Genomic DNA, 113,751 nt, shown 5'->3' on the forward strand with positions numbered 1-113,751 from the left:
TAGTCCACAGCGGGCCTTGGTTTGTGGTTCCAAAAAATAGTGCAGTGGTGGATCTTAATTTGGAACCATAAGCGACCTACAGTCCGACCCTTCATTCACTTGCATTGCCATGACCACCACCACCACCAAGCCGACTGCCCACGCTGCGCCTTCCGATCGCACCCGCATCCGCCGCATTGCCGAGAACGCGCACTACGACCGCGCCACATTGCACGCCATCCTGGACGCGGCCTATGTGTGCCACGTGGCCTTTGTGGACGAGAAGGGCACGCACTGCATTCCCACCGCCTGCTGGCGCGAGGGCGAGCACCTCTACATCCACGGCTCCAACGGCGGGCGGCTCATCAAGCTGCTGGCCAAGGGCACGCAAGCCTGCGTGACGGTGACGCACATCGACGGCCTGGTGCTCGCGCGCTCGGCGTTCAACCACTCGATGAACTACCGCTCGGCCATGGTCTATGGCCAGTTTGAGAAGGTGGAAGAGAAAGCCGCGGCGCTGGACACCTTCATGCGCCACCTGGCGCCCGGCCGCGAGCTGGAGGCCCGCCCCGGCAACAGCAAGGAGCTGGCGGCCACCACCGTCATGCGTATCAGCCTGGATGAAGCGGCCTGCAAGGTGCGCAGCGGTGGCCCCAAGGACGATGCGGAGGACATGGGCGTGGCAGCCTGGGCCGGTGTGCTGCCCTTGGTGCAGCAGCGCGGTGTGCCTGTGGCGGACCCGCAGTGCACGGTGCCCGCACCGGCCTTTGTGCAGCGGTGGGCGGCCTGAGCGCCGGTCAGGCCCGGCGCTTGCGGTAGCGCGCGGGCGACTCGCCCACCAGCCGGCCAAACAAGCGGCTGAAGGAGGCCACATCGGTGTAACCCACGGCATCGGTGATCTGGGCCAGGCTCTGCGGCGTGCTGTGCAGCAGCTGCTTGGCCCGTTCTACCCGCGCGGCCTGCAGCATGGCCAGCGGCGTCTGGCCCGTTTCTGCCTTCACCCGTCGCAGCAGCGTGCTGGGGCTGACCAGAAAGGCCGCCGCCAGCGCCTCCAGTGCAAACGGCTGGGCCAGCCGGTTCTGCAGCCACTGGCTGACCTGCTGTGAAAACGTGGGCAGGCGCGTGGGCGGCATCAGCCGCGCGTCCACAAACGGGGCCTGGCTCACTCGCTCGGTTGGCAACAGGCTGATCCGTGCGGTGGCGGTGGCAATCTCGGCACCCAGCGTTTGCTTGATGAGGTGAACGGCCAGGTCAAACGCAGAGCTCACAGCGCCCGTGGTCACCACACCGGCATCGTCCAGCAGCATGGCAGTGGCATCCACCCGGCTACCGGGGTAGCGTTGCCCCAGTACCTGGGCCAACAGCCAGGCGGTGGTGACGCGGCGCCCCTGCAGCAAGCCGGCTTCGCCCAGCAAGAACGCGCCGATGCAGACCGAGGCTACCGGTGTGCCTGCCGCATAGGTGCGGCGTATGTAGGCACATTCCTGTGCCAGCGGTGCCAGGGCGCGGTCCCAGTCCACGCGGTGGTTGATTTCCATGCCCGGCACGATAAGCACGTCATAACGCCCGCGCGGTGCGCGTGTGCTGATGACGGTGCCGCCCGCAATGGCCACGCTGCGCCCGCGCAGGCCCAGCACCTGCACGTCCAGCAAGGCGTGTGCCCCCGGGCGGCGGGCTTCGGCCAGGTCCAGTGCCAGGCGCAGCAGCTCGGCCATGCCAAATACCTGTGTGCCCATGCACCCTGGGTACGACAGCACGCCAATGCGCCAGGTCTTGGGTTTGGCGGGTTGGGTGTTCATGCGGATATTGACCCTAAAAATGCGAATAACCGCATGCTAGCGCAAGCCGACGGCGGCGAACAATGGCACATCTTCACTCTGGATTGCTGCTATGACTTCTGTTCGCGTTGTGCGTGTTCCCATTCTTCCCCTGGGCATGGTCAATTGCCATGTGCTGATCGGCCCGCAGGGCTGTGTGCTGGTGGATGCAGGCCTGCCGGGCTCGGAGACCAAGGTCTTGCGTGTGTTGCGCCAGCATGGGCTGGGCTACAGGGACATCAAGCTCATTGTCATCACCCACGCCCATATCGACCACGCTGGCGCCGCCCGCAAGCTGCGCAAGCTGTCGGGTGCGCCTATCGTGGCCCATGCGGGGGACCTGGACTACTACGAGCAAAGGAAGCAGATGACTTTTTGCACGACCGATTGGTTCAGCCGCCTCTTCTTGCGCACAGGGTTGATCTTGCGGCCTTATGCGCCGTTTACGCCCGATGTGCTGCTGCGCGACGGGGAAAGTCTGGACCTGCAGACGTATGGCGTGCTGGGGCGTGTGCAGCACACACCGGGCCACACGGCGGGTTCCATCTCTGTCCAGCTGGAAGGTGGTGACGCCATGGTGGGGGATTTGTTGGCCTCGGGGGTGATGCTGGGTGGCCTGCTGCGCACCGGCCATGCCAAGCGTCCGCCGTTTGAGGATGACCCGCACCAGGTGGCCGACGAACTGCAGCGCCTGGTAGACGCGGGCATGCAGCGTTTCTATATGGGCCATGGCGGACCCTTGCCCGCCCGCGAAGTGCTGCGGCATACGCAGGTCTTGCGCACTTTGCCCAGGACGCATGCAACAGCCTGTTGCGATGCCCACAGACCGCAGGCAGACGCATAACTGGTACTAAACTGGTACTATTGGTGGGTGAGCACTGCACCGACCCCTGACAACTCCCCGCTCTACCTGCAGCTGGCCCATCAGTTGGAGAGGGATATTCGCGCCGGGTCTTACCGCGTGGACCAAGCGCTGCCCTCTGAGCGGGTGCTGTCGGAGTCCCTGGGCGTCTCGCGCATCACGGCGCGCAAGGCGATTGATGTGTTGGTGGCGCAGGGGCTGGTGCAGCGCCGCCATGGCTCGGGCAACTTCATTGCACCGCGGCTGGAGCAGCCGCTGTCCAGGCTGGCCAGCTTTTCCGAAGAGCTGCGCCAGCGCGGGCATGTGCCCAGCAGCCGCTGGATCACGCGCGAGCTGGCAGCGGCCACCGCGGCAGAGCGCGAGGCCCTGGGCCTGGCACGCGGCGCCCGCGTGGCGCGGCTGGAGCGTTTGCGCTTGGCCGATGGCGTGCCCATGGCTTATGAGCGCAGCACCGTATTGCAAAGCGCCTGCCCGCGCCCGCAAGACCTGGATGGCTCGCTCTACCTGCACCTGGCGCGCAGCGGCCTGGCGCCGGTGCGTGCGGTGCAGCACATCCGCGCGGTGAACGCCGAAGCCACCATGGCCGCGCAGCTGGGCATTGCCGATGGCACGGCCCTGCTGTGGGTCAGCCGCACCGCCTACTTGCCCGACGGCGTGGCCGTGGAGCACACGCAGTCGTACTGCCGCAGCGACTACTACGACTTTGTGGCCGAGTTGAAAACGTGAGAACACTGACATGACGACTTCCTTCCGCACCCTGCAGGGCAACATCCTCACGCCCACCGGTTTTGTGCACGGCACGCTGACGCTGGATGTGCAGGGGCGCATTGCTGGCATCACGGGCACCCCGGTGGCCACCGCTGCGGTGCGCGACAGCGCGGAGCCCATCGTGCTGCCCGGCTTCATCGACCTGCATGTGCACGGCGGCGCGGGCCACGACATCATGGAAGGCGGCGACGCAGCGCTGCACGTGGCCACGCTGCATGCGCGCCATGGCACCACCAGCCTTCTGGCCACCACCATGACGGCACCGCAAGCCGACCTGGATGCGGCCTTTGCGGCCATGGGGCCACTGTGCGCGCAGCGCACGCCCAATGCGGCACGCGTGCTGGGCGTGCACCTGGAAGGCCCCTACATCAGCGAGGCCCGCTTGGGCGCGCAGCCACCGTTTGCACGGCCGGCCAACTTTGACGAAATCCACCGCCTGCACGCCATGGCGCCCATCCGCCTGATCACGCTGGCACCTGAGGTCGGTGGCAACCACGACCTGATTGCCCAGCTGGTGGCCGAAGGCTTCAAGGTGCAACTGGGCCACACCACCGGCAGCTACGAGCAAGGCGTGGCAGCGCTGCGCTGCGGCGCCACGGGCTTCACGCATTTGTTCAACGCCATGTCGGCCCTGCACCACCGCGAGCCGGGCATGGTGGGCGCCGCGCTGGCGCACGCCGAGTTTGCGGAGGTGATACCCGACTTGCTGCATGTGCACCCGGGCGCCATCCACACGGCGCTGCGCGCCATCCCGAAGCTGTATTGCGTGACTGACTCCACGTCTGCCGCGGGCATGCCCGATGGCGACTACAAGCTGGGCCGCCACACCGTGACCAAGTGCATGGGCGGCGTGCGCCTGGCCGACGGCACGCTGGCCGGCTCGGTGCTGAGCATGGACCAAGCACTGCGCAACCTGGTGAACACCCTGGGCCTGAACCTGGAGGACGCCTCCAAACGCGTCTCCACCTACGCCGCCGATCATCTGGGACTGCAAGACCGCGGGCGTTTGCAGGCTGGCGCCTGGGGCGATGTGGTGGTGCTGGACCGCGACCTGGCCTTGCAAGCGGTGTGGGTGGAAGGCCAAGAAGTGCTATTGAATTAGGAGCTGTTTGCGCAGTATTTATAAAGGCTAGAGGCCAAAATGGCCAAAAAACGCCTAGGACTCCTGCGGGAGCGCTGCCAGCAGCACGGTGACCACCAGCCCGCCCTCGGCGTGGTTGTGGAGGCGTATCTCGCCCCCGTGGGCCTGGAAGATATTGCGCGCGATGCCCAGGCCAAGCCCGGTGCCGGTGCGGTTCTGCTGCTGCCCGTGGCTGAGGCGCACATGCGGCTCAAATGCTGCGGACATGCTGGCCTGCGCAATGCCGGGGCCAAAGTCGCGCACCTCCACGAGCGCCCGGCTGCCTTGCAGGGTGAGGCGAACTTGCACCCGTTCGCCATACAGCACCGCGTTGTCCAGCAGGTTGCTGAAGGCGCGCTCCAGCGCCAGCGGCTTGCCCAGCACGCTCACGGGCTCCGCGGCGCATTCGATGCTGGCGTCGGGGTGGATGGGGCGCTGGGCCAGCCGGGCCAGCAGCGTGTCCAGCCGCACCGGGGTGAGGTTCTCGTGGATGTCGGTGTCTTTCACGCTTTGCAGCGCGGCTTTCACCATCACGTCCAGGTCATCTAGGTCTTCGTGGAACTCGGCGCGCAAGGTGTCGTCGTCCAGCAGTTCGGTACGCAGCTTGAGCCGCATGATGGGAGTTTTGAGCCCATGCGAGATGCCCAGAAACAGGCGTTCGCGGTCCACTAGGTAGCCCTGGATGCGGGCCTGCATTTCGTTGAAGGCGCGCGCGGTGCGGCGCAACTCCGCGGTGCCGGTTTCGGGCACGCTTTCGGGCGCGGTGTCGCTGCCAAAGGCATTGGCGGCCGAGGCAATCTTGTTGAGCGGGCGAATGAGTCCGCGCACCAGCAGCACGCTGAGCACCAGTACGGTGAGCAAGGTCACCAACTGCATGGCCACACGGTCTAGCGTGAGTGGGTTGGCGTTTTCCAGAAAGTAGGGGTCGGGCATGGGGGCGGCCAGGTACAGCCAGCGCCCGGGTTCAAATTCGGCCTGAATCACCAGGACCGGTGCCGGCCTCGGGCGCAGCAGCAGTGTGGCCTCCACCCATGACTCGGGCAGGTCGCGCACCATGCGCCCGTCGTCGGACACCTGCAGACTGTCGGGCCAGGCAAAGGCCACTTCCGGGGCCTGCGTGGCACTGAGGTTGCGCACCAGGTCTTCGCGCACCACATTCACCACGGCGTCCACCAGCGCATTGCCGGCCACCGGGCTGATGGGCACCTGCGCTTTGTTCACGTTCACAAAAAATCGCGTGCCGCCCATGGTGCGCAGCTGCTCGATCAGGATGGGGCGGAACTGCGGCGGCAGGTCGCGGAAGAAACGGATGGAGCCCGCCGCATTGAGCGCAATGTGTTTGCCTGCGCTGAGTGCTTCGGTGCGGGCGCTTTCGCGCAACTGGCGCGCCCACAGCAGCGTGCCCACCAGCTGCGCGCTGACCACGCCGAGCGCCATGACCACCACGATGCGGCCCAGCAGGCTGTCGGGCAGGTAGCGGCGCGACCAGCGGCGGCGCTCAGTCATGACACTCACGCATCGCCATGCTGCGTCACGTCGGCGGAAAACACATAGCCGCTGCCGCGCACGGTTTTGATCAGCACGGGCTGCTTGCCATCGTCATTGAGGCGCTGGCGCAGGCGGCTGATCTGCACGTCCAGCGAACGGTCCAGGGGCCCGAGGTCGCGGCCGCGGGTTTGCTCCATCAGGCGGGCGCGGTCCAAGGTCTCGCCCGCGTGTTCGGCAAAGAAGCGCAGCAGGTTGAAGTCCATGCTGGTGAGGACGACGGGCTGGCCTTGCGGGTCGGTCAGCACGCGCTCCACCACGTCCATGCTGAAGCCGGCGAACCTCAAAAAACGCACTGGTGCGCCGGGCGCGCCCAGTTGCATGCGGCGGTGGATGGCCTTGATGCGCGCCAGCAGCTCGCGCGGGTTGTAGGGTTTGGCGATGTAGTCGTCAGCTCCCAGCTCCAGGCCGACGATGCGGTCGGTGTCGTCTGCGCTGGCCGTGAGCATGATGATGGGCACCGGCGACTGGCTGCGCACGCTGCGGCACAGCGTGAAGCCATCGGTGTCGGGCAGCATCACGTCCAGGATGACCAGGCTGAGTTCGTCCTTGAAGCGCTCGAATTCGGCGTTGAAGCTGGCCCCGTCGTGTGCCACGCGCACTTCGTACTGGTGTTTCTCCAGATAGGTCTTGAGCAGGTTGCGGGTTTTTTGGTCGTCGTCCACGACGAGCAGGGTGCGGTTCATGGTGAGGGTGGTGGGGGGTTAGCGCTCGGCGCCTGAGGCGCGGATCACGGCGGCCAGACGGCGCTGGGCCTCTTGCGGTTCCATGCGTGCGTCGGTCAAAAAGCGCCACAGGGTTTGCGCCACGGCATCCTTGATGGCTTCATCAGCCGCCATGCGGTGGGCCAGGCTGGGCACGCGCGCGCTGCGCGCGGCGGCAAAGGTCTCCCACGAGTCGCGCGCGCAGCCGTCGAGCGACGACACGTCCACATCGCGGCGTACGGGCACGGCGCCCTTGATGCGGTTGTAGGCCAGCTGGGCGGTGGGGCTTACCACCACCTCGGCCATTTTTTCTTGGGTGGCTTCACGCTGGCGCGCGCTCACCAGCATGGCCAGGGTGTCCACGCTGTAGAGGTGCATGCCTTCGGTGCCGGGCACCACCACACAGCCAAAGTCGCGCGTGGGGCTGGCGCCCCAGGCCATCAACTCGCCCTTGGCCCAGTCGCCCATGATCATCATGCCGGCGGTGTCGTTCATGAGCTCGCGGGCGCCGTCAGTCCAAGTTTTTTCCTGCGGGGTGTCGCCCGACAGGGTACGCAGCCAGCGCAGGCGCTGCAGGGCGCGCTCCACGCGCGGGTCCATCCAGGCGCTGCTCTTGCGCTGCACAATGAGCTCGCGGTACAGGGTGGGGCCGGCCTCGCCGAGCAGCACGGTCTCGAACACGGTGGCCATTTGCCAGGGCTCGTCACTCCACACCAGGGGTCGCAGGCCCAGTGCCGTGAGCTTGCGGGCGGCAATTTCAAACTGGCCCCAGCTGCGTGGCGGCGAGAGGTCCAGCCGCGCAAACAGCTTGCGGTTGTAGAGCAGGGTGTTGATACGCTGGATGCCCAGCGGCGCGGCGATCACGTCGCCCTTGTAGGTGACCAGGTCCAGTACGGTGGGGAACAGCACCTGCGACCAGCGCTGGCGCTGCGCCACCCCGTTGAGGGGCAGCACCAGGCCGATGTCGGCCCAGTCGGTGAGGGTGGTGCCAATGAGCTGGGCCACATCAGGGGGGTCGCCCAACAGCACCCGGCTTTTGAGCACTTTGACGGCCGCCATGCCGCCCCCGCCGGGGATGGCTGCGTCTTTCCACACCACGCCGGCGTTGGCGAGCTGGGCGCTGAGCTGGTCGGCGGCGCGGCGCTCGCTGGTCGATGTCCACCAGTGCAACACGTCCAGTGGCACGCCGGAGCCTTGTGCTTGGCTGGGCCTTGCGACCCCCAAGCACAGCGACAGACCCACTACGAACCAGGCGAAAGCTTTCATTTGCTGTCGTTTTGTAATGTTATGTATGTGCGCTGCCTGAGCCGCCCCGAAGGACCCTTGGTGCGACCGTTTGGCACGTAATAAAGCGTAAGGCGAGTGCGCGATGCATGGGGAAAATATTCAATGGAATCAAAGACTTAATTCCGTAATGTCAGTGCGCTAAGGCGGTTTGATATTACAGGGGTCACAGCATAACCTCCGCCCCACTGCACGGCTACCGCGATGCACGGAGCTGGCAGTTTCATTCAACCGATGATCAGGAGATTCCATGTCCCAACCCCTTCGCATGGCCGCCGCAGCGGCAGCGCTGGTTTGCAGTAGCTTTGCAAGTGCCGGTACGCTCACCATTGAGAGCTGGCGTGTCGACGACAAAGGTTTGTGGGAGGAGGTGTTGCTGCCTGCCTTCAACAAAGCCCACCCCGGTATTACCGTCAAGTTCGCACCCACCGCGCCACCCGAGTACAACTCGGCGCTCAACGCCCGCCTGACTGCGGGCACTGCGGGGGACCTGGTGACTTGCCGTCCGTTTGACGTGTCGCTGGACCTGTACAAGAAGGGCCATCTGGACAAGCTCAACGGCAATGCTGCGCTGAAGAACTTCCCCGATTCCGCCCAGGTGGCGTGGCAGACCGATGACGGCAAGGACACCTACTGCGTGCCCATGGCGTCGGTGATCCACGGTTTCTTCTACAACAAGAAGGTGTTTGCCGAGCTGGGCTTGGCCGTGCCGGTGACCGAAGCCGACTTCTTTGCCGCCATGGACAAGATCAAGGCGGCCGGCAAAGTCGCACCGATTGCGATGGGCACCGCCGACCAGTGGGAAACCCACCAGATCGTCTACACCGGCATTGGCCCGAACTACTGGAAGGGTGAAGAAGGCCGCAAGGCCCTGATCGCCGGCAAGAAGAAGTTCACCGACCCCGAGTTTGTGAAAACCTGGGATGTGATGGCCAAGTGGGCTGCCTACCTGCCCAAGGGTTACCAGGCGCAAACCTACGGCGACTCGCAGAACCTGTTCGGTTCCGGCCGTGCTGCCATCTACCCCACGGGTTCCTGGGACATCTCCTACTTCGAGGGCAATAGCAAGGTGGAATTCGGTGCTTTCAAGCCGCCCGTGGCCAAGGCGGGCGACCCCTGCTACATCTCGGACCACACCGATATCGCCATGGGCATCAACAGCAAGAGCAAGAACAAGGCTGACGCCCAAGTGTTCCTGAACTGGCTGGCCAGCAAGGAGTTTGCCGACCTGTACACCAACAAGGTCACTGGCTTCTTCTCCTTGTCCAAACATGCGATTGACGTGAAGAACCCCGTGGCCAAGGAAATGATCGGCTGGCGCAACCAGTGCAAGAGCACGATCCGCCTCAATGCCCAAATCATGAGCCGTGGCACACCGAGCATGGAAAACGAGTTCTGGAACGTGAACTCCCAAGTCATGAACGGCAAGATGGCACCCAAGGACGCTGCTGCGCAAATCCAGACTGGCTTTGCCAAGTGGTACACGCCAGCCAAATAAGCACTGGCAAATGAAAGACGGGTGCGGGCCTGTGCCCGCACCCTGGTGGCGCAAGGTGCTTGTGCCACCTGTCCCGTTCTCCCTCGTCTCCCTGACCAACAAGGTCTCTCATGAAACTCGGCTTTTCCTGGCGGGTGCTGGTGTTTATCGCTCCGGCACTGCTGATCTACGCCACCTTCAGTGCGTTGCCGCTGCTCGACACTCTGCGCCTGGGCCTGTACAGCGCCGACGAAACGGGTGCACGCACCTTCGCGGGTGTGTCCAACTACATCACCATCCTCTCCGACCCCCAGTGGTCGGCGAGCTTCTGGAATGCGATGGTGAACAACCTCAAGTTTTTTGGCATCCACATGCTGGTGCAAAACCCCGTGGGTTTGTTGCTGGCGGCCTTGCTTTCGCTGCGCAACGTGCGTTTTGCGGCAACCTATCGCACCATATTTTTCCTGCCCACGCTGTTGTCGGTGGTGATCATCGGCTTTGTCTGGCAGCTCATCTTGTCCCCGCTGTGGGGTGTGTCCGAGCGCATGCTGTCGTTTGTCGGCCTGGGTGATTGGTTTGCACCTTGGTTGGGGCTGGAGGATACGGCGTTGGTGACTGTGTCGCTGATGTCAGTGTGGCAGTTCATTGGCGTGCCCATGATGCTGATTTACGCCGCGCTGATTGCCATTCCTGAAGACATCATCGAAGCTGCCGTGGTGGAGGGCGCTTCGCCTTGGCGCATCTTCTGGCAGATCCGCCTGCCGCTTATCCTGCCCACGCTAGGCTTGGTGACCATCCTGACCTTTGTGGCCAACTTCAATGCCTTTGATCTGATCTACACCGTCAAGGGCGCGGTGGCGGGCCCCAACTACAGCACCGACATCCTCGGCACGCTGTTCTACCGCACCTTCTTTGGCTACCAGTCGCAGGTGGCGAGTCCCACTATGGGCGCGGCCGTGGCCACCCTCATGTTCCTGGTGATCTTGGTGGGAGTGGCCCTGTACTTTATGGTGGTGCAGCGTCGGCTGCAGCGCTTTGCTTTGTGAGGCCGCGCATGGCACAACTTACTTCTGCTTCCAAACTCGTACCCGTGGCGCCCAGCCGCGTGTTTGTGCACATCACACTGGTCGCTTACCTGCTGCTGGCGCTTTTACCCATCCTGCTGGTGTTCATGAACTCGTTCAAGAGCCGTGACGCTATCTTCGATGACCCCTTGGCTTGGCCCACACCGGAGACGTTTTCGCTGATCGGTTACACCAAGGTATTGGGCCGTTCCGACGTGCTCATGTACTTCGGCAACAGCTTCATCGTCACGATCGCCTCCCTGTTCTTCATCCTGTTGTTCGGGGCCATGGCAGCCTGGGGGCTGTCGGAGTACAAATTCAAGGGCAATCGCTGGCTCAAGTTCTTCTTTGCCTTCGGCATCATGGTGCCGATTCGCCTGGGTACGGTGTCCATCCTGCAGCTGATGGTGGAGCTGAACTTGGTGAACACACTGACGGCCCTGGTGCTGGTCTATGTGGCGCAGGGGCTGCCACTGGCGATCATGATCCTGTCGGAGTTCATGGGCCAGGTGCCCAGCGAGCTGAAGGATGCGGCACGCTGCGATGGCATCGACGAGTTCCGCATCTTCTTTCAGGTGGTGGTGCCGCTGATCCGCCCGGCCATTGCCACGGTGGCGGTGTTCACCATGGTTCCGATCTGGAATGACCTGTGGTTCCCACTGATCCTGGCACCTTCCGACAAGACCCAAACCATCACCCTGGGCATCCAGCAGTTTGTGGGGCAGTACGCCACCGACTGGAATGCCGTGCTGGCTTCGCTGTCCCTGGCCATCGTGCCGGTGGTCACCCTTTACGCCCTGTTCTCTCGTCAATTGATTCGCGGCATCACCGCGGGCGCCGTCAAATAAAGCATACATACCATGGCACGCGTTTCCCTCACAAACATTTCAAAAAGCTACGGCAGCAACGCCCCGGTGCTGCACAACATCAATCTTGACATTGAGCACGGCGAACTGGTGGTGCTGGTGGGCCCCAGTGGCTGCGGCAAATCCACGCTCCTGCGTGTGCTCTGCGGGCTCGAAGACATCAGCAGCGGCGAGCTACGTATTGGCGACGACGTGGTCAACGACCTGCCACCGGCCGAGCGCGGCATTGCCATGGTGTTTCAGAGTTATGCGCTGTACCCGCACATGGACGTGTACCGCAACATGTCGTTTGGCCTGAAGATCCATGGTGCGACCAAAGCCGACATCGACAAGAAGGTGCGTGACGCCGCCAAGGTGCTGCACATCGATCATCTGCTGGATCGTCTGCCGCGCGAACTCTCGGGCGGGCAGCGCCAGCGCGTCGCGATTGGCCGCGCTATCGTGCGCGAGCCGCGTCTGTTTCTGTTTGACGAGCCGCTCTCCAACCTCGACGCCGCCTTGCGCGCAAAAACGCGCATCGAGTTGGCCCGCCTGCACCGCGACCTGGATGCCACCATGGTCTATGTGACCCACGACCAAGTGGAAGCTATGACCTTGGGGGACAAGATTGTGGTGCTGAACGAAGGCCATGTGCAGCAGGCTGGTACGCCGCTTACCCTGTACCAGCAACCGGCCAACCGCTTTGTTGCGACCTTCATTGGTTCGCCCACTATCAATCTGCTTCCCGCGCGTGTGATCGAGGTGTCGGACACAGGTGCGCGCCTGCAACTGGGCAACGGCAGCAAGGTGCTGGCCACGGTGGAGGCTGCGCAACTGCAGGTGGGTGAGACGGTGGAGGTGGGCCTGCGCCCCGAGCACTGCGAAGTGCTGCCTGCGGGTGTGGCTCCGGGTGCAGACGACACGGCGCTGGATGCCGAAATCACCTTGGTGGAGCACCTGGGTGAGTCCAACCTGCTGTACCTGAAGATGGACGATGGGCAGGAGCTGATCGTGCGTGGCGACGGCAATGCCGAGGTGCGGCTGGGTGACTCGGTCATCGTGCGTGCGGCACCTGCTGCGCTTTATGTCTTCCGTGCGGACGGAACGGCTTGCAAGCGCTTGAATCCGGGCAATATGCGTTCGGCCCACGCGTTATGAGTGCTGCCTGGGATTTCGATGCGCTGCCCGCGCATATCCACTACGCCATTGGCGTAGACGGCGGCGGCACCAGCACGCGAGCGCGGGTGCTGCACCGCAGCGGGGTGGTGGTGGGCGAGGGGAAGGCAGGCGCCTCCGGCCTCATGCAAGGCACGCCACAGGCTTGGCACCATATTGCAGAGGCCATTGCCAATGCGGTACAAGGGCGTTTGCGCGCCGGCTGGCCGCAAGCTGAACCCGCCAACTGCGCTTTGGGGCTGGGCCTGGCCGGTGCCAACAATGCAGACTGGAACGCGAGCTGTCTGGCCGCCAATCCCGGCTATACACATCTGGCGCTGGAATCTGATGCGGTAACTGCCTTGTTGGGCGCCCACCAAGGCGCCCCCGGGGCACTGGTCATCATGGGCACAGGGGCGATTGGCTTGGCGCTGCAAGGCAATGGTGAACGCACCACTACCGGCGGCTGGGGCTTCCCCTGCGGAGATGAAGGAAGCGGTGCAGACCTCGGCTTGCAGGCGGTGAACCTCACGCAACGTGCGGTGGACGGACGCCATGCCCATACCCCGCTCACGCGCGATGTGTATGCGGCCTTGGGCGGCACACCGCAAGCGATGCTGGCCTGGTGCGGCGCCGCGCGGCAGTTTGCGTATGCCACGCTGGCCCCCAAGGTCTTCGCCCATGCGGAGCATGATCCCGAGGCAGCCCGGATGCTCGCACGTGCCGCGCAAAGTCTGGAGTCCCTCGCCACCGCGTTGGACCCCACCCATACCTTGCCGCTGGCCGTGGCCGGCAGCATTGCGCAGCGCTTGCTGCCTCGCTTGTCTCCCGCATTGGTGCGCCGGGTGGTGCCCGCCCGGGGTGACGCCATGGATGGCGCGCTGGCTTTGTGTTTTCAGTAAAGGAAGATTGTGCGTACTTTGATGTTGGAAGAGGCCTTAGCCTCGGCGCGCCAGGTGGCGCAGCAACTGGCGGCGGATGAAGACCGCTATGCCACACTGGGCGCCGCCCTGCGTGCGCTGCCCCCGCAAGGCGCGGTGACGATTGCACGCGGCAGCTCGGACCACGCCGCGGCTTACTTTGCATATTTGGTGATGTCGCGGACCGGGCAACTTGTTACCTCGTTGCCGATGTCCTTGTTGACACTCTACAAGGCGCCGCTGGCGAAGCAGCGCTTGCTGGCCGTATCCATTTCCCAGTCGGGCCGCAGCCCGGACCTCATCGAGCCCATGCAGGTCTTTGAGTCTGCCGGCGCCACCACGGTGGCGTTGGTGAACGACACCACCTCTCCCTTGGCCGAGGCCGTGGACTGGGCCTTGCCTTTGCACGCGGGCCCTGAAAAAAGCGTTGCAGCGACCAAGAGCTTTATCTGTGGCCTGGTGGCTGGTGCGCGCCTGGCGGCGCACTGGGGCCAGCATGCTGATCTGCTGCAGGGCCTGCAGAACTTGCCCGCTGCGCTGGATGATGCCTGCCGACAAGACTGGACTGCTGCGGTGGAGCCTTTGCGTAGCGCCAGCAAGCTCATGGTCATTGGCCGCGGCCCGGGCCTGGCGATTGCGCAGGAGGCTGCGCTCAAATTCAAGGAAACCTGCGCTATCCAAGCGGAGGCCTTCAGCGGTGCCGAGGTCAAACATGGGCCCATGGCGCTGGTGGACGAGAACTACCCGATGTTGGTGTTTGCGCTGCGGGGCCCTGCGCAGCAAAGCTTGATTGACCTGGCCACCGAAATGCGGGGCCGTGGTGCGCAGGTATTGCTGGCCGCACCCGCCGATGTGCCGGGCCGCGACCTGACGCTCGCCACCGCGCCACAGGAAGATCTGGACCCCATCACCGCCATTCAGAGTTTCTATCTGCTGGTGGAGGCCGTGGCACGTGCGCGCGGTGCCAACCCCGACCAGCCACGCCACCTCTCCAAGGTCACTACCACCCGATAAACTGCGCGGCATGGATTGCCAGACGCTGTTGATCGATGAAGCCCCCGCTGTGCGCCTGCAAGGCCCGGCGGGCGATACCGTGACCGTGCTGTTGCGCGGTGCGCAAGTAATCTCGTGGGTCGATGCCAGTGGCACAGAACGTCTGTACTGCAGCCCGAAGTCGCCACTTAAGGGCCCGCAGGCCGTGCGTGGTGGGGTGCCGGTGATCTTTCCACAGTTTTCAGAGCGCGGCCCCTTGATGCGCCACGGTTGGGCTCGCATGCGTAACTGGACCTTGCAAGCGCAGCATGCTGCGATCCCTGAGCCCAGCGTCTCGTTGCAGCTGGTGAACGCCGTTGGTGATGACCCGCAGTGGCCCCATGCCTGTGTCTGCACGCTCACGGTCAGCCTGCTTCCCCAAGGGCTGCGCATGGTGCTGTGCGTGCAGAACACCGGTAGCACTGCGTTGACCTTCCATGCGGCCTTGCACACCTACTTTGCGGTGGGTGACGTCACGCAGACCGTGTTGGGCGGTGTGCAGCCGCATGGGGCTCCGTTGAATTTGCGGGAACCGATCGACCAGGTGTTTGAAACCGTGGCTGGCCCCTTGCTGCTGCGCAGCCCGCGCGGCGCCCTGCATTTGACCCACCAGGGTTTCCGCGACGTGGTGGTGTGGAATCCCGGCCCTGATGCGGTTCTGGGGGACTTGCCAAGCGGCGGCTGGCGCGACTTCGTGTGTGTGGAACCGGCCGTGGTGGCGCAGCCGGTTGCCTTGGCCCCCGGTGCGGACTGGGAAGGCGTCACTGTGATTTCCTACAATCGCCCCCTGTCCACCCGGGACCGATAACCTAACTGAGCTCTCCATGGCCACCAACAAGTCCACTTCGCGCAACTCGCTGCGCCCTATTCCCAATTTCATTTTTGCCAGCCGCTGGCTGCAGTTGCCGCTCTACATCGGCCTGATCGCGGCCCAGGGCGTGTATGTCTTCCACTTTTGGGTGGAACTGGTCCACCTGCTGGAAGCCGCGTTTGGCAGTCAGACCGCCTTGCAGGCACTGATCTCCAGCATTGGCTACAAGTCCGATGTACAGATCACGGCGCTGAACGAGACCATCATCATGCTGGTGGTGCTGGCGCTGATTGACGTGGTGATGATCTCCAACCTGCTGATCATGGTGATCGTGGGTGGCTACGAGACCTTTGTGAGCCGCATGGACCTGGACGGGCACCCCGACCAGCCCGAGTGGCTGAGCCATGTGAATGCCTCGGTGCTGAAAGTGAAGCTGGCCACCGCCATCATCGGCATCAGTTCTATTCACCTGCTCAAGACCTTCATCAACGCCGCCAACTACGATGTCAAGGTGTTGATGTGGCAGACCATCATCCACGTGGTGTTCTTGCTCAGCGCACTGGCCATTGCCTACACCGACAAACTGCTGACCAGCACCCACCCCGACAAGCACTGAGTTCGGCCTTCAGCCCGGCGGCAGGTGGTCGGCGTCCGGCCTGCGCGCCGGGTCCACATGGGTCATGAGGTTGAGTACGCGGTGCCGCTGCAGCACTGCAGCGCGGGCAGCCACCGCGATGTTGTGGCCCTCCTCCACCGTAAGGGTGGCATCCACCTCAATGTGGGCATCGGCCACCACCATGTCGCCCATCTTGCGCGTGCGCACATCGTGTACGCCCGCTACGCCGGGCGTGGCCAGCAGGGTGGTGCGGATGGCCTGCACCTCGGCCTCGTCCAGGCCCCGGTCCATCAGGTCGTGCAGCGCGTCCCAGCCAAATTCCCAGCCCATCTTGCCCACCATCAGGCCCACAATGAGCGCGGCAATCGGGTCCAGCAACGGGTAACCCAGCAGATTGCCCGCCAGGCCCACGCCCACCACCAACGAAGAGGCTGCGTCCGAGCGAGCATGCCAGGCGTTGGCGACCAGCATGCTGGACTTGACCGCTTTGGCCACACGCAGCATGTAGCGAAACAGCAGCTCTTTGGACACCAGTGCGGCACCGGCGACCCACAGGGCAACGGGATGCACCATGGCGATGGTGCTGGTGTCTTCGAGCTTGCTGACCGCTGACCAGACCATGCCCACGCCGACGGCCAGCAGCAGCAGGCCCAGCACCAGCGAAGCTGCAGTCTCAAACCGTTGATGACCGTAGGGGTGGTCGTCGTCGGCGTCTTTCTGGCTGTGGTGGTTGGCCAGCAGCACCACGCCGTCGGCCACCAAGTCGGACAACGAGTGGATGCCATCTGCGATCAGGGCCTGCGACTTGGCCAGCACACCCACCACGATTTGCAAGGTGCTGAGCACCAGGTTGACCGCCACGCTGACCCAGGTGCTGCGGGTGGCAGCGGCCGCGCGCTCGGCCGCGCTGTGGGGGCTGTGCTCGACATCGTCAGCCTCGGTGAAGTTCATGGAGCGTCGCCTTTGAAAGTCACCGAGTCTGCTGACGCCGCCTTAAGGCAGGCTTAGCTCAGGTGCTTGCCGGCGATGCCGGCCAGCTCGAACATCGTGACCTGGGGCTTGCCAAACACTTCCAGCAACTTGGCATCGGCGTTGATGCTGCGCTTGTCTTTGGCGTCTTGCAGGCCGTTGGCCTTGATGTAGTCCCACAGCTTTTTCATTACTTGCGGGCGGGCAATCAGCTCCGCGCCAATCACTGCGGCCAGTGCGGCGCTGGGCTGTTTGCCGCTGGCTGCCGTGGTTTTGCGCGGGGCTTTGGGTTTGGCCTCCTTGGCGGCTGCAGCCTTCTTTGCAGGTGCTTTCTTGGCCGCGGCCCCCGTGGATGCTGCGCGAACAGCTCCTGTTTTGGTAGCGCCTGTGGTTTTGGCGGCCGCCTTGTAAGCGGTTTTTCGTGGCGGGAACTTGCTCGGGGCGAACTCGAAGTTCACCTTGCCGGCCTCGGCGTCCCAGGCCAACATGGCCTTGAAGGCACGGCGCGTGCGCATGGAGACAAATTTCTCCAGCATGTCGGTCTTGCCGGTGGCCAGCAGCTTTTGCATCTGCTCGCGCTCGATAGGCTGCTGCAGGATGATCTGACCACTCTTGAAGTCGCAGCTGGGCGTGGGCTGAGCATCAGTCGGTACCGATTTTTCGCACACATAGTTCTTGCCGTGCTCGAAGACGTTGCCGCCGCACTTGGGGCAGGCACCCAGTGCAGTTTGAGCGCTGAAGTCGATGATCTCGCCGTCGTCCTCGCCCGCCTTGTCGTCGCCAAAGTCAAACTCCAGCTTGTAGTTCTTGGTTTCCTCGTCGAACTTGATCACCATCTCGGCCGTGAACGGCCAACCGGCTTTGGAGCGGAAGCCGTCCAGCGGGCCAATCTTTTTGTCACGCAGGAATTGCTCCACTTCCGCGGTTTCAAAAGTGCGCCCAGCAGGTGATTTGCCAAACGAGAAGCCGCAGCCGTCCTCGGTGCCGCTTTGGCCCGTGCAGGTGAAGCGGCGGTAGTTTTCCTTCACGATGCCGCCGCAGTTGGGGCAGCGCGCCTCCAGCGTGGCGTAGTCACCTGGGATGGTGTCGCGGTCGTATTCCTTGGCTTTTTTGACCATGCGCTCGGTCATGGCGGCAATCTCGGCCATGAAGGCGTCGCGGCCCAGCTTGCCCTGTTCCATCTGGGCCAGTTTGTATTCCCATTCGCCGGTCAGCTCGGCCTTGGAGAGCTCTTCCACACCCAGGCCACGCAAGAGAGTCATCAGTTGGAAGGCCTTGGCTGTGGGAATCAGTTCACGGCCTTCTCGCAGCATGTACTTCTCGGCGATCAGGCCTTCGATGATGCTGGAACGGGTGGCCGGTGTGCCCAGGCCCTTTTCCTGCATGGCTTCGCGAAGCTCGTCGTCTTCCACGGTTTTGCCAGCGCCTTCCATGGCGCCGAGCAAGGTCGCTTCAGAGTAGCGGGCGGGTGGCTTGGTCTTGAGGCCCTTGGGGTCTACCGGGTCACCCTTGACCTTCTCACCGGGCGCCACGGGCACCAGGTTCTGGCCCTTGTCACCTTCCTTGGCGTCTTCCACTTCCGCAGCGGCTTCCTTGCCATAAATGGCCAGCCAGCCCGGCTTGACCAGCACCTTGCCTTCGGTCTTGAAGGAATGCTGGGCGGCCGTTGTGATGCGGGTGGTGACTTGGTATTCCGCACTGGGGAAGAACACCGCCATGAAGCGGCGCACGACCAGGTCGTACAGCTTTTGCTCAGCCTCGCTCAAGCCGCTGGGGGCTTGCAAGGTGGGGATGATGGCAAAGTGATCCGACACCTTGGCGTTGTCAAACACGCGTTTGGTGGGCTTGATGTAGTTGTTGTTCAGGGCGGTGAGTGCGTGCGGCGCCAAGTGGCGCATGCCACTGTCTGCCAGCATCTCGAAGGTCTGCTTGACCACGGGCACATAGTCTTCGGGCAGGGCACGCGAATCGGTACGCGGGTAGGTCAGGGCTTTGTGGCGTTCGTACAGGCTCTGGGCAATTTGCAAAGTGGTCTTTGCAGAAAAACCGAACTTGCCGTTGGCCTCGCGCTGTAGGCTGGTCAGGTCAAACAGCAGGGGAGAGGCCTGCGTGGTGGGCTTGCTTTCTTCGGTGACCGTGGCGGGCTGACCGCGCACCGCGTTGGCAATGGCCTGTGCTTCGGTCAGGCTCCAGACGCGGTCGGCCTTCTTCTCTGCGTCGTCCGCATCCTTTTTGTGCGCCGGGTTGAACCACTTGGCGGGGTACTCGCCCGCCTCGGCATGGAAGCTGGCATGAATTTCCCAATAGTCGCGGCTCACGAACTTGCGGATCAGTTCTTCACGCTCCACCACCACCGACAGCGTGGGCGTTTGCACCCGGCCCACCGTGGTCAGGAAGAAGCCGCCATCGCGGCTGTTAAACGCCGTCATGGCGCGCGTGCCGTTGATGCCGACCAGCCAGTCCGCTTCGGAGCGGCAGCGGGCTGCGTCGGCCAGCGGCTGCATCTGTGCATTGGTGCGCAAGGCGTTAAATCCGTCGCGGATGGCCTGGGGCGTCATGGACTGCAGCCACAGGCGGCTCACCGGCTTGCCAAGGGGCTTGGCGCCACCGGCGTACTGCTCAATGAGGCGGAAGATGAGTTCACCCTCGCGGCCCGCGTCGCAGGCGTTCACCAGCTTGTCCACGTCCTTGCGTTTGGCGAGTTTGACCACCGCGTTCAGGCGCGTCTTGGTCTTGTCCACGGGCTTCAAGTCAAAGTGTGGCGGGATGACAGGCAGGTGGGCGAAGCTCCACTTGCCGCGCTTGACGTCATATTGTTCAGGGGCCTGGATCTCCACCAAGTGGCCCACGGCGCTGGAGACAACATAGCTGTCGCTCTCGAAGTACTCGTCGTGTTTTTCGAACTTGCCAGCCACCGGTGTGAGTGCACGCACGATGTCTTGGGCGACGGACGGCTTTTCCGCAATAACTAATGTTTTCATCTGACTACAATCCAGTTCTCGCGTGCGCGCAGGCGCGCACTTGCACACGCAGGCACGCACACATGCGCGCCCATACGATTCACCATACCAAATTTTCGAACCGTGGCAAAAAACCCAGTGATTTCCTCCACCCCTACCAACAGCCGGCGTATCCAGGCCCGCCGCTCCGGGGTGCATGGCAAGGGGGTGTTTGCGGTGCAGGACATTGCCGAGGGTGAGACCATCATCGAGTACGTGGGCGAGGTCATCAGCTGGCAGGAGGCGCAAGACCGCCATCCCCACGACCCCAAAGACCCGAACCACACCTTCTACTTCTCGCTGGAAAACGGAGACGTGATCGACGCTCTGTACGGCGGCAACTCCTCGCGCTGGATCAACCATTCCTGCGACGGCAACTGTGAGGCCGACGAGGTGGAGGGCCGTGTCTTCATCAAGGCGCTGCGCAACATCAAGGCCGGTGAAGAGCTGAACTACGACTACGGCCTCATCATCGACGAGCGCTACACCAAGAAACTCAAGGCTGAATACCCCTGCTGGTGCGGTAGCAAGAACTGCCGCGGGACCTTGCTCTCCCCCAAAAAATGACGACGCGCTGGCAGGCCGAGGCGATCTGGGAGGCGGTGAGCCCGCTGTGGCCCAGTTTCTCCGTAGAGATCCTGCCAGAGATCGATTCCACCAACAGCGAACTCATGCGTCGAGCCCGCGCCGGTCAGCACGACCCGGTGCTGCTGGTGGCCGAGCGCCAGACGGCCGGCCGCGGGCGTTTGGGGCGCGACTGGAAAAGCGACGTACAGGGCGGTGGCGGTACCTTGACCTTCTCGTTGGGCGTGCCCTTGGCGCCGGCCGATTGGTCGGGCTTGTCCCTGGCGGTGGGGCTGGCGGTGGTGGAGAGCCTGCACCCGGACCTGCGCCTGAAGTGGCCCAATGACGTGTGGCTGGCGCAGCGCAAGTTGGCCGGCATCCTGATCGAAACTGCCAGTGTGGGCGACACGCGTTACGCCGTGATCGGAATTGGTATCAACATCTTCCCGCGCGACGCCACCGACCTGCGCACCCCGCCTGCCGCACTGCAGGAGCTGTGGCCCCAAGTCACCGCCCCGGAGGTGCTGGCACGCATGGCCTTGCCGTTGGCACGGGCCGTCCAACAGTTTGTGGTGGATGGTTTTGGGCCTTTGCGCCAGGCCTTCCATGCACGCGACCTGCTCTACGGGCAAACGGTGGTGTGCAGCGATGGTGTGACCGGCACCGCCCGCGGGGTCGATGCCAGCGGTGCGCTGCTGGTGCATACTGACCAGGGATTGCTCAAAATTAACAGCGCGGAGGTCAGTGTGCGGCCTGCGCCTCCTGCCACGGTACCCTGACCCTATGTTGCGTTTGCTTGTTCTGTTTTTGCTGCTTGCCAACGGTCTGTTTTTCGCTTGGAGCCACGGCTTGTTGCGGGCCTATGGATTCGCTCCTGCGCCTGTGAACGAGCCCCAGCGCGTGGCGCAGCAAATCAAACCCGAGAGCATCAAGTTGCTCAGTGCGAGCGAGATCAAGCGCGTGGAGGCCCAGGTGCAAGCTGACCTGGCGCCCAAAGAGTGTTTGCAGGCCGGACCGTTTGACGACGCCCAGGCGGCCACCTTGCGCAAGGCGCTGGAGTCGGCCTTGCCCTCCGGATCCTGGCAGTTAGAAGAAGGCAAGGTGGCGGCCCACTGGATCATCTACATGGGCAAGTACGCTACGGCGGAGCTGCAGGCCAAGAAGCGCGCGGAACTCAATGGCATGGGCATCAAATCGGAAAGTGTGAGCTCCCCTGCGCTGGAAATAGGTTTGTCCTTGGGTGGCTTTGAGACCGAGGCCGCTGCCAAGGCGGAGCTGGCACGTTTGGTACCCAAGGGTATACGCACGGCCAAGGTGGTCCAAGAGCGTGAAGCTGGCACCGCCAGCACGCTCAAGCTGCCCGCTTTGACCGAGATGTTGCGCGCCAAAATGGCCGACCTGAAGCCCGCTCTGGCTGGCAAGCCCTTGAAGAATTGTTCCTGACCCCGATGCTGTGGGCCTGCTCAGAGGCTGTCGGGTGGTGGATGAAAGCGCAGTGTGAAACTCGCACCCGGCATGGCTGCGCCCGGTTTGGCGTCTTCGACGGAGATCGTGGCATGGTGCTGGCGTGCAATTTCCAGCACGATGGGCAGACCCAAGCCTGAGCCATCGGCCTCGTTGCCCAGCGCGCGGTAAAAGGGCTGGAACACCAGTTCCCGCTCGGCCACCGGAATACCGGGGCCGGAGTCCTCGACCTGCAATACCAGCGCCTTGCTGAACGGGTCCACCAGCACGCGGGCGGTGATGACGCCGGGTTTGTCGGCACTGCTGGGCGTGTAGTTGATGGCGTTGTCCACCAGATTGCGCACCATTTCCTTGAGCAGGGTCGGGTTGCCGGCGATGCTGGCGCCCTCAGTGCCCGGCTGGACGCCTTCAAAGCCCAGATCGATGTGCTTGTCCATGGCCCGCGGTACGCAGTCGCGGACCACGTCCATGGTGAGGCGTGCCAGGTCACAGGGTTGGTGGCTCAGCACGGCGCCGCTGCTCTCGGCGCGGGCTAGCGCCAACAGCTGGTTCACGGTGTGGGTAGCCCGAATGCTGGAGCGGCCGATCTGGCGCAGGGACTGTTTCAGGTCTTCCGCGCTGGCGCCCTGGCGCTGGGCCAGGTCGGCCTGCATGCGCAAGCCGGCCAGCGGGGTCTTGAGCTGGTGGGCGGCGTCGGCCAGGAAGCGTTTTTGCGTGGCGATCGAGTCCTTCAGGCGCATCAGCAGGTCGTTCACCGAAGATACGAGGGGCACCACCTCCAGCGGCACGGCCTCCACGTCCAGCGGGCTCAGGTCGTCCGGGCTGCGCGCGCGGATTCGCTCTTCCAGGCTGTTGAGTGGCTTGATGGCCTGCACCAGCGCCAGCCAGACCAGCAGCACGGCCAGTGGCAGGATGACGAACTGCGGCAGCATCACGCCCTTGACGATTTCGGTCGCCAGCACGGAGCGCTTGTCCATGGTCTCGGCCACCTGCACCAGGGCGGGTTTGGCGTGCGGCAGGTCTAGTTTGACCCACATGTAGGCCACCTTCAGGTCTACGCCCTTGAATTCCACATCCCGCATGCGCACCTCGCCGGGGGGGAGACGTTCGTCTTCAGGGGGGAGGGGCAGCTCCTTTTCGCCGCTCAGGTACTCGCCTTGGCTGCCCAGAACCTGGTAGTACACGGTGTCGGCGTCGTCGGCACGCAGCAGCTCGCGGGCGGGCAGCGGCAGCACAAACTGGGCTTGGTTCTTCTGGGTGGTGATGAGCTGGGCCAGCGCGCCCACGTTGTATTCGAGCGAGCGGTCAAAGGGTTTGCCCGCAATGCCTTGGGCCACCAGCCAAGTCAGCACCAGGCTCACCGGCCACAGCAGCAGCAGCGGCGTGAGCATCCAGTCCAGGATTTCCCCGAACAGGCTGCGTTGCTCGCGCTGGAAGAGCTTCATCGGCACGGCGTCTTTTTTAAGCCAAATAAGGCACTAGGCCTCGTATTTTCTGCGCAAACAGCTATCAAATAAATAGCAATCTATCAGGGGGCAATCTTCTCGAGGCAATACCCCAGGCCGCGCACAGTGGCAATGCGGATGGGCCCCTTCTCGATCTTCTTGCGCAGGCGGTGGATATAGACCTCGATGGCGTTGTTGCTCACTTCTTCGCCCCACTCGCATAGGCGTTCGACCAGCTGGTCTTTGCTGACCAAGCGGCCGGCGCGCTGCAGCAGCACTTCCAGCAGGCCCAGTTCGCGCGCAGACAGTTCTACCATCTTGCCGTCAATCGTTGCTACGCGGCCTGCTTGGTCGTAGGTCAGTGGGCCGTGTTTGATGCTGGCGCTGGTGGCGCCCATGCCGCGACGTACCAAGGCCCGCACGCGGGCTTCCAGCTCTTGCAGGCTGAAAGGTTTGGCCATGTAGTCATCGGCACCGTAGTCCAGGCCTTTGACGCGCTCGTCCACGCTGTCTGCCGCGGTGAGGATGAGCACGGGAAGCGAAGAGCCGCGCGCGCGCAATTTCTTGAGCACCTCCAAGCCATGCATCTTGGGCAAGCCCAGGTCAAGGATCAATAGGTCGAACTCGGTATTGGTCATCAGGGCCGCGTCGGCTTCGGTGCCGCTGGCCACGTGGTCGACCGCTGCACCGGCGCTGCGCAGGGCGCGCAGCAGGCCATCGGCCAGCACCTGATCGTCTTCGGCTATGAGTATTCGCATGGGTGTCTCCTCGCTCGGGCGGCGCGTTGCTGCAATGTTTTTGCCATTCTAGGCGCGTGCCCTTGCGCCCGAGTTGCCCGCCAAAGGATGAGCGTGGGGCATGCCAGTTTGCCGCAGTGCCGCCCCAAGGCAATCGAGCCCCCTTGGGAGGGGCATGATCAGGCGCTGTACGCTTCCAGACCCAAGGCTACTACCGTGGCGACTTCGGGGCTGATGGCGTGGCGCAACTCGCTTTCGGCTTGCGCCACCGCTTCTTGGTAGGCACCTAACCAGGCCAGACCCGTGGCGGTGAACTGCACGCGACGTGCGCGCGCATCGGCCGGGTCGTCTTCCCGTGTCACCATGCCCCAAGCTTCGCACTGGCTGACCAGCGTGCCCATGGCCTGCTTGCTCATGCCCGCGCGTTGGGCCAGGTCGGTGAGACGCAGACCTTCCAGGGCGAGGTGGCGCGTGATATGGATATGGGCGGCACCCACCTGCCCACGTTCAGCCAGGTTGGACAGGCCCAGCGGTACACCGGGGTGGCGCGCCATGAGCTCCAGCACCCGTGCGTCGAAACGTTCCAGCGCGAGGCGCAGCCAATGGCCCAGGTGGTTGTGGCGCCACGTGTCGGTATGGGTGGGCGGGAAATCAGGCACATTTGGATGGTAATGCAAACTGACTAATAAATGTATTTGCGTTACACAACGTGCGCGCTTAAACTACTGTTCAAGCATCCAGCCTGTTGTTAAATCCAGATGGCTGCGCCGTACAAAACCGTTGATTTTCAAGGAGATTTCTCATGGACGCACCCGTCAAAGGCCTGAACAGCATGAATCCCGCCAACAGCGAAAAAGCCAAGGCCCTGCAAGTGGCCCTGGCCCAGATCGAAAAGCAATTCGGCAAGGGCACCATCATGCGCCTGGGCGAAGGCGAGGTGATCGAAGACATCCAGGTCGTCTCCACCGGCTCGCTGGGGCTGGACATTGCGCTGGGCGTAGGCGGTCTGCCACGCGGCCGCGTCGTTGAAATCTACGGCCCGGAATCCTCCGGCAAGACCACGTTGACGCTGCAAGTGATTGCCGAAATGCAGAAGCAAGGTGGCCAGTGCGCCTTCGTCGACGCCGAACACGCGCTGGACGTGCAGTACGCCCAGAAGCTGGGTGTCAACCTGCAAGACCTGCTGATCAGCCAGCCCGACACTGGCGAGCAGGCGCTGGAAATCGTGGACAGCCTGGTGCGCTCCGGCGCGGTCGACCTGATCATCGTCGACTCGGTCGCCGCACTGACACCCAAGGCCGAGCTGGAGGGCGAAATGGGCGACAGCCTGCCCGGCCTGCAAGCCCGCTTGATGAGCCAGGCGCTGCGCAAGCTCACCGCCCACATCAAGAAGACCAACTGCATGGTCATTTTCATCAACCAGATCCGCATGAAGATTGGCGTGATGTTCGGCTCGCCTGAAACCACCACGGGTGGCAACGCGCTGAAGTTCTACGCTTCGGTCCGCTTGGACATCCGCCGCACCGGCACCATCAAGAAGGGTGAAGACGCGATCGGCAACGAAACCAAGGTCAAAGTGGTCAAGAACAAGGTCTCGCCCCCGTTCAAGACGGCGGAGTTCGACATCCTGTTCGGCGAAGGCATCAGCCGCCATGGCGAAATCATCGACATGGGCGTGACTGCCGGCATTCTGGAAAAGTCGGGCGCTTGGTACGCCTACCAGGGCGAGAAGATCGGCCAAGGCCGTGACAACGCCCGTGAATTCCTGCGCGAGAACCCCGCGCTGTCGGTGGAGATCGAGAACAAGGTGCGCGAAGGCCTGGGCATCCCCTTGCTGCCGGTGGCCGAGCCCGAGGTCAAGGCCAAGGGCAAAAAGGCCGACAAGGCCGATAAATCTGAGTAAATTGGTCTCTGGACCTCGCCAATACAGCGCAACTAGCTATGAATTTCGGAGCAAAGCCTGCGCTGTCTCTGACCGGACGGGCTTTGCGCCTGCTCAGCACCCGGGAGCATTCCCGGGCTGAGCTGGAGCGCAAGCTGGCGCCGCACGCAGAGGAAGAGGGTGCCGTGGCCAAGGTGCTGGACGCTTTGCAAGCCAAGGGCTTCATCAACGAAACCCGGGTGTTGGAGTCGGTCGTCCATCGGCGGGCAGGCAAGCTTGGCGCGTCGCGCATCAAACAGGAGCTGCAGGCCAAGGGGTTGGAGCCCGAGGCGGTGGCCGAGGCGGTACATGCTTTGCGTGCTACGGAGTTGGAGCGGGCCCGCGAGGTCTGGCGCAAGAGGTTCGGCAAGCCGCCCGCCGATGCGGCTGAGCGTGGCAAGCACATGCGGTTTTTGGCCAGCCGCGGCTTTGGCGGCGACACCATCCACAAGGTGGTGTCGGGCGCGGAAGAAGATTAACGCCGTGCAATCTAGGGCCCGGTTTCAGCGCTGGGCCGCCCCAAGCTGAAACGCGCCCCTTTAGGGGGCAGCGACCCGCGTAGCGGCGGAGCGTGGGGCTAGGTTTACAAGCCGAGCATCAGCTGCAGGTTTTGCACTGCGGCGCCACTTGCTCCCTTGCCCAGGTTGTCCAGGCGAGCCACGAGCACCGCATGGGCAAAGCCGTCTTTGGCGGCGTCATTCGCAAATACGCGCAGTTCCAGCTTGTTGGTGTCGGCCAGGGCGGCGGCATCCAACTTCAGGTCCGGCGTAACAGGCTCCACGGTGACCCAAGTGCTGCCTGCGTAGTGTTGGGCCAGCGCGGTGTGCAAATCTTGCGCCGTGGGTTGGCCAGGCAGCGTGTCCAGATGCAGCGGCAGTTGCACCAGCATGCCCTGCTTGAAATTGCCTACCGAGGGCACGAACAGCGGGCGCCGTGTCAGGCCCGTGAATTTCATGATTTCGGGGATGTGCTTGTGCTTGAGCCCCAGCGCATACAGCTCGTAGGGAGCGGCGGTGCCTTGCTCGTACGCTTCGATCATGGTGCGTCCACCGCCGGAATAGCCGCTGACCGAAGGCAGGCATACGGGGAAGTCGGCAGGTAGCAGGCCCGCATCCACCAGCGGGCGAATCAACGCAATGGCGCCAGTGGCGTAGCAGCCGGGGTTGCTGACGCGGCGGGCGTTTGCCACAGCGTCGCGCTGGCTTGCAGCCAATTCAGGGAAGCCATAGACCCAGCTAGCAGCAGTACGGTGCGCGGTGGAGGCGTCGATGATGCGCGGGCCGGGGCGTCCGGTCTCCTTCTCCAGTCCGTCCACCATGGCCACGGTTTCCAGGGCGGCGTCATCGTGCAGGCACAAAACCACGAGGTCGGCCTGTGCCACCAAGGCACGCTTGGCTTGCGGGTCTTTGCGCAGAGCGGGGTCAATGCTGAGCAGTTTGATCTGCGGCATGGCCTGCAGGCGCTCCCGAATCTGCAGCCCGGTGGTGCCAGCTTCGCCATCAATAAAGATCTTTTTCATCCGATTTGTCATTCGTCAATTAGGGGAAGATGATGGGCAGTCAAGATAGGCAGTGCCTCGCAAACCCACAGGCTGTAAGCCTCGCACAAGTATTGTGCATCGCACCATGATACAGTCGCAGGCTGATGTGTCCAGTGCCATGCGCTCGCAATTTCATGTTGCGGCATGGTGAAAATTGTCCAGTCCAGAGAGAGACGTCATGAAGATTCACGAATACCAAGGCAAGGAAATCTTGCGCCAGTTCGGTGTGCCGGTGCCCCGCGGCATCCCTGCTTTCACAGTGCAAGAAGCGGTGGAAGCCGCTCAAAAGCTTGGTGGCCCAGTTTGGGTTGTCAAGGCACAAATCCACGCCGGTGGCCGTGGCAAGGGTGGTGGCGTGAAGGTGGCCAAGTCCATCGACGACGTCAAGCGCCTCGCTGGCGACATCTTGGGCATGCAACTCAAGACGCACCAGACTGGACCCGAAGGCCAGAAGGTACGCCGCCTCTACATTGAAGACGGCGCTGACATCAAGAACGAACTGTATGTGTCGCTGGTGACTGACCGCGCGACCCAGAAGGTAGCCCTGATCGCATCGAGCGAAGGCGGCATGGACATTGAGGAAGTGGCCCACTCCACGCCCGAGAAGATCGTGACCGAAATGATCGATCCTCTGACCGGCATCACTACCGAGCAGAGCAAAAAAGTGGCCGCAGCCATTGGCCTGACCGGCGCTTCCATCGACCAAGCCGTGGACATCTTCGCCAAGATCTACAAGTGCTACATGGACACCGATGCGTCGCTGGTGGAAATCAATCCATTGAACTGTGACTCCAAGGGCAACTTGATCGCCTTGGACGCCAAGTTCAACTTTGACTCTAACGCTCTGTTCCGTCACCCCGAAATCGTGGCGTACCGCGATCTGGACGAAGAAGACGCGGCCGAAGTAGAGGCTTCCAAGTTCGACTTGGCGTACATCTCGCTGGACGGCAATATCGGTTGCTTGGTGAACGGTGCCGGTCTGGCCATGGCCACCATGGACACCATCAAGCTGTTCGGCGCTGAGCCTGCCAACTTCCTGGACGTGGGCGGCGGTGCCACCCCCGAGAAGGTGACCGAAGCGTTCAAGATCATGTTGAAGAACGACAAGGTCAAAGCCATTCTGGTCAACATATTCGGCGGCATCATGAAGTGCGACACCATCGCCACTGGCGTGATCACAGCTTGCAAGGCGGTGAACCTGTCTGTACCTCTGGTGGTGCGCATGAAGGGTACGAACGAAGAGCTGGGCAAGAAAATGCTGGCCGAATCCGGCCTGCCCATCATCAGCGCCGACAGCATGGCTGAAGCGGCTCAAAAAGTTGTCGCAGCAGTGAAAGGCTAAGGAAACATCATGTCGATCTTTATCAATAAAGACACCAAGGTCATCACCCAAGGCATTACCGGCAAGACGGGTCAGTTCCACACTGAAAAGTGCCAAGAATACGCAAACGGCAAGAATTGCTTTGTTGCTGGTGTGAACCCCAAGAAGGCTGGTGAGTCCATCTTCAACATCCCGATCTACGCCTCCGTCAAGGAAGCTGCCAGCGACACCGGCGCGACCGTGTCTGTGATCTATGTACCACCCGCTGGCGCTGCTGCTGCCATCTGGGAGGCTGTAGAAGCCGATCTGGACCTGGCGATCTGCATTACCGAGGGCATTCCAGTGCGCGACATGCTGGAAGTGCGCAACAAGATGAAGGCCAAGGAAGCTGCCGGCGGCAAGAAGACCCTGCTGTTGGGCCCCAACTGCCCCGGTCTGATCACCCCTGACGAAATCAAAATCGGCATCATGCCCGGTCACATCCACCGCAAGGGCCGTATTGGCGTGGTGTCTCGTTCCGGTACGCTGACCTATGAAGCTGTGGCGCAACTGACCGAAATCGGTCTGGGCCAGTCGTCTGCTGTCGGTATTGGTGGTGACCCCATCAACGGCTTGAAGCACATCGACGTGATGAAGGCGTTCAACGACGATCCCGATACCGACGCCGTCATCATGATCGGCGAAATCGGCGGACCGGACGAAGCCGAAGCGGCCCGTTGGTGCAAGCTGAACATGAAGAAACCCATCGTGGGCTTTATCGCTGGCGTGACTGCGCCCCCCGGCAAACGCATGGGCCATGCGGGCGCCTTGATCTCCGGTGGTGCAGACACCGCGGATGCGAAGCTGGCTGTGATGGAAGAGTGCGGCTTCAAGGTCACACGCAACCCATCCGAAATGGCGAAGCTGCTCAAGGCCATGCTGTAAGCGTGGTGCGATGGAACAGGTCGGCGTGCTGACCTTCACACAAGCCGGATGTCCTGAAGGACAATCCGGCTTTTGCATTTTGGAGTGATGCACTCCGCACAAGGACTACCGTGGAAGAATTTCTCACAGCACATTTCTGGATTGCCGTCGGTCAGATCATCATGATCGACATTTTGTTGGGTGGCGACAATGCCGTGGTGATCGCGCTTGCATGTCGCAAATTGCCAGCGCACCAGCGCATCAAAGGCATTCTTTGGGGTACCGCGGGTGCGATTGTGCTGCGCGTGGTGCTGATTGCTTTTGCATTGACCCTGTTGCAAATCCCTTTTCTGAAGCTGGTGGGTGCTGCCCTGTTGTTGTGGATAGGCGTCAAACTTTTGGCACCCCATGACGAGGACGAACATGCCAATATCGAAGGAAGTGACAAGCTGTGGGCGGCTGTCAAAACGGTGATCGTGGCGGACTTGGTAATGAGCGTGGACAATGTGATCGCCATTGCTGGAGCTGCGACGGGGGCTGGCGGCGATCATCAGCTGCCATTGGTCATTTTTGGTTTGTTGGTGAGCATTCCCATCATCATTTGGGGCAGCCAGCTGGTTCTTAAATTGATGGACAGGTTCCCGATGATCATCACTGTGGGAGGCATGCTCTTGGGTTGGATTGCTGGCACCATGGCCCATGGTGATCCGGCCATGAAAGAGGTTCTGCCGCAAACGGCCGTTTGGAGTTATGGTCTGGGTGTCGCGGGGGCTGTGCTCGTGTATGCCTTGGGTTACCTGAGTCGCAAGCGTGTCAGCACAAGCGCGTAACGGGGCCGGACTCCGTTTATCGCGCTGGTTTTCCACTTGTCAAAAAGCCTTGGTCGCGTGCTTTATCACCTTGTGGAAGGACTTGCTGTCTGATACTGTTACAACTTTAGGCCCCATCCGTCTGGTGTGGGCGGGTGAGACGTGGCTGACAGAGTCAGCCTGACACAGGGTGAGGGTGAGGGGTGGCGAAACGTTCTTCAAAATCGCAGGTAGTTTGGCGGACCGATTGGTTTGCAGGTGTTGCCGTGGTGTTGGCGGCCGTTGCATTGCATCTGGCAACAGATTTTGTGGGGACCTTGGAACGCCGTTTCTACGATTTTGCAAGCACCAGTGCTGCACGCCAGCCGTCCGACCGTATCGCTGTGATAGCGATTGATGACCAGAGTATTGCCAATATCGGGCGTTGGCCCTGGCCCCGGGATGTGCATGCGAAGTTGATCGATCAGTTGTCCGCAGCAAAGGCCAAGACAATTGCGCACACGGCATTCTTTATCGAGCCACAGGTCGATCCGGGTTTGCAATTCATTCGCAAAATAAAAGCGGCTGTGAATGTGCCTGTAGATGGCGCTGCTCCCAACGAACAAATTGCACAACTGATATCGGAGGCCGAGCAAACATTGGACACCGATGCCAAACTGGCCGCCAGTGTGCGGGCTGCTGGCAATGTGATTCTGCCTTCGGTGTATGTTTTAGGGGAGCCACAAGGGCGGCCTGATCAGCCTTTACCACCCTATGCTGATAAAAGTGCCATTGAAGAAAACACTGGCTATTCCATTCAGTCGCAGCGTGGACAACAGCCGATAGAAGCCCTAGGCAGCGTGGCGGCGGGTATTGGCCATTTGAACCAGTTTCCTGATGTGGATGGCGCGGTCCGTCTTGAGCCATTGCTGGTAAATTTTTATGGCAGGGCCATCCCTTCTATGGCGCTGCTAACGGCCGCAAATAGCTTGAATTTGACTACATCCGATATCCGGTTGAATGTGGGTGATTCTGTGCAGGTGGGGCGGTTGCGGGTCAAAACGGATGGAGCTGCCTTGATGCTCCCTCAGTTTTATAGACCGCACGATGGCAAGCCAGCTTTTGCGGTGGATTCTTTTTACGACGTTTTGAGCGGCAAAATCCCGACCAGCAAGTACGCAGACAAGATTGTGATTATCGGGGCAACCGCCGCAGGGGTCGGCGTGCAGTTCCCTGTGCCGGGGTATGCGTCCTTATCGCCTGCTGAGACGATTGCCCACATAACATCCAGCATCCTGAGCGAGCATTACATTGTCCAGCCTGGATGGGCGCTGTGGGCCAGCCTCGGAGTTTTTCTGTTGGTGGCGGGGTATATCGTCTGGTTGCTTCCTAGGCTGGCAGCTGGAACCGCTGCTGCCGTTACGTTCGGAAGTTTTGTCGCTCTGCTTTTGCTAGAGTTTGGTTTGTTGTCGGCCGGGGCAACCTGGATCCAGCTGGTTTTTCCTGCCTTTGTGTTGGTGCTGGGACATCTAGCGCTAACGACCAAGCGATTTTTGATAACCGAGGCCGGCAAGGTCAAGGCGGACGAGGAGTCTGCGGAAACCAATCGCATGATGGGACTGGCCTTGCAAGGACAAGGTCAGTTGGACATGGCGTTCGATCGCTTTCGCCGAGTCCCCATGGGCGATGCAGTGATGGGTAATTTGTACAGTTTGGCGCTGGATTTTGAACGCAAGCGCCAATTCAACAAAGCGGAGGCGGTGTACGAGCACATGGCCGCTTTTGATGCTAGCTACAAGGACATAAAAGCCAAGTTAAGCCGAGCTAAGAATCTATCGGAGACCGTCATTCTTGGCAGTGGCGGACATCCGGGCGGCACCATGCTTCTCGATGGAGGGGCAGTAGAAAAACCTATGCTGGGACGCTACCAAGTGGAGAAAGAGCTCGGCAAGGGTGCCATGGGCGTGGTCTATCTCGGAAAAGACCCGAAGATTGGCCGGGTGGTTGCGATCAAAACCATGGCGCTGAGTCAAGAGTTCGCGGGCGAAGAGTTGACGGATGCGCGCGAACGTTTCTTCCGTGAAGCAGAGACCGCCGGACGTTTGCAGCACCAGAATATCGTCACCATTTTTGATGCAGGAGAAGAACACGATTTGGCCTACATCGCCATGGAGTTCCTGAAAGGGCGAGATCTGGTTGACTATTGCAAAGGCGGTAATTTATTGCCGATACCTACCGTTATCAGCATTGTTGCAAGAGTGGCGGAGGCCTTGGACTATGCCCACAAGCAAATGGTGGTCCACCGCGATATCAAACCAGCCAACATCATGTATGAGCGTGAAAGCGACACGGTCAAGGTGACCGATTTCGGGATCGCCCGCATCACTGACTCCAGTAAAACCAAGACCGGTTTGGTGTTGGGGACGCCCAGCTTTATGTCCCCCGAGCAATTGGCAGGCAAGAAAGTGGATGGTCGTTCCGACTTGTATTCTCTGGGTGTCATGCTCTTCCAGTTGCTGACGGGTGTGCTACCTTTCCGTGGTGACTCCATGGCGGAGCTCATGTTCAAAATTGCGAATGAGGAAGCGCCCGACGTGCGTGTGATTCGGCCAGAGTTACCGGAGACATTGGCTGGTATTGTTGCCCTGATGTTGCACAAACGCCCCGAACTGCGTTACCAAGATGGTGCACAAGTTGCGGTTGATCTGCGTGGAATCAGACTGGACACTGCAACAGTACCCAGTGCGCCAGTAGTTCGAGCTGACATTGTGGGCAGTCCCGATTTTGTTGCAACCAATCCCAATGCTGCGGCCTACGACCGTACCGTGGCACACAAAACAGGCCGCTTGGATGTAAACCCAGCCATCGGTTCTACCGACATAGAAATTTGACCGCACCCATGATGTACCAGTTTTGCGCCCAGACAGATCCGGGTCGGACCAGAGATAACAACGAGGATTCTGTCGCCTTTGAGGAGGCCGCGAAGGTGGCGGTGCTGGCGGATGGCATGGGTGGATACAACGCGGGCGAGATCGCAAGTGGAATGGCGACGGCTTTTATCAAATCCGAACTCAGCCGTTGGTTGACGGAGGCCGGGCCAACTGCACAGGCAAAAGAAGTGCGGCGGGCGATGGAGATTTGCGTTGACAACGCCAATATGGCGATATTCAACTCCGCCAATGCCAATGCAGCGTATGCCGGTATGGGAACCACCTTGGTCGTCGGGGTGTTTCGCGACGATCGCCTTTTGCTGGGGCACATCGGAGATTCGCGGTGCTACCGGTTGCGCGCCGGTGTGCTGAGCCAGATCACCAAGGATCATTCATTGCTGCAGGAACAAATTGATGCGGGTTTGATTTCCCCTGAGCAAGCGGCGACGTCCTCGATCAAAAATCTGGTGACGCGTGCTTTGGGAGTCGAAGATGCAGTTGCGCTGGATGTCAATGAGCACGTGGTCGAGCCAGGCGACTTGTATCTTATGTGCTCAGACGGTTTGTCGGACATGGTTGCCGATGAACTAATCGCTAGAATCGTGTGCGAAGGCGCGACGCTAGACCAGAAAGCAGATTTGCTGATCTCTTCCGCAAATGAGCATGGCGGTAGGGACAATATTTCTGTATTGATGGTATCGGTTAGCGAGGCATCGGAGCGGCGTGGATTGTTTGCCAAGCTGCTAGGGAAGTAGAGTACTGAGATTTTCCACAAACCAATTACAGAAAAAGGAGTCGATCATGCCGAAGATGATCGTTTCGATCGATGAGGTCGTGATCAAGGAAGTTCAGCTTACGAAGGACCGCACGACTTTGGGGCGCCGTCCCTACAACGATATCGTTATCGATAACTTGGCTGTAAGTGGTGAACACGCCGTATTGCTTATGACGGGTGGCGAAGTGTTCCTAGAAGACCTGAACAGCACGAACGGTACTTACATCAATGGCAAAGCCGTGAAAAAGCAGCAATTGCAAAACGGCGACGGCATTGAAATTGGCAAGTACAAAATCAAGTTTGTTGGTGATGGCGCTGCGGAGAACTTCGACAAAACCATGGTTGTGCGCGCACGCCCGGCTGTGGTTCCGCCAAGTGCCCCGGCTTCGGGCTATCCCACTGTTGCGGGCGACTCAACAGGGCTCGGTGCATTTCATGCAGCGATCAAAGTGCTGTCCGGTGCTGCTTCTGGCCGTGAGGTTCCATTGACCAAAGTGGTGACTACGATTGGCAAGCCCGGTGTTGCAGTCGCCGCCATTACTCGTCGGCAACATGGTTATGTGGTGCACCACGTGGAGGGGGCCGGAAATCCCACCTTGAATGGGGCGCCTATTGGTACTGACCCCATTTCTCTTAAAAATGGTGACTTGGTAGAGTTGGCGGGAACCCAAATGCAGTTCGTGCAAACCTGATCTCTGGCCCGTCAGCCAGCCTGACCAATTCGTATCCTTGACGCTGGCTGGCATTCCATGAAAGCGGTAGCAAAACACTGGCAGCGTATTGCGGTGACGCTGATCCCAGTGCTTCTTGTTTTGTTGCACGCTATGGGGGTGGCCCGTATTGGCGTTATTCAGCGCTTGGACGACATCATTTACGATGCGCGCCTTCAAGCAACTATGCCCCGCACGCTAGATGACCGTATTGTCATCATCGATATTGACGAGAAAAGCTTGGCTGAGCTTGGCCGTTGGCCTTGGGGGCGCAATAAGCTAGCCGAATTGGTCGATACCTTGTTTTTAGAGCAACACGTTGGTGTTCTTGGGTTTGATGTTGTGTTTGCGGAGGCGGATGAGAGTTCGGGTTTGGCGCGACTGAACCAGTTGGCAAGCCAAGAGTTAAAGGACTATCCAGGTTTCGCTGAACGTCTCAAGCAGTTGCAGCCTGGCTTGGACTTCGACGCAACGTTTGCGAGGGCGATCGCCAATCGCCCTGTTGTCATGGGCTACTACCTCACGAGTGACAAAGAAGGGCGATCTAGTGGCTTATTGCCTGCACCAGTTTTGCCGGAATCTGTTTTGCAAGGCCGACAAATCAAGGCAACTTCTTGGACGGGATATGGCGCGAACATAGAGCAACTGGCGCGTTCGGCGCCCGTAGCTGGGTTTTTCAACTCAATCACGGATGGTGATGGCGTTGTGCGTTCTCTTCCGTTGTTGGCGGAGTACAAAGGGGAGTATTACGAGTCCATTGCCCTTGCCATGTTCCGCGTGATAGCAGGGATGCCAACGGTGGCTCCTGGCTTTTCCAATGAGCGTTTTCTGGCCAAGAACTACCAAGGAATGGACCGGATACTGCTGAAGCAGGGCGACAAAGCGCTTGCAATTCCGGTCGATGAGCGTGTCGCGACATTGGTGCCTTACCGTGGATATGGTGGTGTCAGTGGCGGCTCTTTTCGTTATATCTCCGCCGCAGATGTTGCGAACAAACGGCTGCCATCAGGCTCACTAAAGGGCAAGGTCGTGTTGCTTGGTACGACGGCCCCTGGGCTCTTGGATTTGCGAGTTACTCCTGTCGGGGAGGTCTATCCGGGTGTGGAAACGCATGCGAACATTATTTCGTCTTTGCTGGATGGCACCATGTTGGTAAAGCCAGACTATGCAGTGGGCTACGAGGTCGTGATCGTTTTGTTGTCAGGTCTGTTATTGGCGATCGGCCTGCCTTTGCTATCTGCGTCACGTGCGGTGTTGTTGAGCCTGACGGTGATCGGCCTGTTGACTGCCATGAACTTGTGGCTTTACCTCGGGTTTGGCTTAGTGTTACCGTTGGCCTCTGTGCTGGTGATGGCTGTCACTGCTTTCAGTTTGAATATGAGTTATGGCTACTTTGTGGAGAGCCGGTCCAAACGAGAGCTTGCCAATTTGTTTGGAACCTATGTGCCACCTGAATTGGTGGACGAGATGGTGAAAGATCCGGACAGCTACAGCATGCAGGCGACGAACCGTGAAATGACGGTGATGTTTTGCGATATGCGTGGCTTTACCCAAATGTCGGAACAAATGGAGCCGACGCAATTGCAGTCACTGTTGACGGGCGTTTTTAGTCGCCTAACGAGGCTGATTCGTGCCAATCGCGGCACGATTGACAAGTACATGGGGGACTGTGTCATGGCCTTTTGGGGCGCACCTGTTGAGACCGCAGAGCACGCCCATTTGGCTGTCAAATCTGCAATGGAGATGGCAAATGCAGTTCGCGAAATCAATGCAGAGCATAGAGCTTCCGGTTTGCCAGAGATTGGTATTGGTATTGGAGTCAATACCGGAACCATGTGTGTTGGTGACATGGGCTCCAACATTCGAAGGAGCTACACCGTCATCGGCGATGCAGTGAATTTGGGTTCCAGATTGGAAGGCCTTTCCAAGATCTATGGTGTCGATATTGTCGTGAACGAAAGCACGAAGAAAATGTCGCCGGATTTTGCATGGCAAGAACTGGATAGGGTGCGTGTGAAAGGAAAGGAGCAGGCAGTCTCTATTTACTGGCCCCTGGCACCAGTTGCACGTCTTAGTCCCGAGGGTGCGGAAGAGTTGAAGATGTGGGCAGTGTTTTTGCGTGCGTATCGAGCTCAGAACTGGGATCAAGCCGACGTGTTGTTGATCAACCTAATGCGCATGAATGTAAAAAAATACCTGTACCAGCTCTACTCCGAGAGAGTAGCCTCTATGCGATTGCTGCCATTTGATCCAGAATGGGATGGCGCAACCAATTTTGAAACCAAATAGGGCGTTACCTGTGAAAGTCCGCGTACTTGGATGTTCAGGAGCGATTGCCAAGGACTGCAGAACGACGTCTTTCTTGATTGACGCCCAGATTCTTGTGGATGCCGGAACTGGAGTGGGAGATCTGACGCTCGCTGAAATGGCCGCTATCGATGTCGTATTCCTTTCCCACTCTCATCTAGACCATGTCGCTGCTTTGCCATTAATGGTGGATGCAGTTGCATCCCAGCGTAGCCACCCGCTCAATATTTATGCTTTGAAAGGCACTATAACTGCCTTGAAGGCCCACATATTTAACGATGTGATATGGCCTGACTTCTCCCGTCTACCGCGTGGGGATGCGCCCTTCATCCGATTTGTCGAGATTTCGGTCGGCGAGCAATTGCACATGTTCGGGAAGAGGATTGAGGTGCTGCCGGCAACACATACGGTGCCTGCTGCGGGGTTTGCGGTGAATGAGGGGGGCGCCAACTGGGTCTATACAGGCGATACCGAGCGGAACCCCGCCTTATGGGCACGCATCAACGAAATGCCTATCGCTATGCTGGTAATTGAAACGGCTTTCAGTAACCGTGAAAAAGATCTGGCAAAAAAAAGCTTGCATCTTTCTCCACATTCCTTATCCCACGAGTTGGATTGCATTGCCGAAGGGGCGCGGTATCCTATTTTTATCACCCACACTAAGCCCGCTGAAACGGATCTGATCATGGCGGAAATTCAGCGCTTTGATCAAACACAGCCTTTTGGGCGAGATGTCGCACATGACATCCGTTGGCTGTGTGCGGGGCAGGAGTTTGACCTATGAGTTCAGTTATTCAGCCAGCAGGTGCGGAGCACGCATTTTTTGAATCCCAGAAGCTGCCTTCCAAAAAAAGAGGCATGACGTTTGAGGCCTTGTTTTATAGGCAGTTGCATCAAGTGACCGCCCGTATCCATGAAACTGAAAATATTGAACAAATCATGCTGGAGACCAGCCAGGAGATTTGCAAGCTTCTCAATGCGGATCGTTTGACTTTGTACGCGGTGAGTGAGGACCAAACCTCAATCGTTTCCAAGATCAAGACAGGCTTGAACAGCAGCCGAGACTTAAAGTTGCCTATTTCTCCACAAAGTCTTGCCGGGTATGCTGCTTACAGCAAGGCCGCATTGAACGTGGTGGACGTTTACGATGAGGATGCGTTACGACGCGTCCACCCTGCCTTGTCTTTTTTGAAGGAAGTCGACAAGCGCTCCGGGTACCGAACCAAGCAAATGCTGGTGGCTCCCATCATGGACGGAAGCCATCTGCATGGAGTTTTGCAAGTCATCAACAATAAGAATGATGAACCGTTTGGTGAACTCGAAGTAGACGGCGTTACTGAGTTGTGCAAGACATTGGCAACAGCCATTCGTCAGCGCCTCAAAAAGACAGCTGAGGTGGGTGGTGTCAAAAAAGCGAGCAAATTCGATAGCCTAGTAGCGGATGGGCTGCTGACTGAGCAAGAACTGCGGGCCACAGTGGAGGCGGCACGTGCCGAGGGGCTGTCCAGCGAGTCGGCACTGATGTCCAGCTTTGGACTGAGCCCCGCACTGCTGGGGGCGGCTTTAGCGAAATTTTTTGGCGTGGCTTACGAACCCTTCAATGCCGGTCGCATACGCTCAGAAATGCTACATGGCGCGCTAAAGCGCGAGTTCATTGTGGAGCAGGGATGGATTCCCTTGGAGGAGTCGCCCGAGGGTCTTGTGATCATGTGTTTGGATCCTGAGGCTGTAAAAGGCTCGCGGGTTGTCCCCCAGGTGTTCCCCCGGTCGAGCAAGTTTGCGTACCGAGTTACGACCCAAGCAGAGTTCAAGGACACACTGGCTCAATTGTTTGGAGCATCTGCAGATAGCAGCACGATTGACCAGTTGTTGGCGGACATGGATGGCGCGCCAATTGATGATGGTGCCAATGACGATTCCCTCGAATCCGCAGCTGCAGACAACGAGTTAGTGAAGTTCGTCAACAAAGTCATCATTGATGCGTATAACCAAAAAGTCTCTGATATTCACATTGAGCCTATGCCGGGGAAACTTAAAACAGGCATTCGGTTTCGCATTGATGGAAGCTTGGTTCCTTACGTGGAGGTTCCCGCACATTTCCGCCAAGCAATGGTTACCCGGCTCAAGATCATGTGCGATCTGGACATCTCCGAACGCCGAAAGCCGCAAGACGGGAAAATCAAGTTCAAGAAGTACGGTCCCCTAGATATAGAGCTCCGTGTGGCGACCATTCCATCCGCGGGTGGCGTGGAAGATGTGGTGATGCGAATTTTGGCTGCGGGTGAACCCATACCTTTAGAAAAGCTGGGGCTGACACCGCACAACAAGGCGCGTTTGGAGGCGACCGTCAGCAAGCCCTATGGATTGTTTTATGTGTGCGGACCGACCGGTTCCGGCAAAACCACCACGCTGCATTCCATTCTCAAGTTCTTGAATACGCCCGACACCAAAATCTGGACAGCTGAAGACCCAGTTGAAATAACCCAGAAAGGTTTGCGGCAAGTTCAGATCAATAAAAAAGCAGGGATCGACTTTGCCTTGGTGATGCGCGCTTTTCTGCGTGCTGACCCGGACATCATCATGGTGGGTGAGTCGCGCGACAAGGAAACCGTATCCATGGGCGTTGAGGCCTCCTTGACTGGGCACATGGTGTTCTCAACGCTGCACACGAACTCAGCCCCGGAATCTATCACCCGCTTATTGGACATGGGGATGGATCCATTCAACTTTGCGGACGCACTATTGGGTATCTTGGCTCAGCGGCTTGCAAAGAAGTTGTGTGATTGCAAACAAGCGTATGTTCCAGATGCTGAGGAACTGCGCCTGTTCGCGGCAGAGTACGCCGAAGAATTGCGGCACTCCCACGCTTGGAAAGCGGATTACGCTGGTGAATCCAAAAAAATGGTCGACAAATGGCAGCAAACCTACGGGGAAAGTGGCCAGCTCAAACTATACAAAGCCGTCGGCTGCGACAAATGCAATGGATCAGGCTACAAAGGCCGTGTGGGTTTGCATGAACTCATGGTGGCGGACGATGCGGTCAAAAAACTCATACAAGAACGCGCTCGCGTTGCGGAGCTGTTCTCGGCAGCTGTGGAGGGTGGAATGCGTACACTGAAGATGGACGGAATGGAGAAAGTGATGATGGGACTAACTGACCTCAAGATGGTCAGGCAGGTATGCATTAAGTGACAAAAATGTCAATGTAGGAAGGTGCGGCTGATGGATTTCTGATTTAATGAACATTTTTGTGTATTGGAGCAGCCGATATACCTTGGCACGAAGTCTGCTGCAACATGGGCCTCTGTCATTTTTTAGGAGTTCTGTATGAAGCGTTCTATCCAAAAAGGTTTTACCTTGATCGAATTGATGATCGTTGTTGCGATCATTGGCATCCTGGCCGCTGTTGCATTGCCTGCATATCAAGATTACACAAACCGTGCGCGTGCATCAGAAATCGTACTAGCGGCTAGCGGTGCTCGCACTTGTGTTACTGAAACTGTGTCGTCTAACGGCTTTGGCTCCTTAAGTGCATGCGCGGATGGTTTTACTTCTTCTCCTCGTTTGCTGGGGATGGCTGTTGATGCAGCAAGTGGTGTTGTACAAGTGACTGGTGCGGTGGCTGTCACAGGAACTGCAGACATGGTTATCACATTGTCGCCAACATCTGCTGGCCCCAACCAAATTTCCACGTGGACTTGCAAAGGCTCAAATACAAAATGGGCACCAGCCTCCTGCCGTTGATAACTGCAGAATAAAAAGAGGGGAGCTTCGGCTCCCTTTTTGCTTTCTTATGGGCAGTTTCCTCCCAACGTCAATTTGGCTGCTTGTTCCTGGTCTAGCGGCTGCATGGTTGCTGCCAAATCACTCGCCGCCATGGACCGCCTTTCACTCAGAATTCCTGGCTGCCGTTGTCTTCTGGATATTGGCAGTAGTAGTTTTTATAAAGAATAAATACCAATTAAGCAATTCGACTGGAGTGTGGCTACTTTGGCTGTTGGCAATTCAGGTGAGTTTGAACTGGTATTCCGGATTTGCTTCGAGTGCCGGTATCGCCTGGATAAATATCCTCTATCTGATGGGTTTAATCTCTGCGATAAGACTGGGAACTATTTGGCAAGTAAATGCAAATGGTGGGCCAGTGAATTTTATATATAGTGCAATTATTGTTGCTTCGGTAATAAGCACATTATTACAAATTAATCAAGGCATAGGATATCAATCTAATTTGATATGGATAAATTCGGCGCCGCCGGATTTGCGCATGGATGCGAATCTCGCGCAGCCCAATAATCTAGCGTCTCTGCAGCTTATGGCGCTTGTAGGTTGTTCATGGTTTTGGACGCAGAAACAAATAAGAGCATCCATAGCGATTGGGGTCGCTGGATTACTTTTGATCGGTTTGGCGCTTACCGCTTCGCGCAGTGGATTCTTAGGGGCAATACTCATATTATGCATATGGCCATGGGTAATATCATCGGACTATAAAGGGCGCGTTGCTCTTATAACGTTAGCGACTGTGCTTGTGGTATGGTTATTCCTGCTGGTAACGATAATTCCATTGATGTCTCAAGTAATGGAGACGCGCACGGTTGGTGCTTCCGTTTCCACTCGAAGTGGGGATGGAAGACTAGCGATCTGGTCTATGGCCTTAGATGCCATTGCCGAGCGTCCTCTGTGGGGGTATGGTTGGGGCCAAATTCATGCCGCGCAAATGGCTGTTGCGGCAAAACACTCGTCAATGAGCGCGTTAAGTTCTGCGCACAATCTAATACTCGATATCGCACTATGGGGCGGGGGGGGGGTGGCACTTGCTGTTGCATATTATGGTGTAAGGCGTATCCATACACAAATGCGTCTCTCTACAAATTCACGGCATGTTCATACATTACTGGGTATGGGTGTCCTCATATTCCATTCGATGCTTGAGTTGCCATTGCAATACGCTTATTTTCTCTTGCCTTTCGGTGCTCTGTGGGGCTCATTGGAGTCTGTCCATCCTGTTATAGGTTGCAAGGCATTACGGAAAACTATATCTATATTGGTTGTAATGTTGCTGGGGGCTTTGGCATTAACTATTGCTAAGGATTATTTGAAAATAGAGCGGGCTGAAAAAATATTACGACTTGAGTTTGTCACTGGTAAAATACAGGCCCCCGAGGAAGATCGGATGCCTAAATTGATGGTACTGGACTATTATGAAGATTTTTTTCTTCTAAGTCGCCTCAATCCTGTCGCAGGATTGGATTCGGAGCAATTGCATCAGATGGAATTAGTTGTTAAGACTGTCCCCAGTGATTTGCTGATCTATAACATGGCGGCTAACTTCGCGCTAAATAGGCAGCCAATAAAGGCAAAAGAATGGATGAAAATACTTTGTAAAACTCGAAGTGAGAATGCCTGCAAAAGTGCCTTGGCCAAATGGCGGAGTGATGGTTACCATGATCAAATTCCCTTAAATCTAGAATTGAGAGCGGTACCTGGCGGGTGATATTTGCTGCTATGGCTCTGCAGTAGCTCTGCATTGATGAAAGAAAATAAGATGATCAGTTGCTACTAAATTGCATAAATTTTTGACCGTGAGTGGCATTTTTTGCCAGCGATCAAAGTCTGGTCGGGTAAGTAGCAAATACTGTACATTCCACCGCGATATGAAAGCTTGGAATTTATAAGGCTCATCGAGTAAACTCTCATGCCAGAAATAGTATTGATCGCCATATGAGTCGATTCTGGAATCAATTGAAGGCTTTAGTCTTGGGTAGCCTCGATATATAAGTTCTCCCCCAAGGTCATACGAATTGAATACGTTGCCTTTTATTGTTTGATCCTGTAGCGCAGCGGAAATTCCATGTGAAAAAAGAACATTGGACCGTGCATTGAAGGGTGACGCGGCATTCATGTTGCCAAATTTGTAGCAAAACAATAATCCTATCGCTGTAGCTACAAAGAGAATCAACAAGCGTTTATATTCTGATTTCCAATTGCCTGTGTTCGTGCCTGCGCCGAACAAAAGAGAAGCGACCCAGCAAAAAATTATTCCCTGATAAACTAGAAAGCGATTTCCCCAAGCTGCTAGCGCCAAGAATAACATGCTTGTCCCTATGACCCTCAGAGATAGCTTGCGTCTGTATATTATAACTATAGCCAAGTTGATTGCAAAAAAAGCTAGGCCTGGATATATTCCGACTACCGAATAACTTCGAATGTCCAAAAGGCTCATCCATTCGACTATCTCCTTTTTAGCCAAAGAGTCGTGACTGAAGCCTAGGGAGAACTTCCATAGCTCAATCCCAAAAGGAGTGCACAAACTAGCCATGAAAACTAGTAGTGGGAGAGTTAGCCAGAAAGCTGCATAGAGATTTAGCCTATTTGGAATGTTTTGGCTGGAGGCCTCGCATTTTCCATAGTATTGCATTCGATCAATTGTATAAATCAATGCAAGCGGTAGCGTAAGTATGAAAGAGCCGTGTGTATTTGCCCAGAGTGCTGCCAATCCAATAGGCATTAAAATATTTATCGTTGATAATTTTTTGATCAGTTGTTCTAGTGAAACGAGATACGCTAGTAAAAAAAACAGTGTAAAAAGTTCAGGGCGAAGAAAATGACGGTAATTCTGGCCGAGCATTGCTAGCAAGCCTAAGCCTAGCGAGAGTGAGAGCGAATTGCCGCTACGCCTATAAGCGGTAAAAGACAAGGCTGCAAATAGAAATACACCCAGAATACCAAGTAGAAAACCAAGCGTCGCCTGTTCAAATAAGCGATTAAACGCAAAAAATAGTAATGCTGGCAGCCACTCGTGTGCGTTGTAGTGAAAGTCGCGTGCCTCTGTATATGGAAACAATAGAGTGCTTGGAATGGATTGATGAATCCATATCGATTGCCCAATTCGGCTTAAAAGCCAATAGTCATTTTCTGCCTGAGGTTGGGTAGTGGCCCACATCACAAGCAAAGTTGCCAGCAGCACAGTTGCAATTCGCAGAACGCGCGTAGACACTATAAGTAGAGTGTTCAATTTCTGTGGTTGTTTTACGATGTACAAATGTAAGAGAACACAATGAAAAAGCTAGCACAGCTCATACAACACAAGCTAACACCAACTAACATCTTTGTAGCTTGGGGCGTTTTGCTTCTGTTAACTTTAGCACTATGTGGTCATGTTTTGTTTTCTGGTGATCTGATATTCGGTGCACCCGGCACAGATATACCACAACAATTTATTGCTTGGCGAAACTTCGGTTTTAAAGAGATATCTGCTTGGAACGTACCACTCTGGAATCCTCACATCTATGGTGGTGCACCTTACTTGGGAGGATTCCAAGCGGCGCTGATGTATCCGCTCAATTGGCCATTGTTCATGTTAATGGACACGCGCGTAGCCATCAACACGAGTATCGTTCTACACTGCTTCCTAATGGGGGCATTCACAGATGCCTGGCTGCGACAAGCAGATATATCACCTCTTGCTGCGTTGATGGGAGGGGGGCTTGCAATTCTCGCTGGCACGTACATCTCTCATGTATATGCGGGTCATTTGCCGAATCTTTGTGCAATGGTGTGGTTGCCACTGATTCTAAAAGCTGTAGATGGAGTACTGATTAGTGACGAGCAAGAACAAAACAGATCTCTAAAACAAACACGAAGTGTGCTGTTAGGGGCATTTGCTCTAGCGATGCAAGTGTTTGCCGGGCATCCACAATACGTAATGATCTCGGTGATTGCCATCACAGCGTATTCAATTATCCAGATTTATAACAAGAAAATTCAATGGAAAATAGCAATAAATTTAATAGTGATGTTTTCTTTGGGAGTGGGGCTTTCTGCCGTGCAGCTCATTCCAAGTATTGTGGCTGGCGGGGAGACAATTAGAAGTAGAGCACTTCAAGAAAGCTTTGCTGCGATGTTTTCCCTTCCGGTTGAAAATCTAATTACGCTTGCAATGCCCAACGTATTTGGAGGATTCCAACTGCAGCCGTACTTCGGGCGTTGGTACTATTGGGAGGTTTGCTTATATCTAGGCTCCGGGAGTTTGCTAGTTTGTGTGCTGGGTATAAGAGGAGGAGGCAGTGGCGCCAACCAAGCTAAAACGAATGATGAAATAAAAAATCGGCACCGTGGGCTTTTAGGCATGGGGATGTTGACGCTAGCCATCGCCCTCGGCAATGCAACATCACTTCACCACTTTCTATATGTAAATGTTCCTGGATTTGATAGAGTACGCGGGATGTCTAAGTTTGCATATGCAACAACCTTTGTTGTGATTTATTTTTCTTCCAAAGGTTATGACGTCCTAAATAAGAACTCGGCACGCAAGCTGGCTATGTTAGCTGCATGCTGTGCGTGTATTTCTTATTCAATTTCGATTGTATTTGAATGGAGTCGTCAAAATCCGTTAATAGAATGGATAGGAGCTAGTAAAGAAAGCTATTTGTTCGAGTCAGCGAAGCAGCGACTGAGTGAGGATACACTGCTATCTTTTGAAAATCAGGCTGGCCTAGCAATAGCCGGAGCCTTTAATAGATGGGGGGTAGAGATGGCAGCTTGGACAGCGCTACTCCTTCTTATCAGTAAGAGGGTTAAATACAAACCCCTCGTTATTCTGGGGGCCATGTTGCCAGTGTTCATATGGGCGCAAGGGGCCATGGGATTTACATCATATTCGGAACAAATTAGTCTATGGAATGTTCCTTTAGATGCCCTTGATGGGAAATATCGCGTAGCAGACCAAATAAATAAAAATAGTTCGATGTACACCGGTGCGTTAGAAGTGTCAGGCAATGATCCGGGCGTTACTACGCGGTATGCAGAATTGTTGGCTGCAATAGAAGGGCGCAATCCGAGCGAAGCTTCGCAATACATTGACATCTTGCAACCGCACGCTTTGCATGTGCTGCTCCGGCTGAAGTATGTACGTCAAGCTAGCCCAAACGGATTCAGTGAATGGTTAAGTGTCCTAGATCCACCAATGCCGCAATTTACACTGATGAGCAAATATAGCGTAAAAAGGGGGCGCGACGAAGTGCTAGCTCATATGCTATCACCAGAATTCGACCCACGTAACGAGGTCGTACTCGAGCAAGAGCCATACCCCGTGCCAGAGCTAGGGGGCAGAGGTGTGGTTAAGATGGCCAAATGTAAAGCGGACTATTGTGTCGTAGAGGCTTCGATAGAAAAGCCAATGCTGTTACTTATGACGGATGCTTGGTCCCCATCTTGGCAGGTTCGCTCATATTCAGAGTCTGGAACTCAAAATAGTTATCAAATCCAACCTGGCGACCACGCTTTTCGCGTAATTGCCTTGGAAGCTGGGGAGCATAAGCTTAATATTTATTATTCAAGAACTGCTTTTTATATTGGTGGAATCATTTCTTCAGCGGTATTGGTTGTTTTTATTTACATTCTTGGCTTGAATTTTCGGCCAATTAATTCACGTTCTCGGAAGAAGGTTCATACTGCATGAATAAAAAACGCTTGTCTTGCGCCAAGATTTTCCATTGAGTTGCATCAAATGTCCCTCTTCTCACAGCATCAAGCACTCGAGGGGTTTCATATAGCATGTACTTAACCTGATACCTTTTAACGAACTCTTGAAGAAGCTCGCGTGAATTAATAAGCGACATGGTGTATCGATAGTAGTCCATGCCATATGAATCTACGCGGCAATCTATAGTTGGACGTAAGCGAGGGTGTGCGCGGTAAATGAGTTCAGCCCCGAGTTCCATGCTATTAAGGACGTTGCCATGATGGCTATCATCTTCTAACGCAGCCTCAAGTTCAGGACCTAAACGATATAGACCATACGAATAAGGTTTTACTCCGTATGCATTTCCATACAGTACAACTAAGATTATCAGTATGGAGCTCGTTATGGCCATGATTTTTGTTATTGCTAACTGAAAGTGAGGCAATTTCCATACTTCAGGTTGTAATCTTGTCAACAAATACGCTGCAACTATCCCAAGGTAGACTGGAAAACGAATTGCTTTGTAGGCTAGTGCGGTAAACAATAAAAATACAAGTACATCAACTGCGCTTAATTTCTGACGGTGTATGCAAATCCATACGACACAGGCAATCCAGACAATAAGAGCAATCCACCAGCCGCGCTCATTTACCCAGCGCTTTGAAAAAGTGGGCATCCATTCCCCAATTAAGACGCTTAAAGTTGGATCATTGCTAAAACCAATTACAAATCTTAGCATTTCATCGCCGAATGGATTTATAAGACACGCACCAAGGCTTGAAAATGCGATACCCGCAAGCACCAGACTTAAGCGATTTGGGCGAAATACTTCCGCCTGGCTATGTCTTATACTGTCGAGGTGATTTCCCGCGGCATAAACGCCCGCTAATAATGGGCCAAGAATAAATGAGCCATGTGTATTGACCCAAATTACTTGAATAAGTATTATGTAAAAGGTATATTGGGGGCGAATCCGTTGGCGCAGCTTCTCTAACGCGATCCAGTAACAGATCAGTAAGAGCGTGGCAATCAACTCCGGACGTAATACATGGCGATAGTTCTCGACCGTGACAGCCAATAGCCCCCCGAAAAGGCTTGTTGCCCAATTTCCGCGGCTACATACCCAGCCAAGTGAAGTAGCAAATACGAATAGTAGTAGTCCTAAAGCAGCGTGGATAAAGGGCAGATTCTCAGTGCCAACGGACAAGAGTAGTACGTGAAACAAAAGAGAGCTAAGCCACTCGTGGGCGTTGAAGTGTTGGCTGGCAACTTCGGTGAATGGAAAAAGCAACGTGTCGGGAATTTCATGCGAATCAAAGATGATTTCGCCAATTTTTGCCTGTAGCCAAAAATCAACACCTGCAACTTGCACGAAACTGGCGTAAATGCAGCATAGAGTCGTGACTAATAATGCGTAATTCCGCCAGATATACAGGGCGTTGTTGTTTGAGGCGGTCATGTAAAGTTAAATATGTGGCTGCTAAGGAGAGCTAGCTGTTTCGATACGCGTTCCTTTTGAAACTGGGTAAAGTATAGCCAGTCGTGCAATATTGCCTGCAATGAACATGTGTTACGAAAGTCTGAAATTGAAGCAAAATCAGGCAATTAATGCGCATTATCAAGTCGTCGAGAGTCGGTCTTGGTGTGGCGCCGCCTTCAGTCCTAGGGCTCTCGTCCTTATTGCTATGTGCCTACCGCTTCACTTTGGGGGCGCAGCGCAAGAGGCGTTTGCTGGCCCTGCACAACTGCCCAACCTCGGCGACCCTATCTCCATCTCCCCCGCCACAGAACGCCGTCTCGGCGATCGTATTGCCCGCGAGCTGTACCGCGATCCAGACTACTTGGACGACGCGGTGATCGGCGACTATGTGCAAAGTATTTGGCTGCCTTTGATGGCCGCTGCCCGCGCGCGTGGGGAGTTGCCGCCTGAATTGGATGTACAGTATGCATGGAAGGTGTTATTGGGGCGGGATCGGTCTGTCAACGCCTTTGCTTTGCCGGGCGCCTATTTCGGGGTGCATCTTGGGCTGGTGGGTGTGGTTTCTAGCAAAGACGAACTGGCTGCGGTGTTGGCCCATGAGCTGAGCCATGTGACGCAGCGCCATATTGCCCGCTTGATTACCCGCCAAAACGAGCAGACGCCCTGGTTGATTGGCGCGATGATATTGGGGGCGATGGCGGCGAGCAAGAACCCCAACGGTGCCAATGCGGTGATCGTGGGCGGACAAGCGGTTGCGGCCCAGACGCAGCTCAACTTTTCACGCGACATGGAGCGTGAGGCGGACCGTGTAGGGTTCGGTATCGCCGGCCAAGCGGGGTTTGCCCCCCAGGGTTTTGTGTCGATGTTCGAGAAGCTGCAGCAGTCGAATCGGCTCAATGATGCGGGCGGTTTTCCCTATCTGCGCAGCCACCCACTCAGCACAGAGCGCATGGCGGACATGCAAGCGCGTATTCCCAGCCAAACCGCAACTACACCGCCTGCACCTGCGGGCGAACACTTGTTGATCGCAGCCCGTGCCCGCGTCCTGTCCAATCCCGCGGTGGACGCTTTACGGCATTGGGTGCAAGAGGCTGAGCCTGTGCAGCTGGCGCGCCAACCTGTTGCGCAGCAGGCCGGGATCTTGTATGCCGCAACACTTGCAGCTTCGCGCTTGCGGTCATTCGACCAAGCGGATGCATTGGGATCACGCCTGCGCGCGGCAGCTGGATCGGATGCCCAGTTGGCGCGTCAGGTGAGTCTGTTGCTTGCGGAGGTTGCTTTGGCGCGTGGCAATGCCGAGCTTGCCATGGGGGAGCTAGGCGCCCAAGGGCCCATTCGCAGCCGTGCCGAGCTATTTCTGATGGCCCAAGCCCAGTTGGCACTTGAGCGCGCGGATGCTGCGTCACAAAGCCTGCAAACTTGGGTGGCGGACAACCCGAGTGACGCCCAAGCTTGGCAATGGCTGGCTCGTAGTACCGCTGCGCAGGGGCGCACCATTGCCTCCATACGGGCAGAGGCCGAAGTGAATATTGCGCAGCTGGATTACCCGGCTGCCCTGACCCGACTCAAGGCGGCGCAGGACATGGCGCGCACCAACCCCGCTGCAGGTGACCATTTCGAGGCATCCATCGTGGACACCCGGGCGCGCCAGATGGAACAGTTACTTCGAGAACAGGCGCTCGAGCGCTGAATCGATGACCATGCCCAGCGCGGTGTAAATCAGTGAGCCGATCAGGGCGGCGGTAAACCCTTGTACGTGGAAGCCTTCCAGCACACTGGCCGCCGACCAAAACATCAGTGCATTGATGACAAACAGAAACAGGCCCAGCGTCAACACGGTGAAGGGCAGAGTTAGTACGACCAGCAGGGGACGCACTACCGTGTTGAGCAAACCAATCACAAATGCAGCGATCAACGCGGCGGTAAAGCTTTTCACTTCCACACCGCTGTAGAGATGCGCCACCGCCAGCAAGGCGCTGGCGCTCAGAATCCATTTGAGGAGCAGTTTCATGGTGCGCCAGCATAGCACCGGCCTGCTGCGCAGCCCAGAGGTGCGCGCTTCCGTACTGTGCAAACTGTGTGTCAGGATTTGTGCGCCAGCGCGGCCTGGGTGCGCTTTTGGCTCCACCAGCCTGCGCTCAGCACACCCAGCACAGCGACCGCATACAGCGTCCAGCGGGCGGCCAGTTGCATGGCGTCAGAGGTGTTGGCATCGCCGAACACCGGGCGCAACAAGGCTTCGCCCACCACCATCTTGGCGGCCGTGAACGCCAGCACCGCCGCGCCCAGCTGGATGATGATGGGGAAACGCTCCACCAACCGCAGCACCACGCTGCTGCCAAACACCACAATCGGCACGCTGATCAGCAGGCCGATTACCACCAGGTCCATGGCGCCGTGCGCGGCACCGGCCACGCCCAGCACGTTGTCAATGCCCATCAGCGCGTCAGCCACCACAATGGTTTTCATGGCACCCCAGAAGGTGCTGGCGGACGGGCCGTCGTGTTCGCCATCGTCCTGGTCCGCCAGCAGCTGGTAGGCAATCCACAACAGCCCCAAGCCGCCCACCAGCATCAATCCGGGAACCTTGAGCAGCCAGACCACGCCGAGGGTCATGATGGAACGCACCACGATAGCACCCACCGTACCCCACAGAATGGCTTTGCGTTTGAGTGGGGGCGGGAGGTTGCGTGCGGCCAGCGCAATCACAATGGCGTTGTCGCCGGCCAGGACGAGGTCGATGAGCACAATAGCCAGCAGAGCGGACCACCAAGGGGCAGAGAGAAATTCCATGTCAAATCCGGTTTCAAGTCGATGGGGTTACATCGCGGACTGGACGGCGAGCAGGGATGGGAGGCCACCAACGCACTTCGATCCAACCCGCGGTGGGGCTGCAATCGAAGGTCTTGCTCAGCCAGGTGGGGCACCTGGCCCAACAAGCCGGAAGCGGAGCTTCGTACTGACGACTTGTTGTTCAGCGCTGCAGGACAGCACCAGGGAGCTACTCCCCTTCGGCCGCGCAGTGTAAGCGCAGGGACGTAAAGACCCGCAATAACCAGGGGTTATCCGCGATTTGCGCCAGTGACAAAAATCGGCTCCAGGGACGGTATATGATCCGCCCCCTTCTACGGGAATCTATGGCAGGCATTCACATCACTGACATCGAATCGGCTATCAACTATTGGCGTGCGCGCGAGCCTTCGCCTGATGGCGTATCGTTGCCCGCACCCACGCGTGCGCTGGCCGAGGTGTATGCCTTACTGGTGTATTACCACGAAACCGAAGCTGATGCGGCCAGCATGCCACCCAAGGCGCTGGCAGCATGGCTCGCGTGGTACGAGAGCACGCCCGACACCCCGTGCATTGCCATTTGCTCCACGAGCCAGGGCGATGATCTTTGTAAAGGCTGTGGCCGCACCTTCGACGAGGTGCAGCGCTGGCCGGAGATGGGCCCCGCTGACAAGCGGGCCACTTGGCGCCGTATCACACTGGATGCGAGCGCTTGGCGCTTCAACAAATACGCGGAGCGGGCTGCTGAGGGGCATGCCGCGCAGGATGATTTGCTATGAAAACGGTAGCTGCTCGCGCAGTATCTACGGGGGTTAAGGGTTAATTTGATACCAAAGGTGTTTGGTGTCCACCTGCCGCTACTTCCAGCGAACGGGCTCAATATCGACGGTATTCACGCCGTCGCCCAACATCAGTACCCCTTCTTGCACCGTCGCCTGCAGCTGCATGCTGCGCTGCGCCAGCTTGGCCAGTGCCTGCGAGGTGGCCGACGGAATGCGCCACACCTGCAGCTTGTCCAGCCGGCTCAGCTTGCCCTCAATGCCCTTCCACCAAATGTCGGCAGAGTGGGCAAAGGGGTAGAGCAGCACTGCATCGGCCTTGTTACAGGCCTTGCTGATGGGCTTGTCTTCAGGCTGGCCTACTTCGATCCACAGGCGCTTCTGGCCCGTGAAATCGGTCAGTGACACGTCCGGATCTTCCGGGTCGGACAGCCCGGCGCCAAAGGCCAAGGTGCCGTCACCGTTGCAGACGGTCTGCAACTGGTGCGCGTTGAAGGCCAAGGCCACCAGCCGCACCATCATGCGCTCATCGGTCTCGCTCGGGTGGCGCGCCAGCGTTAGCGCGTGGTCTGCGTAATAGGCGTGGTCAATGTCGGCAATCGACAGGTTGGCCTTGTAGATGGTGGATTTGAGTGCCATCAGACTCGCTTTGCCAATTCTGAAGCCTTGCCGGTGTAGCTACCGGGCGTCATGGCCAGCAATCGGTCTTTTTCTTCCTGTGGCAGATCCAAGCCAGCGATAAAGCCTTGCATCAGCTCGCGGGTCATGGCCGCGCCGCGGGTGAACTTCTTGAGCTGCTCATAGGGTTGGGGCAGGCCAAAGCGGCGCATCACGGTCTGGATGGGCTCGGCCAGCACTTCCCAGGAGGCGTCCAGATCGTCGGCAATCGCGGACTCGTTGATCTCCAGCTTGTTCAGGCCGGTCATCAGCGAGCTGTAGGCCAGCACAGCATAGCCCAAGGCCACACCCATGTTGCGCAGCACGGTGCTGTCGGTCAGGTCGCGCTGCCAGCGACTGATGGGCAGCTTCTCGCTCAGGTGGCGCAACATGGCGTTGGCCAGGCCCAGGTTGCCTTCGGCATTCTCAAAATCGATCGGGTTGACCTTGTGCGGCATGGTGGACGAGCCCACTTCACCGTCCTTGAGCTTTTGCTTGAAGTAGCCCAAGCTCACATAGCCCCAGATGTCGCGGCTCAGGTCGATCAGGATGGTGTTGGTGCGCGCCACAGCGTCAAAAAGCTCGGCCATGTAATCATGCGGCTCGATCTGGATGCTGTAAGGCTGGAAGGTCAGGCCCAGGCCCAGGGGCTCGGGGGTCTCGATGACCTTGCGGCTGAAGGCTTCCCAGTCGAAATCAGGCCAGGCAGACAGGTGGGCGTTGTAGTTGCCCACAGCGCCATTCATCTTGGCCAGGATCTTGACGCCGGCAATGCGGTCGCAGGCGGCTTGCAGGCGCACCACCACGTTGGCGATCTCCTTGCCCACGGTGGTTGGGCTGGCGGTTTGGCCGTGGGTGCGGCTGAGCATGGGCACGTCGGCATACGCGTGGGCCATGTCGCGCAGTTTGAGCACGATCTTGTCCAGCGCGGGCAGTACCACGACGTCACGCGAGGCCCGCAGCTGTAGTGCGTGGCTGGTGTTGTTGATATCTTCGCTGGTGCAGGCAAAGTGCACGAACTCACCTGCCTTTTCCAGCTCGGGGCGGGCTTCGAACTTGGACTTGATCCAGTATTCGACGGCTTTTACATCATGGTTGGTGGTCTTTTCAATAGTCTTAATGGCTTCCCCGTCGGCTTCCGAGAAGTTTTTGACCAAGCCCAGCAAGTAAGTGCGAGCGCCCGGTGTGAGCGGTTTGAACTCGGCAAACCCCGCATCACTGAGTGCGATAAACCAAGCCACCTCCACCTGAACGCGGCGGTGCATATAGCCCAGCTCACTGGTCAGCGGGCGCAGAGTGGCGAGCTTGCCGGCGTAGCGACCGTCAAGGGGAGAGAGGGCGGAGATGGCGGAGAAAGTCATTCCCGAATTGTAGGTTGTGCGCCACGCCCGACCCCATGGACCGTTCCGGCAAACCCCGCTGGATAGAATTCATCCTCAAGCAACTGTCAAGACTCCATGAAATTACTCGGATCCACTTCCAGCCCCTATGTTCGCAAAGTCCGCGTCGTGATGGCCGAGAAGAAGCTCGATTACGCCTTTGTCACTGAAGACGTTTGGGCCGCTGACACCACCATTGCCGAGTCCAATCCGCTGGGTAAAGTGCCCTGCCTGATCATGGAAGGTGCGGAAGCCCTGTTCGACTCCCGGGTGATTGTGGAATACCTCGACACCTTGTCGCCCGTCGGTAAGTTGATCCCGTCGGTCGGTCGTGAGCGCGCTGAAATTAAGACGTGGGAAGCGCTGGCGGATGGTTTGATGGACGCGGCCATTCTGGCGCGCTTGGAAGCCACCTGGACCGGCCGCACCAAGGCGCAGCGCAGCCAAGCCTGGATCGACCGCCAGATGCGTAAGGTCACCGACGCCGTCAAGGCCATGGACCGGGGTCTCGGAGAAAAACCGTTTTGCGGTGGCATCCACCTCAGTCTGGCCGACATTGCCGTGGGTTGCGCCCTGGGTTATCTGGATTTCCGTTTCCCGCAGATCGATTGGCGTGCCGACCACCCCAATCTGGCCAAGCTGATGGAAAAACTGGCGCAGCGCCCGAGCTTCGCAGACTCCATTCCAGCCTAGGATTGGCGCGGCTTGGCGGGTCAAAAGGTCCCGTAGGCCACGTTTTTACACGGAATTACACAAAAACACTGGCCAAAACCCGCGCCCGTGCTTACAGTCTGCCGACCATGGCGACTTACAAAACTGTTTACAAGTGCCGCGAATGCGGGGCCACCAGCTACCAGCCGGTGATTGACCGTGCCGCCAATGGTGCGCTCAAGCCCACCGGTGCGTACAAGTGCACCGGTTGCCGCAATGTGTTTGCCTCCCTGCGTGCTTGGTGGGAGCCACGGCGATCGGTGGAGTTTCAGGACTTTCAGGGCAGCAAATTTAGCGGTCAAGTCAACGCAACCGGACGCTGATCCGACCATCTCCTTGTGGCAGCCTAGCTGTTGGCGCGTTTCTTGAGCCAGCGCATCACCCCGCCCACTACGGGCAACTTCTCGTACAGCTCTTCTGCCGCGTCCCAGTAGTCGCGGTGCAGTGTGACCAAGCCGGTGTCGTCCAGCACCAGGTGCGAGCCCCCCAGAATGACTTGCTCCTCGCCCTGTTTGAAGCGGCGGAAGTAAAAACGAAACTCCCAAGTCAGAAAACATTGCGTTCCCTGCACGATGCGCTCACGCACCACAAAGCGCGGGCTCTCCAGGGTTTCGAACATGTGGGCGAAGATGCCGCTGATGGCGGGCACTCCCCGCACATCATTGAATGGGTCTTTGAAGCGCGCATCTGCTGCGTACAGGCTTGGCAGCGTTGCCAGCGATGCGGGTGTCAGCGTTTCAAAAAAAGCGACCACCCTGTTGACGGCGTCGTCGCTGGCATGTGTGGGTGTAGTCATAGGGTGGCGCGTTTGACGAGGTAGAAGTAGGCCCGGTTGGGCAAGAGGCGCAGGGTCTGTAGCCACAGCGTAAAACGTTTTGGGAAATGGATCTCGAACCGGCCATGCGCCCAGCCTTTGAGGATGGCTTGGGCTGCTTGGGCGGGGGTGAGCAGCGCGGGCATGGCGAAGTCGTTTTGCGCGGTGAGCGGGGTTTGCACAAAACCGGGGTTGATGAGTGACACGCCTATGCCTTTGTCGTGCAGGTCCAGATACAAAGTTTCCGCCAGGTTGATCAGTGCAGCCTTGGTCGGGCCATAGGCCAGGCTGTTGGGCAGGCCGCGGTAACCGGCCACGCTGCCCACCAGCGCGATGTGGCCGGCGCCGCGCGCCAGCAGCGCAGGCAGCACCGCACTCAACAGTTGCAGGGCGCCGGTGTAGTTCACCGCCAAATGGCGTTGCATATCGCTCAGGTCCAGCGCGTGGGCACGCATGGGGGTGTAGTGCCCGGCGCAATAGACCACGCAGTCCAGCGGACCACCGGCCAGCAGCTGGTCGGCTGCGGCATGCACGGCGGCGGAGTCGGTGGCGTCCAGCGGCAATGCGGTACTGCCGGGGTGGGCCGCCACAAAGGCCTCCAGGTCGTGCACCTTGCGGGCCGATACGACGACATGCGCACCCTGGGCATGCAGGGCCGCCGCTGTCGCCTCACCAATGCCACTGGAGGCGCCGACGATCCAGACAGTTTTGCCACGCCAGTCGCGCAGCGGAGGGTTCAAGGGCTGAAAGAGGGGCATGGGAACAACCTTGTATGCTCTATTTTTGATAGCTGCTCGCGCAATATCCACAGGGGCTAGGTGCCAATTTGGCTTGAAATCAGGGGCGTTTGGTGAACGACAGCGTGACCTCGCCCAGGCGCATGCCGAATTTGGACATGGTGGCCCTGTTGAGCATCACGGTGTCGGTCATGAGGTACATCCAGTCGTCAAACTGGACGTCGTAGACCGATCCATCCACCGGCAGGCTCAGGGTATAGGTCCAGTAGAAGGTATTGCCGCGCGCCTGACCCTGGGCAGTGCCCACCACGTCGTCGGCAGTGCCGGTGTAGCGGCCGTCCGGCAGCTTCTTCAGGCGCCAGATGCGTTTTTGTGTGGTGCCATCGGAGTACGTGAAGTCCTCATCCAGCACGCCCTCGTCGCCCTGCCAGCTGCAGCGCATCACCACGGTGAAGCGCTTGACGACGGCGCCCGAGCGGTCGGTGAACACGCCATAGGCATCGAGCACGCCATTGAAGTACTGCTGCAGGTCCAACACCGGTTTTTCACTGCGGTACTGGTCAATACTTTGGGTGCTGCAGCCACCCAGCGCAAGGGCGCTGGCTGCGGTGGCGGCGCTGAGGAGCAGGCGTCGTTTCATGGGGTCTTCCGGAGGGTGAGGGTGTAGAGCAAAACGGCAGCCAGCGCTTTGAGAGCACACGGCAGCAGGCAGTAAGCGATGGTGAGGACCTGCAGGGCGGCGGGGTCGCGGGTGCCTGGCGTGTAGCCCAGCAAGCCCAGCAGGGGCAGGGCCACGCCCGCGGCCAATGCCAGGTTGAGCTTGGTGGCAAAGTTCCACCAGCCAAAGTAGGCTCCTTCGGCACGTCCGCGGTCGCCAGCGGCGGCAATGGTGCCGGCCAGCAGGGCGCCGGGTAGGGCCAGGTCGGTGCCCAAGGCCACGCCCGATAGCACGCACACCAGTACAAAGCCCAGGCTGTCCCCCGCGCCCAACTGGGTGGCGAAGACAAACACCGCCATGGACAGCACCATGCCCACCAGCCAGGTGCGCCCCAGGCCCAGGCTTGGCACCACGCGCAGCCACAGTGGCAGGGCGAGGGCCGCGCAGACAAAGTAGCTGCCCAGGAACACCGCCTCCATGCCCTGCGGCGCCTGCAGGCGGTCTTGCACAAAAAACAGAATTAACGTGGCCGGCACGGCGCTGGCAATGCCGTTGACAACAAAGACCGCCAGCAGGGCCCGAAAGGCGGGCCGCGTGAACGGCAACCAGACGGAGGCTGGCTGGCCTGCGGAGAAGCCCGCTTCCGCCGTCGCCGCTGTGCCGCTCGGGGGCTGGCGAGCTACCCGCCAGGCACCCCAGCCAGCGGTAAGTGCTATTAAAAACAGAGCGGCTGTCGCAGGTAATCCAAGGGCTAGCGGTGCAATCGATGCCAAAACGACACCCAGCAGGCCCAGCCCTTCGCGCCAGGCCACCACGCGGCTGCGCTGCAGCTCGTCCCCTCCCAGCCGCGCGCCCCAGGCCTGGTGCAGGATGCTCAAGGCGCTGTAGGCGGTGTAAGTGACCACCAGGCATACGGCAGCCCACAACACAAGCGCGCCGGGGCTGCGCACCTGCGGGGAAAACAGCAACACAAAACCAGCGCCCAAAACCCCACAGGCCAACGCAGCCCAGGCCAGCACGGCACGCAACGATCGGGCGAACAGGTGGTCGCTCCAGCGGCCCAACAGGGGATCAATCACCGCGTCAAACAGTCGCGCGGCCAGCAGCACCAGGCCCAGCGTGGCCAGTGGCACACCAAAGGTGGTGGCGTAGTGGTTGGGTAAGGTGACGTACAGCGGCAGCGCAACAAAGGCCAGAGGCAGACCCATCAGGCCATAGCGCCAGCCAGCGTGCCAGTCGAAGGTGCTTGTGGGTGTCATGGCCGCAGACCCGCCAGCAGCTCCCCGCGCAGGCGCGGCTCGCTGGTCCAGGGCGCCAGCCAAATGCCAAAGAAGGGCGGGCCAAAGGCTGGGTCGGCTACCGTGGCATGGGGCTTGCCGTTGAAGAAGAAGCGTGTGCCTGCGCCCGGCGTGTAGAGGCCTGTGAGGCGGTCGCCCTCTTGCACATCAGGAAAGGCTTGTTGCATCGCTTGCAGCCAGCGCTGTTCGGTGGCGGCATCTAGCGGGCCACTACGGCGCATCTCTTGCACGGAACGCTCGGCGATGGAGGCGCCCTTGAGCGCGCGCAGGTAACGCAGCTCCAGCGCCAGGGGCTGGCTGGCGTACTGCGCAGCGTCAAATCCGGGTGTGACCCAGAGTTGCGCGTCGTAAATGGAGAGCCCGAAGACGCGCATGCGCGTGGCCCCCGCCGACTTGGCTTGCGGCAGCTGGGCTTGTACTTCCGGCGGCATCACGACCTGCGCGCGCGCCATACCGGCCAGGCAGAGCGCGCCCAGGCTGGCGCCCCAGTGCAACAGGGTTCGGCGGGTGGGCAGGGAGCGGCGCATGGGTAATACCGGCAGGGTCAGGCCGCGCGCTTTTGCAGTGTGTACTGCACTACGTCGATATTGCGTTCGTCAAAAGCCGCTTCGCAGTACGCCAGGTAGAACTCCCAAATCCGCATGAAGCGTTGGTCAAAGCCAGCGGCCATCACACGTTCGCGCTCGGTCAGGAAGGCATCGCGCCAGCGGCGCAGGGTCTCGGCATAGTCGGGACCAAAGGCGTATTCGTCCACCACCTCCAGCCCAGCCGCAGCGGCCTGCGCGCGGAACTCGCGCGGGCAGGGCAGGCAACCGCCGGGGAAGATGTACTGCTGGATGAAGTCAGTCGAGTTGATGTAGCGCTCAAACAGCGCGTCATCGATCACGATGCTTTGCACGCAGGCACGGCCACCGGGCTTGAGCAGCTTGGCCACGCTGGCAAAGTAGGTGGGCCAGTACTCGCGGCCTACGGCTTCTACCATCTCAATCGAGCAGATGGCATCGAAAGGTGCGTCGGCAATGTCACGGTAGTCCTGCAGGCGCAAGTCCGCGCGCTCCTGCACGCCAAAGCGTTGCATGCGTTCGCGCGCAAAGGCCAGCTGCTCGGTGCTCAGCGTGACGCCGGTGATGGAGGCATTGAATTCGGTGGTGGCCATCTCGGCCAGCGCACCCCAGCCGCAGCCAATCTCCAGCAGCCGGTCACCGGCCTGCACGCCAGCCATGGACAGGGCGCGCCGCACCTTGGCCTTTTGTGCATCGGCCATGGGCTGCTCGGTGTTGCCCGCGAAGATGGCGGACGAGTAGTTCATGGTCTCGTCCAACCACAACGTGTAGAAGGCATTGCCCAGGTCGTAGTGGGCGTGGATGTTCTTCTGGCTGTTGGCCTTGGTGTTGCGGTTCAGCAGGTGTTTGATGCGGTACAGCAAGCGCCCGGCCCAGGTGCCGTAGATCACGCCTTCCACCTCAGCGCGGTTTTTCACCAGCACGCGCAGCAGCTCGGTCAGGTTGGGGGTGCTCCAGTCGCCCGCAATAAAGCTCTCGGCAAAACCGATGTCGCCCGACTTGAGCGCGGCGCTGCACACATTCCAGTTGTGCAACTGCAAGCTGGCGTGGGGCAGGGCTTCGCCGCCAAAGCGCTGGGTGCTGCCGTCGGGCAGCTGCACGGTCAGGCTACCGTGGCGCAGGCGTTGCAGCAGCTTGAGCACGGTGCGTGCCGCAGCGGGCGTGCCATGGGGCAGGGTAAAAGTCGATACGCCAGAGGTAATGCTATTGGTGTTCATGGGCTTCTCACGGGTCGTACAAAGGGGTTTAGCGGCTGGTCAGGTGGGCTGGTGGCACGGGTTTGTGGAAAAAGCGGACTTTTTTGAGCCACAGCTTCAGTGCTTGCCAGTGGATGCGTGCCACCACACCCAGCGTCATGGCCGGGTAGGTCCACAGTGCGCGGCGCGAACTGTGCGGGTTCAGGACTTCCAGCGCACCGCTTACGCTGGTCTCGATCAGCGGGCCTTGCGCGTCGTCGTAGTCAATGCGCGCCACGGTGCGTCGCAGGTCGGGTGTGAGCATGAAGCGGAAGCGGTAGCCTCCCTCGACCGGGCAGAACGGTGACACATGGAAGACCTTGTTGGCGCGCAGCTCGGCGCCATAACGGGGCTGGTCCAGCAAGTAGCAGTGGCGCTCGCCAAAGGTGTTGTTCACCTCCACCACAATGGCGCGCAAGCTGCCATCCGTGCGGTGGCAGTACCAAAAGCTCACGGGCTTGAAGGTGAAGCCCAGCACACGCGGGTAGCAGTGCAGCCAGACTTCGCCGTCGGCGTCTGCAATGCCTTCAGCCAGCAAGAGTGCGTCGAGCCAAGCCAAGGCGCCGCCTTGTTCGGGCCCGCGCCCGTCGCCATGGTCGCGGTCGTAAAAGCTCAGGGGAGCCCAGCGGTTGCGCGCCAAATGGCCCGGGCCCTGCGCCTGAAGGCTGCGCATGGGCAGCATCAAAAAATAGGTGCCGTAGGAAAACGCATTGCGCACCGGGCGCAAGCGCGTGTGGCGTACCTGCCCGAAGCCCAGCAGCGCTGCTGTGGGGGGGAGATGTGCGCTGCCGTTCATGGCGTCAAGACTCCGCAGCCAACACGGCTTGCAGGCGTTTGGCCACGCTCAAGCCCGATTTCAGGCCATCTTCGTGGAACCCGTAACCGGTCCAGGCACCACAGAAATAGGTGCGGTGCTGGCCTTGCAAGGCGCCCACTTCGCCTTGGGCCCGGATGGCGGCCAAGTCGAACACCGGATGGGCGTAGTCATAGCTGCCATGGATGTGTTCGGGTGCAATGTCGCGCACCGGATTCAGCGACACGACCACGCTCTGTGCGAACGGCAGCGGCTGCAGCATATTGAGCAGGTAGTGCAGGCACACCCGCGTCGCGTCCTGTGCACCGTTGGCACTGCGTTCGTAGTTCCATGCCGCCCACGCGCGCCGCGATTGAGGTAGCACCGAGGTGTCGGTGTGCAGCACCGCGCGATTGGCCTGGTAGCGGATGGCGCCCAGCGTGGCCCGCTCTTGGGTCGTGGCGTCACTCAATAGCGCCAGCGATTGGTCGGAGTGGCTGGCGAGTACGACCTTGTCGAAGCGTTCGGTCTGCCCCCGGGAGGTGACGAGCACCCCGTCTGCGGTGCGCCGTACCGCCTCTACAGGGGTGTTCAGGCGCTTGTCCGCCACCTGCGCCACGATCTTTTCGACATAGTGCCTGGCGCCGCCAGCCACGGTCCACCACTGGGGCCGGTTGCTGACCTGGATCAGGCCGTGGTTGTGGCAAAAGCGGATCATGGTGGCCACGGGGAACTGCAGCATCTGGTCGGTCGGGCAGCTCCAGATGCAGCCCAGCATGGGCAGGAAGTACCAGTCGCGGAACTCGGCACTCAGGCGGTGCTGCTGCAAAAACTCTGACAGCGGCTGCATCAACTCCGTCTCGGCGTTGCGCACCGCAATGTCGGTGGCAAGTTGGTTGAAGCGCAGCACATCGCGCAACATGCGCAAAAAGCGCGGATTCACCAGATTGCTGCGCTGTGCAAACACCGTGCTCAGGGTGGAGCCGTTCCATTCCAGCGGACCTCCGCGTTTCACGCCAGGCACCTGCACCGAGAAGGACATGTCCGATTTGGCAGTGTTCACGCCCAACTCGGCCAGCAGCGCAATCAAGTGCGGATACGTGCGTTCGTTGAAAACCAGAAAGCCTGTGTCGACGCCGTGGGTGACGGTTTCTCCGCGCGGGCCCGGCAGTGTCACATCCACCGTATGGGTGTGGCCACCAAAGTAGCTGCCGGCCTCGAACAGGGTGATGTCGGCCTGGCCACGCAGCGTGTGGGCGACGGCGAGGCCGGAAATGCCGGAACCAACAATGGCGATTTTCATGACAGCGGGGCCGGTGAGGGCTTCGGAACAAACAGTGATTGAACTATAAAGTATTTTTGTGACTGGCTGGTAATTTTTTAATAGAATGGGTTTTACGTTGTGTGGCTGCATGAAAAACCTTGCTGCTTGCGGGGAAGCGTCATGGCTCTGTCAACGCCCTGACACACAGCCCGTCTAGAATCCCGCGAAATTGGAACTGAAAGGTCGCCATGCTTTACCCCGAACTCTTCAAACAGCTGGAATCCGTCCGCTGGGACATGGACAAGGACATTCCCTGGGCTGCATTTGAGGGAGACAAGCTCTCTGACGAGCAGGCCGCCACCATCAAGATGAACGCCATCACCGAATGGGCGGCCTTGCCGGCTACCGAGATGTTCCTGCGCGACAACCGGGGGGACAGCGATTTTTCCGCCTTTATGTCCATCTGGTTTTTTGAAGAGCAGAAGCACTCGCTGGTGCTGATGGAGTACCTGCGCCGTTTCCGCCCCGACATGGCACCCACCGAGGAAGAGTTGCACGCGGTGCGCTTCGAGTTTGACCCTGCGCCCGTGCTGGAAACGCTGATGCTGCACTTCTGCGGCGAAATCCGCTTGAACCACTGGTATCGCCGCGCCAGCGAGTGGCATACCGAGCCGGTCATCAAGGCGATCTACACCAAACTCAGCCAGGACGAGGCTCGCCACGGTGGCGCCTACCTGCGCTACATGAAGCGTGCGATCAGCAATTTCGGTGTGGAAGCCAAGAGTGCCTTTGCCAAAGTCGGGGTGCTCATGGCCTCTGCGCGCCGCACGGCCCAGGCCCTGCACCCAACCAACCTGCATGTGAACAAGGCGCTCTTTCCGCGCGACACGGTGCAGAGTCGCCTGCCCAACCCCGAATGGCTGGAGCACTGGCTGGACAAACAGATCAACTTTGATGCGGTGTGGGAGACCAAGGTGGTTGAACGCATTCTGCACAACATGAGCTTGCTCATGGAGCGCAGCTTTACCACCGTGCAAGAGCTCAACAAGTTCCGCAAAGAGCTGGCCCGTGATCTGGGTGCCAGCCTGGACGGCGTCGCGTCACCAAGGGCGGTCTGAAGCCGGGGCCGCAGTGAGCGGCAGCAGCCGCTCCAGGTTGATCTGCACCTTCACATCGCGGTGGGCCACGCTGGCCACAATGCGGTATTCGCGCAGGCTGCTGTCGCGGATCGTGGGCTCCACGGTTGGCAGCCCGGCACGGTTGATCAACACGGCCACGCGCGGCGTGGTGGTGTTGGCGCCACGCTTGATCACCACGGCGACCTCATTGGTGGCCAGGCGCACAAACGAACCGGGTTGGTAAATACCCACCGCCTTGATCAGGGCTGCACCGGCTTCGTCAATCGCTTTTTTCTCGTCAAAGTAGCAGGCCTGCATGGCCGCGGCGGGGGCAATCGGTGCCCGCGCCGCCCGCGGGGCCAAGCGCGCGGCGAACATGTCGGCCCGTTGGATCAGGCGGGCCATGCGCTGCGCGCGGCTGCGTGTAGCCAGTGGGCCCGGAGCTTGGGTGTGGTGGCCCTGCACGGCTTCCAGCCAGTCGGGCTCGCCAATGCCCATGGACCGCAATTGCTCGGCTGAACGCTGGGCGTGGCTGTTGATCGCCGCGCGCTGGGTGGAGCTGGGAGGCTCCAACTGCAGGGCCAGACGGTCCTGCAATTCGGTCATTGCCACATTCATGGTCAGGGCGGCACGCACCACCAAGTCCTGGTCTTCGGCTGGCCAGTTCAGCACATCCTTGGCGGCCAGGCCACACATCACGCTCACTAGCATGGCATGGGTGGCGCTGTACATATGGGTATCGGTGGCAGACAGGTAGATCAGTGCGAACAGGGTGCCGTCGGGGTTGCGCAGGCTGTGGCGTTGCAGCTGGCGCAGCAGGCGGTTTAGTCGGTCGGCAAACGAAGTGGGGTGGGTGTCACGCAGCAGGGCATTGGCGATCTCTTGCAGGTCCAGCCAGTCCATGCGATCGTCCTGCTCGGCCTGGCGTTCCGCACCCGAATCGCCCGAAATCTGGGCTCCGGCAATCTCGCCCAGTGGCTTGTCTTCGCGCACCAGGTCATACAGGCGCTCCACGTAGGCTCGGTGGTGCGCTTCCGAGTCGCCTACATCGATATACAAACCGCCACCGCGCTGGGAAATTTCGTCCAGTTCGCGGCGTGAAACGACCACAAAAGACTTGCGAGCCAGCAGAACGCCGTCCTTGTCCATCAACGGAAAGGGCAGTGGTTGGCCCAAGCGAATGGACTCGATATTGACGGGGACAAGGTGCATACAGTCGGCGGATTATGCAATGCCGCCCAAGAGCGCAGCGCCGTGCTGCTAGCATTGCCCGCATGTCATCTATCGACCCAACTCCGGCATTTCTTCAAAAAATTGTGGACGCTAGCACCTTGGAGGCGCGGTTGGCCACGCTGCCACGCCCCTGGGTGTTTACCAACGGCGTGTTTGACGTGTTGCACCGCGGCCATGTGATGTATCTGGCGCAAGCGCAGGCGTTGGGTGGCAGCCTGATCGTGGCGCTCAACACGGACGCTTCGGTCAAGCGCCTGGGCAAGGGTGAGGACCGACCGCTCAATGCGGAGGCCGATCGCGCCATTGTCATGGCCAGCCAAGAGGCAGTGAGCCTGGTCACTTGGTTTGGGGAAGACACGCCGGTGGAGATCATCGCGCGCATCCGCCCCGACATATTGGTGAAAGGCGGAGACTACGACATGGCCAAGCTGCCCGAGACGAAACTCGTTGAGTCTTGGGGAGGGCACGCGCTGGCGCTGCCCTTTGTGGCTGGCTACTCCACGACCAAGCTGGTGCAGCGGATTCGGGCGAGTTGAAACCACGCTGCGCAGCGGCCTTGTGGTGAAGGATGCTATTTAATTTATAGCTTTTTGCGCAGTATCCATAAGGGTTTAGGGCCAAAAATGCTTCAAATTCAGCGGATGCCAAAGACAGCACGCCAGAGTGCCTGTCCCGCGCTGCGTTCGTCTTCCACCGTGTCCGGCTCCACTTCGGTGGGTTCTTCGTTGAGTCGGGCCCGGTGCTGTAGCTGGCGCAGCTGGCGGTAGGCCTGGGCTGCGTCTTCGCCCACCGGTGCGGGCAGCAGGCCGCAGGCTTGGGCACGTTGTAGCAGCGCAATATTGCCCACATTGGGTAGCAACTCGGCATGGTGTTGGCCATGCGCCAGCAACAGGTATTGCACGGCAAACTCAATGTCCACCATGCCGCCCAGGCTGTGCTTGACATCAAACTGCCCACCCTTGTCAGGATGTGCGCTGCGCACCTTGGCGCGCATGGCTTCAATTTCCAGCCGCAAGGCATGGGCGTCGCGCGGGGTGCGGATTACGTTGTCGCGCACGGTGTCAAACCGTTGCTGCAAGCTGGCCGGGCCCAGCACGCAGCGCGCGCGCGTCATGGCCTGGTGCTCCCAGGTCCACGCGGTGTTGCTGCCGCGTTGTTCCTGGTAGTTGGCGTAGGCAGTAAAGCTCGTCACCAGCAGGCCCGAATTGCCGTTGGGACGCAGCGCGGTGTCGATCTCGTAGAGGTCGCCCTCACCGGTCTTCACGGTCAGCCAGTTGATGAGTTTGCGTACCAGCGCGGCGTAGATTTCGCTGGCGCGCTCGTCCTCGTCGTCGTAGAGAAACACGATGTCCAGGTCGGAGCCGTAGCCCAGCTCTTTGCCGCCCAGCTTGCCGTAGGCAATGATGGCGAACTGCGGCTCTTCGCGATGGCGGGTTTTCAGGCGGCTCCAGCACCAGCGGGTGGTGGTGCGCAGCACGGCCTCGGCCAGCGCACTCAGGTCATCGGCCACCTGCTCCACCGTGAGCCGACCCTCCACGTCGCGTGTCAGGATGCGGAACACCTCCGCATGGTGGGCGCGGCGCAGCAGGTTCAGCAGCGCTTCGTCGTCGTCCTCGGCGCTGCCTTGCAGGGCACGCAGGCGGCGCTCCAGGTCGTCTTCAAAAGCGACGGGGTCAAAGCGCTCTTCCAGAATCGCATTGCTGGCCAGCTCGTCAATCACACCCGGGTGCTTGAGCAGGTAGCGTGCGGGCCAGCGCGCGGCGCCCAGCATGCGCAGCAGGCGTTCGTGGACCTTGGGGCGTTCCAGCAGCATGGCCAAGTAGCTCTCGCGGCGCAGCAAGGGCTCCATCCAATCGGCCAGGCGGACACAGGCCTCTTCGGTTACCCGACCTTCGCGCAGCCACTGGGCCGTGCGCTGCACCAGACGGCCCAGGCGGGCGCGTGACTCATCCTTGAGTGCCTGCACGCGCGGGTGCTCACGCCAGTGGGTGATGCGCTCCTTGAAACGCCCGTCCAGGTGCTCCAGAACGCCGTCCAGATCGGAGCTGGTGGGGCTGCTACCGCCCTTGGTGCAGCCGCGGCACTCGGTCTGGGTGCCGCCCAACAGCGCGTCAAATTCCTGTGCCACCAGTTCGCGGTGCTTGTCCAGCTCCTGCAGCAAGGCGGTGCTGTCAGGCAAGTCCAGGGTCTGGGCGATCCAGTGCAGATCGGCCTCGTCAGTAGGCAGCACATGGGTCTGCTGGTCATCCAGGTACTGGATGCGGTGCTCCACCTGGCGCAGGAAAATATAGGCTTGGGTCAGCGCATCGGCCGTGGCCTGCGGCATCAGCCCGGCGCGCACCAGGCGCTGCAGGGCGCTCACGGTGGGGCGTGTTCGGAGTTCGGGGTACTGGCCGCCGCGCACCACTTGCAGCAGCTGCACGGTGAACTCGATCTCTCGGATGCCTCCGCGCGACAGCTTCACATCGTTGCTGCGTTCGGGCCGCCCGGCGCTGCGCTTGGCCGCATGGTCGCGGATCTGGCGGTGCAGGCCACGCAGCGAATCGAACACGTTGTAGTCCAGGTAGCGGCGGAACACAAAGGGCACCACCACACTGCGCAACTGCTGGGCGCAGCCCGAGCCAATAGCCTGCGCTGGCGCTACTACCCGGCTCTTGAGCCAGGCAAAGCGCTCCCATTCGCGGCCCTGCACATGGAAGTACTCTTCCAGCGCGCCTAGCGATACGGCCGGTGGGCCCGAGTTGCCGTTAGGCCGCAAGGCCAAGTCTACGCGGAACACCATGCCATGCTCCGTGGTATCGCCCACCAGCGCATAGATGGCTTTGACCATCTTGGCAAAGAACTCCTGGTTGGAGATGCGGCCGCGGCCCTCGGCGTTACCGCTGGTTTCGCCGTCTTGGTCGTAGACGTAAATCAGGTCGATGTCGCTGGATACATTGAGTTCGCGTGCGCCTAGCTTGCCCATCCCGATGATGCACAGCTGGCTGACTTCACCTTGTGGCGTGCGGGGGCTTCCGTGTTGCTGCTCCAGTGCGGCATAGCTGTGCCGATAGGCTTGGTCCAGCGCCAGCTCGGCCAACTCCGTCATTACCCGGGTCACTTCGGCCAAGGGTGCGCGTTCGTCGCAATCCAGGTGCAGCAGCCGTTCCATGGCCAGCTGCCGGGTCATGCGCAGGGCGGCCCCAGTGTCCAGCCCTTGTGCCAGCAGCGCCTGCAGAAGGTCATGTAGCTCAGCACGCCGCAATACGCTGTCCTGGCACAGGGGCAATTGCGCGGCGTAGCGGCGGCGTATACGCTGGCCAAAGCGTGAACCCTCGGAGCGAGGTGGCTGCTCATTGCGGGTCATAATTCCTGACATAGTCCCGATAGCACGATGAATGATTTGACTCCCGCCCCTTCACTCTGGCTCAAAGCGTCTGCAATGACCGCAAAGTGGGCGCTGCGCTTGTTACTAGTGGCGTGGTTGGTACTGGGTTTGGCATGGGCGGGACTGCATTTTTGGATTGTGCCCCGAATCGGCGAACTCCGCCCGTGGCTGGAGCAACGGGCCTCTCAGGCGCTAGGTACCACGGTGCAGATTGGCGGTATCGCCGCCGTTTCCAATGGCTTAATTCCTTCCATCGAATTGACCCAGGTGCGCCTGCTGGACCCACAAGGCCGCGATGCCCTGGTGCTGCCATCGGTCCAGGCAGCACTGTCGCCCCATTCGCTCTTGCGCATGGGGGTGGAACAGCTCTATATCGCCAAGCCGGTTCTCGATATCCGCCGCACGCCGGATGGGCGTTTCTGGATTGCGGGCATGCCCTTGCCTGAAGGCGGCGGCGAGGACAGCCCGGCACTTGATTGGTTGTTTGCCCAATCCGAGCTGGCCATAGTGGGTGGCACGGTGCAATGGACTGACGAGTTGCGCGGCGCGCCCGTGTTGGCGCTGCAAGAGGTCAACGTGGTCCTGCGCAATCGTCTGCTCTCTCATGCCTTGCGTCTGGATGCCCAAGCCCCTGCCGCCTGGGGTGACCGGTTCACCCTGTCGGGCATCTTCCGCGAGCCGCTATTGTCCAGCCGTGCAGGCGATTGGCAGCGGTGGGAGGGTCAGCTCTACGCCAGCTTCCCGCAGGTCGACTTGGCACATCTGCGCCGCTATGTGGACCTGGGGGTCGACCTGGTGCAAGGGCGGGGGGCATTACGGGCATGGGTGGATGTCAAAAAGGGCGTGGCCACCGGTGCCACCGCGGATGTGCAGATGGCCGAGGTGCAGCTCACCACGGGTGCGAATTTGCAGGCCTTGGCGCTGCGTACTGTGTCTGGCCGCGTGGGCGCGCAGCGCCTGCCAGGTGGCTCCGAGGTGTTTACCCAGGCCCTTCAGTTTGAAACGGAGGATGGTTTGCGCTGGCCAGGTGGCAATGTGCTGCTGCGCCGCTTCGAGGCCGAGGGCGGCACACCGGCCCGCGGCGAGGTGGTGGCCGACCGGTTGGATCTGGCGTCCATGGGCGAGATCGCGCAACGTCTGCCCTTGGGTGAAGCACTGCATACCCAGTTGAAACAGCTGGGTGCGCGTGGGCTGGTCGAGCAGTTGGACGGCAACTGGCGCGGGACCCTGGACCAACCTGAGACGTATGCGTTCAAAGGCCGCGTTCGCCAGCTCACCGTTCCGGCGCAGACCCTCCATGGCGAGTCGCGCCCTGGTTTTCAGGGGCTGGACGTGGACTTTGACGTGAACCAGGTCGGTGGCAAGGCCCAGCTGGTGTTGGACAAGGGCGTGCTGGACGCCTTGGGCATTCTGGAAGATGGGCCGGTATTTTTTGAGCAACTGCGAGCGGACATTGCTTGGCAGCGCCAGGGCGAGGCGCTCACCGTGTCTGGTAGCAATGTGCGTTTTGCCAATGCTGATGCCCAAGGCGAGCTGCTGTTCAAATGGCAGTCGGCGACCAACGGGCCTGGTGTGTTGGACTTGCAGGGCAGCTTGGGGCGTGCCGAGGGCACACGTGTGCACCGCTACCTGCCGCTGGAGCTGGACAAGGAAGTGCGCGACTACGTAAGGGCTGCCGTGCAGGCCGGCACCGCCACGGGCGTCAAGTTCAAGCTCAAGGGTGACTTGGCGCGGTTTCCGTTTGCCGATGCCAAGCAGGGCGACTTCCGCATTTCGGCCAATGTGCAAAACGCCAGCCTGGCCTACGTGCCGTCTTACCTGCTGCCCAAGGACAGTCTGCCTTGGCCGGCGTTGCAGCAGCTCCATGGCGAACTCATCATCGACCACGCCACCTTGCTGGCCAAGGTGGAGCGCGGTGTTCTCGCAGGCACGTCCATCCAGCTCGGCAAGGCCGAGGGCTTGATGACCCATATTTACGAAGGCGCGCAACTGCAGGTCACGGCCGAGGCCAAAGGCCCGCTAGCGGATGTGTTGGGCGTGGTGAACCGCTCGCCCTTGGGCGCCCTGCTGGACAACGTGCTTGCCACCGCCAGTGCCACGGGAGTGGCGGACTACAAACTCAAGCTGGGGTTTCCGATTGCCGACGTCGATCGTGCCACGGTGGCCGGCTCCATCGTGCTGGCTGGCAATGACCTGCAAATCACCGCCGACACCCCGCGCCTGCAACGTGCCCGGGGCACGGTGGCCTTCACGGAGTCCGGCTTTGCGGTGAGTGGCGGCACCGCACGCGCTTTGGGAGGTGATATGCGCATCGAGGGCGGCTTGAGTTTGCAAACCGCCGTGCCAGTTGCCACTGCGGTGCGGGCGGCGGCGCCCGCCACCCTGCGCCTGCAGGGCACGGCCACCGCCGAAGGCCTGCGACAGGCCAAGGAGCTGGGCCCGCTGGCCCGCCTGGCCGACGATATGCGGGGCCAGGCGCCTTACACCGTTGCGCTGGCGTTGCGGGGGGGAGCCCTGGAGTGGCAGCTCAACTCCAGCCTGGTCGGCATGGCATTGGCTCTGCCCGCGCCGTTTGCCAAACCGGCCGAGCAGGCCCTGCCCTTGCGGCTGGACAACACCGCCGTGCGCGCCGCATCCGGTGCGGCGCCAGTGCGTGCGCTCGAACAGCTGCGGCTGGAGCTGGGGCGGCTAGCCTCGGCAACCTATGTGCGCGATGTCTCCGGGGCCCATGCGCGGGTGGTGCGGGGTGCCATTGCGCTGGGCTTGGCCGATGACGAGTCGGCGCCCTTGCCCGATGAGGGGGTGGTGGCCAACGTCAGCATGGCCGTGCTGGATGCCGACGCCTGGGGCAAAGTGCTGGAGCGTGTGGCTGGCGAAGGGGTGCCCACTGGCAACCTCGCGGCGTCTGGGGCATCGGCCACCATGGGCTACCTGCCCACGGTGCTGGCAGTGCGTACCAAGGAGCTCACCGTGGCTGGGCGCAAACTGCACAACATGGTGGTGGGTGGCGGGCGCGATGGCCTGGTCTGGCGTGCCAACCTCGATGCCACCGAACTCAGCGGCTACCTGGAGTACCGCCAGCCCAGTGGCAACAATGCCGGGCGACTCTACGCCCGCCTGGCCCGCCTGGCCGTGGGACAGAGCACAGCGCAAGATGTGGAGAGCCTGCTCGACGACCAACCGGCGACGATTCCTGCCTTGGACATCGAGGTCGAAGACTTTGAGCTGCGTGGCAAAAAGCTGGGTCGCGTGGATCTGGAAGCGGTGAACCTGGGTGCCGCAGGCGCGCGCGAATGGCGCCTGAACCGCTTCAATATCCAGACGCCCGAGGCCACGCTGACTGCCAGTGGCAACTGGGCTAACCTGGGGGGCGCCAGTGCGGGCCGTAGCCTCAAGGAGCGCCGCCGCACGGTGCTCAACTTCAAACTCGACATCAGCAACTCCGGTGAACTGCTCTCGCGGTTTGGCATGCCCGGTGTGGTGCGCAATGGCAAGGGCAAGGTCGAGGGCCAAGTGGCTTGGCTGGGTTCGCCCATCACGGTGGACTATGCCAGCATGGGCGGCGCCTTCAATGTGAATGTGGAGACCGGCCAGTTCCTCAAGGCCGAACCCGGCATCGCCAAGCTGCTGGGGGTGCTGAGCTTGCAGTCGCTGCCGCGCCGCCTGACGCTGGACTTCCGCGATGTGTTCAGCGAGGGCTTTGCGTTTGACTTCTTCCGGGGTGACATTGCCATCGAGCAGGGGGTGGCACGTACCACCAACCTGCAAATGAAAGGCGTCAATGCTGCGGTGCTCATGGAGGGGCAGGCCGACATTGCCAAGGAAACGCAAAAACTGCGGGTGGTGGTGGTGCCCGAAATCAATGCGGGCAGCGCCTCGCTGATCGCTGCGGCCATCAACCCGGTGGTGGGCCTGAGCACCTTTTTGGCTCAGCTGATTTTGCGTGGCCCGCTGGTCAACGCGGCCACCCAAGAATTCACCATCGACGGCACTTGGCTTGACCCCAAGGTTACCCCGGTGGAACGCCGATAACCCCCATTTCAGGAGCTTTTGCCATGCGTGTTGCCGCCCTCCAGATGGTGTCCACCGATCAGCTGTCGGACAACCTCCAACAAGCCCAGACCCTGCTAGAGCAAGCCGCCCAGGCCGGCGCCGAGTTGGCCGTGCTGCCCGAGTACTTTTGCCTCATCGGCCAGCGTGATTCGGACAAGCTGGCCATTCAGGAACCCTTTGGCAGCGGGCCCATGCAGGACTTTCTGGCCGCCACCGCACGCCGCTTGGGTCTGTGGATCGTGGCCGGCACCCTGCCACTGACGGCCGACCAGAAAGACCGCGTGTTCAACAGCTCGCTGGCCTACAACCCGCAGGGCGCCTGCGTGGCGCGCTACGACAAGATTCACCTGTTCCGCTTTGACAATGGCATTGAGAGCTACGACGAATCGCGTGTGCTGGAGCGTGGCCACACGCCCACCGTGTTTGCGCTGCCCTCGCGCGACGGCCACACCTGGCAGGTCGGCATGAGCATTTGCTACGACATGCGTTTTCCCGAGCTGTACCGGGTCTATGCCGAGCAAGGGGTGGATTTGATTCTGGCGCCCAGCGCCTTCACCCACATCACGGGCCAGGCGCACTGGGAGGTGCTGTTGCGTGCCCGTGCGATTGAGAACCTCTCCTACGTGGCCGCTGCGGCCCAAGGCGGAGTACACCCCAGCGGGCGGCGCACCTGGGGCCAATCGTTGCTGATTGATCCCTGGGGCCAGGTGCTGGCCCAGCAGGCACAGGGGGCTGGCGTGGTGGTGGCCGACTGCGATGCGGCGCGCCTGCAGCAACTGCGCAGCCAGTTGCCTTCGTTGCAGCACCGGGTGTTGGCGTGATTGCTATTAATATAGGAGCTGCTTGCGCATATTCTGTGTTGCCCGCAGCCCTAAAAGACTCAAAAATCAGTCCTCCTTCGGAGGCGTCCGGCTGTCGTCGTCTCGGGGGAGTTCTCCCCGGTTGCGGCCGGCAAACATGGTCCACCAAATGATGGCAACGAAGATCAGTCCGGCCCCGAGGGCTTCGAGCAACAGCAGTGTCATGGGGCGGGTTCGCTCGGTGGTGGCAATGGTGTCGATTGTAGGAACGCTGGTGGGCTGCGGCAGCGTGCCACTGTATGCCCCTGTGGCCAACCCGGCCTCAGCGCCCGCGGTGCGCCCGGTACCTGTTGCCCCGCCGGAGGGAGCTCTGTCGCAGGCCCGGGGTACTTGGGTGCCGGTGCCATGGTCCGATCTGCCTGGCTGGGGCAGCGACTACCTGTTTGAAGCCTGGAATGCTTGGCTCAAGAGCTGTGAGAAATCAACGCCCCCTTGGGTTGCGCTGTGCCCTGAGGTGCGCCGCCTGAGCATTGGCAGCGCCCAGGAGCAGCTGGCCTGGATGCAGGCGCGCCTGCAGGCTTACCGCATTGAAGCGGCACCGGGCGAATCCACCGGGCTTCTCACGAGTTACTTTGAGCCGGTGATCGAAGCCAGCCGCGTACCTGCCCCTGGCTTCACTGTGCCGCTCTATGGGCCTCCGCCGGGACTGGCCCAGCGCAAGCCCTGGTACACGCGCCAAGAGATGGACACCCTGCCCGAAGCACAGGCCGTGCTGAAGGGGCGTGCCATTGCCTATATGGCCGATCCGGTGGACGCCTTGGTCCTGCAAATCCAGGGCTCTGGCCGGGTGCGCATGGCCCAGGCCGACGGCAGCCAGCGTTGGGTGCGCCTGGCCTATGCCGGGACCAATGACCAACCCTACCGCAGTGTGGGCCGCTGGCTGCTGGACCAAGGGCTGGTGAAAGATGCCTCGTGGCCCGGCATCAAGGCTTGGCTGGCACAAAACCCCGGGCGTCAGCAGGAGCTGCTGTGGAGCAACCCGCGTGTGGTGTTTTTCAAGGAAGAAACCCTGTCGGAGCTGGAGTCGGCTTTTGGTCCGCGTGGTGCCCAAGGTGTGGCGTTGACGCCAGGCCGCTCCATCGCGGTAGACCCTGGCAGCGTGCCTTATGGCACACCGGTCTGGCTTGTCTCGCCCGGGCCACAAACCAGCCTGCAAAAGCTGGTGTTGGCACAAGACACCGGGAGCGCCATCACGGGTGCCGTGCGCGCCGACTACTTTGCTGGCTGGGGCGCCGAAGCCGGTGACCTCGCGGGCCGCCTGCGGCAGCCGCTCCAGATGTGGGCGATCTGGCCGAAATAGTCTGGATGGCGTTACCATGGCAACACAGCAACCTTGAAGCCTTCAAAAGGACGGACCCCATGAGCAAAGAAATGCGCGAGATTGACGAGCGGACCAACCTGGCCGCCAACAGCATGTTTGAGCTGCTGCTGTTTCGTTTGGGTGAAGCGGCCAACAGTGCGGACCGCCGCGAGCTGTTTGGCATCAACGTGTTCAAGGTCCGCGAAATTCTGGTCATGCCTGAGATCACCGCCATGGTGAATTCGCCCCCCCAGGTCATGGGTGTGGCCAATATCCGCGGTCAGATGATCACCGTCATCAACCTGCCCATGGTGGTGGGTTGCAAGCCCACCAAGGGCCTGGGTATCCTGCTGGTGACCGAGTTTGCGCGCACCACCCAGGCCTTTGCGGTCGAAGAGGTCAATGAAATCGTGCGTTTGGAGTGGAAGCATGTGCTGTCGGCCGAAAATTCGGGTGGCGGCCTTGTAACCAGCATTGCGCGCCTGGACGGCGCGGCTGAAAACACCCGCCTCGCCCAAGTGCTGGACGTGGAGCAAATCCTGCGCGATGTCATGCCACAGGAAGTCAAGATCGAGGATGCCAAAACGGTTGCCAAAGTCCGCTTGGAGCCCGGCCAGATCATTTTGGCGGCCGACGATTCTGCAGTGGCCCGCATGATGATAGAAAAAGGGCTCAAGGCCATGGATGTGCCTTACGTCATGACCAAGACAGGCAAGGAGGCCTGGGAGCGTCTGCAATCCCTCCACGCCGCGGCGGCGGCCGAGGGCAAGTCCATCAAGGACAAGGTGGCCTTGGTGTTGACCGACTTGGAAATGCCTGAGATGGATGGCTTTACGCTAACGCGTAACATCAAGCAGGATGGACGCTTCAACCAGATTCCAGTCATCATTCACTCTTCGCTTACCGGCTCTACCAACGAGAGCCATGTGAAGAGTGTGGGCGCTGATGCCTACATCGCCAAGTTTGTGGAAGAGGAGCTGGCTGCCACCATCCGCGACGTCTTTAACCGATAACGAAGTTCTGCACCGTATGCACAAGGGGCCTCGAGGCCCCTTTTTACATTTTGCATTCGACCAGCCGCGAACCGTGCTCCAGCACGAATTCACGGAAGGCGCCATTCACACCGCTGAGCGCCGAGTCACGCCGGTGCAGCAGACACCAATCCAGCATTTTGGGCATGTCTTCCATGTGCAGCACGGCCAGCTTGCCGGCCTCAATCTCTACTTGGAAGGTGTGTGCCGACAGAAAGCTGATGCCCATGCCCGCCATAACGGCCTGCTTGATAGTTTCGTTGCCTGACAGCTCCATGGTTACCCGCACTGGTAGCGATTGGGCCTGCAGCAGGTGGTCGAAAAATTGGCGTGTGGCCGACCCCGGTTCACGGAAGATGAAGGGCTCGTCGCGCAGCGCATCCCAGTGGATCCGGCGTTTTTTTGCCAACGGGTGGTTGGCGGCGGCCACCACGCAATGTGGGTTCTGCGCAAAGGTCTCGGCTTCCACATCGGCTTCAGATGGCGGATATCCCGCAATCGCGACATCCAGCTGGTGGTCCTGCAGCATCGCCAGGATGGTTTCGCGCCGGTCCACTGTCAGCTTGAACTTCACACCCGGCCAATGTTCGGCAAAGGCCATGAGCAGCGCAGGTGCAAAGTAGTGGGCGGAGGAAACCACGCCCAAATGGAGCAGCCCGCCGCGACCGCCCTCCGTGTTGTGAAAGACACCCAGGGCCTCTTCCGCCATGGTGACTTGGTTCAGGATGCGCCGTGCCTGGCGCAGCATTTCTTCGCCGGCCTGGCTCAGGCGCACCTGACGGCCCGTCTTTACCAGCAGCTGCAGGCCAAGTTCTGCCTCCAGTTGTTGCACCTGCATGGAGACGGCCGGCTGCGTCACGTTCATCTGCTCGGCTGCACGCGAATAGTTCAGCTGCGTGGCCACGGCTTCGAACAGTCGGAGTTGGCGCAGGGTGAGGTTTTTGAGGCGATTGTCGCGCTTGCCGCCCGGTGTCTCAGTCGGGGACGATTCCCCACCACGGGATTTCCCTAGGACTTTGGCTATTGTCGATGCGTTGGCAGTACGGGTTTTCATCGGTGTTTACCCTAGGGATTTTGCATGTGGCGACCGCCCGCCGTCGGGGGCACTGTGAGCTTCAGAACGGTGTGGAGCAAATTCTAGTGATCTATCAGGATTTCTGATGATTTTTATAAAAAAGTCTAAGTTGTTCCTATAGCTCTGCCTGTCTACAGTCACGCCAATCCTTCGAAACTGCACCGCACATGACCTCTCGCTCTCAACCCGCTCCGTTCCCCGTCTGGAACCCGGACCACGCCGCCAAGCTGGACCAGCCCAATCTGCTGCTGTACCGCTCCAACCTGCTGGGTTCCGACCTGCGCATCACCAACTACGGTGGTGGCAACACCTCCGCCAAGATCACCCAAAAAGACCCGCTGACTGGCCAAGATGTACGAGTGCTGTGGGTCAAGGGTTCCGGCGGCGATGTGGGCTCCATGAAGCTCGACGGTTTCTCCACGCTCTACATGGACAAGCTCAATGCCCTGCAAGGCATTTACCGCGGCCCCGAGCATGAAGACGAAATGGTGGGCTACCTGCCACACTGCACCTTCAATCTGAACCCGCGTGCTGCCAGTATCGACACCCCGCTGCATGCCTACCTGCCCTTTGCGCACGTGGACCATATGCACCCGGACTCGGTCATCGCCATTGCGGCCATGGCCAATAGCGAAAGCATTACCAAGGAAGCCTTTGGCGGCACCATCGGCTGGCTGCCTTGGCGCCGTCCCGGTTACGAGCTGGGCCTGCAACTGCAACGCTATGTGGCAGCCCACCCCGGCCTTAAAGGCCTGGTGCTCGGTGGTCATGGCCTATTCACCTGGGGCGACGATTCCCAAAGCTGCTACGAGAACACCGTGGCCGTGATTGAACAAGCCCAAACCTGGCTGGCCGTACAGGCTCAGGCCCGCAAAGCCGTGCCGTTTGGTGGCGCCAAAGTCAACGCACTCGATGTGGCAGCGCAAGATGAGGTGTTGGCCCGCGTGCTGCCTGTGCTCCGTGGCCAGGCCTCGCAAAGCGGGCACAAGCTCTTGCATGTGGACCGCCAGGACGTGGTGATGGAATTTGTGAACAGCCAGCAGTTGGAGAGCTTGGCCGCGCTCGGCACCTCATGCCCCGACCACTTTTTGCGCACCAAGATCAAGCCGTTGATCCTTGATGAATCGATCTACAACCTGGACGGTGCCGAACTCTCCAAGGCCATTGCCGCCAAATTGGCCGACTACCGCGCCGACTACACCGCCTACTACGAGCGCTGCAAGCGCGCCAACAGCCCGGCGCTGCGCGACCCGAACCCCGTCATCATCCTGCTGCCGCGCATCGGCATGGTGGCCATTGCCAAGGACAAGGCCACGGCCCGCATTGCCGGCGAGTTCTATGTGAACGCCATCAACGTGATGCGCGATGCCAACGCCATTGACACCTATGTGGGCCTGCCCGAGCAGGAAGCGTTTGACATCGAGTACTGGCTGCTCGAAGAAGCCAAGCTGCAACGCATGCCCAAAGCCAAGCCTCTGGTGGGCAAGGTGGCCTTGGTCACCGGTGGCGCAGGTGGCATTGGCCGCGCGATTGTGGAGCGCCAGTTGCAAGAGGGCGTGTGCGCCGTGCTGCTGGACATTGACACCGAAGCACTCAACAGCACCGTGGCCGAGCTGGCCAAGAAATACGGCAAGGACGTGGTGCGCGGTGTGGTCTGCGATGTGACGAGTGAAGAGTCCGTGATTGCGGCCTATGCCCGCACGGCCATCGAATACGGTGGCGTGGACATTCTGGTGTCCAACGCCGGTATTGCCTCCGCCTCGCCACTGGAAGACACCACGCTGGCCCTGTGGAACCGCAACCAGAGCATTCTGGCTACGGGCTACTTTCTGGTGGGCCGCGAAGCCTTCCGTCTCATGAAGGCACAGGCCTTGGGCGGCTCCATGGTGTTCATTGCCAGCAAAAACGGCATGGTGGCCAGCAACCAGGCGGTGGCCTACTGCGCTGCCAAGGCCGCCGAGATTCAGCTGTCCCGCAGCTTTGCGCTGGAAGGCGCGCCCTTGGGCATTCGCTGCAACGTGGTGAACCCCGATGCGGTGATCCGTGGCAGCAAAATCTGGACCGGTACCTGGAGCCAGGAACGCGCCGCGGCCAACAAGGTGAGTGAGCAAGAGCTCGAGGCCTTTTACCGCGACCGCTCCATGCTCAAGCGCAGCGTCTTCCCCGAAGACATTGCTGAGGCGACCTATTTCCTCGCAAGCGAGCTAGCCGCCAAGTCCACCGGCAACATCCTCAACGTGGACGCGGGCAACTTGGCTGCCTTCCCGCGCTAAGACAACACGCATCCGAGACGCACCATGACACAACTGATCAACGCCGCTCTGATTGCGGAACACAACACCCAGGCCGCCGCGCGCGTCAACCTGGACTACGAAAACCTGGGCGAGCAGCTGGCCCGCCGGGGGGTGGATATCGAGGTGCTGAAAGCCCAGGTGGCCCAGTTTGCGGTGGCCGTACCTAGCTGGGGTGTGGGCACCGGCGGTACCCGCTTTGCGCGCTTCCCTGGCCTGGGCGAGCCGCGCCATGTGTTCGACAAGATTCAGGATTGTGGTGTGATTCAGCAGCTGGTGCGCTGCACGCCCACCGTGTCCCCCCACTTTCCCTGGGACAAGGTGAGCGACTACACGGAGCTGCGCCAGCACGCAGAGGCGCATGGCGTGGCTTTTGATGCGGTCAACTCCAACACCTTCTCCGACCAGAAGGACCAGCCGCTGTCCTACAAGTTCGGCAGTCTGACCCATGCCGACGCAGGCGTGCGCGCCCAGGCCGTGGCGCACAACCTGGAGTGCATCGAGATCGGCAAGCAACTGGGCAGCAAGGCGCTGACCGTGTGGATTGGCGATGGTTCCAACTTCCCCGGACAAAGCCACTTCCGCCGCCAATTCGAGCGCTACTTGGACAGCAACCGTCAGATCTACGCTGCCCTGCCCGCGGACTGGCGCATGTTCCTGGAGCACAAGATGTTCGAGCCTGCGTTCTACGCCACGGTCATCCAGGACTGGGGCAGCAGCCTGCTGGCCGCGCAAACCCTTGGCCCCAAGGCGCATTGCCTGGTGGACCTGGGCCACCACGCACCCAATACCAACATCGAGTTGATCGTGGCGCGCCTGGTGCATGCCCAAAAGCTGGCTGGCTTCCACTTCAACGACAGCAAGTACGGTGACGACGATCTGGACAGCGGCAGCATCAATCCTTACCAGCTCTTCTTGGTGTTTAACGAATTGGTGGATGCCGCGCAAAGCCAGGCCGCGAACTTTGATCCTGCCTACATGCTGGACCAGTCGCACAACGTGACAGACCCCATCGAGAGCCTGATGACCAGTGCCGTGACCGTGCAGCGCTGCTACGCCCAGGCCTTGCTGGTGGACCGCAAGGCGTTGACCGCCTACCAGGACAGCAACGACGTGCTGATGGCCGCACAAACGCTGAAGCAAGCCTTTCACACCGACGTGACGCCGCTGCTGCAGAAGATCCGCATGGATGCCGGCGGCGCTGTGGACCCGGTACAGGCCTACCGCGCCAGCGGCTACCGCAAGCAGATGGCGGCCATCCGCCCTGCCAGCGGCCCCAGCAGCGGCATTGTTTGAGCGAGATTGCATGGGCAATGTCGCGCTCCCCATCGAATCCGGTTCACGCCACCAAGTCCAGGTGTGTGCAGTCGGTATCGAGACCGGCCTTAGTGCCAAATTTTTCTACTAACAATTCCAGGAGACACGCATGAAGAAACAACTCAAGACCCTGCTGACCATCGCACTGAGTGCGGCTCTCGTCAGTCCTGCATTTGCAGCCGACAAGATCGCTCTGGTGGTGAAGAGCCTGGGCAACGGCTTCTTTGACGCCGCCAACCAGGGTGCGCAGGAAGCCGCCAAGGAGCTCAAGAACGTCGAGATCATTTACACCGGCCCCGCCAAGGCGACTGCCGAAGGCCAGATCGAAATCGTCAACTCGCTGATCGCGCAAAAGGTCTCTGCCATCGTGATCTCCGCCAACGACCCCGACGCCCTGGCCCCCGTGCTCAAGCGCGCCATGGACCGCGGCATCAAGGTGCTGTCATTTGACTCCGGCGTGCGCAAAGATGGCCGCCTGATGCACCTGAATCCCTCCAGCAACCCGCTGATTGGGGAGAAGCTGGTGAAGATGACCCAGGAAGCCATCGGCGCAACTGGCGAAGTGGCCGTGCTGTCTGCCACCGCGCAAGCCACCAACCAGAACATCTGGATCGAAGAAGCCAAGAAGGTGCTGGCCCAGCCCGCGTACAAGGGCCTGAAACTGGTCAGCGTGGTCTACGGTGACGACCAGACCGACAAGAGCTACCGGGAAGCCCAAGGCCTGTTCAAAAGCTACCCCAACCTGAAGGCCATCATCGCCCCCACCACGGTGGGCGTGGCAGCCGCCGCCAAGGCGGTGCAGGATGAAAAGAAGGTCGGCAAAATTTTCGTAACCGGTTTGGGTCTGCCTTCGGAAATGGCCGGCCATGTGAAGAGTGGTGCGGTCAAGTCTTTCGCCATCTGGAACCCTATCGACCTGGGCTATTCGTCCATCTACGCCGCCAGCCAGTTCATCAGCGGCAAGGTTACCGGCAAGGCCGGTGACAAGGTCTCCTTGGGTCGCGTGGGCACCGTGACGTTGGATGCCAATGGCGAAGCCGCCATGGCCGAGCCTTTCACGTACGATGCCTCCAACGTCGAGAAGTTCGCCAAGTTCTTCTGATGTCGAAGCAGCCGGCCCCTGCGGGCCGGCTGTGCGCAGTGTGAAGGGGGCAGCCCTGCCTCGGTGGGGTGGCCCCTTGTTTTTTTGGAATGTTGGATTCTCATCATGTCTGATGTATTGCTGAGTCTGCGGACCATCCACAAGCGCTATGGCGCAACCCACGCGCTGCGTGGGGTGGACTTGGATTTGCGGGCTGGGGAAGTGCTGGCCCTGGTGGGCGAGAACGGCGCGGGCAAGTCCACGCTGGTCAAGATGCTCACCGGCGTGGTGCCGGTGGACGAGGGCGTGATCACGCTCAATGGCAAGGTGCAGACTTTCGCCAATGCACAGGCCTCGCAGGCCGCAGGCATCCTGGCCGTGCACCAGGAAACGGTGATGTTCGAGGAGCTCAGCGTGGCCGAAAACATTTACGTGGGCCGACACCTCATGCGAGGCCCCTTTATCGACTGGTCTGCGATGAACACGCAGGCGCAAGCCGTGCTGGATCAGATCGGCGCGCGCTTCAAGGCCACCACGCTGGTCAAGGACCTGAGTCTGGCCGAGCGCCATTTGGTGGAGATTGCGCGCGCGCTGTCGCAAAAGGCGCTGGTGGTCATCCTGGACGAACCCACGGCTGCGCTGTCGCAGGCCGAGATCCGTGACTTCTACGGCATCGTGCGTCAGCTGCGCGACCAAGGCGTGGGTGTGATCTTCATCACCCACAAGTTCGATGAAATCTTTGCCGTGGCCGACCGCTATGTGGTGCTGCGGGACGGCGCCGCAGTGGGCAATGGCGCGATAGCCGATGCCACCGAGCAGGAGTTGGTCAAGCTCATGGCCGGGCGCGCCATCGACCAGATCTACCCGCACATAGCCTCCACCCCCGGCGAGGTGGTGATGACGGTGAAGAACCTCTCGCACCCTACCGAATTCAACAACGTGGCCTTTGAGCTGCGCCGCGGCGAAATCCTGGGCTTCTACGGCCTGGTGGGCTCGGGCCGCAGTGAGGCCATGCTGGCCATCATGGGCCTGAACCCCGCGGCCCAAGGCGAGTTCGTCGTGTGCGGCCAGACGCTGCATGCGCGCCGCCCCTGTGACGCGATTGCGGCTGGCATTGCCTATGTGCCCGAGGAGCGCCAGCGCCAGGGCGGCATTCTGGGCTTCTCGGTGGAGCACAACATCAGCCTGGCTGGCCTCTCGCGCTTCGCGCGCGGCGTGTGGCTGTCCAAGGTGCGCGAGTCCGCGCTCTGCCAGCGCATGATTGAGCGCCTGCGCATCAAGACCCACTCAAGCGACACGCTGCTGTCCGGCCTGTCGGGCGGCAACCAGCAAAAGGTGGTAATCGCCAAGTGGCTCGGGCTGGATCCGCGCATCGTGATTCTGGACGAGCCCACCAAGGGCATCGACGTGGGTGCTAAACAGGCCGTCTACCAGCTCATTGCCGAGATGGTGGAACAGGGCCTGGCCGTGATCCTCGTGTCCAGCGAACTACCCGAGGTGATGCATCTCGCGCACCGCACCATCGTGATGCGCCGCGGCGTGCAGGTGGCGGAATTTGACCGTGCGAATGCGCACGCAGAACAGATCGTGGCCGCGGCCTCGGGCCTGGCCGCAGCGCCGGCGTCCCGCGCGGACGAACCCGCCACCGTGCAGGAGGCGCTTGCAGCATGAACTCCCTGAAATCTATTCGTCGTGAATGGCTGCTCTTGGCCATCATCGTGGCCATTGCGCTGGCCGTGGGGGCCCGCGCGCCCGTGTTTCTGACCTGGCGCAACGGCCTGGACATCGCCAATGACTCCGCCATCCTCGCTATCCTGGTGATGGGCCAGATGCTGGTGCTATTGACGCGCGGCATTGACCTGTCCGTAGCCTCCAACCTGGCGCTCACCGGCATGGTGTGCGCGCTCATCGGCAAGGCCTGGCCTGGTGCCTCGGTGCCCGTGTTGCTGGTGCTGGCCTTGGGTGTTGGCGCCCTGCTGGGCGCGGTGAATGGCTGGCTCATCACGCGCTTTGAGCTTCCGCCCATTGTGGTCACGCTGGGCACGCTGTCGGCTTACCGCGGCGCCATCTTTGTGGCGAGCAAGGGCGCCTGGGTGTCGGACCAGGACATCCATGAGGTCATCAAGGGCTTGCCGCGCCAGGAATGGTTGGGCCTGCCCGCGCTGGTTTGGTTTGCGCTGGCCGTGCTGGCCTTGACGGCGGTGTTTCTGAAGCTGCGCCGCGAAGGGCGCGAGATCTACGCGCTGGGCGGTAACCCGCATGCGGCGGCCTATGTGGGCATCTCCGCCAACAAGCGCCTGATGATGGTCTACACCCTCTCTGGCATGCTGGCCGGCCTGGCCGGTTTGCTGTGGGTGGGGCGTTACTCTATTGCGTACACAGAGTTGGCTGCGGGCTATGAGTTGACCGTGGTGGCGGCTTGCGTGATTGGTGGCGTCAGCATTGGCGGTGGCGTGGGCAGTGTGCTGGGCGCAGCGCTGGGCGTGCTGTTCATCGGCGTGGTCAATGGCGCGCTACCGGTGATCCAGGTGTCACCGTTCTGGCAGCAGGCCATTGCCGGTGCCGTGATTTTGATTTCGGTGACGGTGAATGCCCGAGCTGAGCGGCGCGCAGGGCGCCAGATTCTGGAACACAAAGCGGCACCCTCGGGCGCAGCGCAAGGAGCGACAGCATGAAGGCCTGGAACACATGGGAACGCGTGCTTCTGGCCCTGCTGGTGGTACTGCTGGTGGTGTTTGGCATCGCGCAGCCGGGCTTCATGACGCCCGACGCGCTGGCCGACAGCACCTTTAACTTCAGCGAGAAGGGCATCCTCGCGCTGGCGCTGGCTCTGCTCATCATCACCGGCGAGATTGACCTGTCGATTGCGGCAATCCTCGCGCTGTGCTCGCTGGCCATGGGCTATGCCATGAAGGCGGGGGCTGGCCCGCTGGGGATGACCCTGGCAGCCTTTGCCACCGGTGCTGTGGCCGGCGCCATCAATGGCATTCTGGTCACGCGCTACAAGTTGCCGTCCATCGTAGTGACCATTGGTACCCTGTCGCTGTACCGTGGGCTGGCGCTGGTGGCGCTGGGGGACCAGGCTATCTCTGGTTACCCCGAGGTGTTTTCCACACTGGGCAACAGCTATGTGGGCGAGGTTATTGGCGTGCGCTGGTTGACCGTACCTATCGAGTTCGCCATCCTGCTGGTGGGTGCCATCGTGGTCGGTGTGGTGCTGCACCGCACGGTGGCCGGTCGACGCCTGTATGCCATTGGCGCCAACCCCGTCGCAGCGCGTTTTTCTGGTATCGAGGTGGACCGCTACCGTATGGCACTGTTTGTGTTTGCTGGCCTCATGGCCGCGCTCGCAGCGCTCATGCTGACGGGCCGTATTGGCAGCACGCGCCCCAATATTGCGATGGGCTGGGAGTTGGATGCCATCACCATGGTGATTCTGGGCGGTGTGGCGATTGAAGGTGGGCGTGGCAGCATCGTGGGCACCATGCTGGCCGTGTTGTTGCTGGGCCTGTTCACCTTCGCCATGGGCATGGCCAATGTCACCGGCATCGTCATGAGTATGGTGATCGGCGCGTTGCTCATCGTCTCTATGGTTCTGCCGCGTTTCTTCCGCCGCCAGGGAGTCCGTGCATGAACGCCACTGAACGTACCGAGAAGTACGCCTTCCGCATGTTCCTGAATCCGGGCTGCGTGGCGGAGTACAAAAAGCGCCACGATGAGATCTGGCCCGAACTCAGCGCACTGCTGACCAAAGCCGGCGTGCGCGACTACAGCATCTACCTGGACGAGGAGCACCATGTGCTGTTCGCAGTGCTGCGTCGTCTGCCGGGTCACACCATGGACGTACTTCCGCAGCACCCGGTGATGCAGCGCTGGTGGGCCCATATGGCCGACATCATGCGCGCCAATCCGGATGGTTCGCCCGTGGCTGAGCCGCTGCCCTGCATGTTCCACATGGACTGAGGGTATGGCGGTGAGCGACGAACTGACGCTGGTGATCGACATCGGCAAAAGCCACGCCAAGCTCCTCATGGTGGACGCACAGGGTGCGGTGCTGGAGCGCTTCGGGCGTGCTAACGCCAGTGTGCCTTCGCCCTTGGGCTACCCGGCTCTGGACGTGCAGGGCTTGGAAGACTGGATGGCGCAGACCCTGCGCGGTTGCGTGCACACCGCGCGCTGCAGCCGCGTCATCACATCCACCCACGGTGCCGCGCTGGTGGCGCTGGGGGGGCAGGGGCTGGCCTGGGATCCGGTGGATTACGAATTTGACGGTCTGGCTCTGCACCCTCTGTTGGCCAAGGCTTTTGACGCGGCGGCTGATGGTTTTGCCAGCACCTTATCGCCGGACCTGCCGGCCGGCTTGAACGCTGCGCGCCAGCTGTTCCAGGTGCAACACCTGCATCCTGAAGTCTGGCGGCGCACGCACTGCTTGCTGCCTTACGCGCAGTATTGGGCTTGGCGCCTGAGTGGTGTGGCGGCCAGTGAGGTCTCTTCCCTAGGTTGTCATACCCACCTGTGGCGGCCACAGGAAGGGGCGTTCTCCGCATTGGCGCAGGACCAAGGCTGGGCCGCGCTGTTTGCACCGCTGCGCTCTGCCTGGGAGGTGCTGGGTACCGTCACGCCGGAGATCGCCACGGCCTGGGGTCTGCCCGCGCACTGCCAGGTGCATGTCGGCGTGCACGACAGCAATGCCTGCTTGGCGCGTTACCTGGACGCGTCGGAGGTGGATGCTTCGGCGCTAACCGTGGTGTCCTCCGGCACCTGGACCGTGCTGATGGCGCCCGGCGCGCCCACGGCCAGCCTACAGGCCGAGCGCGACATGCTGGCCAATGTGGATGTGCTGGGCCGCGCAACGCCCACGGCCCGCTTCATGGGCGGGCGGGAGTTCGCGCATCTGCTGGACGGGGCATCGCCCGATGCCGGTACGCTGGACGATGTGCAAGCGCTGGTGGACTCCGCCACGCTGGCCATGCCTTCATTTGCCGAGCATGGCGGCCCATTCATGGGGCGGCAGGGAATGATCCTGCGTGAGGGCAAGCCCTTGCCAGTCGCTCTGCCGCATGGCCAGCGCGCAGCCTTGGCTGCGCTGTACTGCGCCCAGACCACCGCCTGGCTGGTGGAGCGGCTTTGGGACGGCGTGGCATTGCCGCGCACTGTGGTGCTGGAAGGGCCGTTGGCCCAAAACGCCTTGTACCTGGCGCTGCTGCAGGCGCTGCTGCCCCAGGCCCGCTGTCTGGCCAGCCATGATGCGATGGAAGGCACCGCGCGCGGCACCTGGCTGCTGGCGCGTTGGGGCGACCCGGCGGCAGCCGCCACCACGGCCCTTGCGCCGGTGGAGGCCGCGCCGGTGCGCGGCTTGCCGGCCTACCACGCGCAGTGGATCGCTAGCGCAGCGTAACGCGCACCTGCACCTCGGTGCGGGTTTGGCCACTCTGCTGCTGCGCGCCGGTCAGGCCGCTGTTGCTGGCCTGGCTGTTTTGTTCTGACTCGCCCACCGTGGTCCATTCGTCCAGCGGCAGTGCCAGCACACTGCTGGCCCCTGCATTCGTTTGCGCCCCCGGAACGGTATTGCCACTGCGCAGGGCTTGCTGCGCCGCCAGGTCCAGCTCTACCAGGGTGCCACCGTCCCAGCGCGGCGTGGCGCTGAAGCCCGTCCCGGCTTCCAGCAGCACAGTGCCCACGGTAGTCACCACGCGGCCATTGCGCACAAAGCCCTGCAGCAGGCGGATGGGCGTGGTGGTCTGCGGCATCAGACGCACTGGGCGGCCATTGAGTACCAGTGCCTGCTGCGTGGCTGTGCCGCTGCTGCGCGACTGGTTCATCTGCACCCCGGGACGGCTGCCCAACTCCACTCCGCTGCGCTGGCTGTCGTCTGACTGCACCTGGCGCACTTCGATCAGCAGGTTACGCAGTGGAAGGGGCGACTGTTTTGCTACTAAATCAGGAACTGCTTGCGCATATGCAACGAGGGCTAGAGGCCAAAAAGACGCATAAATGAGGGCGTGACGGCGTTTCATGGGCGGCTCCGGGTCGTGGGCGTGGGGGCGGGCTGCAAGTGACCCAACGGTAGCGCGCTGCTGGCCTTGACCTCGCCCAGCGAGAAGCTGGTGTGCAGGTCTTTCACATTGGGCAGGTTGATGAGCACCTCGCGCGCGAACTGGCTGAAGGTGTTGAGGTCGCGGCTCACGACTTGTAGCTCGAAGGTACCGGTGCCGCTGATGTAGTGACAGCTGATGACCTCGGGCAGTTCGCGGATGGCCTCTTCCAGCCCGTGTAGCACATCACCGCTGTTGCGGTTGGCGTCCAGCCGCACGAAGGCCAGCACGCCCAGGCCCATCTTGTGGCGGTTGATCTCGGCGCGGTAGCCGGTGATGAAGCCGTTTTCCTCCAGCGCCTTGACGCGGCGCCAGCAGGGCGCCGCACTCAGGCCCACGCGGGTAGCCAGCTCGGCGTTGCTCAGGCGCCCATCGTCCTGCAACTCTTTCAGGATGGCGAGGTCAAAACGATCGAGTGTTTCCATAAGTTGCATTATGGAGAAAGATTCATTCTTTGAAACCCAGTTTGAAGGCAAAGAAAGCAAAGACATATCCGGGCCAGACGCCTACACTTTGCGCACAACCATAACGGAGACACGCATCATGAATGCACCCCTCAACCGGGACCTGCCCGAGCACATCCGCACGGCGCTGGACACGGTCACTCTCGACGACAAATACGCACTCGACTACGGCCGCGCCTTCATGAGCGGGGTGCAAGCCCTGGTCAAACTGCCCATGCTGCAGCGTGTGCGCGACCAGCGCCTGGGCAAGAACACCGCCGGCTTCATCAGCGGCTACCGTGGCTCGCCGCTGGGCACCTATGACCAGTCCCTGGTCAAGGCCGAGAAGTACCTGCAGGCCCACCACATCCATTTCCAGCCCGGCGTGAACGAAGAGCTGGCCGCCACCGCGCTGTGGGGCACACAGCAGCTGGGCTTTGCCCCGCCCGGCAGCAACAAGTACGACGGCGTGTTCGGTATCTGGTACGGCAAGGGCCCGGGCGTGGACCGCTGCTCCGATGTCTTCAAGCACGCCAACATGGCGGGCACCACGCCCTGGGGTGGCGTGATTGCGGTGGCGGGGGATGACCACATTTCCAAGAGCAGCACGGCCGCCCATCAGAGCGACCACATCTTTAAGGCCTGCGGCACGCCGGTATTCTTCCCGGCCAATGTGCAGGAAATCCTGGACCTGGGGCTGCACGCCTTCGCCATGAGCCGCTTTTCTGGCGTCTGGGCAGGCATGAAGACGATTCAGGAAATCGTCGAGTCCAGCTCGACGGTCATGATTGATCCCGACCGCGTGATCACCCGCCTGCCGGCCGACTTTGTGTTGCCGCCCGGCGGTTTGCACATCCGCTGGCCCGACCATGCGTTGGAGCAGGAAGCCCGGCTCATGGACTACAAGTGGTACGCCGCGCTGGCCTACATCCGCGCCAACCGGCTTAACTACAACGTCATCGAGGGCAATAACGACCGCTTCGGCATCATCGCCAGTGGCAAGGCCTACAACGACACGCGCCAGGCCCTGGCCGATCTGGGGCTGGACGATGCGACCTGCCAACGCATCGGTATCCGCCTGCACAAGGTGGGGGTGGTTTGGCCGTTGGAGGCGCAGCTTACGCGCGAGTTCGCCACCGGTCTGCAGGAGATTCTGGTGGTGGAAGAAAAGCGCCAGGTCATCGAGTACCAGCTCAAGGAAGAGCTCTACAACTGGCGCGCCGATGTGCGCCCCACGGTGCTGGGCAAGTTCAACGAAGTGGAAACGCCGGACCACTACGGCGCCGGCGGCGAATGGTCCATGCCCAACCCCACCGCCAACACGCTCTTGCGCGCCAACGCCGACCTGTCGCCCGCGCTGATTGCACGCGCCATTGCCCAGCGCATCAAGAAGCTGGGGCTGGACGCAGACACCAGCGCCCGTATTGACGCGCAGATGGCGATTCTGGAGGCCAAGGAGCGCGCGATGCATGCCATCGAATTGGCGGGCACCAAGGGTGCAGACCGCCAGCCCTGGTTTTGCTCGGGCTGTCCGCACAACACATCTACCAAGGTGCCCGAAGGCTCGCGCGCCATGGCCGGCATTGGCTGCCACTTCATGACCATCTGGATGGACCGCAGCACTGACGGTTTCACACAGATGGGCGGTGAGGGCGTGCCCTGGGTGGGCCAGCAGCCCTTCACCAATGAGAAGCACATCTTTGCCAACCTGGGCGATGGCACCTACTTCCACAGCGGCCTGCTGGCAGTGCGCCAAAGCATTGCGGCGGGCGTGAATATCACCTACAAGATTCTTTACAACGACGCCGTGGCCATGACCGGCGGTCAACAGGTGGGCGAGCGGCCCGAGGGGCACTCTGTGGTCCAGATCGCCCAGAGCATGCGGGCGGAGGGCGCGGTCAAGATCATCATCGTGACCGATGAGCCGGACAAATACGACGACGTGCAGGGCTTGCCTTCGGATATCGCCATCCAGCATCGCGACACACTGGACGCGGTGCAGCGCGAGTTCCGCGAGATCAAGGGCACCACCGTCATCATCTACGACCAAACCTGTGCGACGGAAAAGCGCCGTCGCCGCAAGCGCGGCAGCCTGGTGGACCCGGCCAAGCGCGTGGTCATCAACGAGCTGGTGTGTGAGGGCTGCGGTGACTGCAGCGTGCAGAGCAACTGCATGAGCGTGGAGCCGCTGGAGACTGAGTTTGGCCGCAAGCGCCAGATCAACCAGAGCACCTGCAACAAGGATTTCTCCTGCGTCAAAGGGTTCTGCCCCAGCTTTGTAACGGTGGAGGGCGGCTCGCTCAAGAAGGCTGCCAAATCCAAAGCTGATAGCAAGGCCGGTGACAGCAGTTCCTGGCCGGCTTTGCCGGATCCCGTTCTGCCTGACCTCGCCACCGCCATTGGCGGCGTCTGGGGCACCATCGTCGCCGGTGTGGGCGGTACCGGGGTCATTACCATCGGCCAGTTGCTAGGCGTGGCCGCTCATCTGGAAGGTAAGGGCATCGTCACGCAGGACGCGGGTGGTTTGGCGCAAAAGGGCGGCGCCACCTGGAGCCACGTGCTCATAGGCGCGAGCCAGGATGCCATTCGCACCACCCGCGTGGGCACGGCCTCTGCCGACTTGGTGCTGGGGTGCGACCCCATCGTGGTGGCGGGCAAGGAAACGCTGGTGCGCATGCGCCCGGGCCGCACCCACGTGGCGCTGAATACCAACAGCGCGCCCACGGCCGCGTTTGTGAAGAACGCCAACTGGACCAATCCCGGCGACCAGTGCGTGGCCGATATCGCCAAAACGGTGGGAGAGGGTAACCTAGGCGTGTTCGACGCCGATGCGGCCGCTACCCATCTGCTGGGCGATAGCATCTACACCAACCCCATGATGCTGGGCTACGCTTGGCAAAAAGGCTGGATTCCCCTGGGCCTAGCGTCGCTAATGCGCGCCATCGAACTCAACGCTGTGGCCGTGGCCAATAACAAGACAGCCTTTGAGTGGGGCCGCCGCGCTGCGGTGGACTGGCCGGCCGTGCAGCGCGCGCTGAACCCGGGACAGGTCATCGCCTTCACGCCGCGCAGCCCGCAGTCATTGGATGTGCTGGTGCGCAAGCGCGTGGAATTTTTGACCGCATACCAGAATTCGGCCTACGCCCAAAGCTATGCCGATTTTGTCGCCAAGGTGCGCAGTGCAGAGGAGGCCGCCGCGGGCGGTGACAAGCTACCTTTGTCTGAAGCTGTGGCTCGCTACCTGTTCAAGCTCATGGCCTACAAGGACGAGTATGAGGTGGCGCGTTTGCACACCGATACAGCCTTCCGCGCCAAGGTGGAGGGCATGTTCGAGGGCGACTTCAAGCTGGCCTACCACCTCGCGCCGCCCCTGCTGGCCCGCAAAAACGAGCGGGGCGAGCTGCAGAAAATGCGCCTGGGGGGTTGGATGCGCCCGGTGTTTGGCGTGTTGGCCTCCCTGAAAGGATTGCGCGGCACAGCGCTGGACGTGTTCGGCTACACCGCCGAGCGCCGCGAGGAGCGGGCCTTGATCGGCGAGTACCGCACGGCCATCGAGTCCCTGCTGCTCACGCTCGGCGCCAGCAATCGCGATGCCGCCGCCGCTATTGCCCGGGTGCCCGAACAGATCCGCGGCTATGGCCACGTCAAGGCGCGCCATTTGCAGGCGGCCCGCCAGCAATGGGCGGTCTTGCTGGAAAAGTACCGCCAGACACCCGCTGTCAAGCAAACCCAGGCCGCCTAGGGCCTTGCCCGCCCCTCCCGGGCGGGCCTTTCCCCCGGCTTACAATGACCGGTTGCTCGCCTAGAAGCGGCGCGGCCGTGCGCGGTCGTTCTGCAGGGCGAAGCGCGTTTGTCATTGACCCATTTTGTGGAGTTTGCCTGTGTTCATTTCTTCTGCTTTTGCCCAAACCGCTCCTGCTGCCGCTGGCGGTGATATGCAGTCCACCCTGATGAGCATGCTGCCCTTGGTGCTGATGTTTGTGGTGCTGTATTTCGTGATGATTCGCCCCCAAATGAAGAAGCAGAAAGAGCACCGCGCCATGCTGGATGCACTGGCCAAGGGTGATGAAGTCGTCACTGCTGGCGGTGTGTTGGGTAAGGTTGCCAAGCTGGGTGACAGCTATGTAGGTCTGGAAGTCGCCAGCGGCGTGGAAGTGCAAATCCAACGCAGCGCCGTGGTGCAAGTGCTGCCCAAGGGTTCCATCAAGTAATTTTCTCAAAGCGACGCGCGATCATGAACCGTTATCCGGTATGGAAGTACGCGATCATCCTGATCGCGCTCGTGGTGTCTGGGTTGTATGCCCTGCCCAATCTGTTTGGCGAGGCGCCAGCGGTGCAGGTGTCTCCCGCCAAGGCCATAGTGAAGCTGGACCCCACGTCCTTGGCCAAGGTGGAAGAGGTGCTCAAGGCGGCCGGACTGAGTCCCGATGCGATCAGCTTGGAAAACGGCTCCATCAAGGCCCGTTTTGCTGATACTGACAGCCAGCTCAAGGCGAAAGACGCGCTGCAAAAGGCTTTGAATCCGGATGTGGCGGATCCCACCTACGTGGTGGCCTTGAATTTGTTGTCCCGCTCCCCAGCTTGGTTGACGGCCATGCGTGCCTCTCCCATGTATTTGGGGCTGGACCTGCGTGGTGGTGTGCATTTCATGTTGCAGGTGGACATGCAGGCCGCATTGACCAAGAAGGCCGAGTCCTTGTCCGGTGATATCCGCAGCACCCTGCGGGAGAAGAACGTGCGCCACAGCGGTATCACGCGCAGCGGCCAAGCCATTGAAATCCGCTTCCGTGACGCGGCGACTGCTCAGGCCGCCAAACGCATTGTCCAAGACCAGTTTGCCGACCTAGATACCGTGGAAACGGCTGAAGGCACCGATGTGAAGATGGTCGCAACCATCAAGCCGGTTGCTGCGCGCACTGTGCAAGAGCAGGCGCTCAAGCAGAACATCACAACACTGCACAACCGCATCAACGAGCTGGGTGTGGCGGAACCGGTGATTCAGCAGCAGGGTCTGGACCGCATCGTTGTGCAATTGCCCGGTGTCCAGGACACTGCCAAGGCCAAAGACATCTTGGGCCGTACCGCCACGCTGGAGATCCGCATGGTGGATGAAAGCGCCGAGGCGCGTGCTGCCGAGTCCGGCGCTGGCGTGGTGCCGTTTGGCTCGGAGCGCTATCTGGAACGCAGCGGCCAAGGCGTGATCGTCAAGAAACAGGTCATTCTGACTGGCGAAAATTTGACCGACGCCCAGCCAGGATTTGACAGCCAGACCCAGGAGCCCACCGTCAATCTGTCGCTGGACGCCAAGGGTGCTCGCATCTTCCGCGACGTGACACGGGAGAACATCAACAAACGCATGGCCATCCTCTTGTTTGAAAAAGGCAAAGGTGAGGTGGTGACCGCCCCAGTGATCCGCTCCGAAATTGGCGGTGGCCGGGTGCAGATCTCGGGCCGTATGACTACGGTGGAAGCTGCGGACACGGCATTGTTGTTACGCGCGGGCTCCTTGGCCGCACCGATGGAGATTATTGAAGAACGCACCATTGGCCCCAGCTTGGGCGCCGAAAACATCACCAAAGGTTTCCACAGTGTGACCTGGGGCTTCGTAGCGGTTGCCGTCTTCATGTGCCTTTACTACATGTTGTTTGGCGTTATTTCCAGCATTGCGCTGGCGTTTAACCTGCTGCTGCTGGTGGCAGTGCTCTCCATGCTGCAGGCAACGCTCACCCTGCCGGGCATGGCGGCCATGGCGCTGGTGCTTGGCATGGCGATTGACGCCAACGTGCTGATTAACGAGCGGGTGCGGGAGGAGTTGCGCAATGGTGCTTCGCCGCAGGCGGCTATCCACGCTGGTTACGACCGCGCCTGGGCCACCATCATTGACTCCAACGTCACCACCCTGATCGCTGGTCTGGCCCTGCTGGCCTTTGGCTCCGGACCGGTGCGTGGTTTCGCCGTGGTGCATTGCCTGGGTATTCTGACCAGCATGTTCTCGGGTGTTTTCTTCTCCCGGGGGGTGGTGAATTTGTGGTACGGTCGTCAAAAGAAGCTCAAGAGCGTGTCCATTGGCACCGTGTGGCGTCCTGATGCCGGCCATCAGGTCACGACCAACTAAAGGGAAAAGAGCATGGAATTTTTCAAAATCCAACGGGACATCCCGTTCATGCGCCATGCATTGGTGTTGAACGTTGTATCTTTGGTTACCTTTATTGCGGCTGTCTTCTTCCTGTTTTCACGGGGCTTGCACCTGTCGGTGGAATTCACTGGCGGCACGCTGATGGAAGTAAGCTACTCACAACCTGCAGACCTCAATAGCGTGCGCAGCACGCTCGACAAGCTGGGCATCAAGGACGTTCAGGTTCAGAACTTTGGCACGGCCCAAGATGTGTTGATCCGCATGCCCGTGCAAAAGGGAACGACCTCTGGCCAGCAAAGCGATGCGGTGATGGTTGCGCTCAAGGCTGCAGATGCATCCGCCACCATGCGCCGCACAGAATTTGTGGGCCCTCAGGTAGGGGATGAACTGGCAGCAGACGGCCTCAAGGCTCTGGCCTTTGTGGTCGTTGGCATCATGTTGTATTTGGCGATCCGTTTCGAATGGAAATTCGCCGTTGCTGCCATCATTGCCAACTTGCATGACGTGATCATCATTCTTGGCTTCTTCGCTTTCTTTCAGTGGGAGTTTTCGCTCCCCGTGCTGGCGGCGGTATTGGCAGTGCTCGGGTATTCGGTCAACGAATCGGTGGTGATTTTTGATCGTATCCGCGAGAACTTCCGCCGTTATCGCAAGATGAATCCGGAAGAGATCATCAATAACGCCATCACCTCGACCATCAGTCGCACCATCATTACGCACGCATCGACACAGATGATGGTGTTGTCCATGCTGTTGTTTGGTGGTGCCACCTTGCACTACTTTGCCTTGGCGTTGACCATCGGCATACTGTTTGGCATTTACTCCTCAGTCTTTGTAGCAGCTTCCATTGCCATGTGGCTTGGCATCCAGCGCGAGGACCTGGTCAAAGGAACGCCCAAGAAAGACCTAGACCCCAACGATCCCAACGCCGGCGCAACGGTTTAAGCTAGCACCATGGCCACCCCTCCTCCCGCATTGCCTCCCCGCTTGCAGCTTGCCCGCGCTTTGCGCGAGCGTTTTCTCGCCGAAGCTGGAAAAGCCGCACAGGAGATCAGCGGCGCCGTACAAGAGCGCCTGACCACGTTGATGGATGAGTTGGTCAACGCGCGGGAAGCCCAGCTACGGCGGGATACCTGGATGGCCTACAAACGTAGCCGACCTCTCTGGGTGGATGGCACCATGAAGGCTTGGCGCGAATGCCTAGACCCCCCCAAGCAGAAAAAGAGCCCTAGCTTGGAGTCTGCGGGTTTGGAGCTGGTGGGTACCGAAGTGGTGGAGAACAAGATCTTGGCGTCCCGCTTGGTGCTGGCCGTCAATGAAAAGGTTCTGCCGCAGCTGGATGACCTACGTGTGCGCATCCGTTTTCTGGAGAATATCGAGGACCTGGAGGGCAATGATTTGCTGCGCCCTGAGGTGCTGGTGTTACTCATGGTCGAACAATGGGCCCAGTCCGGCATGCCAGCCGAGTCGTGGCCCATGGTAAATGAGGTGGTGCAGAAGCTGCTGATCGAACGCCTGATCGTGGCCTATAAAAACGCCAATGACCTGCTCATCAGCAAGGGCGTGATGCCGACCATCGAGCTGAAAGACCGTGTGAAAGCCTCGGTGCGTGCACCACAACGCCCGCGCCCGCTGCCAACCGCCCCCGGGATTGGGCAGCCTAATAGTGAGATGTCACCCAGTGGCTATGGCGATGTGGGTTACGGTACCAACCCCGGGGGCAGCTACGCGCAGGCTTACGCGCCCACGGGTCATGCTGCACTGGGCGGCGCAGTGCCCCAGCCGGGCGGGCGTGGCGTGGCGGGCATGGACGGTGGTACTTCCACCGGCCCTGGCGGCGGGGGCTATGGCCCGACCCAGCAGGCTGGTATGGATGCCGGTGGTGGTGCTCCCCCCTCCGGTGGTCAGCGTTCGGGCGGTGGATTTTTCGGGGGGCGTCTGGGCTGGGGAGGCGGTGCAGCGTCTGCAGTCTCAGGGAATTCCGGTCCACAAGGGGTATCTTCTTCTGCGCCCACGCCATTCTGGCGTCAGTCTTCGGGTTCACACAGCATGCCTGGCCAAGCCTATGGCGCAGGGGAAGAGACTCGCATGTTGACTGCCACCACCCCGCTTGCACGAGCCCGCAGCCGTGCGCAAGGGGTGATCGGTCAAATTCGCCGTTTATTTGTAAGTCACGGTGGTGGCGACTTCGGCGGTACCGCCCACCACGCCCCATCCCCCGCACTGGCTGCCGCCATAGCTCCCGGTGCCGCCAACATGGTGTACGCCCCGGGTGGAACCATGTACGAAGACTACAGCCCGGCTGGTGTTGCCCGGGTGGCTGGTGACCTGCGTGAGAAGTCGAGCGAGCTCAAGAAAAAGGCCGAAACCAAGGGTGAAAAGGCCACGATTGAAATTGTGGCACTGATGTTCCAGGCGATCTTGGCTGAGGAGCGTATTCCACCCGGCATACGTGTCTGGTTTGCCCGCCTGCAAATGCCTGTCCTGCGAGTCGCCCTGGAAGATCCTGATTTTTTCGGTACCGCTGACCACCCTGCGCGGCAACTGATTGACCGCATGGGCTCCTGCGTCATGGGATTTGATGCTTCGGGTGTGCAAGGCGGTGCGATGGAGACCGAGATCAAGCGCATCGTTCAGGTCATTGAGCAGTACCCTGAAACCGGCAAAAAGGTCTACCAGATCGTCTTCGAGGAGTTCCAGAAGTTCCTCTCCAAGTTCCTCACGGAAAAAGGTGCAAACCAAAAGGTGGTGAGCGTGGCGCAACAGGTCGAACAAAAAGAGACCTTGGCAATCCAATACACCATCGAAATGCGCAACATGTTGAAAGACATGCCGGTGCGCGACGAAATCCGAGACTTCCTGTTCAAAGTCTGGGCAGAGGTGTTGGCCGTCGCTGCGGTGCGAAAAGGGCCCCAGCATGCCGACACACTGGTGCTTAAAAAATCAGCAACAGACTTGATCTGGGCCGCCAGCGCTAAGCCCAACCGGGCCGACCGCGCCAAAGTGATCCAGGATCTTCCCAACTTGCTGTTGCGCTTGCGCTCCGGCATGACCCTGTTGGCCATGGCGCCCAGTGAGCAGGAAACGAATGTGAAGCGCATCAGCGATACGCTCGCCGACGCCTTCATGTCCAAGACCCAGGCAATTCCGCAAGCGCAGATTGATGCCATGGCCCAGCGCCTGGGCAACTTGGAGGACTTTGTGTCTGAAGACGGCATGGGTGACCTGCCTTTGGATGCCGAGAGCATTGAAATGATGCTGGGTATCGATGCTTCGGCTATCGAGGTGGTGGCCAATGGCGGCTCCAAACCTACGGCAGCCATGTTGGCCTGGGCCCAGGAGTTGCAGTTGGGTTCGTGGTTCACGCTGGACCACAACAACCAGATCACCCAGGTGCAGTTTGCCTGGCGCAGTGACCGCAAACATCTGAATCTGTTTGCCTCCAGTGCTGGGAAGAGCTATTTGATTCAGGGTGGGCGCTTGGCGGCCTATTTGCAGGCAGGCTTGCTCTTGCCGCAAGAGGAAGAAGCCTTGACGGTGCGCGCGACACGCGATGCCTTGGCCAAGCTCGAAGCGAATCCGGAGCGTCTGTTGGCATAACTGCCAAGTTTCTGTGCCGGGTCCCCCTAGGCTGAACGCGCCACCTCATAAGGTCGCTGCGTAGTGTGGGGGCCTGTTTCTTCAATGCGTGATGCGTTCGCTGCTGTCGTCGCAGAGTTCGTCCAGCACGAGCGCATCAGGTTCTAGGCCAAAACTCCAGAACACCATGAGGATGATGACCTTGAGGTCGGCCAGCGCCACTGGACCTCCGGGGGCTGCCATGGCTCGGTCCAGCACCACTTCGCGCAAATGGGCAGGCAAGACGCCAGCCGATTCCAAAAATCGGATAAATCCCAGGCACTGGGAGCCTAAATGGTTTTGCTCATACGGCGGGTAAATTCGCACACTGGTGGCCAGAGGCTGGCGCAGCCAAGGTTCAGCGGCCAATTTCGCGGATGCTTCCAGCGTCTCAGGGACCCGGGGGCGTGCGCTATGCGCCGCATTATTCAGGCCTTGCAGCCAAGTCAGGGCATCGTCGATTTCGTCCGACTCAAAGCCCACGGCGCTGAGCTTGCGTTGCAGGTGGGCGGGTTCGGGGCAGTCCTTGTCCGCGTAGTAGTTTTCGTAAACGAAAGCAAGCACTTCAAACATGGGAGCCAATATAGCGCAGAAAAAAGCACCGCACGTTTGCGGTGCAAACTGCCCCGCTTTTCCGGCGTTTAGCTGCGGGCGAGGCGCTGGAACAGGCTGCCAGGTAGGCGTGCGACGTGGCCCTTCAGCTCCAGCTCCATCAGCAATGCTTGTAGTGTTGGGGTGTCCATGCCTGTACGTGCCTGCAGAGTGTCCAGGCCCGCGGGTTCAAAAGCCAGGGCCTCCAACAAAGAGCGTTCAATGCCGGAAATACCTTCGAAAGCCGTGAATGCGGCGTCAGAAGCTCCTGGATTTATAGCAAATCCAGGGCCATCCGGGAGATCAAACTCCTCCAGGATGTCTTGGGCGCTTTCCACCAGCTTGGCGCCCTGCTTGATCAATGCGTGGCAGCCGCGTGCTTGGGTGGCGTGGATGGAGCCCGGGATGGCAAACACGTCTTTGCCTTGTTCCACGGCCATGCGTGCCGTGATGAGCGAACCAGACTTGAGGGCGGCCTCCACCACCAGCGTCGCCTGTGAGAGGCCAGAAATGATGCGGTTGCGTTTGGGAAAATTGGCTGACAGCGGTGGTGTGCCCAAGTGGTACTCACTGATCAGCAAGCCATGTTGGGCGATGCGATGGGCCAATTGGAAATGGGCTTTCGGGTACACACGGTCCAGTCCGGTGCCCACGATGGCGATGGTCGCTAACTGGTCTTCGGCCGCGCCATCCAGTGCCCCCTCATGCGCCGCTCCGTCAATGCCCAAGGCCAGCCCGGACACCACAGTCAAACCAGCCTGGGCCAGCGTTTGCGAGAACTGCCGCGCATTGGCGACACCTTGTGCTGTTGGGTTGCGGCTACCCACTACGGCAATGCGACTGGATGCGCTAGGGGCCCATCCCGCTTGCAGGTGTCGGGCGTCACCCAGGGCATACAAGAGCAAGGGTGGGTCTTCCGTATCGAGCAGGGCGGCAGGGTAGCGGGGGTCACCCAAAGTTAGCACATGACGTTGTTGCGGGTTTTGCGTCAGCCATTCCCACGTTATGTCCAACAAGTCCGCCAGTTCGTCGGGGGTGTGCAGCAGGCTCTCTGCCTGTTTGCTGCTCACGCATTCGCACAAGGTTGCGCTGTCATGCGAAAAAATTTGCTGGGGGAGCCCAAAGCGGGCCAAGAGCTTGCGGCCGCTGCTGCTGCCTACTCCCGGGGTGAGGAGTAGACGCAGCCACCCGGACAGTTCATCGCGCTCCACGTGCGGAGGTGCCCTTGTGGCGGAGTGCGCGCAGGCCTTAGCGCGGGTTGACCAGACGGTCGCCCACCCGCACGCTGTCGGTAATTTCCAGAATCAGCGCATAAGAGACGCGGTCGAAGGTGCGGAAGACCATCAGCAGCCCGTTGCGTTCACTGGGGAGCTTCATGAGCGGCCGGGTGGGGTCGGTTTTATCCACAATACGCTGGCCATCCTTCAGGATGGCAAGCACGTGGCCAGCTTCCATGCCGTCTTGGGTGCCTCGGTTGATGGCCACCACCTGGCTTTGGCCAGCATTGATCACGGCACTGCCGTAAACCGACACAATGCGGGCCTCCACTGTTTGGGAGGGCGCGTGGGGCGTATACGACGATAGTTCGCGGGCTGGCTCCGGCAGCATGCGATCTCCGACCCGGATTTCTTCTTTGGCGGAGACGATATCGATGGTTGCAGGTACGACAGCACTTTCCAGCTGCCCTTTCTCACCTTGCACCTCTCCGGTGGTTTCGCTGCGCGTTAGCTGGGCTTTGCCTATGTACTGCGCTTCATAGCCCAAGATTTCCCCGGTTCCGGGGTCTTTGAGTGGGGTCGCGTTGCGGAACAGTCGGAACAGTTGCAGCTTGGCTTGGTCGTCCAGCAGCGGAGCTCCGTTGGAGCCGCGCGCATAGGCCCGGTCGCCACGGGTGAGCAGCACGCGCTCTTCTTGGGTGGCCACGATGCGGGGCGCGGCCTGCAATTCAGCAGCGTCCACAATCAAAGGCTCCGCCAGAAATGCCTCGATGACGCGACTCTTCAGTGCGGGCAAGGCCAAATCAGCCAGTGCTTCGTAGCGTGTGCGCGGTGTTACGCGGACGGTATCGGGCGCTGCACCGTCACCCCCGCCCGCCACACGCAAGGTGGCTTTGTCACCCAATCGTTCCAAGACCAGCACCTGACCAGGATAGATGCGATGGGGGTTCTTGATGTCATTGAGGTTCATGCCCCATAGCTCGGGCCAGCGCCAGGGGCTCTTGAGGAATAGCTTGGAGATGTCCCACAGGGTGTCACCACTTTTGACGGTGTAGCTGTCTGGAGCATTGGGGGCCAGCTCGCTCAGGGGCACGCCTTTTTGGGCGACTTCGTTGGCGGTTTGTTTCTGGGCGGCAGAGATTGGGAAGTTCTGCGCCCATGCGCCGGGGCCCGCCAAGGTGCCGGCCAGTACGGCCAAGGCGGCAAGCGCCACGCGGGATTTCGCCATCAGGTGTGTCGTCATAGGGTGCGAATGGGTGAAAGAACTTGATAAGTTACGCGCGATTTTGCGCTCAAGCCCTTGATTCGGCAACGTTTTTGGCCTGTTGGCAGTGCAAGCAATCGTAAAAGTGGCGAAAATAGCCACATCTTTTAGGCAGTTCCCATGGCTTTACTCCCGATTCTTTGTTACCCCGATCCCAAACTCCATACCGTGGCCAAACCCATTGCTGCGGTGGACGCACGCATTCAGCAGCTGGCTGCGGACATGCTGGAGACCATGTATGACGCCAAAGGCATTGGCCTGGCAGCGACACAAATCAATGTTCACGAACGCCTGATCGTGATCGACGTGTCGGAAGAGAGGGACCAGCCCATGGTGCTGATCAACCCCGAGCTGGTCTGGACCAGCCCCACCACCCACCTGAATGAAGAGGGCTGCCTGTCGGTGCCTGGCATTTACGATGGTGTGACCCGCTTTGATGCGGTGCGTGTAAAGGCACTGGACGAAAAAGGCCAGAGCCGCGAAATCGAGGCTGATGGTCTGTTGGCCGTCTGCATTCAGCACGAGATGGACCACCTGATGGGCAAGGTGTTTGTCGAATACCTCTCGCCGCTCAAGCGCAACCGTATCAAGACCAAGATGATCAAGGCGCAACGCGAGGAATCGCGCTAAGTGGTCGCCGCAGCCGGCCAGGCCGCGCGGCCACTGCGCGTCATCTTTGCCGGTACGCCGGAATTTGCCCGTGTGGCGCTGGAGCGCCTGCACGCGGCCGGCCACACCATTGCCTTGGTGCTGAGCCAGCCCGACCGCCCCGCTGGGCGTGGCATGAAGCTGCAGGCCTCCGCTGTCAAACAGTTTGCGCTGGACCACGCCATTCCCGTGGCCCAACCGCGCAGCCTGCGCCTGGATGGAAAATTTCCCGAGGATGCCGCCGCAGCCCGCCAAGCCATTGCCGATGCGCAGGCCGATGTGATGGTGGTGGCTGCCTATGGCCTCATCTTGCCGCAATGGGTGCTCGATGACATGGTGGCCGGCGGCAAGTTGGGCTGCCTGAATATTCACGGTTCCTTGCTGCCCCGTTGGCGGGGCGCTGCGCCGATTCATCGCGCCATTGAAGTGGGCGATGCCGAGACGGGCGTCACCATCATGCAGATGGATGTGGGGCTGGATACCGGCGACATGCTGCTCAAGCAGGCGCTGCCTATTCTGGACACTGATACCACGGCCACGCTGCATGACAAGGTGGCGGATTTGGGCGCCGCCATGGTGGTGCAGGCGCTGGACCTAGCTGCCCGGGGCGCCCTGCAGCCCGTGAAGCAGCCTGAAGCCGGCGTGACCTATGCCCACAAGATCGAGAAACACGAAGCGCCCATCGACTGGCGGCTGGACGCGGCCACCATCGTGCGCCGCGTGCGTGCTTTCAATCCTTTTCCCGGCGCCAGCGCGGTGCTGAATGGTGAAACCATCAAAGTCTGGGGAGCGCAGGTGGCACAAGGCACCCAAGCTGCTGATTTTGGTCAAATTTTGGCTGTAGCCCCGGAAGGTATTGCGGTGGCAGCTATGAATTCAATAGCAGTTTTAACCGAGCTGCAGCGCCCGGGTGGCAAGCGCTTGCCGGCCGCCGAATTTCTGCGGGGTTGCCCTTTACAAGTGGGCCAGCGTTTCGAACTGCCTGCGCCGCCCGAGGCGCCCTGATGTTTTTTCTTCGCAGCAACTACACGCATCCCGAATTTCGCCGCGGCTTTCAGGACATGCTGGGTGTCTCGCCCGGCATTGCTGCCTGGGGGCTGATGACGGGTGTGGCCATGGTCAAGTCCGGCATGAGCACGGTGGAGGCGCTGTTCATGGCGCTCACCGTGTTTGCCGGCAGCTCCCAGCTGGCTGCCATTCCGCTGCTGATGGCGGGCGCTCCCGCCTGGGTGGTGCTGGTGACCGGCTTTTGCGTGAATCTGCGATTTGTCGTGTTCAGCGCGCACATGCGCCCCTATCTGATGCACTTGCCGCGCTGGCAGCGCTTGGTCACGGGTTACCTGTCGGCCGACCTGACCTATGTGCTCTTTGTTAAGCAGTTCGCCCACCCGGCCACCGACGATGTTGGTCGCAATGCGCAAATGGCCTACCTGGCTGGAAACGGCGGCATCAACTGGTTCAGCTGGACCAGCAGCAGTGTGCTGGGCGTGGTGCTGGCCAATTTTGTGCCCACGTCTTGGGGCTTGGGCTTTGCGGGCATTCTGGCGCTGGTGGGCATGATGGCCTCGCTGGCGACCAGCCGCCTGCGCTGGGTCTCGGCCGGTGTGGCTGGGGCGGCAGGCGTGGCGGCCTTTGCGCTGCCGCTCAAGCTCAACATCCTGGTGGCGATTGCCGTGGCGGTGGCCGTGTGCCTGTTGCTGGACAAGCGCCCCGATACCTCGCACCCGCTGCACCACCCAGCGCCGCAACCGCCCAAGGAGTCTGCATGAGCCTGGACAGTTTCTTTGTCGGTAGCACCGACGGCTGGACACTGCTGACCACGGCTGGCTTGGCTTGCGTGACCGTGATTGCACGCTCCTTTTTCTTCATCACCGACAAGGACTGGTCGCTGCCTGCCTGGGCCCAACGCGGCCTGCAGTACGCGCCGATTGCCGCCCTGTCGGCCGTTATCGTGCCCGAGATCGTCATGTCCCAAGGCCAGATCATTCACACGCTCAAGGACGCGCGGCTTTACGCCGTGGCAGCCGGGCTGGCCTTCTTTGTCTGGCGCCGGGGTGCCGGCCAGGCGGTGCTGGGCACCATTGCCTCGGGCATGGCAGTGTATCTGCCGCTGCATATCGGCTTGGGTTGGTAGGCCGTAAGTAGTTTGCTGAGACCGGAGCGCTTGGCCCATGTGCTTTGCTCCGTGTCTCCCGCCCGCTGCGCGGAGGACACGCCGCAAAAGGACTGCCCTCTCGCTGACGCTGGTACGTACCAAACCCGCAGCCCACACCCCTACAATTCGGGCAAATTTTCAACAAGGCTGCTCCATGAACGTCATCCGTTTTTCTGATTTGTGTGCCAACGGCAGCGTTGCCGGCAAGCGCGTCTTTATCCGTGCCGACCTGAACGTGCCGCAAGACGACGCCGGCAACATCACCGAAGACACCCGTATCCGCGCCTCGGTGCCCGCCATCCAGATGGCGCTGGATGCAGGAGCTGCCGTCATGGTGACCAGCCACCTGGGCCGCCCCACCGAAGGCGATTTCAAGCCTGAAGATTCCTTGGCTCCCGTGGCCAAGCGCATGGGCGAACTTTTGGGGCGCGAGATTCCCGTGGTGGCAAACTGGGTGGACGGCGTGCAGGTGCAGCCCGGCCAGCTGGTGATGCTGGAAAACTGCCGCGTCAACAAGGGAGAGAAGAAGAACAGCGAAGACCTGGCGCGCAAGCTGGCCGCACTGTGTGACATCTTTGTGCACGATGCCTTTGGCACCGCCCATCGTGCCGAGGGAACCACCTACGGCATCGCCCAGTTCGCTCCCGTGGCCTGCGCCGGCCCGCTGCTGGCGGCCGAAATCGACGCCATCACCAAGGCCCTGGCCAATCCCAAGCGTCCGTTGGCTGCCATCGTGGCCGGCTCCAAGGTGTCGACCAAGCTCACCATCCTCAAGAGCCTGTCAGCCAATGTGGATCAGCTCATCGTGGGTGGCGGCATTGCCAACACCTTCATGCTGGCCGCTGGCCTGAAGATCGGCAAGAGCTTGGCCGAACCCGACTTGCTGGCCGAAGCCAAGGCCGTGATCGACGCCATGAAGGCGCGCGGCGCCGAGGTACCGATCCCCACCGACGTGGTGGTGGCCAAGACTTTTGCTGCCGACGCACCCGCCACGGTGAAGAAGGCTACCGAAGTGGCGGACGATGACCTGATTTTGGACATTGGCCCAGAAACCGCCGCCAAGCTGGCTGCCCAGCTCAAGCAGGCTGGCACCATTGTCTGGAACGGCCCCGTGGGCGTGTTCGAATTCGCCGCCTTTGAGAACGGCACCAAAGTGATTGCGCAAGCGATTGCCGAGTCCAGCGCCTTCTCCATCGCTGGTGGTGGCGACACATTGGCCGCCATTGCCAAGTACGGCATCGAGAAGCAGGTGGGTTACATCAGCACCGGCGGCGGTGCCTTCCTGGAAGTGCTGGAAGGCAAGACCCTGCCCGCCTTTGAGATTCTGACGAAGCGCGCTGCAGCCTAATTTGCTATTGAATGTATAGCTGCTTGCGCACAAGCCGCAAGCATCGGAGGCATTTTCTGGTCATAAACCGGGGAATGCCTTTTTTTGTGGCTGCTTCCGCCTGCCCGGGCTGTCGGCTTGCGGGGCCGCAGCAGTGCGCATTCAGGCTCGCCCATCCCCTGCGTATTCTTGTGCCTGCCATGTAACCAAGGTACAGACAAGCGTGTGAAAATAGGTAACTCACTCTAGGAGACAGTTTCATGCCCCGTCGCGCCACCAAAATCGTTGCCACCCTCGGACCCGCTTCCAGCGACCCCGCTTTGCTGGAGCAAATGATCCGAGCCGGCGTCAATGTGGTGCGGCTGAACTTCAGCCACGGCAAGGCCCAAGACCACATTGACCGCGCCCGCCTGGTGCGCGAAGCTGCCCAACGCGCCGGCCGCGAAGTGGCCATCATGGCCGACCTGCAGGGCCCCAAGATTCGTGTTGGCAAATTTGCAGATGGCAAAGTCTTCCTGGAGCCCGGTCAAAAATTCATTCTGGATGCTGCCCGCACGGAACTCGGCGACATCGACGCCGTGGGCCTGGATTACAAGTCCCTGCCCAATGAGGTGAAGGCCGGCGATGTGCTGCTGCTCAACGACGGTTTGATCGTGATCACCGTGGATGCGGTGAAAGGCGAACAGGTGCACACCACCGTCAAGCTGGGCGGCGAGCTGTCCAACAACAAGGGCATCAACAAGCAGGGCGGCGGTCTGACTGCTCCCGCGCTCACCGGCAAGGACATGGAAGACATTCGCACCGCGATGAGCTTCCAGGCCGACTACGTGGCCGTGAGCTTCCCCAAGAACGCCACCGACATGGAAATGGCGCGCCAGTTGTGCAATGTGGCGGCCGCCGAGTTCAACCACAAGCCCGGCCTGATTGCCAAGATCGAACGCGCTGAAGCTATCCCCAAGCTGGAAGAAATTCTGCTTGCCTCCGACGGCATCATGGTTGCCCGTGGTGACTTGGCCGTGGAAGTCGGTAACGCTGCGGTTCCCGCGCTGCAAAAGCGCATGATCAAGCTGGCCCGCGAGAACGACAAGGTCGTGATCACCGCCACCCAGATGATGGAATCCATGATCACCAACCCCGTGCCTACGCGTGCGGAAGTAAGTGATGTGGCCAACGCGGTGCTGGATGGAACCGACGCCGTGATGTTGTCGGCCGAAACCGCCGCCGGCAAGTACCCCCTGGAGACCGTGGTTGAGATGGCCAAGATCTGTGTTGCCGCAGAAAGCAGCGAGCACGTCAAGCTCGATGCGGATTTCACGGGCAAGACTTTCACCCGTATTGACCAGTCCATCGCCATGGGCGCCTTGTTCACGGCCCACCATTTGGGTGCCAAGGCCATCGTGGCCATGACCGACAGTGGCAGCACCGCGCTGTGGATGAGCCGCCACCTGATCCATGTGCCTATTTATGCGCTCACGCCCAAGATCAGCACCCAGCGCAAGATGACGCTGTACCGCAATGTGCGCCCGCTGCTCATGGGTACCAGTGCCGACCGCGACACCGCGCTGATGGACGCCGAGAAGCACCTGAAGTCCCGCAGCATTGTGCAAAAGGGCGACATCTATGCCATCACCTGCGGCGAGCCCATGGGCGCACCCGGTGGTACCAATATGCTGAAAATCTGCGCGGTGAGTTAAATCTCCAGGCCTGCCCACCGCGTGGGGCTGGCGATAGACACAAGGGGCCGCAGGGCCCCTTTTTTGCGGACTTTCACGGGTTAACCCTGAAGGTTAGAATCCGGCAACGGTAAAAAGTTACCAAGCGGTTACCAAGAGCCGCTGCTGCGAGTTTTTAACTTCCTGGGGATATCCATGGCACTCGTCTCGATGCGTGAGCTTCTTGATCACGCGGCAACGCACAACTACGCGATTCCCGCGTTCAACGTCAACAACCTAGAGCAGGTCCAGGCCATCATGGAGGCGGCCAAAGAAGTGGGCGCCCCTGTGATCATGCAGGCCAGCGCCGGTGCACGCAAATACGCCGGGGAGCACTTCCTCAAGCACCTGATCCAGGCTGCTGTGGAGAGTTATCCCACCATTCCGGTGGTGATGCACCAGGACCATGGCCAGAGCCCCGCGGTCTGCCAGGGCGCGATCGACCTGGGCTTCAGCTCCGTCATGATGGACGGCAGCCTGGAGGCTGACGGCAAGACGATTGCCAGTTACGAGTACAACGTCGATGTGACACGCAAGGTGGTGGACCTGGCCCACAAGCTGGGGGTGACGGTGGAAGGCGAACTGGGCTGCCTGGGCTCGCTGGAAACCATGAAGGGCGACAAGGAAGACGGCCACGGCACCGATGCCACCATGACCCGCGAACAGCTGCTGACGGACCCCGAGCAAGCGGCTGACTTCGTCAAACGCACCCAGCTCGACGCGCTGGCGATTGCCATCGGCACCAGCCACGGCGCCTACAAGTTCACCCGCAAGCCCACGGGCGACATCTTGGCGATCGACCGCATCAAGGAAATCCACGCCCGCATCCCCAACACCCACCTGGTGATGCATGGCTCCAGCGCAGTGCCGCAAGAATTGCTGGCCGCCATCAACCAGTACGGCGGCAAGATGCCCCAGACCTGGGGTGTGCCGGTGGAAGAGGTGCAGCGCGCCATTCCCTTCGGCGTGCGCAAGGTCAACATCGACACCGATATCCGCATGGCCATGACCGCGGCGGTCCGCAAGTTCATGTTCGAGAACCCCGAGAAGTTTGATGCCCGCGAATGGCTCAAACCCGCCCGCGAAGCCGCCAAGCAGCTCTGCAAACAGCGCTACATCGAATTCGGCTGTGAAGGTCGCGCTGCCAGTATCAAGGGCCATAGCCTGCAGGTGGTGGCCGCTCAGTACGCTCGCGGAGAGTTGGCCCAGGTGGTGCAGGATCTGGCCGTCGCCTGAAGACGCCCCCCGCACCGCAGGGCGGTGCGAACTTGCGATAATCCAAGGCTTCGCCTTCCATTCCGGGGGGCGAGGCCTTTTTAATTAGCTGGATGCCATGACTTCTGCCTTGCACACCTCCGCCCTGTCCCTTCCCCTGCTTGCCCGCGGCAAGGTGCGCGACAACTACGCGGTGGGCGAGGACCGCATCCTGATGGTAGCTAGCGACCGCCTGTCTGCGTTTGACGTGATCATGGGCGAGCCGATTCCCGGCAAGGGCGTGCTGCTGACGAAGATGGCCCTGTTCTGGTTTGAGAAGCTGGGCAAGAACGGCGCCAACATCTGCCCCAACCACCTGACCGGCGACGCGCCCGAAAGCGTGGTGCTGCCGTCCGAAGTGGCGCAGGTCACCGGCCGCTCCATGCTGGTCAAGCGCCTCAAGCCCATCCCGGTCGAGGCCGTGGTGCGTGGCTATCTGGCCGGCAGCGGCTGGAAGGAATACCAGGAGAACGGCGCCGTGTGTGGCGTGCCGCTGCCCGCGGGTTTGCAAAACGCCAGCAAACTGCCCGAGCCCATCTACACCCCCGCCGCCAAGGCCGCCGTGGGCGACCATGACGAGAACATCACCTTCGAGAAAACCGTGGAGATGATTGGCCTGGACCTCGCCACCCGCATCCGCGACATCAGCATCCAGATCTACAAGACCGCCGCCGCGTTTGCGCTGACCAAGGGCATCATCATCGCCGATACCAAGTTCGAATTTGGCCTGGACAAGGACGGCACCTTGGTGCTGATGGATGAGGTGTTGACCCCTGACTCCAGCCGCTACTGGCCGCAGGAAAGCTACCAGGTCGGCACCAACCCGCCCAGCTACGACAAGCAGTTTGTGCGCGACTGGCTCGAAGCCGCCCTGGTGGACGGCAAGCCCTGGGACAAGACGCCGCCCGCACCACGCGTGCCGCGCGAGGTGATCGAGAAAACCGCCGCCAAATACCAGGAAGCCCTGACGCGCCTGACGGCCTGATTCAGAGAGTTTTGAGGCGTTAGCCCCCGTCGTTATTGCGCAAGCAGCTATCGTTTTTGTAGCATTTGCGTCGTGTCGGGTGTAACAACCCGGTACCACCACGCACAGCGCGTGGCGCCCAACAATCGGTTTCCCATTTACAACGAGGAGACTGACATGGCGGGCAAGAAAATCCTGATGATTTGCGGTGACTACTGCGAAGACTACGAAACCATGGTGCCCTTCCAGGCGCTGCTGGCGGTGGGCCACACGGTGCACGCCGTGTGCCCCGACAAAAAGGCGGGCGACCACATCAAGACCGCCATCCACGACTTTGAGGGCGCGCAGACCTACAGCGAAAAGCCCGGCCACAACTTCAACTTGAATGCCACCTTTGCAGAGGTGCAGGCCAGCAGCTACGACGCGCTGGTGATTCCTGGTGGCCGCGGCCCTGAGTACCTGCGCACCTACCCCGCCGTGGTGGCCGCGGTGAAGCACTTTTTTGATGCCAACAAACCCGTGGCCGCGGTGTGCCACGGCGCACAGCTGCTGGCTGGAGCCGGCGTGCTCAAGGGCCGTACCTGTTCGGCCTACCCGGCGTGCCGGGTGGAGGTGGAAATCGCCGGCGGCACCTACGCCGACATTGCCATCGATGCGGCGTACACCGATGGCAATTTGGTCAGCGCCCCCGCCTGGCCCGCGCATCCGGCCTGGATCGGGCAGTTCCTGGTGCTGCTGGGTACGCGTATTTCCCATTGACGCCCCGGGGGCCGGCTCGCACCATGCGGGGCAGCCCACCGAGGAGACAGCCATGTGCCAAGTGTTCATCAGCGCCGACCCCACGCTTTACGAGAGCCGCGCCCGCTCGGTGCGACTGCACGGAGTGGCCACCAGCATCAAACTGGAAAACCTGTTCTGGCGTGTGCTCGACGAGATTGCCACGCGCGACGGTATGGGCGTGCCCCAGCTCTGCACCAAGCTCTACGACGAGCTGGTGGCCGAGCGTGGCGAGGTGGACAACTTCGCCTCGTTTTTGCGGGTGTGCTGTGGCCGCTACTTGGCGCTACAGCTCAGCGGTGGCATTCCGCAGGACGCCAGCATCCCTATCGCCAGCCTCAACGCCCAGCGTGTGCTGGCCACCGAGCGCCAAGCTGTGCGGCACACCGGTATGCACGTGCGCGCCGCCTGAGGAGCTCCACGCGCCAGTTTGATCCAGCGCAAGCGTTTGGGATGAACTTTTGGCGCTGAGCTGCGCTCAGACAGCGGTCATTGTTCAACTTCAGGACTTCTGTATGAAACTGCTCTCGTGCGTGGTGGCCAGCGCTGCCTTGGTGTCCAGTGTGGCCTGGGCCCAAGCTCCAGATCCCCATGCGGGCCACACCATGCCCGCTGCGGCGACCGCGGCTGCGTCGCCTTCCACGGCAGCCTACGAGGCTGCGAATGCCAAGATGCACAAGGACATGGGCGTGGCCCTGACTGGCGACGCGGATGTAGACTTTCTCGCGGGCATGATTCCCCATCACCAAGGCGCCATCGACATGGCCGAAGTGGCGCTCAAGTACGGCAAAGATCCCAAAGTCAAAAAACTCGCGCGGGACATCATTCGCGCGCAAAAGCAGGAAATCGCGATGATGACTGCGTGGCTCAAGGCCAAGCGCGAGGGCAAATAAACAAGCCGCCCGTGGGCGGCTTGTCAAGAAGGGCTTGGGTGCTCAGTTCAGCGCCATGCTGAGCTTGCGCCGGTAGGCAGACACCAGCTGGGCCTGCGGGTCTTGCTCGGTCACGGCCTTGCCCACCACCTCAATGCCGCCAGCGGCCTTGCCTGCATCGGCCGGGTTGGCTTTGGGCTTGGGTGGGGTCAGTAGCTCCAAGATGGCCACAAAGGTCTTGCGCGGCACGGCGTCGCCCCACGCCTTGTCGCGCATGATGATTTCCAGCAGCTCGTCCATGGCGCCGGTCCAGTCGCCACCGACCATCAGCACGCGGGCCTTGGCCAGGCGGGTGTCGAAGTCGCGTTTGTTGCTGGCAATCAGCGCGTCAAACTGGTCGGGTGTCCAAATGCCGCGGTCGTCGGTCACCACGAACTTGATGGCGTCCAGAAACTGGCCCAGCGCCTCAAAGCGCAGCTGGCGCGGGATTTCGGTGAGTTTGGGGGCCAGCGCGGCTTCGGCATCTTCGAGCAGGTCGTTCTCGATCAGCAGCTTCACGTAGTCGTAGCGGGCATCGTCGTTGCTGGGGTCTACGCTCAGCGCTTCCAGCAGCTTTTGCAGCGCGGCCTGCGGGTCGCCGGCGGCAACGAGGGCCTGTGCGTCTTCGGCGTCTGCCACGGCTTCGAGCACGGCCTCGGAGGGCACGTGTTTGTCCAGAAACTCCTTGATCTTGCTTTCCGGCACTGCGCCCATAAAGCCGTCCACCGGTTTGCCGTCCACCATCAGCACGCAGGTGGGAATGCTGCGGATGCCAAAGGCCTGGGCCAGCTGCTGCTCCTGGTCGGAGTCAATCTTCACCAGCTTGAAGCGGCCGGCGTACTCCTCCTCCACCTTTTCGAGCAGCGGACCGATCACTTTGCAGGGGCCGCACCAGGGCGCCCAGAAGTCCACCAGAACCGGGACCTGGTGCGAGGCGGCGACGACTTCGGCGTCAAAGTTTTCGATGGTGACGTTAATCATGGAAGGTAGCTCGGGGTGAAAAAGTAAAATTCAATTCTGGCCACGTGCGCAAACCCTGCGCCGCCAGTCCACCTGGCGCTTCGCAAAGCGCTTTCAGCACTATGAAAACCATTCAAATCGGCGTTGTCATGGGCTCCAGTTCCGACTGGGACACCATGCAGCACGCAGTCCAGATTCTCCAACAGTTTGGCATCGGCTTCGAAGCCAAGGTGGTTTCCGCCCACCGCATGCCCGACGACATGTTCGCCTACGCCGAAACGGCCGTGGCGCGCGGCCTCAAGGCCATCATCGCCGGCGCCGGTGGTGCGGCCCACTTGCCGGGCATGCTGGCCGCCAAAACTACGCTGCCGGTGCTGGGTGTGCCGGTGCAGAGCAAGGCCCTGTCGGGCGTGGATTCGCTGCACAGCATCGTGCAAATGCCCAAGGGCATTCCCGTGGCGACCTTCGCCATCGGCCCGGCGGGTGCTGCCAATGCCGCGCTGTTTGCCGTGGCCCTGCTGGCCAACGACAACCCGGACCTGCGCCAGGAGCTGGACGCCTTCCGCATCGACCAGACCGAGGCCGCGCGCAAGATGGTGCTGCCGATGACCGGAAGCGCGGTTTAAATGGCTTCTGAGCATGCAGCCGTCGGTTTGGGCGGAGCCAAGGAAATGACGCTGGGCGGATCAAAGGAGATGACGCTGGGCGGATCAAAGGAGATGACGCTGGGCGTCATGGGCGGTGGCCAGTTGGGACGCATGTTTGCCCATGCCGCCCAGCAAATGGGGTTTTTCACCGCGGTGCTGGACCCGGATGCCAACAGCCCGGCCGGGCGCATCAGCCACCACCATGTGCAGACGGCCTACACCGACCCTGCGGGGCTGGCCCGGCTGGCCGAGGTGTCGGCGGCTGTCACCACCGAGTTTGAGAATGTGCCCGCCCAAGCGCTGACGCAGCTGGCGCAGAGCCGCCCCGTGGCGCCCAGTGGTGCCGCTGTGGCCATTGCCCAAGACCGTGCGGCCGAGAAGGCGCACTTTGTGAAATGTGGCGTGCCGTGTGCGCCCTATGCCGTGATTGAAACAGCCGAGCAGCTGGCTGCCGTCGATGCCAACCTGCTGCCCGGAATTATGAAAACTGCCCGCATGGGCTACGACGGCAAGGGCCAGGTGCGCGTGAAGACGCTGGCAGAGCTGGCCGCCGCCTGGGCCGACTTGGGCGGCGTGCCCTGCGTGCTGGAGAAGATGCTGCCGCTGGCGCTGGAGTGCTCGGTCATCGTGGCGCGCGGTGCCGACGGTGCGTGTGTGAACCTGCCGGTACAGCGCAACCTGCACCGCGATGGCATCCTGGCGGTGACCGAGGTGTATGAAGGAAATCTGCCGCCAGCCCTCGCCGAACGTGCGGTAGCAGCTGCAAAATCGATAGCGGAGGGTGTGCAGTACGTGGGCGTGCTGTGCGTGGAATTCTTTGTGCTGGACGAAAGCCACCCTGCCGCTGCCGGCCTGGGCGGCCTGGTGGTGAACGAGATGGCGCCACGCCCGCACAACAGCGGCCACTACAGCATGGATGCCTGCGATGTGTCGCAGTTCCACCTGCAGGTGCGCACGCTGGCGGGGCTGCCGCTGGTGCAGCCGCGCCAGCACAGCCCGGTCCTCATGCTCAATCTGCTGGGCGACATTTGGCCCAACGAAGGGCGTGACGGCGGTGTGCCTGACTGGGCCGCCGTGCTGGCCCTGCCCGGCACCCATCTGCACCTCTATGGCAAGCTGGACGCCAAGAAGGGCCGCAAGATGGGCCACCTCAACATCACCGGCGCTACGGTGGAAGGCGTGCGCGCCACCGCGCTGGAGGCCGCGCGCATCCTCGGCATTGCCGCGTTTTGAACCCGCAGTACCATGATCGTGTCCGCCTACCAGTTTGCCGACGGTGTGGAGCTTGCTCCTGATTCGATAGCTGCTTGCGCAGATGCCGTGAGGGATGGGGGGCTGATTGGCTTGCCAACCGAGACTGTGTATGGCCTGGGTGCGGATGCCTCCGACCCGGTGGCTGTGGGCAAAATTTTTGCGGCCAAGGGCCGCCCGGCCGACCACCCGCTGATCGTGCATGTGGCTGCGTTTGACGGTGGCATGGGCGGGGTGGCGCACTACTGTGCGCGCGTGCCGGCCTTTGCGCAGCAGCTCATGGCCGCCTTCTGGCCGGGGCCGCTCACGCTGATCCTGCCGCGCCGCGACGGCGTGGGTGCGGCGGCCGCCGGTGGGCAGGACAGCATTGGCCTGCGTTGCCCGGCACATCCGGTGGCGCAGGCACTCTTGGCTGCGCTGCGCAAGCCCACCGACGGTGCGCGCGAGGTCTGGGGCGTTGCCGCGCCCAGCGCCAATAAGTTTGGCCGCGTGAGCCCGACCACGGCCGCGCATGTGCACGACGAGTTTGGCGACGAATTGCTGATCCTGGACGGTGGCCCCTGCGAGGTTGGTATCGAGTCCACCATCATCGACTGCACGCGCGGCGCTCCGGTGCTGCTGCGCCCCGGCGCCATCACCGCAGCCCAGGTGATCGATGCCTGTGGCCGCCAGTTGCTATCGAAAGAAGAGCTGGACGCGCAGAGTCAACCAGGGCCTCGGGCCTCTGGGACATTGGAGTCACACTACGCGCCCAGCGCCACCGTGCGCCTGATGGACGCCAAGGCGCTGCAGGCTGCATTGGACCTGCTGGCCAGCGCCCAGCCGCCGGACGCACGCCCCACCATTGCGCTCTACCACCGCAGCCCTCTGCACGTGCGCTCGCCCCTGGTGGCGGCCCACCGCATGCCCAGCCATGCCCAGCCTGCCGCACACGAGCTGTTTGCCAAGCTGCGCGAGATGGACGCGCAGGGCGTTAAGCTGATCTGGGTGGAGGCCCCGCCCGATGCGCCCGAGTGGGACGGTGTGCGCGATCGCCTGACGCGCGCGGCGGCCTGACCCTCCGGT

The 113,751-nt window shown here is 60.6% G+C and carries 100 protein-coding genes and 1 pseudogene (1 of these 101 running past the window's edge); 66 read left to right on the forward strand and 35 right to left on the reverse strand.

From position 1 onward, the window contains the following. Positions 1-8, reverse strand: partial view of a PLP-dependent aminotransferase family protein gene (locus CHU94_RS14935; protein WP_255033985.1) — the start only. The gene continues 1,453 nt to the left of window position 1, outside the view; 8 of the gene's 1,461 nt are visible here — the first part of the coding sequence; it begins with the start codon at positions 6-8; its stop codon lies beyond the left edge, outside the window. 101 nt (positions 9-109) lie between these two features. Here CHU94_RS14935 and CHU94_RS14940 point away from each other — a divergent pair, with 101 nt between their 5' ends. Continuing rightward, positions 110-769 carry a pyridoxamine 5'-phosphate oxidase family protein gene (locus CHU94_RS14940; protein WP_094481319.1) on the forward strand — a complete coding sequence of 220 codons (660 nt, stop codon included), beginning with the start codon at positions 110-112 and terminating at the stop codon, positions 767-769. Between the two features lie 7 nt (positions 770-776). On the opposite strand, the gene CHU94_RS14945 is transcribed toward CHU94_RS14940, so the two are convergent. Continuing rightward, positions 777-1,778, reverse strand: a complete 1,002-nt coding sequence (locus CHU94_RS14945; RefSeq protein ID WP_094481321.1) for a GlxA family transcriptional regulator — start codon at positions 1,776-1,778, stop codon at positions 777-779. 91 nt (positions 1,779-1,869) lie between these two features. Here CHU94_RS14945 and CHU94_RS14950 point away from each other — a divergent pair, with 91 nt between their 5' ends. Genes CHU94_RS14950 through nagA form a run of 3 tightly spaced genes read left to right on the forward strand, consistent with a single transcriptional unit; the run spans position 1,870 to position 4,528 of the window. Further along, a complete protein-coding gene (locus tag CHU94_RS14950; protein WP_094481323.1) occupies positions 1,870-2,640 on the forward strand; it encodes an MBL fold metallo-hydrolase in 771 nt (256 codons plus the stop codon). Between the two features lie 27 nt (positions 2,641-2,667). Further along, the gene (locus CHU94_RS14955) at positions 2,668-3,384 is read left to right on the forward strand and encodes a GntR family transcriptional regulator (protein ID WP_094481325.1); all 717 of its coding nucleotides are present in this window, start codon (positions 2,668-2,670) and stop codon (positions 3,382-3,384) included. Between the two features lie 10 nt (positions 3,385-3,394). After that, a complete protein-coding gene (gene nagA / locus CHU94_RS14960) occupies positions 3,395-4,528 on the forward strand; it encodes an N-acetylglucosamine-6-phosphate deacetylase (RefSeq protein ID WP_094481327.1) in 1,134 nt (377 codons plus the stop codon). Positions 4,529-4,582: 54 nt separating this feature from the next. Here nagA and CHU94_RS14965 read toward each other — a convergent pair whose 3' ends face one another. From CHU94_RS14965 to CHU94_RS14975, 3 genes are read right to left on the reverse strand one after another with little or no spacing between them, the layout of a single operon-like run. Further along, on the reverse strand, positions 4,583-6,052 hold the full coding sequence (locus CHU94_RS14965; protein WP_094482763.1) for an ATP-binding protein: 1,470 nt from the start codon (positions 6,050-6,052) through the stop codon (positions 4,583-4,585). 5 nt (positions 6,053-6,057) lie between these two features. Then, positions 6,058-6,777 carry a response regulator gene (locus CHU94_RS14970; protein WP_094481329.1) on the reverse strand — a complete coding sequence of 240 codons (720 nt, stop codon included), beginning with the start codon at positions 6,775-6,777 and terminating at the stop codon, positions 6,058-6,060. Positions 6,778-6,795: 18 nt separating this feature from the next. Beyond that, positions 6,796-8,061, reverse strand: coding sequence for an ABC transporter substrate-binding protein (locus tag CHU94_RS14975; RefSeq protein ID WP_094481331.1), 1,266 nt, complete (start codon positions 8,059-8,061; stop codon positions 6,796-6,798). Between the two features lie 268 nt (positions 8,062-8,329). On the opposite strand from CHU94_RS14975, the gene CHU94_RS14980 reads away from it, so the two are divergent. The 8 genes from CHU94_RS14980 to CHU94_RS15015 all read left to right on the forward strand — a co-directional run bounded on the left by CHU94_RS14980 (position 8,330) and on the right by CHU94_RS15015 (position 15,999). Then, entirely contained in the window at positions 8,330-9,577 is a 1,248-nt protein-coding gene (locus tag CHU94_RS14980) for an ABC transporter substrate-binding protein (RefSeq protein WP_094481333.1), read from the forward strand. 110 nt (positions 9,578-9,687) lie between these two features. Beyond that, positions 9,688-10,602, forward strand: a complete 915-nt coding sequence (locus CHU94_RS14985) for a carbohydrate ABC transporter permease (RefSeq protein ID WP_094481335.1) — start codon at positions 9,688-9,690, stop codon at positions 10,600-10,602. Between the two features lie 8 nt (positions 10,603-10,610). Continuing rightward, positions 10,611-11,468, forward strand: coding sequence for a carbohydrate ABC transporter permease (locus CHU94_RS14990; RefSeq protein ID WP_094481337.1), 858 nt, complete (start codon positions 10,611-10,613; stop codon positions 11,466-11,468). 12 nt (positions 11,469-11,480) lie between these two features. Then, positions 11,481-12,623 (forward strand): ABC transporter ATP-binding protein, encoded by a 1,143-nt coding sequence (locus CHU94_RS14995; RefSeq protein WP_094481339.1) that lies wholly within the window; start codon positions 11,481-11,483, stop codon positions 12,621-12,623. Next, complete coding sequence (locus tag CHU94_RS15000; protein WP_094481341.1) at positions 12,620-13,522, forward strand: BadF/BadG/BcrA/BcrD ATPase family protein; 903 nt, start codon at positions 12,620-12,622, stop codon at positions 13,520-13,522. The genes CHU94_RS14995 and CHU94_RS15000 overlap by 4 nt, the downstream gene beginning before the upstream one ends. Before the next feature lie 9 nt (positions 13,523-13,531). Further along, on the forward strand, positions 13,532-14,554 hold the full coding sequence (locus CHU94_RS15005) for an SIS domain-containing protein (RefSeq protein ID WP_255033986.1): 1,023 nt from the start codon (positions 13,532-13,534) through the stop codon (positions 14,552-14,554). A 10-nt stretch (positions 14,555-14,564) separates the two neighbouring features. After that, a complete protein-coding gene (locus CHU94_RS15010) occupies positions 14,565-15,380 on the forward strand; it encodes a D-hexose-6-phosphate mutarotase (protein WP_094481345.1) in 816 nt (271 codons plus the stop codon). 16 nt (positions 15,381-15,396) lie between these two features. Then, positions 15,397-15,999, forward strand: a complete 603-nt coding sequence (locus CHU94_RS15015; RefSeq protein ID WP_094481347.1) for a TIGR00645 family protein — start codon at positions 15,397-15,399, stop codon at positions 15,997-15,999. 9 nt (positions 16,000-16,008) lie between these two features. Here the strand turns inward: CHU94_RS15015 and CHU94_RS15020 are convergent, their stop codons facing one another. Together CHU94_RS15020 and CHU94_RS15025 are read right to left on the reverse strand one after the other, a co-directional pair. Further along, on the reverse strand, positions 16,009-16,950 hold the full coding sequence (locus tag CHU94_RS15020; RefSeq protein WP_094481349.1) for a cation diffusion facilitator family transporter: 942 nt from the start codon (positions 16,948-16,950) through the stop codon (positions 16,009-16,011). A 53-nt stretch (positions 16,951-17,003) separates the two neighbouring features. After that, entirely contained in the window at positions 17,004-19,949 is a 2,946-nt protein-coding gene (locus CHU94_RS15025; protein ID WP_094481351.1) for a DNA topoisomerase III, read from the reverse strand. Between the two features lie 102 nt (positions 19,950-20,051). On the opposite strand from CHU94_RS15025, the pseudogene CHU94_RS15030 reads away from it, so the two are divergent. From CHU94_RS15030 to CHU94_RS15040, 3 genes and pseudogenes are all read left to right on the forward strand, one after another. Next, positions 20,052-20,528: pseudogene (locus CHU94_RS15030) on the forward strand (SET domain-containing protein); the annotation flags it as partial. Positions 20,529-20,530: 2 nt separating this feature from the next. Further along, positions 20,531-21,310 (forward strand): biotin--[acetyl-CoA-carboxylase] ligase, encoded by a 780-nt coding sequence (locus CHU94_RS15035; RefSeq protein WP_094481355.1) that lies wholly within the window; start codon positions 20,531-20,533, stop codon positions 21,308-21,310. A gap of 4 nt (positions 21,311-21,314) precedes the next feature. Continuing rightward, entirely contained in the window at positions 21,315-21,974 is a 660-nt protein-coding gene (locus CHU94_RS15040; RefSeq protein WP_094481357.1) for a hypothetical protein, read from the forward strand. Between the two features lie 20 nt (positions 21,975-21,994). Here the strand turns inward: CHU94_RS15040 and CHU94_RS15045 are convergent, their stop codons facing one another. From CHU94_RS15045 to CHU94_RS15055, 3 genes are all read right to left on the reverse strand, one after another. Next, complete coding sequence (locus tag CHU94_RS15045; RefSeq protein ID WP_094481359.1) at positions 21,995-23,440, reverse strand: sensor histidine kinase; 1,446 nt, start codon at positions 23,438-23,440, stop codon at positions 21,995-21,997. A gap of 83 nt (positions 23,441-23,523) precedes the next feature. Then, a complete protein-coding gene (locus CHU94_RS15050; protein ID WP_094481361.1) occupies positions 23,524-24,198 on the reverse strand; it encodes a response regulator transcription factor in 675 nt (224 codons plus the stop codon). 158 nt (positions 24,199-24,356) lie between these two features. Continuing rightward, entirely contained in the window at positions 24,357-24,836 is a 480-nt protein-coding gene (locus CHU94_RS15055; protein ID WP_094481363.1) for a MarR family winged helix-turn-helix transcriptional regulator, read from the reverse strand. 143 nt (positions 24,837-24,979) lie between these two features. Here CHU94_RS15055 and recA point away from each other — a divergent pair, with 143 nt between their 5' ends. Next, the gene (gene recA, locus CHU94_RS15060) at positions 24,980-26,080 is read left to right on the forward strand and encodes a recombinase RecA (RefSeq protein ID WP_094481365.1); all 1,101 of its coding nucleotides are present in this window, start codon (positions 24,980-24,982) and stop codon (positions 26,078-26,080) included. Between the two features lie 38 nt (positions 26,081-26,118). Beyond that, entirely contained in the window at positions 26,119-26,577 is a 459-nt protein-coding gene (recX, locus tag CHU94_RS15065; protein WP_094481367.1) for a recombination regulator RecX, read from the forward strand. Positions 26,578-26,681: 104 nt separating this feature from the next. Here recX and argC read toward each other — a convergent pair whose 3' ends face one another. Next, the gene (gene argC, locus CHU94_RS15070) at positions 26,682-27,617 is read right to left on the reverse strand and encodes an N-acetyl-gamma-glutamyl-phosphate reductase (RefSeq protein WP_094481369.1); all 936 of its coding nucleotides are present in this window, start codon (positions 27,615-27,617) and stop codon (positions 26,682-26,684) included. 199 nt (positions 27,618-27,816) lie between these two features. On the opposite strand from argC, the gene sucC reads away from it, so the two are divergent. The 11 genes from sucC (at position 27,817) to CHU94_RS15125 (ending at position 42,863) form a co-directional block, all read left to right on the forward strand. Then, complete coding sequence (gene sucC, locus CHU94_RS15075) at positions 27,817-28,980, forward strand: ADP-forming succinate--CoA ligase subunit beta (RefSeq protein ID WP_094481371.1); 1,164 nt, start codon at positions 27,817-27,819, stop codon at positions 28,978-28,980. A gap of 9 nt (positions 28,981-28,989) precedes the next feature. Continuing rightward, the gene (sucD, locus tag CHU94_RS15080) at positions 28,990-29,883 is read left to right on the forward strand and encodes a succinate--CoA ligase subunit alpha (protein ID WP_094481373.1); all 894 of its coding nucleotides are present in this window, start codon (positions 28,990-28,992) and stop codon (positions 29,881-29,883) included. A 110-nt stretch (positions 29,884-29,993) separates the two neighbouring features. After that, entirely contained in the window at positions 29,994-30,692 is a 699-nt protein-coding gene (locus CHU94_RS15085; RefSeq protein ID WP_094481375.1) for a TerC family protein, read from the forward strand. 182 nt (positions 30,693-30,874) lie between these two features. Then, positions 30,875-33,541, forward strand: a complete 2,667-nt coding sequence (locus CHU94_RS15090) for a CHASE2 domain-containing serine/threonine-protein kinase (RefSeq protein ID WP_094481377.1) — start codon at positions 30,875-30,877, stop codon at positions 33,539-33,541. Positions 33,542-33,549: 8 nt separating this feature from the next. Further along, positions 33,550-34,335 carry a Stp1/IreP family PP2C-type Ser/Thr phosphatase gene (locus CHU94_RS15095; RefSeq protein ID WP_094481379.1) on the forward strand — a complete coding sequence of 262 codons (786 nt, stop codon included), beginning with the start codon at positions 33,550-33,552 and terminating at the stop codon, positions 34,333-34,335. A gap of 46 nt (positions 34,336-34,381) precedes the next feature. Continuing rightward, a complete protein-coding gene (locus tag CHU94_RS15100; protein ID WP_094481381.1) occupies positions 34,382-35,047 on the forward strand; it encodes an FHA domain-containing protein in 666 nt (221 codons plus the stop codon). Between the two features lie 57 nt (positions 35,048-35,104). Beyond that, entirely contained in the window at positions 35,105-37,354 is a 2,250-nt protein-coding gene (locus tag CHU94_RS15105) for a CHASE2 domain-containing protein (protein ID WP_094481383.1), read from the forward strand. Positions 37,355-37,364: 10 nt separating this feature from the next. Next, positions 37,365-38,156 carry a 3',5'-cyclic-nucleotide phosphodiesterase gene (locus CHU94_RS15110; protein WP_094481385.1) on the forward strand — a complete coding sequence of 264 codons (792 nt, stop codon included), beginning with the start codon at positions 37,365-37,367 and terminating at the stop codon, positions 38,154-38,156. After that, on the forward strand, positions 38,153-40,564 hold the full coding sequence (locus CHU94_RS15115) for an ATPase, T2SS/T4P/T4SS family (RefSeq protein ID WP_094481387.1): 2,412 nt from the start codon (positions 38,153-38,155) through the stop codon (positions 40,562-40,564). Before CHU94_RS15110 ends, CHU94_RS15115 begins: the two co-directional genes overlap by 4 nt. Before the next feature lie 135 nt (positions 40,565-40,699). Next, on the forward strand, positions 40,700-41,116 hold the full coding sequence (locus CHU94_RS15120) for a prepilin-type N-terminal cleavage/methylation domain-containing protein (protein ID WP_094481389.1): 417 nt from the start codon (positions 40,700-40,702) through the stop codon (positions 41,114-41,116). Between the two features lie 49 nt (positions 41,117-41,165). Continuing rightward, complete coding sequence (locus tag CHU94_RS15125) at positions 41,166-42,863, forward strand: PglL family O-oligosaccharyltransferase (RefSeq protein ID WP_094481391.1); 1,698 nt, start codon at positions 41,166-41,168, stop codon at positions 42,861-42,863. A 9-nt stretch (positions 42,864-42,872) separates the two neighbouring features. Here CHU94_RS15125 and CHU94_RS19100 read toward each other — a convergent pair whose 3' ends face one another. Beyond that, on the reverse strand, positions 42,873-44,336 hold the full coding sequence (locus CHU94_RS19100; protein ID WP_141211471.1) for a hypothetical protein: 1,464 nt from the start codon (positions 44,334-44,336) through the stop codon (positions 42,873-42,875). 90 nt (positions 44,337-44,426) lie between these two features. Between CHU94_RS19100 and CHU94_RS19105 the strand changes: the two genes are divergently transcribed. Continuing rightward, positions 44,427-46,829: a hypothetical protein gene (locus CHU94_RS19105; RefSeq protein ID WP_141211472.1), complete on the forward strand. Its 2,403-nt coding sequence runs from the start codon at positions 44,427-44,429 to the stop codon at positions 46,827-46,829. Here CHU94_RS19105 and CHU94_RS19110 read toward each other — a convergent pair. Then, positions 46,792-48,291 (reverse strand): hypothetical protein, encoded by a 1,500-nt coding sequence (locus CHU94_RS19110; protein WP_141211473.1) that lies wholly within the window; start codon positions 48,289-48,291, stop codon positions 46,792-46,794. The genes CHU94_RS19105 and CHU94_RS19110 overlap by 38 nt on opposite strands. Before the next feature lie 226 nt (positions 48,292-48,517). Here CHU94_RS19110 and CHU94_RS15135 point away from each other — a divergent pair, with 226 nt between their 5' ends. Beyond that, on the forward strand, positions 48,518-50,002 hold the full coding sequence (locus tag CHU94_RS15135; RefSeq protein WP_094481395.1) for a M48 family metalloprotease: 1,485 nt from the start codon (positions 48,518-48,520) through the stop codon (positions 50,000-50,002). On the opposite strand, the gene CHU94_RS15140 is transcribed toward CHU94_RS15135, so the two are convergent. Next, positions 49,973-50,323 carry a phage holin family protein gene (locus tag CHU94_RS15140; protein WP_094481397.1) on the reverse strand — a complete coding sequence of 117 codons (351 nt, stop codon included), beginning with the start codon at positions 50,321-50,323 and terminating at the stop codon, positions 49,973-49,975. The genes CHU94_RS15135 and CHU94_RS15140 overlap by 30 nt on opposite strands. A 71-nt stretch (positions 50,324-50,394) precedes the next feature. Continuing rightward, positions 50,395-51,105, reverse strand: a complete 711-nt coding sequence (locus tag CHU94_RS15145; RefSeq protein ID WP_094481399.1) for a TerC family protein — start codon at positions 51,103-51,105, stop codon at positions 50,395-50,397. A 344-nt stretch (positions 51,106-51,449) separates the two neighbouring features. On the opposite strand from CHU94_RS15145, the gene CHU94_RS15150 reads away from it, so the two are divergent. After that, on the forward strand, positions 51,450-51,881 hold the full coding sequence (locus tag CHU94_RS15150; protein WP_094481401.1) for a DUF3717 domain-containing protein: 432 nt from the start codon (positions 51,450-51,452) through the stop codon (positions 51,879-51,881). Between the two features lie 78 nt (positions 51,882-51,959). Here the strand turns inward: CHU94_RS15150 and CHU94_RS15155 are convergent, their stop codons facing one another. Together CHU94_RS15155 and purB are read right to left on the reverse strand one after the other, a co-directional pair. Beyond that, on the reverse strand, positions 51,960-52,520 hold the full coding sequence (locus tag CHU94_RS15155; RefSeq protein WP_094481403.1) for a YaeQ family protein: 561 nt from the start codon (positions 52,518-52,520) through the stop codon (positions 51,960-51,962). Further along, positions 52,520-53,899, reverse strand: coding sequence for an adenylosuccinate lyase (gene purB, locus CHU94_RS15160; protein ID WP_094481405.1), 1,380 nt, complete (start codon positions 53,897-53,899; stop codon positions 52,520-52,522). Before purB ends, CHU94_RS15155 begins: the two co-directional genes overlap by 1 nt. A gap of 96 nt (positions 53,900-53,995) precedes the next feature. Between purB and CHU94_RS15165 the strand changes: the two genes are divergently transcribed. Next, positions 53,996-54,610, forward strand: a complete 615-nt coding sequence (locus CHU94_RS15165; RefSeq protein ID WP_094481407.1) for a glutathione S-transferase C-terminal domain-containing protein — start codon at positions 53,996-53,998, stop codon at positions 54,608-54,610. A 107-nt stretch (positions 54,611-54,717) separates the two neighbouring features. Next, positions 54,718-54,951, forward strand: coding sequence for a hypothetical protein (locus CHU94_RS15170; protein ID WP_094481409.1), 234 nt, complete (start codon positions 54,718-54,720; stop codon positions 54,949-54,951). A gap of 23 nt (positions 54,952-54,974) precedes the next feature. On the opposite strand, the gene CHU94_RS15175 is transcribed toward CHU94_RS15170, so the two are convergent. From CHU94_RS15175 to CHU94_RS15210, 8 genes are all read right to left on the reverse strand, one after another. After that, complete coding sequence (locus CHU94_RS15175; RefSeq protein WP_094481411.1) at positions 54,975-55,424, reverse strand: nuclear transport factor 2 family protein; 450 nt, start codon at positions 55,422-55,424, stop codon at positions 54,975-54,977. Further along, entirely contained in the window at positions 55,421-56,200 is a 780-nt protein-coding gene (locus CHU94_RS15180; protein WP_094481413.1) for an SDR family oxidoreductase, read from the reverse strand. The genes CHU94_RS15175 and CHU94_RS15180 overlap by 4 nt, the downstream gene beginning before the upstream one ends. Before the next feature lie 79 nt (positions 56,201-56,279). Further along, a complete protein-coding gene (locus tag CHU94_RS15185) occupies positions 56,280-56,819 on the reverse strand; it encodes a DUF3833 domain-containing protein (RefSeq protein ID WP_094481415.1) in 540 nt (179 codons plus the stop codon). After that, the gene (locus CHU94_RS15190) at positions 56,816-58,096 is read right to left on the reverse strand and encodes an MFS transporter (RefSeq protein ID WP_094481417.1); all 1,281 of its coding nucleotides are present in this window, start codon (positions 58,094-58,096) and stop codon (positions 56,816-56,818) included. The genes CHU94_RS15185 and CHU94_RS15190 overlap by 4 nt, the downstream gene beginning before the upstream one ends. Further along, positions 58,093-58,662 (reverse strand): chalcone isomerase family protein, encoded by a 570-nt coding sequence (locus tag CHU94_RS15195; RefSeq protein WP_094481419.1) that lies wholly within the window; start codon positions 58,660-58,662, stop codon positions 58,093-58,095. Before CHU94_RS15195 ends, CHU94_RS15190 begins: the two co-directional genes overlap by 4 nt. A gap of 17 nt (positions 58,663-58,679) precedes the next feature. After that, positions 58,680-59,915, reverse strand: coding sequence for a cyclopropane-fatty-acyl-phospholipid synthase family protein (locus CHU94_RS15200; protein ID WP_094481421.1), 1,236 nt, complete (start codon positions 59,913-59,915; stop codon positions 58,680-58,682). Between the two features lie 28 nt (positions 59,916-59,943). Further along, positions 59,944-60,729 carry a DUF1365 domain-containing protein gene (locus tag CHU94_RS15205; protein ID WP_094481423.1) on the reverse strand — a complete coding sequence of 262 codons (786 nt, stop codon included), beginning with the start codon at positions 60,727-60,729 and terminating at the stop codon, positions 59,944-59,946. Between the two features lie 4 nt (positions 60,730-60,733). Further along, positions 60,734-62,029, reverse strand: coding sequence for an NAD(P)/FAD-dependent oxidoreductase (locus tag CHU94_RS15210; RefSeq protein ID WP_094481425.1), 1,296 nt, complete (start codon positions 62,027-62,029; stop codon positions 60,734-60,736). Positions 62,030-62,238: 209 nt separating this feature from the next. Here CHU94_RS15210 and CHU94_RS15215 point away from each other — a divergent pair, with 209 nt between their 5' ends. Beyond that, entirely contained in the window at positions 62,239-63,108 is an 870-nt protein-coding gene (locus CHU94_RS15215; RefSeq protein WP_094481427.1) for a ferritin, read from the forward strand. Here the strand turns inward: CHU94_RS15215 and CHU94_RS15220 are convergent. Then, positions 63,091-64,320 carry an HD-GYP domain-containing protein gene (locus CHU94_RS15220; protein WP_094481429.1) on the reverse strand — a complete coding sequence of 410 codons (1,230 nt, stop codon included), beginning with the start codon at positions 64,318-64,320 and terminating at the stop codon, positions 63,091-63,093. The genes CHU94_RS15215 and CHU94_RS15220 overlap by 18 nt on opposite strands. A gap of 62 nt (positions 64,321-64,382) precedes the next feature. Here CHU94_RS15220 and CHU94_RS15225 point away from each other — a divergent pair, with 62 nt between their 5' ends. Then, complete coding sequence (locus CHU94_RS15225) at positions 64,383-64,877, forward strand: adenylyltransferase/cytidyltransferase family protein (protein ID WP_094481431.1); 495 nt, start codon at positions 64,383-64,385, stop codon at positions 64,875-64,877. 98 nt (positions 64,878-64,975) lie between these two features. Here CHU94_RS15225 and glnE read toward each other — a convergent pair whose 3' ends face one another. Next, complete coding sequence (glnE, locus tag CHU94_RS15230; RefSeq protein ID WP_255033987.1) at positions 64,976-67,687, reverse strand: bifunctional [glutamate--ammonia ligase]-adenylyl-L-tyrosine phosphorylase/[glutamate--ammonia-ligase] adenylyltransferase; 2,712 nt, start codon at positions 67,685-67,687, stop codon at positions 64,976-64,978. A gap of 75 nt (positions 67,688-67,762) precedes the next feature. On the opposite strand from glnE, the gene CHU94_RS15235 reads away from it, so the two are divergent. Beyond that, positions 67,763-71,740 carry a YhdP family protein gene (locus CHU94_RS15235; protein ID WP_255033989.1) on the forward strand — a complete coding sequence of 1,326 codons (3,978 nt, stop codon included), beginning with the start codon at positions 67,763-67,765 and terminating at the stop codon, positions 71,738-71,740. A gap of 23 nt (positions 71,741-71,763) precedes the next feature. Beyond that, positions 71,764-72,582 (forward strand): carbon-nitrogen hydrolase family protein, encoded by an 819-nt coding sequence (locus CHU94_RS15240; protein ID WP_094481438.1) that lies wholly within the window; start codon positions 71,764-71,766, stop codon positions 72,580-72,582. A 66-nt stretch (positions 72,583-72,648) separates the two neighbouring features. Here CHU94_RS15240 and CHU94_RS19295 read toward each other — a convergent pair whose 3' ends face one another. Then, a complete protein-coding gene (locus CHU94_RS19295; RefSeq protein WP_176452051.1) occupies positions 72,649-72,786 on the reverse strand; it encodes a hypothetical protein in 138 nt (45 codons plus the stop codon). Positions 72,787-72,811: 25 nt separating this feature from the next. On the opposite strand from CHU94_RS19295, the gene CHU94_RS15245 reads away from it, so the two are divergent. Beyond that, positions 72,812-73,921, forward strand: a complete 1,110-nt coding sequence (locus tag CHU94_RS15245) for a murein transglycosylase A (RefSeq protein WP_255033990.1) — start codon at positions 72,812-72,814, stop codon at positions 73,919-73,921. Positions 73,922-73,980: 59 nt separating this feature from the next. Beyond that, a complete protein-coding gene (locus tag CHU94_RS15250) occupies positions 73,981-74,934 on the forward strand; it encodes a chemotaxis protein (protein WP_094481442.1) in 954 nt (317 codons plus the stop codon). Between the two features lie 43 nt (positions 74,935-74,977). On the opposite strand, the gene CHU94_RS15255 is transcribed toward CHU94_RS15250, so the two are convergent. Then, positions 74,978-76,006, reverse strand: coding sequence for a LysR family transcriptional regulator (locus CHU94_RS15255; RefSeq protein WP_094481444.1), 1,029 nt, complete (start codon positions 76,004-76,006; stop codon positions 74,978-74,980). Positions 76,007-76,194: 188 nt separating this feature from the next. On the opposite strand from CHU94_RS15255, the gene CHU94_RS15260 reads away from it, so the two are divergent. From CHU94_RS15260 to CHU94_RS15295, 8 genes are all read left to right on the forward strand, one after another. Further along, the gene (locus tag CHU94_RS15260; protein ID WP_094481446.1) at positions 76,195-78,300 is read left to right on the forward strand and encodes a bifunctional rhamnulose-1-phosphate aldolase/short-chain dehydrogenase; all 2,106 of its coding nucleotides are present in this window, start codon (positions 76,195-76,197) and stop codon (positions 78,298-78,300) included. A gap of 24 nt (positions 78,301-78,324) precedes the next feature. Beyond that, a complete protein-coding gene (gene rhaI / locus CHU94_RS15265) occupies positions 78,325-79,614 on the forward strand; it encodes an L-rhamnose catabolism isomerase (protein ID WP_094481448.1) in 1,290 nt (429 codons plus the stop codon). A gap of 130 nt (positions 79,615-79,744) precedes the next feature. Beyond that, positions 79,745-80,737, forward strand: a complete 993-nt coding sequence (gene rhaS, locus CHU94_RS15270; RefSeq protein WP_094481450.1) for a rhamnose ABC transporter substrate-binding protein — start codon at positions 79,745-79,747, stop codon at positions 80,735-80,737. Positions 80,738-80,842: 105 nt separating this feature from the next. Then, positions 80,843-82,387: a sugar ABC transporter ATP-binding protein gene (locus CHU94_RS15275; protein WP_094481452.1), complete on the forward strand. Its 1,545-nt coding sequence runs from the start codon at positions 80,843-80,845 to the stop codon at positions 82,385-82,387. Continuing rightward, positions 82,384-83,391 carry an ABC transporter permease gene (locus CHU94_RS15280; protein WP_094481454.1) on the forward strand — a complete coding sequence of 336 codons (1,008 nt, stop codon included), beginning with the start codon at positions 82,384-82,386 and terminating at the stop codon, positions 83,389-83,391. The genes CHU94_RS15275 and CHU94_RS15280 overlap by 4 nt, the downstream gene beginning before the upstream one ends. Further along, entirely contained in the window at positions 83,388-84,350 is a 963-nt protein-coding gene (locus CHU94_RS15285; protein ID WP_094481456.1) for an ABC transporter permease, read from the forward strand. Before CHU94_RS15280 ends, CHU94_RS15285 begins: the two co-directional genes overlap by 4 nt. Then, entirely contained in the window at positions 84,347-84,679 is a 333-nt protein-coding gene (gene rhaM, locus CHU94_RS15290) for an L-rhamnose mutarotase (RefSeq protein ID WP_094481458.1), read from the forward strand. Before CHU94_RS15285 ends, rhaM begins: the two co-directional genes overlap by 4 nt. Positions 84,680-84,689: 10 nt before the next feature. Further along, positions 84,690-86,114 (forward strand): L-fuculose kinase, encoded by a 1,425-nt coding sequence (locus CHU94_RS15295; RefSeq protein ID WP_176452052.1) that lies wholly within the window; start codon positions 84,690-84,692, stop codon positions 86,112-86,114. On the opposite strand, the gene CHU94_RS15300 is transcribed toward CHU94_RS15295, so the two are convergent. Both CHU94_RS15300 and CHU94_RS15305 read right to left on the reverse strand, forming a co-directional pair. Next, positions 86,101-86,733, reverse strand: coding sequence for a hypothetical protein (locus CHU94_RS15300; protein WP_141211475.1), 633 nt, complete (start codon positions 86,731-86,733; stop codon positions 86,101-86,103). The genes CHU94_RS15295 and CHU94_RS15300 overlap by 14 nt on opposite strands. Beyond that, complete coding sequence (locus CHU94_RS15305; protein ID WP_094482765.1) at positions 86,730-87,236, reverse strand: Lrp/AsnC family transcriptional regulator; 507 nt, start codon at positions 87,234-87,236, stop codon at positions 86,730-86,732. Before CHU94_RS15305 ends, CHU94_RS15300 begins: the two co-directional genes overlap by 4 nt. Positions 87,237-87,354: 118 nt before the next feature. Between CHU94_RS15305 and CHU94_RS15310 the strand changes: the two genes are divergently transcribed. The 5 genes from CHU94_RS15310 to CHU94_RS15330 all read left to right on the forward strand — a co-directional run bounded on the left by CHU94_RS15310 (position 87,355) and on the right by CHU94_RS15330 (position 96,990). Further along, positions 87,355-90,996, forward strand: coding sequence for an indolepyruvate ferredoxin oxidoreductase family protein (locus tag CHU94_RS15310; RefSeq protein ID WP_094482767.1), 3,642 nt, complete (start codon positions 87,355-87,357; stop codon positions 90,994-90,996). A 139-nt stretch (positions 90,997-91,135) separates the two neighbouring features. After that, positions 91,136-91,465, forward strand: coding sequence for a preprotein translocase subunit YajC (gene yajC, locus CHU94_RS15315; protein WP_094481464.1), 330 nt, complete (start codon positions 91,136-91,138; stop codon positions 91,463-91,465). Positions 91,466-91,488: 23 nt separating this feature from the next. Then, entirely contained in the window at positions 91,489-93,369 is a 1,881-nt protein-coding gene (gene secD / locus CHU94_RS15320) for a protein translocase subunit SecD (RefSeq protein WP_094481466.1), read from the forward strand. Between the two features lie 12 nt (positions 93,370-93,381). Beyond that, positions 93,382-94,335, forward strand: a complete 954-nt coding sequence (gene secF, locus CHU94_RS15325; RefSeq protein ID WP_094481468.1) for a protein translocase subunit SecF — start codon at positions 93,382-93,384, stop codon at positions 94,333-94,335. Positions 94,336-94,344: 9 nt separating this feature from the next. Beyond that, positions 94,345-96,990: a DUF1631 family protein gene (locus tag CHU94_RS15330; protein ID WP_094481470.1), complete on the forward strand. Its 2,646-nt coding sequence runs from the start codon at positions 94,345-94,347 to the stop codon at positions 96,988-96,990. An 81-nt stretch (positions 96,991-97,071) separates the two neighbouring features. On the opposite strand, the gene CHU94_RS15335 is transcribed toward CHU94_RS15330, so the two are convergent. From CHU94_RS15335 to CHU94_RS15345, 3 genes are all read right to left on the reverse strand, one after another. After that, positions 97,072-97,581, reverse strand: coding sequence for a DUF494 family protein (locus tag CHU94_RS15335; protein WP_094481472.1), 510 nt, complete (start codon positions 97,579-97,581; stop codon positions 97,072-97,074). A gap of 68 nt (positions 97,582-97,649) precedes the next feature. Next, the gene (gene dprA / locus CHU94_RS15340; RefSeq protein ID WP_094481474.1) at positions 97,650-98,810 is read right to left on the reverse strand and encodes a DNA-processing protein DprA; all 1,161 of its coding nucleotides are present in this window, start codon (positions 98,808-98,810) and stop codon (positions 97,650-97,652) included. Between the two features lie 37 nt (positions 98,811-98,847). After that, positions 98,848-100,044 (reverse strand): LysM peptidoglycan-binding domain-containing protein, encoded by a 1,197-nt coding sequence (locus CHU94_RS15345; RefSeq protein WP_255033991.1) that lies wholly within the window; start codon positions 100,042-100,044, stop codon positions 98,848-98,850. Positions 100,045-100,200: 156 nt separating this feature from the next. Here CHU94_RS15345 and def point away from each other — a divergent pair, with 156 nt between their 5' ends. The 11 genes from def to CHU94_RS15400 all read left to right on the forward strand — a co-directional run bounded on the left by def (position 100,201) and on the right by CHU94_RS15400 (position 109,810). Beyond that, entirely contained in the window at positions 100,201-100,710 is a 510-nt protein-coding gene (gene def, locus CHU94_RS15350) for a peptide deformylase (RefSeq protein WP_094481478.1), read from the forward strand. Positions 100,711-100,743: 33 nt separating this feature from the next. Continuing rightward, positions 100,744-101,733 carry a methionyl-tRNA formyltransferase gene (gene fmt, locus CHU94_RS15355; RefSeq protein ID WP_094482769.1) on the forward strand — a complete coding sequence of 330 codons (990 nt, stop codon included), beginning with the start codon at positions 100,744-100,746 and terminating at the stop codon, positions 101,731-101,733. Next, positions 101,733-102,497, forward strand: a complete 765-nt coding sequence (locus tag CHU94_RS15360) for an AzlC family ABC transporter permease (RefSeq protein WP_094481480.1) — start codon at positions 101,733-101,735, stop codon at positions 102,495-102,497. The genes fmt and CHU94_RS15360 overlap by 1 nt, the downstream gene beginning before the upstream one ends. Further along, on the forward strand, positions 102,494-102,862 hold the full coding sequence (locus tag CHU94_RS15365; protein WP_094481482.1) for an AzlD domain-containing protein: 369 nt from the start codon (positions 102,494-102,496) through the stop codon (positions 102,860-102,862). The genes CHU94_RS15360 and CHU94_RS15365 overlap by 4 nt, the downstream gene beginning before the upstream one ends. A 175-nt stretch (positions 102,863-103,037) precedes the next feature. After that, positions 103,038-104,231, forward strand: a complete 1,194-nt coding sequence (locus tag CHU94_RS15370; protein ID WP_094481484.1) for a phosphoglycerate kinase — start codon at positions 103,038-103,040, stop codon at positions 104,229-104,231. Between the two features lie 239 nt (positions 104,232-104,470). Further along, positions 104,471-105,904, forward strand: a complete 1,434-nt coding sequence (gene pyk / locus CHU94_RS15375) for a pyruvate kinase (protein ID WP_094481486.1) — start codon at positions 104,471-104,473, stop codon at positions 105,902-105,904. Between the two features lie 174 nt (positions 105,905-106,078). After that, positions 106,079-107,158 carry a class II fructose-bisphosphate aldolase gene (gene fba / locus CHU94_RS15380; protein ID WP_094481488.1) on the forward strand — a complete coding sequence of 360 codons (1,080 nt, stop codon included), beginning with the start codon at positions 106,079-106,081 and terminating at the stop codon, positions 107,156-107,158. A 97-nt stretch (positions 107,159-107,255) separates the two neighbouring features. Continuing rightward, entirely contained in the window at positions 107,256-108,161 is a 906-nt protein-coding gene (locus CHU94_RS15385) for a phosphoribosylaminoimidazolesuccinocarboxamide synthase (RefSeq protein ID WP_094481490.1), read from the forward strand. 156 nt (positions 108,162-108,317) lie between these two features. Beyond that, entirely contained in the window at positions 108,318-108,899 is a 582-nt protein-coding gene (locus CHU94_RS15390) for a DJ-1/PfpI family protein (RefSeq protein ID WP_094481492.1), read from the forward strand. Between the two features lie 52 nt (positions 108,900-108,951). Next, entirely contained in the window at positions 108,952-109,329 is a 378-nt protein-coding gene (locus CHU94_RS15395) for a ribbon-helix-helix domain-containing protein (RefSeq protein ID WP_094481494.1), read from the forward strand. Between the two features lie 103 nt (positions 109,330-109,432). After that, positions 109,433-109,810, forward strand: coding sequence for a DUF305 domain-containing protein (locus CHU94_RS15400; protein WP_094481496.1), 378 nt, complete (start codon positions 109,433-109,435; stop codon positions 109,808-109,810). A gap of 42 nt (positions 109,811-109,852) precedes the next feature. Here CHU94_RS15400 and trxA read toward each other — a convergent pair whose 3' ends face one another. Continuing rightward, positions 109,853-110,809 (reverse strand): thioredoxin, encoded by a 957-nt coding sequence (gene trxA / locus CHU94_RS15405; RefSeq protein WP_094481498.1) that lies wholly within the window; start codon positions 110,807-110,809, stop codon positions 109,853-109,855. A gap of 101 nt (positions 110,810-110,910) precedes the next feature. On the opposite strand from trxA, the gene purE reads away from it, so the two are divergent. From purE to CHU94_RS15420, 3 genes are all read left to right on the forward strand, one after another. Continuing rightward, entirely contained in the window at positions 110,911-111,414 is a 504-nt protein-coding gene (purE, locus tag CHU94_RS15410) for a 5-(carboxyamino)imidazole ribonucleotide mutase (RefSeq protein ID WP_094481500.1), read from the forward strand. A 69-nt stretch (positions 111,415-111,483) separates the two neighbouring features. Further along, entirely contained in the window at positions 111,484-112,668 is a 1,185-nt protein-coding gene (locus CHU94_RS15415; RefSeq protein WP_094482771.1) for a 5-(carboxyamino)imidazole ribonucleotide synthase, read from the forward strand. Between the two features lie 12 nt (positions 112,669-112,680). Beyond that, the gene (locus tag CHU94_RS15420; RefSeq protein WP_094481502.1) at positions 112,681-113,742 is read left to right on the forward strand and encodes an L-threonylcarbamoyladenylate synthase; all 1,062 of its coding nucleotides are present in this window, start codon (positions 112,681-112,683) and stop codon (positions 113,740-113,742) included. The last annotated feature ends 9 nt before the right edge of the window (positions 113,743-113,751 follow it).

Origin of the sequence: Rhodoferax sp. TH121, from assembly GCF_002251855.1 — a bacterium.
Lineage (GTDB): Bacteria > Pseudomonadota > Gammaproteobacteria > Burkholderiales > Burkholderiaceae_C > Allorhodoferax.

What these genes read in the sequence shown, in the direction of transcription:
- CHU94_RS14985 (WP_094481335.1), top strand. Translation starts at nt 9,688, where the DNA reads ATGAAACTCGGCTTTTCCTGGCGGGTGCTGGTGTTTATCGCTCCGGCA.
- CHU94_RS15225 (WP_094481431.1), top strand. Translation starts at nt 64,383, where the DNA reads ATGTCATCTATCGACCCAACTCCGGCATTTCTTCAAAAAATTGTGGAC.
- CHU94_RS14990 (WP_094481337.1), top strand. Translation starts at nt 10,611, where the DNA reads ATGGCACAACTTACTTCTGCTTCCAAACTCGTACCCGTGGCGCCCAGC.
- CHU94_RS15280 (WP_094481454.1), top strand. Translation starts at nt 82,384, where the DNA reads ATGAACTCCCTGAAATCTATTCGTCGTGAATGGCTGCTCTTGGCCATC.
- CHU94_RS15145 (WP_094481399.1), bottom strand. Translation starts at nt 51,105, where the DNA reads ATGGAATTTCTCTCTGCCCCTTGGTGGTCCGCTCTGCTGGCTATTGTG.
- CHU94_RS15415 (WP_094482771.1), top strand. Translation starts at nt 111,484, where the DNA reads ATGACGCTGGGCGGATCAAAGGAGATGACGCTGGGCGTCATGGGCGGT.
- CHU94_RS15330 (WP_094481470.1), top strand. Translation starts at nt 94,345, where the DNA reads ATGGCCACCCCTCCTCCCGCATTGCCTCCCCGCTTGCAGCTTGCCCGC.
- CHU94_RS15205 (WP_094481423.1), bottom strand. Translation starts at nt 60,729, where the DNA reads ATGAACGGCAGCGCACATCTCCCCCCCACAGCAGCGCTGCTGGGCTTC.
- CHU94_RS15200 (WP_094481421.1), bottom strand. Translation starts at nt 59,915, where the DNA reads ATGAACACCAATAGCATTACCTCTGGCGTATCGACTTTTACCCTGCCC.
- CHU94_RS15240 (WP_094481438.1), top strand. Translation starts at nt 71,764, where the DNA reads ATGCGTGTTGCCGCCCTCCAGATGGTGTCCACCGATCAGCTGTCGGAC.
- glnE (WP_255033987.1), bottom strand. Translation starts at nt 67,687, where the DNA reads ATGACCCGCAATGAGCAGCCACCTCGCTCCGAGGGTTCACGCTTTGGC.
- nagA (WP_094481327.1), top strand. Translation starts at nt 3,395, where the DNA reads ATGACGACTTCCTTCCGCACCCTGCAGGGCAACATCCTCACGCCCACC.
- CHU94_RS14950 (WP_094481323.1), top strand. Translation starts at nt 1,870, where the DNA reads ATGACTTCTGTTCGCGTTGTGCGTGTTCCCATTCTTCCCCTGGGCATG.
- CHU94_RS15250 (WP_094481442.1), top strand. Translation starts at nt 73,981, where the DNA reads ATGAGCAAAGAAATGCGCGAGATTGACGAGCGGACCAACCTGGCCGCC.
- CHU94_RS15275 (WP_094481452.1), top strand. Translation starts at nt 80,843, where the DNA reads ATGTCTGATGTATTGCTGAGTCTGCGGACCATCCACAAGCGCTATGGC.
- CHU94_RS15045 (WP_094481359.1), bottom strand. Translation starts at nt 23,440, where the DNA reads ATGAAGCTCTTCCAGCGCGAGCAACGCAGCCTGTTCGGGGAAATCCTG.
- trxA (WP_094481498.1), bottom strand. Translation starts at nt 110,809, where the DNA reads ATGATTAACGTCACCATCGAAAACTTTGACGCCGAAGTCGTCGCCGCC.
- CHU94_RS15220 (WP_094481429.1), bottom strand. Translation starts at nt 64,320, where the DNA reads ATGCACCTTGTCCCCGTCAATATCGAGTCCATTCGCTTGGGCCAACCA.
- CHU94_RS15210 (WP_094481425.1), bottom strand. Translation starts at nt 62,029, where the DNA reads ATGAAAATCGCCATTGTTGGTTCCGGCATTTCCGGCCTCGCCGTCGCC.
- CHU94_RS15010 (WP_094481345.1), top strand. Translation starts at nt 14,565, where the DNA reads ATGGATTGCCAGACGCTGTTGATCGATGAAGCCCCCGCTGTGCGCCTG.
- pyk (WP_094481486.1), top strand. Translation starts at nt 104,471, where the DNA reads ATGCCCCGTCGCGCCACCAAAATCGTTGCCACCCTCGGACCCGCTTCC.
- CHU94_RS15165 (WP_094481407.1), top strand. Translation starts at nt 53,996, where the DNA reads ATGAAATTACTCGGATCCACTTCCAGCCCCTATGTTCGCAAAGTCCGC.
- CHU94_RS15155 (WP_094481403.1), bottom strand. Translation starts at nt 52,520, where the DNA reads ATGGCACTCAAATCCACCATCTACAAGGCCAACCTGTCGATTGCCGAC.
- secF (WP_094481468.1), top strand. Translation starts at nt 93,382, where the DNA reads ATGGAATTTTTCAAAATCCAACGGGACATCCCGTTCATGCGCCATGCA.
- CHU94_RS14965 (WP_094482763.1), bottom strand. Translation starts at nt 6,052, where the DNA reads ATGACTGAGCGCCGCCGCTGGTCGCGCCGCTACCTGCCCGACAGCCTG.
- CHU94_RS15305 (WP_094482765.1), bottom strand. Translation starts at nt 87,236, where the DNA reads ATGGAAACACTCGATCGTTTTGACCTCGCCATCCTGAAAGAGTTGCAG.
- CHU94_RS15000 (WP_094481341.1), top strand. Translation starts at nt 12,620, where the DNA reads ATGAGTGCTGCCTGGGATTTCGATGCGCTGCCCGCGCATATCCACTAC.
- CHU94_RS14970 (WP_094481329.1), bottom strand. Translation starts at nt 6,777, where the DNA reads ATGAACCGCACCCTGCTCGTCGTGGACGACGACCAAAAAACCCGCAAC.
- CHU94_RS15420 (WP_094481502.1), top strand. Translation starts at nt 112,681, where the DNA reads ATGATCGTGTCCGCCTACCAGTTTGCCGACGGTGTGGAGCTTGCTCCT.
- fba (WP_094481488.1), top strand. Translation starts at nt 106,079, where the DNA reads ATGGCACTCGTCTCGATGCGTGAGCTTCTTGATCACGCGGCAACGCAC.
- CHU94_RS19295 (WP_176452051.1), bottom strand. Translation starts at nt 72,786, where the DNA reads ATGACACTGCTGTTGCTCGAAGCCCTCGGGGCCGGACTGATCTTCGTT.
- CHU94_RS15100 (WP_094481381.1), top strand. Translation starts at nt 34,382, where the DNA reads ATGCCGAAGATGATCGTTTCGATCGATGAGGTCGTGATCAAGGAAGTT.
- CHU94_RS15105 (WP_094481383.1), top strand. Translation starts at nt 35,105, where the DNA reads ATGAAAGCGGTAGCAAAACACTGGCAGCGTATTGCGGTGACGCTGATC.
- CHU94_RS15190 (WP_094481417.1), bottom strand. Translation starts at nt 58,096, where the DNA reads ATGACACCCACAAGCACCTTCGACTGGCACGCTGGCTGGCGCTATGGC.
- CHU94_RS15150 (WP_094481401.1), top strand. Translation starts at nt 51,450, where the DNA reads ATGGCAGGCATTCACATCACTGACATCGAATCGGCTATCAACTATTGG.
- CHU94_RS15175 (WP_094481411.1), bottom strand. Translation starts at nt 55,424, where the DNA reads ATGACTACACCCACACATGCCAGCGACGACGCCGTCAACAGGGTGGTC.
- rhaM (WP_094481458.1), top strand. Translation starts at nt 84,347, where the DNA reads ATGAACGCCACTGAACGTACCGAGAAGTACGCCTTCCGCATGTTCCTG.
- CHU94_RS15050 (WP_094481361.1), bottom strand. Translation starts at nt 24,198, where the DNA reads ATGCGAATACTCATAGCCGAAGACGATCAGGTGCTGGCCGATGGCCTG.
- CHU94_RS15285 (WP_094481456.1), top strand. Translation starts at nt 83,388, where the DNA reads ATGAAGGCCTGGAACACATGGGAACGCGTGCTTCTGGCCCTGCTGGTG.
- CHU94_RS14995 (WP_094481339.1), top strand. Translation starts at nt 11,481, where the DNA reads ATGGCACGCGTTTCCCTCACAAACATTTCAAAAAGCTACGGCAGCAAC.
- CHU94_RS15245 (WP_255033990.1), top strand. Translation starts at nt 72,812, where the DNA reads ATGGTGTCGATTGTAGGAACGCTGGTGGGCTGCGGCAGCGTGCCACTG.
- CHU94_RS15025 (WP_094481351.1), bottom strand. Translation starts at nt 19,949, where the DNA reads ATGAAAACATTAGTTATTGCGGAAAAGCCGTCCGTCGCCCAAGACATC.
- CHU94_RS15020 (WP_094481349.1), bottom strand. Translation starts at nt 16,950, where the DNA reads ATGAACTTCACCGAGGCTGACGATGTCGAGCACAGCCCCCACAGCGCG.
- CHU94_RS15125 (WP_094481391.1), top strand. Translation starts at nt 41,166, where the DNA reads ATGGGCAGTTTCCTCCCAACGTCAATTTGGCTGCTTGTTCCTGGTCTA.
- CHU94_RS15140 (WP_094481397.1), bottom strand. Translation starts at nt 50,323, where the DNA reads ATGAAACTGCTCCTCAAATGGATTCTGAGCGCCAGCGCCTTGCTGGCG.
- CHU94_RS14940 (WP_094481319.1), top strand. Translation starts at nt 110, where the DNA reads ATGACCACCACCACCACCAAGCCGACTGCCCACGCTGCGCCTTCCGAT.
- recA (WP_094481365.1), top strand. Translation starts at nt 24,980, where the DNA reads ATGGACGCACCCGTCAAAGGCCTGAACAGCATGAATCCCGCCAACAGC.
- CHU94_RS15385 (WP_094481490.1), top strand. Translation starts at nt 107,256, where the DNA reads ATGACTTCTGCCTTGCACACCTCCGCCCTGTCCCTTCCCCTGCTTGCC.
- CHU94_RS15260 (WP_094481446.1), top strand. Translation starts at nt 76,195, where the DNA reads ATGACCTCTCGCTCTCAACCCGCTCCGTTCCCCGTCTGGAACCCGGAC.
- CHU94_RS19105 (WP_141211472.1), top strand. Translation starts at nt 44,427, where the DNA reads ATGAAAAAGCTAGCACAGCTCATACAACACAAGCTAACACCAACTAAC.
- CHU94_RS15400 (WP_094481496.1), top strand. Translation starts at nt 109,433, where the DNA reads ATGAAACTGCTCTCGTGCGTGGTGGCCAGCGCTGCCTTGGTGTCCAGT.
- CHU94_RS15035 (WP_094481355.1), top strand. Translation starts at nt 20,531, where the DNA reads ATGACGACGCGCTGGCAGGCCGAGGCGATCTGGGAGGCGGTGAGCCCG.
- rhaS (WP_094481450.1), top strand. Translation starts at nt 79,745, where the DNA reads ATGAAGAAACAACTCAAGACCCTGCTGACCATCGCACTGAGTGCGGCT.
- CHU94_RS15390 (WP_094481492.1), top strand. Translation starts at nt 108,318, where the DNA reads ATGGCGGGCAAGAAAATCCTGATGATTTGCGGTGACTACTGCGAAGAC.
- CHU94_RS15095 (WP_094481379.1), top strand. Translation starts at nt 33,550, where the DNA reads ATGATGTACCAGTTTTGCGCCCAGACAGATCCGGGTCGGACCAGAGAT.
- CHU94_RS15040 (WP_094481357.1), top strand. Translation starts at nt 21,315, where the DNA reads ATGTTGCGTTTGCTTGTTCTGTTTTTGCTGCTTGCCAACGGTCTGTTT.
- def (WP_094481478.1), top strand. Translation starts at nt 100,201, where the DNA reads ATGGCTTTACTCCCGATTCTTTGTTACCCCGATCCCAAACTCCATACC.
- rhaI (WP_094481448.1), top strand. Translation starts at nt 78,325, where the DNA reads ATGACACAACTGATCAACGCCGCTCTGATTGCGGAACACAACACCCAG.
- CHU94_RS15195 (WP_094481419.1), bottom strand. Translation starts at nt 58,662, where the DNA reads ATGCGCCGCTCCCTGCCCACCCGCCGAACCCTGTTGCACTGGGGCGCC.
- CHU94_RS15170 (WP_094481409.1), top strand. Translation starts at nt 54,718, where the DNA reads ATGGCGACTTACAAAACTGTTTACAAGTGCCGCGAATGCGGGGCCACC.
- CHU94_RS15360 (WP_094481480.1), top strand. Translation starts at nt 101,733, where the DNA reads ATGTTTTTTCTTCGCAGCAACTACACGCATCCCGAATTTCGCCGCGGC.
- CHU94_RS14945 (WP_094481321.1), bottom strand. Translation starts at nt 1,778, where the DNA reads ATGAACACCCAACCCGCCAAACCCAAGACCTGGCGCATTGGCGTGCTG.
- CHU94_RS15235 (WP_255033989.1), top strand. Translation starts at nt 67,763, where the DNA reads ATGACCGCAAAGTGGGCGCTGCGCTTGTTACTAGTGGCGTGGTTGGTA.
- CHU94_RS15310 (WP_094482767.1), top strand. Translation starts at nt 87,355, where the DNA reads ATGAATGCACCCCTCAACCGGGACCTGCCCGAGCACATCCGCACGGCG.
- CHU94_RS15135 (WP_094481395.1), top strand. Translation starts at nt 48,518, where the DNA reads ATGTGCCTACCGCTTCACTTTGGGGGCGCAGCGCAAGAGGCGTTTGCT.
- CHU94_RS15255 (WP_094481444.1), bottom strand. Translation starts at nt 76,006, where the DNA reads ATGAAAACCCGTACTGCCAACGCATCGACAATAGCCAAAGTCCTAGGG.
- CHU94_RS15345 (WP_255033991.1), bottom strand. Translation starts at nt 100,044, where the DNA reads ATGGCGAAATCCCGCGTGGCGCTTGCCGCCTTGGCCGTACTGGCCGGC.
- CHU94_RS15120 (WP_094481389.1), top strand. Translation starts at nt 40,700, where the DNA reads ATGAAGCGTTCTATCCAAAAAGGTTTTACCTTGATCGAATTGATGATC.
- CHU94_RS15395 (WP_094481494.1), top strand. Translation starts at nt 108,952, where the DNA reads ATGTGCCAAGTGTTCATCAGCGCCGACCCCACGCTTTACGAGAGCCGC.
- CHU94_RS15300 (WP_141211475.1), bottom strand. Translation starts at nt 86,733, where the DNA reads ATGAAACGCCGTCACGCCCTCATTTATGCGTCTTTTTGGCCTCTAGCC.
- CHU94_RS15015 (WP_094481347.1), top strand. Translation starts at nt 15,397, where the DNA reads ATGGCCACCAACAAGTCCACTTCGCGCAACTCGCTGCGCCCTATTCCC.
- CHU94_RS15335 (WP_094481472.1), bottom strand. Translation starts at nt 97,581, where the DNA reads ATGTTTGAAGTGCTTGCTTTCGTTTACGAAAACTACTACGCGGACAAG.
- CHU94_RS19110 (WP_141211473.1), bottom strand. Translation starts at nt 48,291, where the DNA reads ATGACCGCCTCAAACAACAACGCCCTGTATATCTGGCGGAATTACGCA.
- CHU94_RS15180 (WP_094481413.1), bottom strand. Translation starts at nt 56,200, where the DNA reads ATGCCCCTCTTTCAGCCCTTGAACCCTCCGCTGCGCGACTGGCGTGGC.
- CHU94_RS15370 (WP_094481484.1), top strand. Translation starts at nt 103,038, where the DNA reads ATGAACGTCATCCGTTTTTCTGATTTGTGTGCCAACGGCAGCGTTGCC.
- secD (WP_094481466.1), top strand. Translation starts at nt 91,489, where the DNA reads ATGAACCGTTATCCGGTATGGAAGTACGCGATCATCCTGATCGCGCTC.
- sucC (WP_094481371.1), top strand. Translation starts at nt 27,817, where the DNA reads ATGAAGATTCACGAATACCAAGGCAAGGAAATCTTGCGCCAGTTCGGT.
- CHU94_RS15365 (WP_094481482.1), top strand. Translation starts at nt 102,494, where the DNA reads ATGAGCCTGGACAGTTTCTTTGTCGGTAGCACCGACGGCTGGACACTG.
- CHU94_RS14980 (WP_094481333.1), top strand. Translation starts at nt 8,330, where the DNA reads ATGTCCCAACCCCTTCGCATGGCCGCCGCAGCGGCAGCGCTGGTTTGC.
- CHU94_RS15185 (WP_094481415.1), bottom strand. Translation starts at nt 56,819, where the DNA reads ATGAAACGACGCCTGCTCCTCAGCGCCGCCACCGCAGCCAGCGCCCTT.
- sucD (WP_094481373.1), top strand. Translation starts at nt 28,990, where the DNA reads ATGTCGATCTTTATCAATAAAGACACCAAGGTCATCACCCAAGGCATT.
- CHU94_RS15115 (WP_094481387.1), top strand. Translation starts at nt 38,153, where the DNA reads ATGAGTTCAGTTATTCAGCCAGCAGGTGCGGAGCACGCATTTTTTGAA.
- purB (WP_094481405.1), bottom strand. Translation starts at nt 53,899, where the DNA reads ATGACTTTCTCCGCCATCTCCGCCCTCTCTCCCCTTGACGGTCGCTAC.
- CHU94_RS14975 (WP_094481331.1), bottom strand. Translation starts at nt 8,061, where the DNA reads ATGAAAGCTTTCGCCTGGTTCGTAGTGGGTCTGTCGCTGTGCTTGGGG.
- CHU94_RS15215 (WP_094481427.1), top strand. Translation starts at nt 62,239, where the DNA reads ATGCTTTACCCCGAACTCTTCAAACAGCTGGAATCCGTCCGCTGGGAC.
- purE (WP_094481500.1), top strand. Translation starts at nt 110,911, where the DNA reads ATGAAAACCATTCAAATCGGCGTTGTCATGGGCTCCAGTTCCGACTGG.
- argC (WP_094481369.1), bottom strand. Translation starts at nt 27,617, where the DNA reads ATGAAAAAGATCTTTATTGATGGCGAAGCTGGCACCACCGGGCTGCAG.
- recX (WP_094481367.1), top strand. Translation starts at nt 26,119, where the DNA reads ATGAATTTCGGAGCAAAGCCTGCGCTGTCTCTGACCGGACGGGCTTTG.